This window comes from Novosphingobium sp. KA1 (genome assembly GCF_017309955.1).
Lineage (GTDB): Bacteria > Pseudomonadota > Alphaproteobacteria > Sphingomonadales > Sphingomonadaceae > Novosphingobium.
Window position 1 is genome coordinate 1,641,667 of sequence record NZ_CP021248.1, and the last position, 115,343, is coordinate 1,757,009.

At 65.8% G+C, this 115,343-nt stretch carries 80 protein-coding genes, 2 pseudogenes and 1 riboswitch (2 of these 83 only partly in view); of the genes and pseudogenes, 40 read left to right on the forward strand and 42 right to left on the reverse strand.

Annotated features, from left to right (window positions below):
• The 3 genes from CA833_RS24885 to CA833_RS24895 form a co-directional block, all read right to left on the reverse strand.
• On the reverse strand, nucleotides 1-107 hold the start of the coding sequence (locus tag CA833_RS24885) for a hypothetical protein (RefSeq protein ID WP_142639192.1). The gene continues 232 nt to the left of window position 1, outside the view; 107 of the gene's 339 nt are visible here — the first part of the coding sequence; its start codon is at nucleotides 105-107; the stop codon falls past the left edge of the window.
• Between the two features lie 218 nt (nucleotides 108-325).
• A complete protein-coding gene (locus CA833_RS24890; RefSeq protein WP_207080555.1) occupies nucleotides 326-1,324 on the reverse strand; it encodes a nucleoside hydrolase in 999 nt (332 codons plus the stop codon).
• 101 nt (nucleotides 1,325-1,425) lie between these two features.
• Nucleotides 1,426-2,040, reverse strand: coding sequence for a TetR/AcrR family transcriptional regulator (locus CA833_RS24895; protein ID WP_207080556.1), 615 nt, complete (start codon nucleotides 2,038-2,040; stop codon nucleotides 1,426-1,428).
• Between the two features lie 121 nt (nucleotides 2,041-2,161).
• Between CA833_RS24895 and CA833_RS24900 the strand changes: the two genes are divergently transcribed.
• Genes CA833_RS24900 through CA833_RS24910 form a run of 3 tightly spaced genes read left to right on the forward strand, consistent with a single transcriptional unit; the run spans nucleotide 2,162 to nucleotide 6,419 of the window.
• Nucleotides 2,162-3,634, forward strand: coding sequence for an efflux transporter outer membrane subunit (locus CA833_RS24900; protein ID WP_242526499.1), 1,473 nt, complete (start codon nucleotides 2,162-2,164; stop codon nucleotides 3,632-3,634).
• Nucleotides 3,635-3,641: 7 nt separating this feature from the next.
• The gene (locus CA833_RS24905) at nucleotides 3,642-4,814 is read left to right on the forward strand and encodes an HlyD family efflux transporter periplasmic adaptor subunit (protein ID WP_207080557.1); all 1,173 of its coding nucleotides are present in this window, start codon (nucleotides 3,642-3,644) and stop codon (nucleotides 4,812-4,814) included.
• A gap of 27 nt (nucleotides 4,815-4,841) precedes the next feature.
• Entirely contained in the window at nucleotides 4,842-6,419 is a 1,578-nt protein-coding gene (locus tag CA833_RS24910; protein ID WP_207080558.1) for a DHA2 family efflux MFS transporter permease subunit, read from the forward strand.
• 62 nt (nucleotides 6,420-6,481) lie between these two features.
• Here CA833_RS24910 and CA833_RS24915 read toward each other — a convergent pair whose 3' ends face one another.
• Entirely contained in the window at nucleotides 6,482-6,814 is a 333-nt protein-coding gene (locus tag CA833_RS24915; RefSeq protein WP_207080559.1) for a DUF2322 family protein, read from the reverse strand.
• Between the two features lie 214 nt (nucleotides 6,815-7,028).
• On the opposite strand from CA833_RS24915, the gene tenA reads away from it, so the two are divergent.
• Entirely contained in the window at nucleotides 7,029-7,691 is a 663-nt protein-coding gene (gene tenA / locus CA833_RS24920; RefSeq protein ID WP_207080560.1) for a thiaminase II, read from the forward strand.
• A 73-nt stretch (nucleotides 7,692-7,764) separates the two neighbouring features.
• On the opposite strand, the gene CA833_RS24925 is transcribed toward tenA, so the two are convergent.
• The 3 genes from CA833_RS24925 to CA833_RS24935 all read right to left on the reverse strand — a co-directional run bounded on the left by CA833_RS24925 (nucleotide 7,765) and on the right by CA833_RS24935 (nucleotide 10,578).
• Nucleotides 7,765-8,523: an enoyl-CoA hydratase-related protein gene (locus tag CA833_RS24925; protein ID WP_255535885.1), complete on the reverse strand. Its 759-nt coding sequence runs from the start codon at nucleotides 8,521-8,523 to the stop codon at nucleotides 7,765-7,767.
• Between the two features lie 167 nt (nucleotides 8,524-8,690).
• Entirely contained in the window at nucleotides 8,691-9,698 is a 1,008-nt protein-coding gene (epsC, locus tag CA833_RS24930; RefSeq protein WP_207080562.1) for a serine O-acetyltransferase EpsC, read from the reverse strand.
• Between the two features lie 4 nt (nucleotides 9,699-9,702).
• Nucleotides 9,703-10,578: a TauD/TfdA family dioxygenase gene (locus tag CA833_RS24935; protein ID WP_207080563.1), complete on the reverse strand. Its 876-nt coding sequence runs from the start codon at nucleotides 10,576-10,578 to the stop codon at nucleotides 9,703-9,705.
• Between the two features lie 871 nt (nucleotides 10,579-11,449).
• On the opposite strand from CA833_RS24935, the gene CA833_RS24940 reads away from it, so the two are divergent.
• The gene (locus CA833_RS24940; RefSeq protein ID WP_207080564.1) at nucleotides 11,450-12,451 is read left to right on the forward strand and encodes a sterol desaturase family protein; all 1,002 of its coding nucleotides are present in this window, start codon (nucleotides 11,450-11,452) and stop codon (nucleotides 12,449-12,451) included.
• 208 nt (nucleotides 12,452-12,659) lie between these two features.
• Nucleotides 12,660-15,098: a TonB-dependent receptor gene (locus CA833_RS24945; RefSeq protein WP_207080565.1), complete on the forward strand. Its 2,439-nt coding sequence runs from the start codon at nucleotides 12,660-12,662 to the stop codon at nucleotides 15,096-15,098.
• A gap of 71 nt (nucleotides 15,099-15,169) precedes the next feature.
• Here CA833_RS24945 and CA833_RS24950 read toward each other — a convergent pair whose 3' ends face one another.
• Entirely contained in the window at nucleotides 15,170-16,753 is a 1,584-nt protein-coding gene (locus CA833_RS24950; RefSeq protein ID WP_207080566.1) for a sulfotransferase, read from the reverse strand.
• Between the two features lie 158 nt (nucleotides 16,754-16,911).
• Between CA833_RS24950 and ybaK the strand changes: the two genes are divergently transcribed.
• The 5 genes from ybaK to bluB all read left to right on the forward strand — a co-directional run bounded on the left by ybaK (nucleotide 16,912) and on the right by bluB (nucleotide 24,136).
• A complete protein-coding gene (gene ybaK / locus CA833_RS24955) occupies nucleotides 16,912-17,385 on the forward strand; it encodes a Cys-tRNA(Pro) deacylase (protein WP_142639226.1) in 474 nt (157 codons plus the stop codon).
• Between the two features lie 217 nt (nucleotides 17,386-17,602).
• Nucleotides 17,603-17,845: riboswitch (cobalamin riboswitch) on the forward strand.
• Nucleotides 17,846-18,034: 189 nt separating this feature from the next.
• Complete coding sequence (gene cobW / locus CA833_RS24960) at nucleotides 18,035-19,096, forward strand: cobalamin biosynthesis protein CobW (protein ID WP_207080567.1); 1,062 nt, start codon at nucleotides 18,035-18,037, stop codon at nucleotides 19,094-19,096.
• The gene (cobN, locus tag CA833_RS24965; protein ID WP_207080568.1) at nucleotides 19,096-22,890 is read left to right on the forward strand and encodes a cobaltochelatase subunit CobN; all 3,795 of its coding nucleotides are present in this window, start codon (nucleotides 19,096-19,098) and stop codon (nucleotides 22,888-22,890) included. The genes cobW and cobN overlap by 1 nt, the downstream gene beginning before the upstream one ends.
• 2 nt (nucleotides 22,891-22,892) lie before the next feature.
• Nucleotides 22,893-23,498 (forward strand): cob(I)yrinic acid a,c-diamide adenosyltransferase, encoded by a 606-nt coding sequence (gene cobO, locus CA833_RS24970; RefSeq protein WP_207080569.1) that lies wholly within the window; start codon nucleotides 22,893-22,895, stop codon nucleotides 23,496-23,498.
• Nucleotides 23,499-23,500: 2 nt separating this feature from the next.
• Nucleotides 23,501-24,136 carry a 5,6-dimethylbenzimidazole synthase gene (bluB, locus tag CA833_RS24975; protein WP_207080570.1) on the forward strand — a complete coding sequence of 212 codons (636 nt, stop codon included), beginning with the start codon at nucleotides 23,501-23,503 and terminating at the stop codon, nucleotides 24,134-24,136.
• Here the strand turns inward: bluB and CA833_RS24980 are convergent.
• On the reverse strand, nucleotides 24,123-24,998 hold the full coding sequence (locus tag CA833_RS24980) for an ABC transporter substrate-binding protein (RefSeq protein ID WP_207080571.1): 876 nt from the start codon (nucleotides 24,996-24,998) through the stop codon (nucleotides 24,123-24,125). The genes bluB and CA833_RS24980 overlap by 14 nt on opposite strands.
• A gap of 90 nt (nucleotides 24,999-25,088) precedes the next feature.
• On the opposite strand from CA833_RS24980, the gene CA833_RS24985 reads away from it, so the two are divergent.
• The 3 genes from CA833_RS24985 (at nucleotide 25,089) to CA833_RS24995 (ending at nucleotide 29,256) form a co-directional block, all read left to right on the forward strand.
• The gene (locus tag CA833_RS24985; protein ID WP_370584593.1) at nucleotides 25,089-26,102 is read left to right on the forward strand and encodes a FecCD family ABC transporter permease; all 1,014 of its coding nucleotides are present in this window, start codon (nucleotides 25,089-25,091) and stop codon (nucleotides 26,100-26,102) included.
• Between the two features lie 8 nt (nucleotides 26,103-26,110).
• Nucleotides 26,111-26,887, forward strand: coding sequence for an ABC transporter ATP-binding protein (locus tag CA833_RS24990; protein ID WP_207080572.1), 777 nt, complete (start codon nucleotides 26,111-26,113; stop codon nucleotides 26,885-26,887).
• Nucleotides 26,888-26,991: 104 nt separating this feature from the next.
• Entirely contained in the window at nucleotides 26,992-29,256 is a 2,265-nt protein-coding gene (locus CA833_RS24995) for an NADP-dependent malic enzyme (protein WP_142639235.1), read from the forward strand.
• Between the two features lie 55 nt (nucleotides 29,257-29,311).
• Here CA833_RS24995 and CA833_RS25000 read toward each other — a convergent pair whose 3' ends face one another.
• The 3 genes from CA833_RS25000 to CA833_RS25010 all read right to left on the reverse strand — a co-directional run bounded on the left by CA833_RS25000 (nucleotide 29,312) and on the right by CA833_RS25010 (nucleotide 33,014).
• Nucleotides 29,312-30,724: a CapA family protein gene (locus tag CA833_RS25000; RefSeq protein WP_207080573.1), complete on the reverse strand. Its 1,413-nt coding sequence runs from the start codon at nucleotides 30,722-30,724 to the stop codon at nucleotides 29,312-29,314.
• 99 nt (nucleotides 30,725-30,823) lie between these two features.
• Nucleotides 30,824-32,332, reverse strand: coding sequence for an ATP-binding protein (locus tag CA833_RS25005; protein ID WP_207080574.1), 1,509 nt, complete (start codon nucleotides 32,330-32,332; stop codon nucleotides 30,824-30,826).
• A 16-nt stretch (nucleotides 32,333-32,348) separates the two neighbouring features.
• Nucleotides 32,349-33,014, reverse strand: coding sequence for a response regulator transcription factor (locus CA833_RS25010; RefSeq protein ID WP_142639240.1), 666 nt, complete (start codon nucleotides 33,012-33,014; stop codon nucleotides 32,349-32,351).
• A 243-nt stretch (nucleotides 33,015-33,257) separates the two neighbouring features.
• Here CA833_RS25010 and CA833_RS25015 point away from each other — a divergent pair, with 243 nt between their 5' ends.
• Both CA833_RS25015 and CA833_RS25020 read left to right on the forward strand, forming a co-directional pair.
• Entirely contained in the window at nucleotides 33,258-34,895 is a 1,638-nt protein-coding gene (locus CA833_RS25015; RefSeq protein ID WP_207080575.1) for a serine hydrolase, read from the forward strand.
• Nucleotides 34,896-34,968: 73 nt separating this feature from the next.
• Nucleotides 34,969-37,674 carry a TonB-dependent receptor domain-containing protein gene (locus CA833_RS25020; RefSeq protein ID WP_207080576.1) on the forward strand — a complete coding sequence of 902 codons (2,706 nt, stop codon included), beginning with the start codon at nucleotides 34,969-34,971 and terminating at the stop codon, nucleotides 37,672-37,674.
• 102 nt (nucleotides 37,675-37,776) lie between these two features.
• Here CA833_RS25020 and CA833_RS25025 read toward each other — a convergent pair whose 3' ends face one another.
• Both CA833_RS25025 and CA833_RS25030 read right to left on the reverse strand, forming a co-directional pair.
• On the reverse strand, nucleotides 37,777-39,189 hold the full coding sequence (locus CA833_RS25025; RefSeq protein ID WP_207080577.1) for an ATP-binding protein: 1,413 nt from the start codon (nucleotides 39,187-39,189) through the stop codon (nucleotides 37,777-37,779).
• Between the two features lie 13 nt (nucleotides 39,190-39,202).
• Entirely contained in the window at nucleotides 39,203-39,919 is a 717-nt protein-coding gene (locus CA833_RS25030) for a response regulator (protein WP_207080578.1), read from the reverse strand.
• A gap of 166 nt (nucleotides 39,920-40,085) precedes the next feature.
• On the opposite strand from CA833_RS25030, the gene CA833_RS25035 reads away from it, so the two are divergent.
• Nucleotides 40,086-42,362 carry a TonB-dependent siderophore receptor gene (locus tag CA833_RS25035; protein WP_207080579.1) on the forward strand — a complete coding sequence of 759 codons (2,277 nt, stop codon included), beginning with the start codon at nucleotides 40,086-40,088 and terminating at the stop codon, nucleotides 42,360-42,362.
• Nucleotides 42,363-42,448: 86 nt separating this feature from the next.
• Here CA833_RS25035 and CA833_RS25040 read toward each other — a convergent pair whose 3' ends face one another.
• Together CA833_RS25040 and yaaA are read right to left on the reverse strand one after the other, a co-directional pair.
• The gene (locus CA833_RS25040) at nucleotides 42,449-45,220 is read right to left on the reverse strand and encodes a DUF5695 domain-containing protein (protein WP_207080580.1); all 2,772 of its coding nucleotides are present in this window, start codon (nucleotides 45,218-45,220) and stop codon (nucleotides 42,449-42,451) included.
• Nucleotides 45,221-45,408: 188 nt separating this feature from the next.
• The gene (gene yaaA, locus CA833_RS25045; RefSeq protein ID WP_207080581.1) at nucleotides 45,409-46,161 is read right to left on the reverse strand and encodes a peroxide stress protein YaaA; all 753 of its coding nucleotides are present in this window, start codon (nucleotides 46,159-46,161) and stop codon (nucleotides 45,409-45,411) included.
• Between the two features lie 160 nt (nucleotides 46,162-46,321).
• On the opposite strand from yaaA, the gene CA833_RS25050 reads away from it, so the two are divergent.
• Both CA833_RS25050 and CA833_RS25055 read left to right on the forward strand, forming a co-directional pair.
• On the forward strand, nucleotides 46,322-47,428 hold the full coding sequence (locus CA833_RS25050) for an aromatic ring-hydroxylating dioxygenase subunit alpha (RefSeq protein ID WP_242526500.1): 1,107 nt from the start codon (nucleotides 46,322-46,324) through the stop codon (nucleotides 47,426-47,428).
• Between the two features lie 31 nt (nucleotides 47,429-47,459).
• Nucleotides 47,460-48,188 (forward strand): GntR family transcriptional regulator, encoded by a 729-nt coding sequence (locus CA833_RS25055; protein ID WP_207080582.1) that lies wholly within the window; start codon nucleotides 47,460-47,462, stop codon nucleotides 48,186-48,188.
• A 57-nt stretch (nucleotides 48,189-48,245) separates the two neighbouring features.
• Here CA833_RS25055 and CA833_RS25060 read toward each other — a convergent pair whose 3' ends face one another.
• Both CA833_RS25060 and CA833_RS25065 read right to left on the reverse strand, forming a co-directional pair.
• Nucleotides 48,246-50,489, reverse strand: coding sequence for a fused MFS/spermidine synthase (locus CA833_RS25060; RefSeq protein WP_207080583.1), 2,244 nt, complete (start codon nucleotides 50,487-50,489; stop codon nucleotides 48,246-48,248).
• Entirely contained in the window at nucleotides 50,464-51,210 is a 747-nt protein-coding gene (locus CA833_RS25065; RefSeq protein ID WP_207080584.1) for an SDR family oxidoreductase, read from the reverse strand. Before CA833_RS25065 ends, CA833_RS25060 begins: the two co-directional genes overlap by 26 nt.
• Before the next feature lie 247 nt (nucleotides 51,211-51,457).
• Here CA833_RS25065 and CA833_RS25070 point away from each other — a divergent pair, with 247 nt between their 5' ends.
• Complete coding sequence (locus CA833_RS25070) at nucleotides 51,458-53,590, forward strand: TonB-dependent siderophore receptor (RefSeq protein ID WP_207080585.1); 2,133 nt, start codon at nucleotides 51,458-51,460, stop codon at nucleotides 53,588-53,590.
• Between the two features lie 404 nt (nucleotides 53,591-53,994).
• Nucleotides 53,995-54,651: a hypothetical protein gene (locus CA833_RS25075; RefSeq protein ID WP_207080586.1), complete on the forward strand. Its 657-nt coding sequence runs from the start codon at nucleotides 53,995-53,997 to the stop codon at nucleotides 54,649-54,651.
• 1,002 nt (nucleotides 54,652-55,653) lie between these two features.
• Here CA833_RS25075 and CA833_RS25080 read toward each other — a convergent pair.
• Nucleotides 55,654-56,127 (reverse strand): MarR family winged helix-turn-helix transcriptional regulator, encoded by a 474-nt coding sequence (locus tag CA833_RS25080; protein WP_207080587.1) that lies wholly within the window; start codon nucleotides 56,125-56,127, stop codon nucleotides 55,654-55,656.
• 110 nt (nucleotides 56,128-56,237) lie between these two features.
• Here CA833_RS25080 and CA833_RS25085 point away from each other — a divergent pair, with 110 nt between their 5' ends.
• Nucleotides 56,238-56,666 carry an organic hydroperoxide resistance protein gene (locus CA833_RS25085; protein WP_207080588.1) on the forward strand — a complete coding sequence of 143 codons (429 nt, stop codon included), beginning with the start codon at nucleotides 56,238-56,240 and terminating at the stop codon, nucleotides 56,664-56,666.
• Nucleotides 56,667-56,965: 299 nt separating this feature from the next.
• Here the strand turns inward: CA833_RS25085 and CA833_RS25090 are convergent, their stop codons facing one another.
• Nucleotides 56,966-64,510 (reverse strand): UvrD-helicase domain-containing protein, encoded by a 7,545-nt coding sequence (locus CA833_RS25090; protein ID WP_207080589.1) that lies wholly within the window; start codon nucleotides 64,508-64,510, stop codon nucleotides 56,966-56,968.
• A gap of 574 nt (nucleotides 64,511-65,084) precedes the next feature.
• On the opposite strand from CA833_RS25090, the gene CA833_RS25095 reads away from it, so the two are divergent.
• Entirely contained in the window at nucleotides 65,085-66,422 is a 1,338-nt protein-coding gene (locus tag CA833_RS25095; RefSeq protein ID WP_207080590.1) for an anti-phage deoxyguanosine triphosphatase, read from the forward strand.
• Between the two features lie 57 nt (nucleotides 66,423-66,479).
• On the opposite strand, the gene CA833_RS25100 is transcribed toward CA833_RS25095, so the two are convergent.
• Nucleotides 66,480-67,052, reverse strand: coding sequence for a hypothetical protein (locus CA833_RS25100; protein ID WP_207080591.1), 573 nt, complete (start codon nucleotides 67,050-67,052; stop codon nucleotides 66,480-66,482).
• A 661-nt stretch (nucleotides 67,053-67,713) separates the two neighbouring features.
• On the reverse strand, nucleotides 67,714-69,252 hold the full coding sequence (locus CA833_RS25105; RefSeq protein ID WP_207080592.1) for a DUF1593 domain-containing protein: 1,539 nt from the start codon (nucleotides 69,250-69,252) through the stop codon (nucleotides 67,714-67,716).
• A 739-nt stretch (nucleotides 69,253-69,991) separates the two neighbouring features.
• Here CA833_RS25105 and CA833_RS25110 point away from each other — a divergent pair.
• Nucleotides 69,992-70,273 (forward strand): type II toxin-antitoxin system RelE/ParE family toxin, encoded by a 282-nt coding sequence (locus tag CA833_RS25110; RefSeq protein ID WP_207080593.1) that lies wholly within the window; start codon nucleotides 69,992-69,994, stop codon nucleotides 70,271-70,273.
• A gap of 11 nt (nucleotides 70,274-70,284) precedes the next feature.
• Entirely contained in the window at nucleotides 70,285-70,572 is a 288-nt protein-coding gene (locus CA833_RS25115; RefSeq protein WP_242526503.1) for a HigA family addiction module antitoxin, read from the forward strand.
• Between the two features lie 450 nt (nucleotides 70,573-71,022).
• Here the strand turns inward: CA833_RS25115 and CA833_RS25120 are convergent.
• Nucleotides 71,023-71,235 (reverse strand): annotated as a pseudogene (locus tag CA833_RS25120) (transposase); the annotation flags it as partial.
• 925 nt (nucleotides 71,236-72,160) lie between these two features.
• Here CA833_RS25120 and CA833_RS25125 point away from each other — a divergent pair.
• Nucleotides 72,161-74,107 carry a flagellin gene (locus CA833_RS25125; protein WP_207080594.1) on the forward strand — a complete coding sequence of 649 codons (1,947 nt, stop codon included), beginning with the start codon at nucleotides 72,161-72,163 and terminating at the stop codon, nucleotides 74,105-74,107.
• Between the two features lie 207 nt (nucleotides 74,108-74,314).
• On the opposite strand, the gene CA833_RS25130 is transcribed toward CA833_RS25125, so the two are convergent.
• The 9 genes from CA833_RS25130 to CA833_RS25170 form a co-directional block, all read right to left on the reverse strand.
• Nucleotides 74,315-75,025, reverse strand: coding sequence for a Fic family protein (locus tag CA833_RS25130; protein ID WP_242526504.1), 711 nt, complete (start codon nucleotides 75,023-75,025; stop codon nucleotides 74,315-74,317).
• Nucleotides 75,026-75,147: 122 nt separating this feature from the next.
• Nucleotides 75,148-76,038 (reverse strand): phosphate ABC transporter substrate-binding protein, encoded by an 891-nt coding sequence (locus CA833_RS25135; RefSeq protein WP_207080595.1) that lies wholly within the window; start codon nucleotides 76,036-76,038, stop codon nucleotides 75,148-75,150.
• Between the two features lie 15 nt (nucleotides 76,039-76,053).
• Nucleotides 76,054-77,607, reverse strand: coding sequence for an acetolactate synthase large subunit (locus CA833_RS25140; RefSeq protein ID WP_207080596.1), 1,554 nt, complete (start codon nucleotides 77,605-77,607; stop codon nucleotides 76,054-76,056).
• Nucleotides 77,608-77,611: 4 nt separating this feature from the next.
• A complete protein-coding gene (locus CA833_RS25145) occupies nucleotides 77,612-78,469 on the reverse strand; it encodes an HpcH/HpaI aldolase/citrate lyase family protein (RefSeq protein WP_207080597.1) in 858 nt (285 codons plus the stop codon).
• 146 nt (nucleotides 78,470-78,615) lie between these two features.
• On the reverse strand, nucleotides 78,616-79,614 hold the full coding sequence (locus tag CA833_RS25150) for a protocatechuate 3,4-dioxygenase (protein WP_207080598.1): 999 nt from the start codon (nucleotides 79,612-79,614) through the stop codon (nucleotides 78,616-78,618).
• Nucleotides 79,615-79,749: 135 nt separating this feature from the next.
• Nucleotides 79,750-81,090, reverse strand: a complete 1,341-nt coding sequence (locus CA833_RS25155) for an MFS transporter (protein ID WP_242526505.1) — start codon at nucleotides 81,088-81,090, stop codon at nucleotides 79,750-79,752.
• Nucleotides 81,091-81,121: 31 nt separating this feature from the next.
• The gene (locus CA833_RS25160) at nucleotides 81,122-81,976 is read right to left on the reverse strand and encodes an amidohydrolase (RefSeq protein WP_207080599.1); all 855 of its coding nucleotides are present in this window, start codon (nucleotides 81,974-81,976) and stop codon (nucleotides 81,122-81,124) included.
• A 162-nt stretch (nucleotides 81,977-82,138) separates the two neighbouring features.
• A complete protein-coding gene (locus CA833_RS25165) occupies nucleotides 82,139-83,164 on the reverse strand; it encodes an amidohydrolase family protein (protein ID WP_207080600.1) in 1,026 nt (341 codons plus the stop codon).
• 350 nt (nucleotides 83,165-83,514) lie between these two features.
• Nucleotides 83,515-84,504, reverse strand: a complete 990-nt coding sequence (locus tag CA833_RS25170; RefSeq protein WP_207080601.1) for a PhnD/SsuA/transferrin family substrate-binding protein — start codon at nucleotides 84,502-84,504, stop codon at nucleotides 83,515-83,517.
• 483 nt (nucleotides 84,505-84,987) lie between these two features.
• On the opposite strand from CA833_RS25170, the gene CA833_RS25175 reads away from it, so the two are divergent.
• The 3 genes from CA833_RS25175 to CA833_RS25185 all read left to right on the forward strand — a co-directional run bounded on the left by CA833_RS25175 (nucleotide 84,988) and on the right by CA833_RS25185 (nucleotide 88,592).
• Nucleotides 84,988-86,298, forward strand: a complete 1,311-nt coding sequence (locus CA833_RS25175; RefSeq protein ID WP_207080602.1) for a LysR family transcriptional regulator — start codon at nucleotides 84,988-84,990, stop codon at nucleotides 86,296-86,298.
• A 115-nt stretch (nucleotides 86,299-86,413) separates the two neighbouring features.
• On the forward strand, nucleotides 86,414-87,166 hold the full coding sequence (locus CA833_RS25180) for a dienelactone hydrolase family protein (RefSeq protein WP_207080603.1): 753 nt from the start codon (nucleotides 86,414-86,416) through the stop codon (nucleotides 87,164-87,166).
• A 1-nt stretch (nucleotide 87,167) separates the two neighbouring features.
• A complete protein-coding gene (locus CA833_RS25185; RefSeq protein ID WP_207080604.1) occupies nucleotides 87,168-88,592 on the forward strand; it encodes an MFS transporter in 1,425 nt (474 codons plus the stop codon).
• A gap of 222 nt (nucleotides 88,593-88,814) precedes the next feature.
• Here CA833_RS25185 and CA833_RS25190 read toward each other — a convergent pair whose 3' ends face one another.
• On the reverse strand, nucleotides 88,815-89,813 hold the full coding sequence (locus tag CA833_RS25190; RefSeq protein ID WP_242526506.1) for a proline iminopeptidase-family hydrolase: 999 nt from the start codon (nucleotides 89,811-89,813) through the stop codon (nucleotides 88,815-88,817).
• Between the two features lie 182 nt (nucleotides 89,814-89,995).
• On the reverse strand, nucleotides 89,996-91,870 hold the full coding sequence (locus CA833_RS25195) for a hypothetical protein (protein ID WP_242526507.1): 1,875 nt from the start codon (nucleotides 91,868-91,870) through the stop codon (nucleotides 89,996-89,998).
• Nucleotides 91,871-92,272: 402 nt separating this feature from the next.
• Here CA833_RS25195 and CA833_RS25200 point away from each other — a divergent pair, with 402 nt between their 5' ends.
• The gene (locus CA833_RS25200; RefSeq protein ID WP_207080606.1) at nucleotides 92,273-94,612 is read left to right on the forward strand and encodes a TonB-dependent receptor; all 2,340 of its coding nucleotides are present in this window, start codon (nucleotides 92,273-92,275) and stop codon (nucleotides 94,610-94,612) included.
• A 112-nt stretch (nucleotides 94,613-94,724) separates the two neighbouring features.
• Here CA833_RS25200 and CA833_RS25205 read toward each other — a convergent pair whose 3' ends face one another.
• From CA833_RS25205 to CA833_RS25220, 4 genes are all read right to left on the reverse strand, one after another.
• Nucleotides 94,725-95,096 (reverse strand): hypothetical protein, encoded by a 372-nt coding sequence (locus tag CA833_RS25205; protein ID WP_207080607.1) that lies wholly within the window; start codon nucleotides 95,094-95,096, stop codon nucleotides 94,725-94,727.
• Complete coding sequence (locus tag CA833_RS25210; RefSeq protein ID WP_207080608.1) at nucleotides 95,093-96,286, reverse strand: lactonase family protein; 1,194 nt, start codon at nucleotides 96,284-96,286, stop codon at nucleotides 95,093-95,095. Before CA833_RS25210 ends, CA833_RS25205 begins: the two co-directional genes overlap by 4 nt.
• A 72-nt stretch (nucleotides 96,287-96,358) precedes the next feature.
• On the reverse strand, nucleotides 96,359-97,540 hold the full coding sequence (locus tag CA833_RS25215; protein ID WP_207080609.1) for a hypothetical protein: 1,182 nt from the start codon (nucleotides 97,538-97,540) through the stop codon (nucleotides 96,359-96,361).
• Nucleotides 97,541-97,648: 108 nt separating this feature from the next.
• Nucleotides 97,649-98,545 carry a LysR family transcriptional regulator gene (locus CA833_RS25220; protein WP_207080610.1) on the reverse strand — a complete coding sequence of 299 codons (897 nt, stop codon included), beginning with the start codon at nucleotides 98,543-98,545 and terminating at the stop codon, nucleotides 97,649-97,651.
• A 94-nt stretch (nucleotides 98,546-98,639) separates the two neighbouring features.
• Here CA833_RS25220 and CA833_RS25225 point away from each other — a divergent pair, with 94 nt between their 5' ends.
• From CA833_RS25225 to CA833_RS25235, 3 genes are read left to right on the forward strand one after another with little or no spacing between them, the layout of a single operon-like run.
• Entirely contained in the window at nucleotides 98,640-99,149 is a 510-nt protein-coding gene (locus CA833_RS25225) for an SRPBCC domain-containing protein (protein WP_207080611.1), read from the forward strand.
• 13 nt (nucleotides 99,150-99,162) lie between these two features.
• On the forward strand, nucleotides 99,163-99,840 hold the full coding sequence (locus tag CA833_RS25230) for a type 1 glutamine amidotransferase domain-containing protein (protein WP_207080612.1): 678 nt from the start codon (nucleotides 99,163-99,165) through the stop codon (nucleotides 99,838-99,840).
• Nucleotides 99,841-99,872: 32 nt separating this feature from the next.
• Entirely contained in the window at nucleotides 99,873-100,991 is a 1,119-nt protein-coding gene (locus CA833_RS25235) for an NADH:flavin oxidoreductase/NADH oxidase (protein WP_207080613.1), read from the forward strand.
• A 362-nt stretch (nucleotides 100,992-101,353) separates the two neighbouring features.
• Here CA833_RS25235 and CA833_RS25240 read toward each other — a convergent pair whose 3' ends face one another.
• Together CA833_RS25240 and CA833_RS25245 are read right to left on the reverse strand one after the other, a co-directional pair.
• Nucleotides 101,354-102,004 (reverse strand): NAD(P)-dependent oxidoreductase, encoded by a 651-nt coding sequence (locus CA833_RS25240; protein WP_207080614.1) that lies wholly within the window; start codon nucleotides 102,002-102,004, stop codon nucleotides 101,354-101,356.
• A gap of 83 nt (nucleotides 102,005-102,087) precedes the next feature.
• Nucleotides 102,088-103,197, reverse strand: a pseudogene (locus CA833_RS25245) (alkene reductase).
• 424 nt (nucleotides 103,198-103,621) lie between these two features.
• Between CA833_RS25245 and CA833_RS25250 the strand changes: the two are divergent.
• Together CA833_RS25250 and CA833_RS25255 are read left to right on the forward strand one after the other, a co-directional pair.
• Nucleotides 103,622-104,245, forward strand: coding sequence for a TetR/AcrR family transcriptional regulator (locus tag CA833_RS25250; RefSeq protein WP_207080615.1), 624 nt, complete (start codon nucleotides 103,622-103,624; stop codon nucleotides 104,243-104,245).
• Between the two features lie 16 nt (nucleotides 104,246-104,261).
• A complete protein-coding gene (locus tag CA833_RS25255) occupies nucleotides 104,262-104,696 on the forward strand; it encodes a PaaI family thioesterase (protein WP_207080616.1) in 435 nt (144 codons plus the stop codon).
• Nucleotides 104,697-105,224: 528 nt separating this feature from the next.
• Here the strand turns inward: CA833_RS25255 and CA833_RS25260 are convergent.
• Nucleotides 105,225-108,161: a DUF2339 domain-containing protein gene (locus CA833_RS25260; protein ID WP_207080617.1), complete on the reverse strand. Its 2,937-nt coding sequence runs from the start codon at nucleotides 108,159-108,161 to the stop codon at nucleotides 105,225-105,227.
• Nucleotides 108,162-108,260: 99 nt separating this feature from the next.
• On the opposite strand from CA833_RS25260, the gene CA833_RS25265 reads away from it, so the two are divergent.
• Nucleotides 108,261-108,872: a TetR/AcrR family transcriptional regulator gene (locus tag CA833_RS25265; protein ID WP_207080618.1), complete on the forward strand. Its 612-nt coding sequence runs from the start codon at nucleotides 108,261-108,263 to the stop codon at nucleotides 108,870-108,872.
• Nucleotides 108,873-109,515: 643 nt separating this feature from the next.
• On the opposite strand, the gene CA833_RS25270 is transcribed toward CA833_RS25265, so the two are convergent.
• Nucleotides 109,516-109,974: a MarR family winged helix-turn-helix transcriptional regulator gene (locus tag CA833_RS25270; RefSeq protein WP_242526508.1), complete on the reverse strand. Its 459-nt coding sequence runs from the start codon at nucleotides 109,972-109,974 to the stop codon at nucleotides 109,516-109,518.
• Between the two features lie 126 nt (nucleotides 109,975-110,100).
• Here CA833_RS25270 and CA833_RS25275 point away from each other — a divergent pair, with 126 nt between their 5' ends.
• The 4 genes from CA833_RS25275 to CA833_RS25290 all read left to right on the forward strand — a co-directional run.
• Nucleotides 110,101-111,258: an HlyD family secretion protein gene (locus CA833_RS25275; protein WP_207080619.1), complete on the forward strand. Its 1,158-nt coding sequence runs from the start codon at nucleotides 110,101-110,103 to the stop codon at nucleotides 111,256-111,258.
• Nucleotides 111,255-112,829 (forward strand): MDR family MFS transporter, encoded by a 1,575-nt coding sequence (locus tag CA833_RS25280; protein ID WP_370584594.1) that lies wholly within the window; start codon nucleotides 111,255-111,257, stop codon nucleotides 112,827-112,829. The genes CA833_RS25275 and CA833_RS25280 overlap by 4 nt, the downstream gene beginning before the upstream one ends.
• An 8-nt stretch (nucleotides 112,830-112,837) precedes the next feature.
• Nucleotides 112,838-114,310: an efflux transporter outer membrane subunit gene (locus CA833_RS25285; protein WP_207080620.1), complete on the forward strand. Its 1,473-nt coding sequence runs from the start codon at nucleotides 112,838-112,840 to the stop codon at nucleotides 114,308-114,310.
• Nucleotides 114,311-114,442: 132 nt separating this feature from the next.
• On the forward strand, nucleotides 114,443-115,343 hold the 5' portion of the coding sequence (locus CA833_RS25290; protein WP_207080621.1) for a DUF4139 domain-containing protein. It continues 608 nt past the right edge of the window; 901 of the gene's 1,509 nt are visible here — the first part of the coding sequence; the start codon lies at nucleotides 114,443-114,445; the stop codon falls past the right edge of the window.

Here is a 115,343-nt window from a genome sequence, read left to right on the forward strand (position 1 = left end):
ACCGCTGCGGCGACAAGCAGCACCAGCAGCAGTGCCAGAATTCCGCCCGCGGGAGCAAAATCGCGGAGAGTGGGACGGTCGTCATCGCTGCGCTGTGCTACGGCCATTTACATATTCAAGCACAGTTCGTTTCTTCATGGGTTAACAATTCGATCATTTTCCCTTCAATCGAGGGATCGTGACGATTTTACCCGGTGCAAGAAGCGGAAGGTGATTTCAGCAAGAGCCCGTTGGTTTTCGTTCAGGGGCGGACGGAAACCAGCGGGCCGGAGCCGGCGAGCCCGGCGCCGAGAAATTCGCCTTTCGCGAATTTCCAAACGGGCTCTCAGGCCGGGGCGCGCATGGCCGCGACGAAGTCGCTCAGCAACAGGCGGACATCGAGTTCCTCGATGACACGAATGGTGCGTCCGGGAATTTCGTCGCCGTAACGGGCGTCGTCGAGGATCCGGCGCGCCGTCTGGGTCCGGCTCCGGCTGGTCGCGGCCGAAATCGCGGTGAGCAGCACCAGCGCGCTGTCCCCGCAGCCGATCGTGCCGCCCAGTTTGACGAACGGCGGCAGCGCGGCATAGCGCTCGTAGAGCCACTGCGTCGTCGCCGAAATGTCGCGCACGTTGACTTCGAAGTCGGCGATCGAGATCTGGCACTGCGCGTAAATGGGCATCGGGATCTGCCACAGGGCAATGCCCGAGCGTTCGATGACGTAGCGCGCGGCGGCCAGATCGGCAGAGAGGTTGTACTCGTCGCCGCCACCCGGATAGCCATCGCCGCCCAGCCATACGAGCGTCATGCGCGCGGCGATCCGCGGTTCGATCCGCAGCGCCTGCGCGAGGTTGGTCAGCGGACCGCCGCAGGCAAAGAACAGCGGCAGCGGGTCATCGCGCATGGCTTCGGCAACGATCGCCTGCGCAGCCTGGGTGCCGCCCTTTGGCCCCGACTCTGGCCCCGACACTGGCCCCGGGCTCTCGCTGCCGGCCAGCACCGGGCACAGGTCGCTCCGGCCCATCCTGGCCAGCAGGTCCCGCGCCGCCTTTGCCCCTAGTGCGGCGGTGGTATCGGGATCGAGGCCGCCCATTGCCGCGAAGCGGCGATCAAGCGTGGAACTGGTGATGAGCACGCAGCGGCTCGAGCGCGACGCGACCTGATGGGCGAGCGCGATGAGCCCATCGGGATCGCCGGCAAAGTCGTTGTCGACAATCACCCGGGCGAGGGGTTCGCGGCGCACCGCCGCAAAAGCCGTGCCGGGGATGGCAGCGCCGGGACCAACGGCCAGCGCCAGGCCGGCCGCCTTGCCGATCAAGCTGCGGCGATCAAGTTTGCCCAACACGGCTTTGTCCAACAACGGCCTTCTCCCACGTTTTGCCGCAGGCCTCGCAGGACAATCCATCATCGTCAAATCGTTAGAATTGTCATTTCCATAGAAAATTACTATGGATTGGCAGCAGCCGGATCCAGGCCATAGGCTCTCAGGAACGCCTCGACGGCCAGCGCGACGGCGGTTTCGATGTCGTAGTCGGGGGCCGCGCCGAACAGCTGCGGCTCGTAGATTCCCGCCTCGAGCAGCGCGCGCAAGTGCGCGCCGACGATCATCGGATCCCCCTGCCTGAGCTTGCCCTGCTCCTGCATGCGCAAGACAAAACCGGCCATTTCGCGCGCGCCGCGCTTCGGCCCCAATTCGTAGAGCTGCGCGCCGAGCGTTGCATTCGCCCCTTCCGAGACCACCGTGCGGACGATGGACAAGTGCTCCGGCGCGGAGAGGAACCGCACATAGGCCGCCCCGAACCGGCACAACACGACCCTGACGTCATCCGAGCCGGAATCGAGCAGGTCCAGCATTGCAATGCCCTGCTCTTCCATCGCCCCGACCATGGCAGCGGCGAAGAGATCGTCCTTGTTCTTGAAGTAGTTGTAGAGCGTGCCCTTCGACCCGCCGACGCGCGCGGCGATGGCGGCCATGCTGGCGCGCTCATACCCCACTTCCCGAAACAGCGCGAGCGCGGTGTCGAGGATCGCCTGTCGGCGGCTGTCTGTCTTCACACGCATGGGCTGTCTTCCATTCCTGTACCGGACTGTACGCTTTTCGTTTGACGAGACAAGCGCGAATCCATAAATGACCGAACTGTACGGTTATAAGCCGATCCTCCGAATCGAGATGGAGTCGTTCGTGAAGCCACAGAATTCACGGCACTTGCGCAGTCTGAGGCACGCTCTGACGACAGGGCCGGCAACGGGGATCGCCTTGTTGCTTGGCGCCAATCTGCTGCTGTCAGGCTGCGCCGCCCTGCCCGCCAAAGCCGACCTCGAGCCGATCTCCGCGCCGCAGGCCTTCGCTGCCGACCGGAGCCTTGCCGCCCCGGCGGCCGACTGGCCTTCGGACAACTGGTGGAAGGGCTTTGGCGATCCCCAACTCGACAGGCTGATCGCCGAAGGCCTTGCCGGGGCGACCGACCTCAGGGTCGCCGATGCGCGCTTCGCCAAGGCGCGGGCCATGGTCGGCACCAGCCGCGCGGCCACCCTGCCCTCGCTCGATGCCAGCGCGCAGGGCGGGCTCGCCCAGCAGAGCGACAACTACCTGTTCCCCTCCGGCTTCGCCCCGCGCGGCTGGCCGGACTACGCTCAGGGCAGCCTGAACCTCAACTGGGACCTGGATTTCTTCGGCCGCAACCGCGCCGCGCTGGCCGCCGCGCGCGGCGATGCGGCCGCCGCAGGGGCCGAAGCGGCCTCGGCCCGCCTCGCGGTCTCGGCGGGCATCGCCGCCGCCTATGCCGATCTGGCCGATCATTACGCCCAGCGCGACGCTGCCGAAGGCGCGCTCAAGGTCCGCCGCCAGACGCTCGACCTCATGCAGGGCCGCCGCGCCGCGCAGCTTGAGAACGAAGGCGCCGTCGCCCGCGCCCGCTCGGCCATGGCCAGCGCCGAGGGCGATCTTGCCGCACTCGACGAGACCATCGCGCTCGATCGCAACCGCATCGCCGCCCTGCTGGGGCAAGGACCGGATCGCGGCCTTGCCATCACCCGCCCGGCGGACATGGACCACGCCGCCTTCGGCCTGCCCGCCAACCTCCCCGCCAGCCTGATCGGCCGCCGCCCCGACGTGATCGCCGCAAGGCAGCGCACCGAAGCCGCCGCCGCGCGCATCAGGCAGGCACGGGCCTCCTTCTATCCCGACGTCAACCTCTCCGCGGCCATCGGCCTCCAGGCCATGGGCATCTCCAGCCTGTTCAAGACCGGTTCCGACTACGGCAGCGTCGGCCCCGCACTCACCCTGCCGATCTTCGAGGGCGGCAAGCTGCGCGGCCAGCTGCACGGCGCCGAGGCAGACTATGAGGAAGCCGTCGCCCAGTACGACGGCACGCTGACACAGGCCCTGCGCGATGTCGCCGACGCCGCCGCCAGCCAGCGCGCGCTCGATACCCGCCTTGCCGCTGCGCAAAAGGCCGAACAGGCCGCCGAAACCGCGTGGATCGTTGCCGGAAACCGCTATCGCGGCGGCCTTGCCACCTATCTCGACGTGCTGACCGCCGAAGACTCGCTGATCTCCGCGCGCCGCACCGTCGCCTCCCTGCAAACCCGTGCCTTTGCCCTCGACGTCGCTCTCATCCGCGCGCTCGGCGGCGGTTTCCGTTCCGAAGGATAAGTCCGCAATGAACACTCACGCTCACCCCGAAACCGCCGAAGCCGTCCCCGCCGCCCCCGCCGATAGTGAAAGCCCCGCCGAAGAGGCCGCCCGCAAGGCGAAACGCAAGCGCGCCTTCACCGCGATGGCCGCCGTCGTCGCCGTGCTCGGCGGCGGCGTCTGGGCCTACGAGACTTTTGTCGCCGCGCGCCATGTCGAGACCGACAATGCCTATGTCGGCGCCAATGTCGCGCAAGTGACGCCGCTGGTCGGCGGCCCGGTCGCCGAAGTGCTGGTGGACGATACGGTCCACGTGAAGAAGGGCGACGTGCTGGTCCGGCTCGACGATACCGACGCCCGCATCGCGCTGGCCAAGGCCGAGGCCGACCTTGCCCGCACCGAACGCAAGGTGCGCGGGACGATGGCCAGCCTCACCGGCCTCGGCGCCCAGATCGCCTCGCGCGAAGCCGCACAGCTTCAGGCCGAGGCGAACTATGCCTCTGCGAAAAGTTCGCTGGAAAAGGCGCGGATCGACCTTCAGCGCCGTCAGGGCCTTGTCGCTTCGGGCTCGGTTTCCGGCGATGAAGTGACCACCGCCCGCAATGCCTTCGAGACCGCGCAGGCCAACTTGCGCGCCAGCGAGGCGGCCCGCGCCGCCGCCCGTGCCGACCGCGCCGCCATGATCGGTGACCGCGACGCCACCGGCGCGCTGGTCGAGAATGCGACCGTGGAGACCAATCCCGAAGTGCTCGCCGCCCGCGCGGTGCGCGATCAGGCCCGCGTCGACCTTGCCCGCACGGTGATCCGCGCGCCGGTGGACGGCGTCGTCTCCCGGCGGCAGGTCCAGCCCGGCCAGCGGGTGCAGGCGGGGCAGGCGCTGATGTCGGTAGTGCCGATCAGGGCCGCCTACGTCGATGCCAACTTCAAGGAAATCCAGCTCGCCAAGGTCCGCCCGGGCCAGAACGTGACGCTGGTGAGTGACCTCTACGGCGACGAGGTGGAGTTCCACGGCAAGGTCGTGGGTTTCTCCGGCGGCACCGGCGCGGCGTTTGCGGTGGTGCCCGCCCAGAACGCCACCGGCAACTGGATCAAGGTGGTGCAGCGCCTGCCGGTGCGTATCGCGCTGGACCCCAGGGAACTGGAACAGCACCCCTTGCGCGTCGGCCTTTCGATGGATGCCGATATCGACGTCTCCAACTGACCTGAGCCTTTCGGGAGGCCACGCATCATGAGCCAATCCGCAGCCGCCCCAAGGGGGACCGGCGCCTTCTCGGCGTTCACCGCGCGCGAACCGGCAGGCCCGCTGACCGGCGGCAAGCTGTTCCTTGCCGCGCTCGCCATCGGGCTCGGCAATTTCCTGGTCGTGCTCGATACCAGCATCGCCAATGTCTCGGTCTCGACGATTTCCGGCGCGCTCGGGGTCTCCTCGACGCAGGGTACCTGGGTCATCACCTCCTATGCCGTGGCCGAGGCGATCACCGTACCGCTGACCGGCTGGCTCGCGATGCGCTTCGGCGCGCAGCGGGTGTTCATCGCCTGCTACCTCGCCTTCGCGGTGCTTTCGGTGTTCTGCGGCCTGTCCACCTCGCTGGGCATGCTGGTGGGGGGGCGCGTGATGCTGGGCCTTGTCGGCGGCCCGATCATGCCGCTTTCGCAGCTTCTGCTGCTGCGCGTGTTCCCGCCGGAAAAAGCCACGCAGGGCACCGTCTTATGGGCGATGACCACGCTGGTCGGCCCGGTCGCCGGGCCGATCCTGGGCGGCGTCATCTGCGACAGCCTGCGCTGGAACGACATCTTCCTGCTGCCCGCCGTGGTCGCGGCCGCAGGCGGTCTGCTGACGATCTTCCTGCTGAGGGGCCAGCCCGATCCGCGCCAGAAGGCCTCGATCGACAAGGTCGGCTTCGCGCTGCTGGTGGTCTGGGTCGGCGCCTTCCAGATCATGCTGGACGAGGGCCGCAACCACGACTGGTTCGCCTCGCCCGAGATCTGCGCGCTGGCGGTGATCGCCGCGCTGGGCCTGGTCGCCTTCCTGATCTGGGAGATCACCGAAAAGAACCCGGTGGTGGACCTCAAGATCTTCCGCCACCGGGGTTTCACCGCCTCTGCCATTACTTTCGCGGCCGGGTTCGGGGCGTTCTTTGCCAATATCGTGATCCTGCCGCTGTGGCTGCAGCAGAACATGGGCTACACCTCGACCTGGGCCGGTTATGCGACCGGGATCATGGGTGTGCTCGCCATCGCCTCGGCCCCGGCGGTAGGGGCGGCCGTAAACCGCTTCGACCCGCGCCTGATCGTCTCGATCGGCCTTGTCGGCCTCGGCGGGATGACCGCGTGGCGCATGGGCTTCAACCAGGACGTGACGTTCCTGCAGATGGCGATCCCGACGCTGCTGACAGGTCCGTTCATGGTCATGCTGTTCGTGCCGGTCACCGGCATCGCCATGGCCAGCGTGAAACCGGAGGAACAGGCCAGCGCGGCGGGGCTCTCCAATTTCATGCGCACGATGGGCGGCGCCATCGCCACCTCGCTGGTCCAGACCGGCTGGTCGGATGCCGCGCGGGAGAACCAGACCGAACTGGCCGGCGCGATGACCTCCGCGAGCCAGACGGTCGACAGCTTCGTGGCGGGCGGCATGAGCCAGGACGGCGCGACCGCCACGCTGACGAGCATCGTCGAGAGCCAGAGCGTGATGCTGGCAACGCTCGACATGTTCGCGATCATCACCGTCTGCTTCGCTTTTGCAGCGACGCTGATCTGGCTGGCCCCCAAGCCCAAGGGCCCGATCGACACCTCGGGCGGTCATTGACGCCCGGCGCAGGGGAAGCATGCTTCCCCTGCGCCATGCCACCATAAATCAGGCGGCGGGAATCAGGCGGCGACGATGACCTCGATGGCCAGCGGGGCGCCGCCCGCCGCGATGGCAAGCAGGCGATCGATGTTGGGATGGGCACCGGGGCGGCTGCGCGCATCCTCGGTATGCTCGCCGAACACCGCCATGCCCAGTTCGGCGGCCCTGGCGTCGAGCGTGCCGAAGCGCTGCTGGAGATACTGGTAGACGGCCAGCGAGCCCTGCTTGCCGGGACGGTTCTCGATGCTGTCGACGACGCTGCCGGCCGCGTCCACAAGGTCGATCCGCTCGATGCCGTCAATCGCAGGCAATTGCTGGAGATTGTCCTTGAACGAGGCGCCTGGCTCAAACATGTCTGGTATTTCCTGCATTCCGAAGTGAACTGGCGGGCGCTCTTGCCGCTTGCGCGCGCCTTGCGCAATCGCCAAAGCGGCGGACCGGGCGGGAGCGATGCATTGAGCGCCGCGGCGCCGGTGCCGCGAAATTCGTTTTTTGACGAATTTCCAAACGGTCCTTAAGCGCGGCGGGTTCGCTCCGATCCCTCCTGCCGCCAAAGGACAATGCCCCATGCACTTCTGCGACACGATCTGGGAAGAAGTGGCGCCGCTGCGCCGGGCCATTCTCGATCATCCGTTTCTGAACGCCCTCGCAGGCGGCACGCTGGAGGCCGAGAGCTTCCGCCACTACATCGTGCAGGACAGCCTCTATCTGGCCGAATATGCCCGTGTCCTCGCGCTCGCCGCCGCGCGCGCGCCCAGCGCGGCCGGGCGGCTCGAATTCTCGGACGGGGCCAAAGTCGCCGTGCAGGTCGAGGAAGCGCTGCATCAGGCCTTCTTCGCGCAGTTCGGCGTCACCGCCGAGATGGCCCACGGCAGCGAGCCGACGCCCGCGTGCCTGGGCTATACCAGCTACCTCTCCGCGCTGGCCGCCACCCGCAGCTACGAGGAACTGATCGCGGGCATCCTGCCATGCTTCTGGGTCTACTGGGAAGTCGGCTGCCACGTGAAGCCGCGCGCGGTCTCGCCCAATCCCTATGCCGCCTGGATCGACACCTACGCCGCCCCCTCGTTCGGCGAGGCGACCCGGCGGGTACGCGCGCTGGTGGACGAAGCCGCGGCCGCCGCCACCCCGGCTACCCGCGCGGGCATGGCCACGGCGTTCCGCAATGCCACCCGCTTCGAATGGATGTTCTGGGATTCCGCCTGGCACCGCGCCGGCTGGCCGATCTGACCACGATCTGACCGCAGGGCGTCGCGGGCCGCCGCCAGAAAAATGCCCTTGCGGGCATTTTTCTGGCGGACCCTCAGCCCCGCCGGAACACCGGTGCGCGTTTCTGGAAAAAGGCGTCGAACGCCTCGCGGGCCTCGGCCGACTGCATCGCCTCGCGGAAAATCCGGGCTTCCTCGTCGATCCGCGCGAGCACCGGCGCCGTGTCGCCCTTCATCAGGCGGCGGGTTGCCAGCAGGGCCTGCGGCGGCTTGGCCAGCAGGGTCGCGGCAGCGCCGCGCGCATGGGCGAGCAGGCCATCGCCCGGCACCACCGCCGTCACCAGCCCGGCCTGGTCCGCCGCCCGGGCATCCATCGGCTCGCCCAGCAGCAGCATCGCCGCCGCCTTGGCATAACCCAGGGTCGCGGGTGCCAGCAGGCTAGACCCGGCCTCTGGCACGATGCCGAGGTTGACGAACGGCATGATGAAGCGCGCATCCGGCGCGGCATAGACGAGGTCGCAGTGGAACAGCATCGTGGTGCCGACCCCCACGGCCAGCCCCTGCACCGCGGCCACCACCGGCTTGTCGAACGCCGCGATCGCGCGGATGAAGGCAAAGGCCGCACCGGCGCCTTCCGGCCCCGCCATGAAGTCGGCAAGGTCGTTGCCCGCGCTGAAGGCATCGCCCCTTCCGGCGATCAGGACGGCGCCGATGTCCGCACGCGCCGAAGCCTCTTCCAGCGCCGCCGTCATGGCCCCGTACATCGAGGCGGTCAGCGCGTTCTTCTTTTCCGGGCGATCCATATGGATTTCCACAAGCCCCGCCTGCCCGGTTACCTCGACACCTTGAACCACTGCATTTTCTCCCTGCCGCCGCCGATCCTGGCGCGGTGCGGCCCTGCTTCGCCGGACCATCCGAAAAATGCCCGCGACGGGCATTCGGGGACGGCACCGGCCTGTTCCCTCCGCTCAGGATAGAACACTGCCGGATGTCGGCAAGGGATGTTTGCCGCCCCCCCCCTTCAGTTGACCGCGTCGGCGGGCCCATTGCGGTTGCCGCTCGACACCACCGCGCGGGGCTGGCGCACGACACTGAAAGGCGGCACCCCATGGGTCAGCCAGACGTTGCCGCCGATCTCCGCGCCCTTGCCGATGGTCACCCGGCCCAGGATCGTGGCGCCCGCATAGATCACCACGTCATCCTCGACCACGGGATGGCGCGCGCTGGCCTTGGCGGCGGCCACCGAGCCATCCAGCGGATAGGCCTTGGCGCCCAGCGTGACGCCCTGGTAGATCCGCACGTTGTTGCCGACGATGGCCGTTTCCCCGATCACCACGCCGGTGCCATGATCGATGAAGAAGCCATGGCCGATACGCGCCGCGGGGTGGATGTCGATGCCGGTGGTGCCATGGGCGATCTCGCTCAGGATCCGGGCGACCAGCGGCGCGCCGAGCCCGTGCAGGACATGGGCGAGGCGGTAGTGGATGATCGCCAGCAGGCCCGGATAGCAGATCAGCACTTCGTCGATGCTGCGGGCGGAAGGATCGCCCGCATAGGCCGCCTCGAGATCGCGATCGAGCTGGCGGCGGATCGCGGGAAGCTGGCGGGAGAAGGCGAGGACAATCTCGTCCGCGCGCCGCTCGCCCGGCCCCGGCCCCGGCCCACCATCCTGGCCGCCGATTTCGCCGGAATAGGCAAATTCCAGCCGGAGCTGTGCCTGCAACCGGCTGAGGGCGATCTGCAGCGACTGGGTGACGAACGTCTCCTCGTTGTGCGGCCGCACGAAGTCCGGGCCGAGCCGCAGCGGGAACAGCGCCCCGCACAGCTCGTCCGCCACCTTGGCCAGCCGCACCCGGGAGGGGAAGCCGCCCACACCGTGCTCGGCATGCGGACTGTTGGTGGCACGCCAGTGCTGGCGGATCTGCGCCAGTTCACGCACGATCTCGCCGACATGCCAGAAATCGGCATTATCCTGCCTCGCTTCCGGCCCCGTGTCCTGCGCTGCGGGAGCGCTGTTTTCCGTCGTCATTGTCCTACCCCGCGTGATCGTCGAGGGCGACGCCTTCGATGGTGATCCGGTGCATCTCGCGCCGATGGCCGTGATAGTCGTTATAGGCATAGTGCCAGGTCGCGCGGTTGTCCCAGAACGCGATCGAGCCATCGCGCCAGTGGAAGTCTTCCTGGAATTCGGGCCTGCGGCAATGGTCGTAGACTTCGGCGAGGAGATCGGCCGATTCCCCGGCGGCCAGCCCCTGGATGTGCAGGGTGAAGCCGGGATTGACGTAGATCGCCCGCTTGCCGCTGAGCGGATGGACGATCACCACCGGGTGGACCGGATCGTCGAGCAGGTCGGCGGCAGCGGAATTGCCGATGCGGCCCCCGTTGCCATCGGCGCCGCGGGTATCCTGCGCGGCTTCGTACGCCGCCGCCTTGCTGCCGAAGACATGCCGGGCGGAATGGACGGCACGGCGCCCCTCGATCCGCGCCTTCAGCTTTTCCGGCAGGCCGTCATAGGCGGCATACATCGAGGCAAAGGCCGTTGCCCCGCCCTCGGGCGGCAGTTCGCGCGCGGCGAGGATCGAACCGAGCGCGGGTTCGAAATCGTAGGAATGGTCGGTATGCCAGCCGCCGCCGATGTTGTGCTGCTGGTCGGGCTCCTTCACCACCAGCGCGATCTCGGGATAGGCGGGATGCGCGGCGAAGAAGCGGTTGATGTTGATCGCCCCCCAGCGCCGCGCAAAGGCGATGTGCTGGGCTTCATCGATCGACTGGTCGCGGAAAAAGATCACGCCATGGTCGGCAAAGGCACGCCGGACTGCCGCAAAGTCCTCGCCGGACAAGGGGCGTGCAAGATCGATGCCGAGCACTTCGGCGCCGACGCGGCCGTGCGGGCGGATTTCCAGGGTCATGCGGCAAACTCCGCGGAAACGCGAGGGGCCGCCGTGAAGCGAAAGGTCATCGTATCACCTGATCGTTGGAGAACACGATGCCTGGCGTTGTCGCCCGGGCGCCGCGCGCTTTAGGCCGTAAACTCATAAACGACACCATCGAGGCGTCCAAATGGCGAACATATCGGGCCGAAGCGGGTGCCGGACGGGCTGGTTGCCCGTCCAAGGCCGGTTCGGTTCGAGATGGAAGCCATTTGGACGCCCCTTCGGGATTTGACCAAAATGGCCCAGCGCTGCGTCAGGAAGTCTAGAAATATCGACATATTCCGGCGCCTTCCTTCCTCACGCTGAACCATTTTGCCTCAAACCTCGATGGTGCCGTTTATGAGTTTACGGCCTAGCCGTTGGTAACGCGGAGCAAGCTGCTTCTCGGTCAAATGCCGCGGACTGGAACGAACGGACGCCGGCAGGCCAGGTCCCCCCGCCGACATTCTCAAGTTATTTGATTGAGAATTTACCGTCAAGCACGGTCGCCGCGCACAGGAGGCGGATCGGCGCAACCAATTCTACGCGCCCTCGAAGGCGTCCTTGGGGCGTCCCGGGCCGGGCAACGACGAATCAGCCGCCGCCCGGCGTTGCACGATTGCTGCATGCGCACACCGGCTGTGAGCCCGCCGCCGCGCATCCGGTGTTACCGGGCCGGCATGAAAATGACGGTTTTGCGTCATTTTCATCAGCCCGGACGGTCATGCCGCAAGTGCAGCATTAATACGCTTGACGCGAAACGTAATATCCATACCGTGTACCCATATCGCCGGTTCAGAGCGATGAAAGCGGGAAGGAGCATTCTGTAACAACAGGCCGGTCAACCGGTCTGGATGGGGGTTATTCGATGGAACGACTGCCGACCAGCAATGCAGTTCTCGCAGGCTACGCGCCCACCGGCGGCGCGTCTTCGAGCACCTCCTTGAAACAGCAGCTCTTCGACCTGGCTCCCCCGGCTTTTGTCGCCCTCGTCGTGCTGTTCTGGGCCTATGGCCCGAAGGCCTGGACCGACAATCCCAATTCGATCATCGTCGCCACCTCGCTGACGACGGCAGCGGTTCTCGCCCTCGAATGGGTCAACGAGCGCCATGCCGGCTGGCGCATGACCTGGCGCGAATTCGCGACCGACCTGTTCTACGTGGTGCTCAGCGCCACCGTGATCGCCTGGACCACCGCGACGCTGGCCGACGATCCGCTGGCGAGCCTCAAGGCCTCGCTCGGCATCACCACCCAGTGGGCGATGCACCTGCCCTTTGTCGTGCAAGTGGCGCTGGTGGTCTTCCTCATCGAGTTCGGCCAGTACTGGATGCACCGGCTGATGCACAACTGGACGCCGTTCTGGCTGACCCACGCGCCGCATCACCACCTGACCCAGCTCAACGCGATGAAGGGCGCAGTGGGCAATCCGATCGAACTGTTCCTCATCAGCCTGAGCATCGTCGCGCTGTTCGACCTGCCGACCGCGGCGGTGTTCTGCGGGTTCAACGTGCTGGCCGTGGTCTCGACCTTCGCCCACGCCAATGTCCGGGCGGACCCGCCGCCGTTCTATGCCTTCTTCTTCACCACGATCCGCAACCACAGCCTGCACCACTCGACGGATTACGAAGCCACCCGGTGCAACTACGCCAACTCGCTCATCCTGCTCGACCGTGTCTTCGGCACGTTCCGCGAAGGCGAGGCCGCCATTGTCGGCCAGGACGAACGCAAGCGGCTATCGATCGCGGAACAGTTCCTGTTCCCGTTCCAACCCCTGATCGCCCGCGCCCGGCAACGGGCGGGGGACAGGCGCGGCACGCCTACCCCGGCGGCCAATGCCCCGGCCGCCAACGCCCCGGCAACCAACGGATGATCTGCGGCGCATAGCCGACTTCGGAGGAACGCCCCGGCGGAATTTGACCACGCCGGGAGCAGCAAGCGCGTCGACAGAACCATCCGGCAAGCGGTGGCGGACGCGCGACAAGTGTCATCGCAAGCAGCACCCGAGAGGTTCTGGCGCAGCCGCGCCGGGGCGCGGGCAAGGTCGTACTCAAGTACTGGCATAATAGACAGGGAAGCACATGACATATCGCGCGAAACTGAAAGTCGGGCTGCTGTCCGCAACCATCTTCACCAACGTCGCCCTTGCCATGCCCGCGATGGCCGAGGACGCCGCGCCTGCCGCCGAGGGCAGCGGCGGCGGCGGTGACGTGATCATCGTCTCGGCCACCCGCCGCGACACCACGATCATGGAAACGCCGATCAACATCAGCGCACTGGGCGGCAAGGACCTGCAGGACCTCCACGTCGACGACATGCGCAACCTCGGCGCCTTCACGCCCGGCGTGACCATCCTCGACACCGGCCCACGCGGCGCCGGCACCATCGTCATGCGCGGTCTTTCGGCGGACGACACGTCGGCGAGCGGCGGCGACAACAGCAACTCGGCGGTCGGCATGTATCTCGGCGAAGTGCCGATGTACTACGACTTCAAGCTGATCGACATCAACCGCGTCGAGACGCTGCTCGGCCCGCAAGGCACGCTCTACGGCCTCGGCACCCTGGCCGGCGCCATGCGCAACATGCCCAACCGTCCCGACGCGACGCAGTTCTCGGGCGAGGTCCACGGCCAGGTCTTCGACATGGCCCACTCCAAGGACACCGGCTACAACGGCTACGGCGTCGTCAACATCCCGCTGATGAAGGACCACATCGCCTTCCGCTCGGCCACCGGCTATTACTTCACGCCCGGCTATATCGACTACAACTACCTGCTGCAGGATCCCGGCGTCTCGCTGCCGCAGCCGGGCGACGCCAGCAACCCGCTCGGCACCGCCGAGCAGCAGGCCGCCAACTTCAAGTCGCGCCGCGACGCGAACTTCGAGCGCACCTTCACCACCCGCAACCAGCTTGCGTTCTATACCGACGACCTCAAGGCCTACGTCACTTACGCGCACCAGCGCACCCGCACCGACGGCCAGTCGTCCACCGGCGGCGGCTATTCGGGCGAGGGCAAGTACGAGGCCCCCTGGCGCTACCTCGAACCGGCCACCCGCACCGGCGACATGCTGAGCCTGGAGATCGAAGGCAACGTGCACGATGCGGTCAACGTGGTGTTCGTCTCGGCCTATACGCAGCGCAAGACCAAGTACCAGGCCGACAACACCGACCTGCTGCTCGACCTCGACTACGGTTACGAGGCCTTCCCGGCCTTCTCCAGCTACAACAAGTCGGCCCAGAAGGAATACGAGTTCACCAACGAGCTGCGCCTCGTCTCGACCTTCGACGGGCCGCTGAGCTTTGTCGCCGGTGCCTTCTGGAACCGCCAGCACTACAAGTCGAACTACGACGAATACGTGCCCGGCTTCCCCGAATGGGCCAACGATCCGGACAACTGGGACACCGCGTTCGTCACCGATCACAGCAATCCCGAATACGCCCACGAGTATTCGTCCTTCGTGCGCAGCACCAATGACGAGAAGGGGCTCTACGGCGAAGCCACCGTGCACTTCACCGACGACCTCCAGCTCACCGGCGGCCTGCGCTACTACAAGTACAATGCCTGGGTGAACGGCGGTTCCTACCTCCCGCTCTGGGACGACACTTACGCCACGCGTTCGGGCTCCACCGGCAAGGACGGCCTTGTCTACAAGATCAACGCCTCGTGGAACATCTCGCCCGAGTTCATGGTCTACGGCACCTGGTCGACCGGCTACCGCATCGGCGGCGTGAACCGCACCGCGCCCTGCAGCCAGGACGTGATCGACAAGTACAACGCCGGCTTGCCGCAGGACGGCCAGACGCTCTGCGCGCTGCCCAACGAACTCTCCTACGGCCCCGACAAGACCAAGAACGCCGAAATCGGCATGCGCGGCCAGCTCCTCGACAACAAGCTGAACTTCAGCATTTCGGCCTTCCACATCGACTGGGACGGCATCCAGCTTGCCGGCCAGACCTATTACGGCGCCATCGGCATCACCGTGAACGGCGGCAAGGCGGTGTCGAAGGGCATCGACGCCTCGTTCGAGGCCCGGCCGATCCCCGGCCTGTCGATCCGCGGCAACTACTCCTACCTCGACGCGCACCTGACCGAGGGCGTGGCCAACCTGCTGTCGACGCATGACGGGCTGGTCGACGCCGAGGTCGGCGACCGGCTGCCCGGATCGGCCAAGAACAAGGGGGCGATCGGCGTGACCTACGACCTGCCGGTGGGCGACAACAGCCTCGCCTTCGGCTGGACGGCGACCTATACCGGCAACATCCTGACCCGCGTGGGCGCCCGTGCCGGCGGCGAAAAGCTGCCCGATTACTGGATGCACCAGGCCAACATCACCTACAAGACGGCGATGTACGACATCGGCCTCTACGCCACCAACATCTTCGACAAGTATGCCGTGACCGGCGTCAGCAACGACCTGACCCGCGCCGGCATCGTCAACGACGGGGTGGTTTCGCGCTACTATGGCCGCTCGGTCGCCCAGCCGCGCACGATCGGCCTGCAGGGCACCATGCGCTTCTGATCGAAGTCCGGCACAAGCAACCAGGAAGCGGCGCGGGAAACTCCGGTTTTTCCGCGCCGTTTTCCGTCCGCTCAGTCGATCGCGATGCCCTGCGCGCGGAAATAGGCGGCGACTTCGGCCATGCCCTCGCCCTGGGTCTTCCAGCGGCCCACCGCGTCGCTGTTGAGCTTGCGCCGCACTTGCGCGGCGCTCGGCGTGGCGACGGCGGCGCGGTTCTCGTGGAAGGCAAGGCAGGCCGCGTCCCAGTCCAGCCCGCAGTGGCCGAGCAGGCGGCGGGTCTGGCCTTCCTGGTCGGCGACCAGTCCTTCATAGCTCAATTGCAGCACCCGGCCCGGATAGAGCCGCTCCCACAATGCCATCAGCCGGTCGAAGCGCAGATAATAGCGCGCCGTGTCCATGAGATCGTAGGAGTAGCCGTAATAGGCCGAGAGGCTGGCAAACAGGTTCTTGTAGTTGCTCCACACCGTGTCCATCGGGTGGCGGCGCAGGCAGACCACCGAGGCCTTCGGGAAGGCCCGCAGGATATGGCCGACATACAGGAAATTGGCCGGCAGCTTGTCGACGAACCGCGCCGCGCCTGGCGGGCGCTGGTGCGCGGCGCGGGCCATGTAGGCCTCGCCGACAAGACGGGGGTCGATCGCCGCGCTCGCCGCCACCGTCGCCGGATCGATCACCAGCCGCGAAGGCGTGCCCACCAGTTGCTTGACCGCCAGCTGCTTGACCGCCAGCGGCATCGCCTGAAGCTCTCCGGCCGAGCCGACGCCCGGATGCGAGGACAGGATGCGGTCGACCAGCGTGGTGCCGGTGCGCGGCATGCCGACCACAAAGATCGGCGCATCGTCGGCGCCCTGGTAGCCCGGCCCCGGATCCGCCAACCCCGCGCCGAACGTCGCCTCGATGGCATCGAAGATCGCCGCGTCCTGCGCAAAATCGTAGCGGATCGCCCGCTTGTGCGCGGCATTGGCGAGGGACAAGTGGCCAAACGCCGCCGCCGCCTGGCCGAGGTCTTCGAGTTCCTTGGCCAGTGCATAACGGATGCGCAAGGCATCGTCCGGCCTCGCCGCGGCGGCCAGCGCCGCTTCCAGCCGGGGCACGTGATGGGCCTCGTGCGTCTGGCGCGAGAGGATCGCCAGCGCATAATGCGCGCGCGCATTGCCGGGATCGGCGGCAAGGATCCGCTCGTAGTGCCCGCGCGCCTCCTCCACCCGCCCGGTGAACCCGCTCGCCGCCGCCAGGTTGTAGCGATAGTCGAGATTGTCCGGCTCGGCCGCAACCGCGGCTGCAAACGGCACCATCGACGCCTCGTGATCGCCCAGCCGCGCCAGCACGCAGCCGATGGTGTCGCAGGTCAGCGCATCGCCGGGCGGCAGTGCCATGGCCTGCCGCGCGGCCTCGGCCGCCTCGCCGTCACGGCGCAGCAGGATCAGCAGCCGGGCCAGATGCGCGAGGTATTCGGCGCGGGGCGCGCGCGCGGCCGCAGCCTCGATCAGCGGCACCGCCTGGCCGACCTGCCCCGCCTCGGCCGCGCTGATGCCGAGCAGGAAATAGCCCTCCGCGCGCTCGGGCGATGCCGCGATGAGACGGCGGGCCGCCGCCCCGGCCGCCGCCAGATCGCCGCGTCCCAGCGCCGCGCGTGCCTCGGCCTCCAGCGTCATGCGCCGCGCCCGGGGCAGGCGGACAGGGTCGGGACAAGGGCGGGCCGGTGCAAAGTCATGACCGCAGGTCTAGCGGCTTTGCCCCGCAGGTCCAACGCGCAAAAGCACTGGCGCAATCGCCACTTGGCGCCCCTGCCGTGCCCGTCTAGAGCAGGCCCATGGCTCAGGCGACGCGCGCGACGAAGATGCTCGAACAGGCTGGCATTGCCTTCAGCCTGCACAGCTATGACTACGATCCCTCGGCAGACAGCATCGGCCGGGCGGCGGCCGAGGCGATCGGCGCCGATCCGGGGCAGGTGTTCAAGACGCTGATGGTGCTGGCCGACGGCAAGCCCGCCTGCGTGATCGCGCCGAGCAGCGGCGAAGTCTCGATGAAGCGCGCCGCCGCCGCACTCGGCGTAAAAAGCGCCGCGATGATGAAACCCGCCGAGGCCGAGCGCCTGACCGGCTACAAGATCGGCGGCATCAGCCCGTTCGGACAGATGAAGCGCGTTCCCGTCGTGATCGACGAGACCGCGATCCTGTGGGACGCGATCTTCATCAACGGCGGCCAGCGCGGCCTTCAGGTGCGCCTCACCGCGCAGGACGCCGCCGAAGTGCTGGACGCGAGACTGGCCGATATCTCCGCCTGAGAGACCGTTTGAAGAATGCCCGTCATGGCATTTTTGAGACGGCACCAGCCCGCCCCCCACCCAACCACCCGCGAGTGTATCCTGATGGGTGGTTGGGTGGGGGAGCGGGCTGGTGCCGTAAAATTCGCGTGTCGCGAATTTTCAAACGGTCTCTGAAGGCTTGCCCTCCCACCGGTCGCCAGCTACGAGCGGGACCGTCCGAAACGCCGCAAGGCAGCTCGGACATGATCGCGCCGGTGCCCCGCAAGGGGCTTAATACGGGAACACGGCAAGGATGGTTCGCCATCCGGACCGGGCTGTCCCTGCAACTGTAAGCGGCGAGCGCGATGCACATCGCGGCGGGGCAAGGACCCTCGCCGCAGCCACTGGGCCGGACGCTAAATCCTGCGAGGCCTGGGAAGGCCGTGCATCACGCTATGACCCGCAAGCCAGGAAACCTGCCGGCGTCGATGTCGCTCTTGCCCGGGTCCAGGGGATGGCCAAGGCACGGTAACTCTTCCGTCTGAGCGACGTGATGCATGCGGCCGGGGCCGCAGCGGCATGCCGTGTCGGGCGCCCGTGCGCCGGTCCGACAAGGCGCGCCGCCTTCGCCGCGTGTGCGGCGGAAAGCCCGGCCGTTTCAGGTCGCTGGCGCGCGGGAGACGATTACATGAGCAAGGTTCCCACCACCGTCATCACCGGCTTCCTCGGCGCCGGCAAGACCACGCTGATCCGCCACCTGCTGCAGAACGCCAAGGGCCGCCGCCTGGCCCTCATCATCAACGAGTTCGGCGATGTCGGCGTCGACGGCGAACTGGTGAAAGGCTGCAACGACGAGGCCTGCCCGCAAGACGACATCGTCGAACTGGCCAACGGCTGCATCTGCTGCACCGTCGCCGACGACTTCCTGCCGACCATGCAGAAGCTGCTGGACCGCGAGAACAAGCCCGATCACATCATCATCGAGACCAGCGGCCTTGCCCTGCCCAAACCGCTGGTGAAAGCCTTCCAGTGGCCCGACATCCGCACCCGCGCCACGGTGGACGGCGTGGTCGCGCTGATCGACGCCGATGCCGTCGCGGCCGGTCGCTTCGCCACCGACGAGGCAGCGCTGGCGGCAGCGCGCGCGGCCGATCCGATGCTCGACCACGAAAGCCCGCTAGAGGAACTGTTCGAGGAACAGCTGGGCTGCGCCGACATGGTCGTGCTCAACAAGACCGACCTCGTCGACCCGCAAGCCCTTGCCCATGTCGAGACGCTGGTGCTGGCCGAAACGCGCCCCGGTGTGAAGATCGTGCGCGCCGATCACGGCGCCGTCGACATCGCCGCGCTGCTGGGCATCACCGCGGCAGCCGAAGACGACCTCGATTCCCGCCCCTCGCACATCGATGGGCTGGACGAGGATCACGACCATGACGACTTCGACAGCTTTGTCGTCTCTGGTGGCGATGTGGTCGATCTCGAGGCGCTTCTGGTGCGTCTGAACGACCTGATCGCGGAGCACGACGTGCTGCGCGTGAAGGGCATGGTCGCGGTCGTCGGCAAGCCCGGCCGCCTGGTCGTGCAGGCCGTCGGCCCCCGCATCCAGCACTTCTACGACCGCGGCTGGCTGCCGCAGGAAATGCGCCGCACGCAGCTGGTCGTGATCGGCCAGAAGGGGCTGGACCGCGCCGCCATCGAGGCGGGGCTGGCGGGGGTTCTCGGCCCCGTGGCCGCTACCGCAGACGCCTGATGCACCTGCTGTCCGCCACGCCGGGGACGATCTCCAATGGCGAGGAGGCGATCGACCTCGACCAGTCCCCCGGCGACATGGTGATCCTCACCGTGGCGGACAGCGAACTCGCCTGCTTCGCGGGCGCGGCGGCGCGGATGCCGGACGGCGCACCCAGCATCCGCCTCGCCAACCTGCTGCAACTGCGCCACCCCTATTCGATCGACCTCTATGTCGAGAAAGTGATCGCGCACGCCAGATTCGTCTGCGTGATCCTGCTCGGCGGCAAGAGCTACTGGCCCTACGGCATCGACGAGATCGCCCGCACCGCGCGCGAGAACGGCATTGCCTTTGCCGCCATTGCCGATGGCCGCGAAGCCGATCCCGCGCTCGACCGTGCCTCCACCCTGACCGCCGATCTGCGCGAACGGCTGCGCGACTATCTGCGGCAGGGCGGCATGGCCAATGCCCTCTCCTTCCTGCGCACCGCCACACGGACCATCGGCCATGACGCCGGCGCGCCCGACGATCCGGTGCCGGTCGCCGACGCCGGGCTCTACCTTGCGGGCACCGAGCGCGCAGGCCTTGCCGAAGTGCGGGCGGGCTGGACCCAGGGCCGCCCGCTCGCACTGCTGGTGTTCTACCGCGCGCTGATGATCGCGGGCACGCTGGACGCCGTGGACGCGATGATCGCAGCGCTGCACGAGCGCGGCTTCAACGTTGCCGCCGTCCACGTCCGCGCCTTGCGGGAGCCGTTCGCGGCGGACTGGCTCTCCGGCCTGCTGGGCGAGATCGCACCCGACGTGATCGTCAATGCCACCAGCTTCGCCTCCTCCTCCGTAGGAGACGAGCGCAAGCCGGGGATTCTGGAAAAAGCGGATTGCCCGATCCTGCAAGTCGCTTTCGCCGGTGTCGAGGAGGCCGATTGGCACGGTTCCGCACGCGGCCTTGGGCCGCGCGATCTCGCCATGAACGTGGCGCTCCCCGAAGTGGACGGCCGCCTGTTCACCCGCGCCGTCGCCTTCAAGGCCGCCGCCCGCTTCGACGCGGTGACCCAGTGCGGCATCGTTGTCCCGCGCATCGCGCCGGACCGGGTGGCCTTTGTCGCGGACCTCGCCGCCAACTGGGCGAGCCTGCGCCGCACGCCGTGCCCCAAGCGCCGCGTGGCGCTGGTGCTGGCCAACTACCCCAACCGCGACGGGCGCATCGGCAACGGCGTCGGCCTCGACACTCCCGCCAGCACCGCGGCGATCATCGCCGCACTGGCCGAGGCGGGCTACGACACCGGCGCAGCGCCAGGAGACGGCGCCGCGCTGATGCAGGTGATGACCGGCGGCGTGACCAACGACCTCACCTCTCGGGCCCGCCCCGGTGAAGTCTCGCTGCCGCTTTCGGCCTACGAAGCCGCCTTCGCGAACGTGCCCGAAAGTGCACGCAAGGCCATGACCGAACGCTGGGGCGAGCCCTCCGCCGATCCCTTCGTGCAAGGCGGCGCGTTCCGCCTGCCGGTCCACCGTTTCGGCAATCTCGCCGTCGCCGTGCAGCCCGCGCGCGGCTACAACATCGATGCCAAGGCGAGCTACCACGATCCCGCGCTGCCCCCGCCGCACGCCTACCTCGCCTTCCACATCTGGCTGGCGCAGGACTTCGGCGCGCAGGCGGTGGTCCATGTCGGCAAGCATGGCAATCTGGAATGGCTGCCCGGCAAGGCCATCTCGCTCTCGCGCGAATGCTTCCCGGAAATCTGCGCCGGGCCGCTGCCGCAGCTCTACCCCTTCATCGTCAACGACCCCGGCGAAGGCACGCAGGCCAAGCGCCGCATCGGCGCGGTCATCGTCGATCACCTCACCCCGCCGCTGACCCGCGCCGAGACTTATGGCCCGCTCAAGCAGCTCGAGGCGCTGGTGGACGAATATTACCTCGCCGCCGGCATGGACCCGCGCCGGCTCGACCGGCTGCGGCGCGACATTCTCGATCTGGCACGCAGCCACGGCCTCGACCGGGATGCCGGCGCCAGCGGTAACGACGACGATGCGCTTTCGGCCATCGACAACTACCTGTGCGAGCTGAAGGAATTGCAGATCCGCGACGGTCTGCACGTCTTCACCCGGTCGCCCGAAGGCCGCTTGCGCCGCGACCTGCTGGTCGCGCTGGCCCGCACGCCGCGCGGCTACGACCATGCCGGACAGGCCTCGCTGCTGCGGGCGATGGCGGACGACTTCGGACTGGACTTTGACCCGCTCGACTGCCGGATGAGCGATCGCTGGAATGGCGTCCGGCCTGAAGCCCTTGCGGTCGTCTCCGATGAACCATGGCGCACGCATGGCGATACCGTCGAGCGGCTCGAACTGCTGGCGGCGGAATGGGTCAGCGAAACAGCCCAAACCCCGCTCGTCCTGAGCGTGTCGAAGGACCACAGCCCCGCATCAGCATCCTTCGACAGGCTCAGGACGAGCGGGGCGGGGGACAGAACGCTGGCCGTCCTCGATGCCATCCGCACCGACCTCGCCCCGCGCATCGACCTGTGCGGCCCGCGCGAGGCCGAAGCGCTGCTGGCCGGTCTCGACGGCCGTTTCGTGCTGCCCGGTCCCTCTGGCGCGCCTACCCGCGGGCGGCCGGATGTGCTGCCCACGGGGCGTAACTTCTACTCGGTCGACACCCGCGCCGTGCCCACCGCCGTCGCCTGGGAACTCGGCCGCAAGTCCGCCGATCTTCTCGTCGAGGACTACCTCCAGCGCGAGGGCGAGCACCCCAGGGCCGTGGCCCTTTCCGCATGGGGCACCGCCAACATGCGCACCGGCGGCGATGACATCGCGCAGGCCCTCGCGCTGATGGGCGTGCGTCCGCGCTGGGACTGGACTTCGGGCCGCGTGACCGGCTTCGAGGTGATGACCGTGGCCGAACTCGGCCGCCCGCGCGTGGACGTGACCTTGCGCGTCTCCGGCTTCTTCCGCGACGCCTTCCCCGAACAGATCGACCTGATCGACAGCGCCGCGCGCGCGGTCATGGCGCTCGACGAGCCGCTCGGCGACAACCCCGCCGCCGAGCGGCACCGCGCCGAAACCGCAGGGCTCATCCAGAGCGGCGAGGCCGAAACGCAGGCCGCCCGCCGCGCCGGTGCCCGCGTGTTCGGATCGAAACCGGGCGCCTACGGCGCCGGGCTTCAGGCGATGATCGACGAGAAGATCTGGCACGAACGCGGCGATCTGGCCGATGTCTACCTCGACTGGGGCAGCTACGCCTATGGCGGCGGCGTTGAAGGTGATGCCGAGCGCGGCCTGTTCGCCGCGCGCCTCGCCTCGGTCGATGCGGTCGTGCAAAATCAGGACAACCGCGAGCACGACCTGCTCGACAGCGACGACTACTACCAGTTCGAAGGCGGCATCGCCGCCGCCGTCGAACACCTCAAGGGCCGCGCGCCGATCAGTTATCACAACGACCACAGCCGCCCGGAGCGCCCGGTCGTGCGCACGCTGGAAGACGAGATCGGCCGCATCGTGCGCGGGCGCGTCACCAATCCCAAGTGGATCGCGGGCGTCATGCGCCACGGCTACAAGGGCGCGTTCGAGATCGCCGCCTCGGTCGATTACCTCTTTGCCTTTGCCGCCACCACCCACGCGGTGAAGCACCACCATTTCGACGCCGTCCACGCCGCCTTCATCGAGGACGAGGCGGTGCGGGACTTTATGGCGCAGGCCAACCCCGCCGCCTTGCGCGAAACCGCCGCGCGGCTTGCCGAGGCGCTGGAGCGCGGCCTGTGGAAACCCCGATCGAACAGCGCGGGCCTGACGCTCGCGGCCCTTGCAGGAGCATGACCATGGTGCAGCGCAGTGACGAGCAGCACGCCGAGAAGATGAAGAAGAAGCAGGCCGCGCATGACAAGATCATGGCCGGAAAGACGGTCGAGAAGGGCCTGCTGATCGTCCACACCGGCAAGGGCAAGGGCAAGACCACCGCAGCGCTCGGCATGGTGGTGCGCGCCATCGGCCACGGCAAGAAAGTGGGCGTTGTCCAGTTCGTGAAAGGGGCGATGACCACCGGCGAAAAGGTCGTCTTCGATGCCTTCCCGGACAATGTCGAATTCAAGCCGATGGGCGAGGGCTTTACCTGGAACACGCAGGACCGCGCCCGCGACATCGCGCTCGCCCGCGAGGCGTGGGAGGAAGTGAAGCGCATGGTCGCCGATCCGGCCTATGACATGGTGCTGGCCGACGAACTCAACATCGTGCTGCGCTACGACTACCTGCCGCTGGACGAAGTGCTGGATGTGCTGACCGCGCGCGGCGAGATGAAACACGTGCTCGTCACCGGCCGCAATGCGCCCGAGGCGCTGATGGAGGCCGCCGATCTCGTCACCGAGATGACGCTGGTGAAGCACCCGTTCCGCTCCGGCGTGAAGGCGCAGGCGGGCATCGAGTTCTGACCATGCCGCCGCGCTTCGGCCCCGACTTCCAGCAGGAACTGGGCGACCTGCTGGCCTGGCGCCGCGACGTGCGCCATTTCCGCAGCGATCCGCTGGAGGAAGAACTCGTGGCCGAATTGCTGAGGGCCGCCCAGCTTGCGCCCTCGGTCGGCAATTCGCAGCCCTGGCGTTTCGTGCGGGTGCGCTCGGGCGAACTGCGCGACGCGCTGGCGGCCCATGCCGATGCCGAGATCGCCCGCGCCGGTGCCGCGATGCCCGAGGATCGCCGCCCGGCCTATTGCGCGCTCAAGCTCCACGGCCTGCGCGAGGCGCCCGAACTGATCGCGGTGTTCTGCGACGATGCCACGCCCGTCGGAGGCCGCCTCGGCGCCGCGACGATGCCGGAAACGCGGGGGTTTTCCGTGGTGCTGGCAGTCCACACGCTCTGGCTGGCGGCGCGGGCGAGAGGGCTGGGGCTGGGCTGGGTCTCGGTGGTCGAGCCCGGCCATGTGACGCGGCTGCTGGACGTGCCGCAGGACTGGCGGCTGATCGCGCTGCTTTGCCTGGGCCATCCGCTCGAAGAGGACCATGTGCCCGAACTCGAACGGCGCGGCTGGCAGGCCCGGCTCGACTGGCGCGCCAACGTCAGCGAGCGGTGAGAGGCCGCCCCGCCGCCTGCTCCGCCATGGCCCGCGCCGCCTTGACATAAGCCGGGCCGCCGCAGACCGTCCACGCCTGCGGGATGGTGATGCGGGCAATGTTCTTGAGGATCGGGTGATGGATCATCTCGGTGCCCTGATCCTCCACGGGCCGCGCGGCGCTGTCCATCAGGATGAAGTCCGGCCGGGCCAGCGCCATCTCTTCCAGACTCATCTGCGAAAGCGACGGTTTTCCAAGCTTTCCGGCGAGATTGACCAGCCCCACCCGCGTCATCAGATCATCGACCAGCGTGCCGGTCCCGGTCAGGTAACCGCGCCGCTGGTAATAGGCGGCGACCTTGCCCCCGGGCACTTTCGGCAGCCCGGCCAGTTCGGCATTCATCCGCGCGATCATCGCCTCCCCGCGCTCCCGATGGCCGACCGCGCGGGCCACCTCGCGGATCGAGACGAGGATATCCTCGTACCGGTTCGCGGACCGGAGATCGAGCGCGGGATAGTGCTGCCCCGTCAGCACCGCGATGGCCGGATTGCGGCGGGCGGGCATTCCCACCACGAGGTCCGGGCGGGCGGCGAGGATCTCCTCCGCCGAGCCGCCGAAGACCGGCAGGCGGCGCGCCTGTGCCGCCACCGCCGACATGTCGGGGTCCGAGGCATAGCGGGTGAGCCCGGCGATCTGGTCGCGGTCGGCGAGGGCCACCAAAAGTTGATCGGCGCAAAGATTGAGCGAGACGATCCGGTGCGGACGCGGCAAAACCGGTGCGGCAGGCCGCGTCGCCGCACCATAAACCGCGCCGCCTGCCATCGCCGCGAGCAGCAGGCAGGGGACAAGCCGAAGACGCCGATGGATTTTTCCGCAAGCCATGGCATTGGCTCTTACCCGGACCTGACCGGGACACAAGCATGACAGACAGCGACACAGACGTCACAGAAGCCGACGTCAAGCGAGGTTCCAGTGGAATTATCCGGTAGTCCGCCCCCGCTACGCCACCCGGCGCTGATTCCGCTGCTGGTCGGCGCCGTGATCGTGGTGGCGCTGGCGTCGATGAGCCTCGGGCCCATCTCGCTCGGCCTTGGTCGGATGGTGGCGGCGCTTGGCGGCACCGGCGAGCCGGTGGTGCGCGCGATCCTGCTCGAACTGCGCTTGCCGCGCACCCTGATCGGCCTGATGACCGGGGCCATGCTCGGCCTCTCGGGTGCGGTGCTGCAGGGCTACTTGCGCAATCCCTTGGCCGAACCCTCGGTGCTGGGGGCCTCGAACGCCTCGGCGCTGGGCGCGGTGATCGCGCTCTATTTCGGCATTTCGGAGTGGCACGCAGCGATGCTGCCGCTGCTTGCCATCGCCTCCGCGCTGGGCGCGATGGTGCTGCTGTTCGCGCTGGCGGGACGATCCGAAAGTCCGCTCGGCCTGATCCTGGCGGGCATCGCCGTCTCGACCCTGGCGGGCGCGGGGATCAGCCTCGCGCTCAATCTTTCGCCCAATCCCTTCGCGGCGATGGAGATCATGTCCTGGCTGCTCGGCTCGATCGAGAACCGTTCGATGGAGCACGTGTGGATCGCGCTGCCCTGCGTGGTGGTGGGGACCGCGCTGCTGCTGGCCGATCCGCTGGCGCTCGACGCGCTGTCGCTGGGCGAGGACGGGGCCCGCTCGCTCGGCGTCAACCTTGCCCGCACGCGGCTGCGGCTGATGCTGGGCGTGGCGATCGGCGTCGGCGGCGCGGTCGCGGTGTCCGGCGCGATCGGCTTTGTCGGCCTGATCGTGCCGCACCTGATCCGCCCCATGACCGACCGCAGCCCTTCGGCGCTGCTGGTGCCATCCCTGCTCGGCGGCGCGGTGCTGCTGACCGGGGCCGACATCCTCGTGCGGCTGATCCCGACCGATGCCGAACTGAAGCTGGGCGTGGTGACGGCCTTCCTCGGCGTCCCCGTCTTCCTCTTTCACCTGCTGCGCGAGCGGCGCCTGTGGTGACCCCGCGGATGATGACGATCGCCCTCGACCAGCTTGCCGTCGAACTCGGCCGCCGCGAGATCCTGCACGGCATCACTGCGCAGCTTCATGCCGGTTCGCTGATCGGCGTGATCGGCCCCAACGGCGCGGGAAAATCGACATTGGTGCGCGCGCTCGCCGGCCTCGTTCCGGCGGCGCGCGGCACCATCGCGCTGGACGGCGCGGACATCGCCGCGCTCCCCCCGCGCGCGCTGGCCCGCCGCATCGCCTATCTGCCGCAAGGCCAGACGCTGCACTGGCCGCTCACGGTCGAGCGCCTCGTCGCGCTCGGCCGCCTGCCGCACCTGGGGCCGATGTCGCGGATCGCCGAGGCCGACCGGCTTGCCGTCCTCGAGGCGATGGCACGCGCCGACGTCGGCCATCTCGCCGCGCGCATCGCCACCCAGCTGTCCGGCGGCGAGCGTGCCCGCGCGCTGCTGGCGCGGGCCCTGGCGGTCGGCGCCCCGGTGCTGGTGGTGGACGAACCGCTCGCCTCGCTCGACCCCGGCCACCAGATCGACGTCATGGAACTGCTGGCCCGCGAGGCCCGCGCGGGCGCGCTGGTGATCGCCGTGCTGCACGATCTCAACCTCGCCGCGCGCCACTGCGACCGGCTGCTGGCAATCGACCATGGCCGTCTGGTCGCCGACGGTTCGCCCGCCCAGGTCCTCACCGAGGCCATGCTGCGCCGCATCTACGGCGTCACCGGCTACCGCGCGGAGCTGGACGGCATACCGCTGGTCGTCCCGCTCGAACGCTGCCGGTGATCCGGGAGCGCACCGCGGCGGATTTCGCGGCTGACGTTTACGGCAACATATCGTTACGCCGATAAACCATAGGCAAGCACGATTTCCATGCTTATGGGGGGGCCATGGACGACAAACTCCGCCGCGCCGCCCTCGATTACCACCTCTACCCCCAGCCCGGTAAGCTCAGGATTGAGCCGACCAAGCGCATGGTGAACCAGCGCGACCTCGCGCTGGCCTATTCGCCCGGCGTCGCCGCGCCCTGCATGGAAATCGCCGCCGATCCGGCCAAGGCGCTGGACTACACTGCGCGCGGCAACCTCGTCGCCGTGATCTCCAACGGCACCGCCGTGCTCGGCCTCGGCGCGATCGGCGCGCTGGCCTCGAAGCCGGTGATGGAGGGCAAGGCGGTCCTCTTCAAGAAATTCGCCGACATCGACGTCTTCGACATCGAAGTCGACACCACCGATCCCGACAAGTTCGTCGAAGCCGTCGCCCTGCTCGAACCCACTTTCGGCGGCATCAACCTGGAAGACATCAAGGCCCCCGAATGCTTCGCCATCGAGGCGCGGCTGAAGGAACGCATGAACATCCCGGTGTTCCATGACGACCAGCACGGCACCGCCATCGTCGTCGCGGCCGCCGTGCGCAACGCGCTGGTGCTGCAGGGCAAGACGCTGGCCGAAGCGCGCCTCGTCACCTCGGGCGCGGGCGCGGCGGCGCTGGCCTGCGTCGACCTGCTGGTCTCGATGGGCCTGCGGATCGAGAACGTGACGCTGACCGACAAGGACGGCGTCATCCATTCGGGCCGCGAAGGCATGCTGCCCAACATGGCGCGTTATGCCCGCGATACCAACGCGCGTTCGCTGCCCGACGTGCTGCCCGGCGCCAACCTGTTCCTCGGCCTCTCCGCCCCCGGCGTGCTCAAGCCCGAATGGCTGGAACTGATGGCGCCCAATCCGCTGATCTTCGCGCTCGCCAATCCCGAGCCGGAAATCCGCCCCGAACTGGCCCGCGAAGCCCGCCCCGATGCGATCATCGCCACCGGCCGCTCGGACTATCCGAACCAGGTCAACAACGTCCTGTGCTTCCCCTACATCTTCCGCGGCGCGCTCGACGTGGGCGCCACCGCGATCAACGAGGAGATGAAGGCCGCCGCCGCCGAGGCCATCGCCGCGCTCGCCCGCCTGCCCGCGCATGACAGCGTGGCCCAGGCCTATGGCGGCCGCAAGCTGGTGTTCGGCCCCGAATACATCATCCCGACCCCGTTCGACCCGCGCCTGATCGGCGAGATCGCGGTCGCCGTCGCCCGCGCGGCGATGGACAGCGGCGTCGCCACCAAGACCATCGACCTCGACGACTACAAGCGCGCGCTCTCGCACCAGAACACCCGTTCGGGCCAGCTCATGCTGCCGGTGTTCGAGGCCGCCCGCGGCAGCAAGCGCCGCATCGTCTACGGCGAGGGCGAGGACGAGCGCGTGCTGCGCGCGATCCAGGACGCGCTGGACGAGGAACTGGTGCGCCCCACCATCGTCGCCCGCCGCCGGATCCTCAAGGAGAAGCTGCCCAGCCTCGGCCTCAGCTTCGAGCTCGACCGCGACGTCGAGGTGATCGATCCCGAGACCGACCACGAGGTCATGACCGATCTGGTCGAGGCCTATCGCGCCATCGCCTCGCGCAAGGGCGTGCCGACCGACGAGATCCTGCGCCACGTCTATCGCCGCCCGACCATCACCGCGACGATGATGCTGCGCACCGGCCGCGTCGATGCCGCGCTGGTCGGCGGACGCTCGGAATACTGGGGCCAGGTCGAGCACGTGCTGCGGGTGATCGAGCGCGATCCCGCCAGCAGCCGCGTCTATGCGCTGTCCGGCCTGATCCTCGATGCCGGCGCGCTGTTCATCACCGATACCCACATGGTGCCGGACCCGACTCCCGAGCAGATCGCCGAGATGACCCAGCTGGGCGCCACCCAGCTCAAGCACTTCGGCCTGCGCCCGCGCGTGGCGCTGCTCTCGCACTCCAATTTCGGCGCCTCGCACAGCCCCAGCGCGCGCAAGATGCGCGCCGCGCTGGACATCGTGCGCAAGGCCATGCCGGACCTGCAGGTGGACGGCGAAATGCATGCCGACGCCGCGCTCAGCCAGCCGCTGCGCGACCGCCTGGTGCCGGATTCGCGCTTCGAAGGCCCGGCCAACCTGCTGGTCATGCCCACGCTCGACGCCGCCAACATCACGCTGACCGCGCTGTCGGCCTCGTCCAGCTCGCCCACCGTCGGGCCGATGCTGATGGGCCTGGCCCAGCCGATCCACGTGCTGACGCCGGGCGTCACCGCGCGCGGCATCCTCAACCTGACGGCGATCGCCGCCGCCCAGCTCGAACAGGGCTGATCGCCCTGCCGCCGGCCGGAGCAGCGCCTGCGCCCTGCTCCGGCCCAGCGGACCGTCAGCGGCTGCTGCCGACCCGGATCACGCCAACGCCGTGATCGATGGCGATGGTCGTGCCGTAAGGCTGCGACAGCGCCTGCAGCCGCGCCAGGATCCGCGCACCGGTGGCCGCGTCCGCCATGTGCGGCACCCCTCGTCCCGCCCCGCTGGCGTTCACGCCGAGATCGACCGGATAGAGCCGCACTTCGTCCAGCCGGCCGTCGCGGTAGTGGGCCGTGGCGATCACCGTCTCGTAGAGGGCGGGGTCCGAGAACTCCTTGGCATTGCGCGCGGCGAGCAGTTCGGGCGTGGTCACGCTGCCGGGGGTGACGCCGAACTGGTCGTACATGTCGGCCGGCACGTCATCGAGCGAGTTGTTCATCATCGCGAAGTTGCCCAGCGAATAGAAGATCGGCTTGCCCTTGTAGATCTCGATCCCGCGCAGCTGGTGCGGGCCGTGGCCGACGTAGACGTCGGCGCCCGCATCGATGGCCTGATGGGCAAGGCCCTGCGCGAACCCGGCCGGGGTCCTGCTGGCATTGCCCGGCTCGTGGTTGTGCAGCGAGAACACCGCGAAGTTGCCGTTTTCCTTGGCCTGGCGCACCGCCAGCAGGTTGGCGGCAACGTCCTTCTGGTTGAGATCGTACTCGATCTTCATCGGCGAGACGGCATCGGCGGCAACCCGGTACTCGCGGCCCTTGAGCTTCACCGGCGCCCCGTCCCTGGTGCCCGCCAGCCGCGCCAGCACCGCAAGGTCGGCCTGCGAAACGAGGCCGACTTCGGTGCTGCGGATGGTGTTCGCGCCGCCGCGGCCCGGCACTTGCCCCAGCGGATCGGCGGCGGGCGACATCGGCGTGAACGTGGTCGTCGCCGAGACCAGGCCGATGCGGCCATGGCCGCCGTCGTAATAGGCCGGAGCGCGCGCGGCGCTCATCGAGCGGCCCGTCCCGGCATGGACGACATGGGCATCGTCGAGCAGGGCCAGCGTGTCGATCATGCCCTCCACGCCCCAGTCGGTCGCGTGGTTGTTGGCGTGGCCGACGATGTCGATGCCCATGGCGGCAACGTCGGCAGGGACCTTGGGATCGGCAAGCATCCAGGTGCCGCCGGATTCGGCCTGCGGCGATCCCTTGAAGGTCTTGAGATCGAGCGCGGTGGTCTCGAAGTTGCCGAACGTCACATCGGCGCCGCGCAGCAGGCGCAGCATGTCGGGAGACTGCTTTTCGAGCGTCGCCAGCATCGGGCGCAAGTAGATCAGATCGCCCACGGCGGCGAAAGTGAAGTCCCCGGCGATCGGCGTGCTGGGCACGGCAGCGACCGGCGGCAGGGTGCCGCCCTCTTCTTCTTCCGCAAGCGCGGGCATGGCGATGGCAGCGAAGGCGGCGGCTCCGGCAACAAGAAAGGCGCGCAAGGCGCGGCGGCGGATCGGCATGATGGATGTCCCCTTGGGCTGGCCCGATAATGGCGGTGCCTCAGGGGGTATCGACGGCGGCTGACATGAACCTGTCGCGCCCTTGTCACTCTGTGCAATTCATGCAGCTTCGGCGCGGAACTCCACCACGGCGCAGAGCCCCTGCCCGGTGCGCCCGTCCGCCAGCGTGACCCGCGCGCCGAGCCGGTCGGCCAGGGCGCGGGCGATCGGCAGGCCGAGGCCGGTGCCGAAAGCCTGGCTTTGCCCCCTGACGCGGTAGAAGCGCTCCCACACCCGCTCGCGCTCTGCCGCCGGGATGCCGGGGCCGGTGTCGTCGATCTCGACAAAGGCATGGCCGCCGCGCCGGCCGAGGTGGACCGCGACCGCGCCGCCGGGCCGGTTGTAGCGGATCGCATTGTCCAGCAGGTTGCCGATCAGCTCGGCGGCAAGGCGGGGCTCGCCCATGGCCGTTACCGTGCCGCCGCTCTCGTTTTCGTAACTGATGTCGATGTGCGCGGGCGCCTGCGCGGCGCGGTCCGCCGTGACGGAAGCGGCGACGCCCGAGAGGTCGAAAGGCTGCAGCAGCGTGCCTTCCTGATCCTCGCTGCGGGCCAGCGAAATCAGCTGGCGCAGCAGTTGCTCCAGCGAATCGATGGAATGCGGAATATCCTGCAGCGCGGCCTGCCCTTGCGGCGATTCCGGGCCGTAGCGATCCAGCACGTCGAGCTGCACGCGCGCCACCGCCAGCGGCGTGCGCATCTGGTGCGAGGCATTCGAGGTGAACTGCCTCAGCGAATCCGCCGCCTTGTCCAGCCGCGCCATCAGCCCGTTGAAGGCCGCCACGAAAGGCCGCATCTCCACCGGCGCGGTTTCCGGCGCCTGCAGGCGGAACGCGGGCGAGGCGTCATGGCGGGCCTGCTCGACCTGCCGGGTCATGTCGAGCAACGGGCGCAGGCCCCAGCGGATCGCCCACCAGAACAGCACGCCGGTCACCAGCAGGGCCGCCAATCCGATCAGCAGCACGCGTAGCGCAAAGTTCTGCTCATAAGCAGCGCGGTCGTCCACATAGTCGGCAATCTGGATGACCACGAGACCGGGCTCTCCGGCGGCGCGGCGCACTTCGGTGGCGATACGCACCGGTTTGCCGTGGAGCATGCCATCCCGCAGGTAGGCGGCCTGCGTCACCGCCGCGGCATCGGCCGGTTCCAGATAGCCGCGGATCAGGCGGTTTTCGCGATAGGCGTTGTAGAACGTCGCGGGCGCATGCCGGTCGATCACGCCGTCCCATTGCGGGGTGTAGTCCGCCGGCGGCAGCAGCGCCGGATCGCCGGAAATGACCTTGCGGCCGCTGTAGACGCTGTAATGCACGACCGGACGGGCCCGGCGCTTGAGCAGGTGGATCGCCAGCGGCACCAGCCTTTCGCGCTCGCCGGGCGGACTGTTGTAGGCAAGGCTGAGCGTCCGCACCGAGCCGATCAGCACACGGTCCACGGTATCGGATTCGGTATTGCGCGTGACCAGCACCGTCACCACGCCGAAAAACAGCACCAGCGCGGCCAGCGGCAGCATCACCGCGCCGGTCAGGCGCAGCCGCAGCGAAGGCGCCTGCTGGGAACGGACGTGCAACATGGCCCCTTGCGTCAGCTCAGGCCGCCTCGATCATGTAGCCGAGCCCGCGCACGGTGCGGATCGCCGGGCCGGACGGCAGCAGCTTGCGGCGCAGGCGGCCGACGTAGACTTCCAGGGCATTGGGGGTGACGGCATCGTCGAAGGCGAAGACTTCGGCCGAGAGACGCTCCTTGGGAATGACCTTGCCGGGGCGGCCCATCAGCGTTTCCAGCACCGCCAGTTCGCGGCGGCGCAGATCGATCACGCTGTCGTCGAGCGAGACGGTGCGGCTCGACCGGTCGAACACCAGCGTGCCGATGCGCAGCACCGGATCCGGCGTGCCCTGGCTGCGGCGGACCAGCGCGCGGATGCGCGATTCGAGTTCGCGCGGGTCGAACGGCTTGGCCATGTAGTCGTCGGCGCCGCGGTCGAGCCCGTTGATCCGGTCGTCGACCATGTCCCGCGCGGTGAGGATGAGCACCGGGGTCAGCGCGCCGCGTGCCCTGAGCCGCGAAAGCACGTCGAGTCCATCGATGTCGGGCAGCCCCAGGTCGAGGATTATCGCGGCATAAGGCTCGGCCCCGGCCAGTTGCAGCGCGTCTTCCCCGCTGTCCAGGCGGTCGACCGAAAAGCCGGCCGCCTCCAGCGAGGCGGCGACGCCGCGCGCCAGCCGTTCGTCGTCTTCAACCAGCAACAAACGCATCAGAAATTCCCCAGATTGCGACCCGTCTCCCTCCCCCGAGGATGTGATATTTCGCCATGCATGGCTCTACGCATAACAAATGCCAAGCCCTTACGTCAGGTTCTTGCAATTGATTGCACAAAAGCTTGACGCTGGGCGCACATGTCAGGTTCATGACAGCGGAGCGCTCTAGCTCTCCCCCTCGAACGCAACACCGCCTGCGCCCTGCGCGGCGGGTTGCGGGATCGAAGGGGATCTTGCGACATGAAGTTGAGCCTGACGCCGATTGCCGGCGTGATGACTGCCATTGGTCTTTCCAGCGTTGCCCATGCGGCGCCCGCCGCCGCTCCAGCTGCAACTCCGGCCTCTGCGGCCCAGATCGCCGCCGTCGACACCGTCTTCGCGCGCTGGAACCATCAGGATACGCCGGGCTGCGCGGTTGCCGTCTCGCGCGGCGGGCAGGTCATTGCGGAGCGCGTCTACGGCATGGCCAGCCTCGAACTGGGCGTGCCGGCCCGGCTCGATTCGATCTACGAAGCGGGTTCCGATTCCAAGCAGTTCACCGCCGCCGCCACCCTGATGCTGGCCCGCGAGGGCAAGCTCTCGCTCGATGACGACATCCGCAAGTATGTGCCGGAAATGCCGGACTACGGCGCGCCGATCACGATCCGCCACCTGCTGCACCACACCAGCGGCCTGCGCGACTGGGGCTCGGTCGCCGCGATCGAGGGCTGGCCGCGCAACAGCCGCACGGCCGACAATCAGGACATGCTCGGCATCCTGGTCCGGCAGAAGGAACTGAACTACGCCCCCGGCGCGCACTACCTCTACAGCAACAGCAACTTCAATCTGCTGGCGATCATCGTCCAGCGCGTAAGCGGCCAGTCGTTGGCGGACTTCACGCACGACCGCATCTTCGTGCCGCTGGGCATGACCCACACCCGCTGGCGCGACGACCACGGCGATGTCGTGGCGGGCCGCACCGGCGCCTACGACTTCGACAAAGGCCTCTATCGCAACAATCAGGTGATCGAGGACGCCTATGGCAACGGCGGGTTGCTCACCACCGTGGGCGATCTGGTGAAGTGGCAGGCGGCGCTCGACGACGACCGCTTCGGCCCCGGCTTCACCGAGGCAATGCAGCAACCCACCACGCTGAACGACGGCACCCGCATCGCCTATGCCCTGGCGCTGGTGAACCTCGACCACAACGGCGAGCAGGAAGTCAGCCACTCGGGCTCGACCGGCGGCTACCGCGCCTGGATGGCGCGCTATCCGGGGCAGAAGCTCGCCGTCTCGCTGCTGTGCAACGGCGGCAATGCCGATACGCCGACGCTGGGCCGCGCCGTCGCCGACGTGTTCCTGCCCGCCTTCAAGGCAAGGCCCTACACGCCCAAGGCGCCGCTGCCGACCGGCCTCTACGCCGATGGCATGACCGGCTTCCCGATCCGCTTCGCCACCGATGCGCAAGGCCAGCTCACCGCCGATGGCCGCGCGCTGGTGGCGGTAAGCGCAGGCCGCTGGGCGCTGCGCGAGGACATTTTCGCCTTTACGAAATCCGGCCTCGTCCGCGAAAACCGCGAGGGCGAGCGCATCCCCTACCGCAAGGTCGAGCAGGTCACCGCCTTCGATCCGAAGGACTACACCGGCCGCTTCTGCGGCGTCGACACCGGCGGCTGCCTGACCTTCCGCCAGCAGGGCGATGCGCTGGTCTATGACGGTCCGCGCTGGTCCGGCCGCCCGCTGACGGTGACGTACGCCGACGTCTTCACCGGCGACGCGCTGCCGCAGTCTTCCGCCGTCACCGTCAAGTTCAAGCGCGATGCCAGCGGCAAGGTCACCAGCCTGCGCTTCGGCGAAAGCCGTGCCTACGACGTCGAATTCCGCCGCGCGGAAGGCTGACGCCCTCCTCCCATTTTTCACCAGGACAGCCGCTCAGGGGCGGCCGGACAAACTCAACAAGGGGTCCACAAAAATGCGTGATTATAACCGCAAGTTCCGCCAGTTGCTGACCGGGGGCACTGCCGCCCTCGGTGTGACCATCGCGCTTGCCCAGCCCGCCATGGCGCAGGACAGCGTTCAAAATTCGGCGTCTGCCGATGAAGCCAGCGATGCCGGCTCCGCCATCTTCGTCACCGGCTCGCGCATCGACCGCAAGGGCTTCGACGCGCCGACGCCGACCACTGTCGTGGGCGAGACCGAACTGCGCCTCGGCGCCCGTCCCAGCATTGCGCAGGTCCTGAACGACCTTCCCCAGTTCCGCGCCACGCAGACCCCGGCCAGCACCGTCGCCAACACGAACTCCAGCGCCTCGGCCATGGACCTTCGCGGCCTTGGCGTCACCCGCACGCTGACGCTGCTCAACAACCGCCGCTTCACCGGTTCGGCCGACCTCAACACCATTCCGCAGGGCCTGGTGAAGCGCGTCGACGTCGTCACCGGCGGCGCCTCGGCGGCATGGGGTTCGGGCGCCATCGGCGGCGTCGTCAACATCATCCTCGACGACGAGCTTGAAGGCGTCACCCTCGGCGCGCAGAACGGCATCTCCTCGCGCGGGGACGGCTATCGCTACAGCTTCGACGGCACCTTCGGCACCAAGTTCGCGGGCGGCCGCGGCCACTTCATGATCGGCGCCGAATACCAGCACGACGAAGGCATTCTCGACCGCAACTCGCGCAAGAACGTCGGCAGCTCGAACCTGTTCTCGCCGGTCGGCGGCGACCATGCCTATATCCTCGTGCGCGACGTCAACGCGTCCAACACCAGCCTCGGCGGCCTGATCACGTCGGGCAGCCTTGCCGGGCAGACCTTCAACTCGGACGGCACCCTGCGCGACTTCCAGTACGGCAGCCAGATCAGCGGCACCACGATGGTCGGCGGCGAAGGCGTTGCCACCAACGACGAATACGCCCTCACCAACCCCTACCAGCGCGTGAATTCCTACGCCCGCGCCAGCTTCGAAGTGGGCGATGCCACCTTCTGGGCGGACGGCAGCTACAGCCGCATCTGGGCCAGCTATCCGTTCTATGCGGAAAGCGGCACTTACACGATCTCGGCCGCCAACCCCTACCTGTCGGACACGATCCGCAGCCAGCTTGCCGCCGCGGGCGAAACCAGCATCAAGGTCGGCCGCGTGTTCGAGGACTACGGCTACCGCAACTTCGACTACTACCGCCAGAACGTGGAAGGCGCGATCGGCGTGGACGGCAGCTTTGCCGACGGCAAGTGGCGCTACAGCGCCTATTACAGCCACGGCGAAATGCGCAACATGCAGAGCTACCACAACCAGATCACCGGCACGAACCTGACCAACGCGCTGGATGCGGTGACGGATTCCAGCGGCAACATCGTCTGCCGCGTGGCGCTGACCGACCCGGATACCGCCTGCGCCCCGCTCAACATCCTGGGCACCGGCACTGCCAGCCAGGCCGCCATCGACTATGTCTTCGGCAACACCGCCCGCGCCGTCTACACCACCAAGCTGGACTCGATGGGCGGCAGCCTGCGCGGCGATCCGTTCTCGACCTGGGCGGGCCCGGTCTCGATCGCGGTCGGCGCCGAAGCGCGCTGGGAAGAACAGGTGACCAGCGGCCTTGACGCGGTTTCCGCCGCCAAGGGCTTCAGCCGCTTCAACTTCTCGCCGCTCAACGGCGGCTTCAACGTGCAGGAGTTCTTCGGCGAAGTCGCCGTGCCGCTGCTCGACCAGCCGTTCAGCAAGCTCGATGTCAACGGTGCGGCGCGCTACAGCCACTACAGCACCAGCGGCGGCATCTGGTCGTGGAAGCTGGGCCTGACCGACCGCATCTTCAACAACCTGCTGCTGCGCGTCTCGCGTTCGCGCGACATCCGCTCGGGCAGCCTCAGCGAACTGTTCACCACCACCACCACGAGCTTCTCGACCGTGGCGGAGAACGGCAACACCTACTCGGTCACCCGCTACGGCGGCGGCAATGCCGACCTGAAGCCCGAAATCGGCAGCACGCTGACGCTGGGCGCGGTGTTCACGCCCTCGTTCCTGCCGGGCTTCAACCTCTCGGTCGACTACTACAACATCAAGCTGCGCGACGCGATCACCTCGCTGGGTGCGCAGGACATCGTCTCGGGCTGCGACAACGGCAATACCTCGCTGTGCAGCCAGATCGTGCGCGATGGCTCCGGCGCGCCGACCACGATCTACACCACCTACATCAACCTGGCCGAATACAAGACCAAGGGCATCGACATCGAGGGCACCTACCAGTTCCCGCTGAGCACGATCGCCGCGAACCTGGGCGGCAACCTGCGCCTGCGCGGCCTTGCCACCTATGTTCCCAAGGTCCTGATCAACGACGGCACCACCACCGTGGACCGCGCGGGCGACGTCGGCGACAACGTCAGCTTCGGCACCCCGCACTGGCGCGCCAGCGGCATCGTCACCTACACGAGCGACACGTTCTCGCTCGACACCCGCGTGCGTTATGTCGGCGGCGGCAAGTTCAACCATGCGCTGGACATCGCCAACAACGACATCTCGGCCCGCGTCTACGTCGACCTCGGCGCACAGGTGAACATCGACAAGTTCACCCTCTTCGCCAACGTCAACAACCTGTTCGACCGCGATCCGCCGCTGACCACTTACGGCGCGATCCACTACGACACCATCGGCCGCTATTTCACCATGGGTGCCAAGGTTCGTTTCTGAACCACCCGGATGAAGCGTGAGGGATGGCGGCCTTTCGGGGCCGCCATTTCTTCGCTCCAGACGCCGCGCGGGCTTGCCCAGCAAGCTTGACGCAAGTTGATATTACGTGCGGCAGCCCCCTCGGGGAAGCCGAAGATTGGCCTCCAGCCCACCCCCGGACCGGTTGCGCAGCCAGAGCGTGCCTTGATGGGCCGCGGCAATATCGCGGGCGATGCTCAAGCCCAGGCCAACGCCGCCGGACGCCACGTTCCGGGAATCCTCCTGCCGGTAGAACGGTTCGAACACCAGGTCGAGCGCCTCCTCCGGTATGCCCGGCCCCCTGTCCTGCACCGTGATGGCGATCTGCGCGGGACTTGCGGAAACCACGATCTGCGCACTGCCGGCATAACGCAGCGCGTTCTCCACCAGATTGCCGATACAGCGCCGCAACCCGTTCGGAAACCCGGCGATCCTGCCGTTGGCCGATCCGCTCAGCGTCACCGCCGCCCCATGGTCGCGCAAGTTCGCGACCATTTCCCCCAGCATCACGTCGAGATCGATATCTCCGGTCAATTCCTCATCGACGCCGCCTTTCATGAAGGACAGCGTTGCATCGACCATCCCCTCCATTTCGACCAGATCCTTGCGGAAACCCGCCTTCTGCGTCTCGTCAGGCAGCATTTCGGTGCGCAGCCGCAGGCGCGTGATGGGGGAGCGCAAATCGTGCGACACGGCGGCCAGAAAGCGGGTGCGCTCCTCTATATGGCCGACCACCTTCTGCTGCATGGCGTTGAATGCCTCGGCGGCGCGGCGCACCTCGCGCGGGCCCGAGGTTTCCAGCGGCGGGCTGTGAATGTCGCGCCCCAGCGCCTCGGCCGCATCGGCCATGCGTTTCAGCGGCGTCATCCCCAGCCGCACGGCGAACCAGGTCAGCAGCCCGACGATCAGGATGCGCAGGGCATAGATGCGCACCACATAGTCGGCGATGGTCCCGACCCGGTCCAAGTCGGCCCCGTTCTCATCCTCATGCCCCTCGGCCAGCAGCCAGGGATCGGCGGGATCGCAGCGGACGGCGACGCGAAATTGCGCGGCCGGTTCCTGCGCGGACAGCATCGCCCACGTGTTCGCGGGCCGCCCGCGGTCGTCCAGCAATTGCGCACTGATGACCCTCACCTCCACCGGTCGGCCCAAGTGCACGCGCATCGTGTGCTGAAGCAGCGCAGACGAGCGCTGCACGTCCTGCACCCCAGCTTGCGGCGCCGGCAGGTGCGGGGCGAAGCGCAGCGAAAGGCCCGGCGCCTGAAGCGCCGCCATCAATTCGGCGCGGTCCCGGGGCGGGCGGGCGTCCAGCAGGCGCAGGGCGTCGGCCACACGCGTGGCGAAAACGCGCGCCGGGATCTCCAGCATCTGGCGGCGGCGGCTTTCGAACCAGATGGTGCTGGTCAGCAACTGGGCGAGCAGGAGCCCGGCGACAAGGATGCAGGCAATCCGCGCCGACAGCGAGGCGGAGCGATTGCCCTTGCGGAAAATCGGCATCAGCGCGCCCCGTTCAGCCCCCGTTCGCCACATCCACCGCCAACACATATCCGCCATTGCGGACGGTGCGGATCAGCGACGGGCTGCGGGCATCGTCGCCCAGAAGCTGGCGAAGGCGGCTGATGCACATGTCGATCGCCCGGTCGCTCGGATCGCGCTCCCGCCCATAGACCTCGCGCGCCAGAAAATCCCGGCTCAGCGTCCGGTAAGGGTGGCGCAGCAGCGTGCGCAAGGCAAGGAAGTCCGATCCGCCCATCGCCACGTGCCCAGCCCCGTCATCCTGCTGAAGCAGGTTGCGGCGGGTATCGAGCTGCCATCCGGCAAACCGGATCGTCTCGGGCTCAGGCGGCGGTGCCTGGAGCGCCGAGCGCGCTGCCCGGCGCAGCACGACGTTGATCCGGGCCAGCAGCTCGCGAGGGTCGAACGGTTTGGCGAGATAATCGTCCGCGCCAAGTTCGAGCCCGACAATCCGATCGATCAGCGCGCCGCGTGCGGTGAGCATGATGATCGGAATCTCGTGCCGCGCCGTCAGCGCCCGGCAGAGCGTCAACCCGTCCTCCCCCGGCAGCATGAGGTCGAGAATGATCAGGTCGGGCCGGTAGCGTTCCAGCAACTGCCACATCTCGTCGCCATCCGCGGCGCCTTTCGCGCCCATCCCCGCCTCGCACAGATACGTGCAGAGCAGTTCGCGGATGTCGGCATCGTCGTCGACGACCAGAATATCGGTCACGACGGATTTACCGCTGCATACCGGTGGATTTCAACGCCCGTTACATGACGTGACAAAGGGCCGGAAGGCCTGACAAAATTGCACAATTCCACGGATTTACCCCAAGCCCTTCGGTGATAGTGGGCGCCTCTGTTGCGAATGAATTGCATTATAAGGGGCTTTCACCGTGAAACCAACCTATTCCGTGCGAACCGCTGCGCGCGGCTCGCTGGCAGCGCTTGCCGTCGCCCTGTGCTGGGTTCAGCCCGCCGCGGCCGAGGACGCGGACACCCCGTCGATCGTCGTCACCGGCCAGCGCACGGAAGAGACATCGTCCTACACCGGACAGGAAGCCAGCATCGCCATCGGCCTGCCGCTGACCCTGCGCGAAACGCCGCAGACCGTCACCGTCGTCACCCGCCAGCTGCTGGACGACCAGCAGATCGAGACGATCGACGATGTGCTGGCCACCACGCCGGGCGTCACTTCCTATTCCAACGACAACGCGGGGCGGACCAATTACCGCGCGCGCGGGTTCGAGATCACCAACTACCGCATCGACGGCATGCAGGTGGATGGCCGGAGCAGCCTGACCAGCGGCGGCGCCTCCACCAACATGGACCTCTATGACAGCGTGCAGATCGTGCGCGGCGCCAATGGCCTGCTGGGCGGCACCGGGGATCCTTCGGCCACGATCTACCTCCAGCGCAAGCAGCCGACGACCAAGCTGGGCGCGGCCGGCATGCTGACGCTGGGCAACTGGGACAAGCGCCGGGTGATGGCCGATCTCAATGCCCCGGTCACGGCCGACGGCGCCGTGCGCGGCCGCCTGGTCTTCTCCGACGAGAGCACCGACACGTTCCGCGAGCGCGAGCACATCGACCGGCGCGGCGTGCTGGCCAACTTCGCGGTCGACCTTGGCCCCAAGACCGTGCTGAACGGCGGCGTCCAGTACGAGCGCACCATCAACAAGGGCGCGACCTGGGGCAGCAACGTCTCGATCTGGTTTGCCGACGGCACGCTCGCCCACCTGCCGCGCAGCACCAATCCGGTCACCGACTGGAGCGTTGCGCGCCGCAAGGCGACCACGGCCTTCGCGAACCTCCAGCATGAATGGGACAACGGCTGGCGCGTCCGGCTGGGCTATGCGCGCACGGACGGCAGCGCCTACAACAACATGGGCATCGCCAAAGTGAACAACGCGGCCCGCAACGTCGGCGGCTTTGCGGGCTTCTGGAATCAGGACGGCACCGGCGCCTACCTCAATGCCTTCCATTCCGAAGCGGATAGCGGACGGGACAACATGGATGTCTCGGCCAATGGCCCGCTGCATCTGTTCGGGCGCGAACACCAGTTGATGATCGGCATCAACGGCTATTGGGACCGGATCACGCAGTACACCTTCAGCAATGCCCTCGGCAATTGCAGCATCGCCGGTGTGACGGCAACGCCCTACAGCGGCTGCCAGTACCGCGCGGCCGGCCTGCCGATCGACGACTGGCGCAGCTGGGACGGGTCCTATGCCAATTTCGAGACCTTCCGCACCGATGCCCGTTCGGTGGACAAGACCCGCAACATCGGTGGCTACGTGGCGGGCCGCTTCAGCCTGATGGACGGCCTGACCGCCATCGCCGGCGGGCGCATCAGCGACTACAAGGCCCATGGCGGCGATTACACGGCAAGCAACGTCTACACTGCCGACGCCGCCGTCACGCGGGAAAAGGGCGTGTTCACGCCCTACGCCGGGCTCGTCTACGACGTGACGCGCGAAATCTCGCTTTATGCCAGCTACACCGACATGTTCACGCCGCAGGGCAATTTGCGGGACGAGAACGACAAGCTGCTCGATCCCGTCACCGGCTCCAGCTACGAGGCGGGCATCAAGGGCGCGTTCTACGGCGGCAAACTCAACACCTCGCTCGCCTTCTACCGCAACAAGCAGAGCAACGTTGCCGAAAGCACCGGCCTGATCCACGAAACCACGGGCGAGACGATCTACCGCGCCGTCAGCGGCGTGATCTCCAAGGGGATCGACCTCGATGCCTCGGGCGAGGTGCTGCCGGGCTGGAACCTGTTCTTCGGCTACAGCTACCTGGATGTGAAGGGCCTTGGCTACCAGCGCGATCCGCACCACGTGGTACGGCTTTCGACCAGCTATACGCTACCCGGCGCACTGGACCGCCTGACCATCGGCGGCGGCATTTCCAGCCAGAGCAAGACCGAATGGTCAACCAATCCCGGCCGCCCGCTGGGGGGCGGCCAGTACGATGCCGCCAATCTCAAGGTCGCCGGCTATACCCTGGTCAACCTGATGGCGCGCTATCAGGTGACCGACAACATCCAGATTTCCGCCAATGTCACCAACCTCACCGACAAGACCTACTACCGTCAGTACGGCTTCTACGACGGGCTGATCTACGGCGAGCCGCGCAGCTACAGCGTAACCCTGCGCGCGCGGATCTAGGCGGTAAATTCGTGCAATACACCATGCCGGGGCGATCCGCCCCGGCATGGCCTTCGCGGGCTTGCGTCCCGACCGATATTCGCCGGTCAGCCCTTCACGCCAAAGATCCGCGTGGAACGGCTGCCCCGGGCAATCCGGATCTCGAAATGACCGGGTGCGACTTCACGGGCCTCGCCGGAGGCGGTATGCAGCCGTATCCCCGCGTCCTTGCCCGCAGGGGATGAAACGATCATCCGCACGCTGCGCGCCGGGCCCTGCGCGTGTTCGATGACCGCTTCCCATGCGCTCAGATCAGGTTTCAGGGCAATCGAGGCGTTGGCGGCAAAGCGGCATCCGCCCTGCACTTCAAGGTCGAGCCCGGCCGTGCCAAGGCGGGCATGGAAACGGCGGCGCACCCCATCGCGCGGGCTGACGAGCAGGCGGCCCTGCTCTTCGCGCCATTCTCCGCCCATCGCGATCCGGCCGAAAAGATCATCATCGACCAGCGTGGTGCGCGCCGCGCGCAAGGCCCCGCAAAAGCCCAGATCGATCTCGCACGCGTAATACCATGAGCCATGCCGGTGGGGCTGGTTCAGCCAGGTCTCGCCCAGGGCAGCGGGCTCGAAACCGCCGCCCGCGCCGCCATCATTGGCAGCGCCGGGATACCAGTAGCCATAGCCGCTGTCGGGCGTGCCGCTGTTGAGCAAGGCCCAGCTGCTGAGCGCGGCGGCATGGCCCAGACGCAGCAGGGGGCGCGGATCGTCGACATCGTGAAGCGCATGGTCGAGGATCGCCCAACCGCCCATCTGCGCCATATAGCTGAGCGTATAGGCATCACCCGCAGACGCCCGATAATCCGAGCCGAGGTAGTAATAGGAGGGCTGCAACCACCCGCGGCAGAACAGGTTCGCCTCCATCTGGGCGCGGTTGAAGGCGCGGACCTTGTCGGGCGCAAACCGCTCCGGCCGGTCCATGGCATAGCGGGCGATCGCCTGCGTGGATTCAAAGCCCGTGGAATCAAAGGCATACTCCGAGACGTAGAGGTCGCTCACCTCATTCACGAAATGGTGGACCTTGGCCTCCCACAAGGCGGCAAGCTCCTGGGCCTCATCCTTGCGCCCTTCGCGGCGCAGCGCATCGATCACATCGGGGATCACCAGTTCGTTGTAATAGCCGATCGAGTTGGCATCCCAGTCCGCGACCTGCCTGGGAATGACAAACATCGCCCTGGCCGTGCCAAAGGCACGCTCCAGATAGGTGGCCGCCGAAAGGCGCGTGCGCACGTCGGGGTGGTCGCGGGCGATCCGGTACAGCGAGAAATACATCACGGCGATGTGCGGGTAATCATAGACGCGCCAGATGTGCATCTGCCCGCGCGGGCCCGGATCGCTGCTGGTGCGGTTGCGGTGCCAGTCCGGAATGCCGTAAATGCCATAGGCCTGGCTTTCCGCTGTCGAGCGTTGCAGGCCGCCCCAGACGAAATGCTCGACATAGTCATCGAGCGCATCGATCTCGGCCTGCACCGGGAACTCGGCATTCTTGGCGGCGAGAAAGGCCGGTTTCGACAGGCCGGGATCATCGCAGGTGACTTCGTAGATCCGCCAGCCCGTGATGCGGTCGTAGTTGTCGGGCCCCAGGAGGGTCTGCGTCTCCATGTTCCATTCGGCCAGAAGCCCGTTGTACCATGCCGCGGGATCGCTGTGCCGGTGGGCGGCGATAAAGGCCCCGCGCTTGGCGATCATCGTCTCGACGGCCTGGGTGACGAAGAATTCGAGCGTGGTGATCCCGCCGTCCGCCTGACGCACGGTGATGTGATTTTCGCCCAGTCGCTCGAAACGCAGGACATAGACCTGGCGGTTCGCGCGCTGCCCCGCCGCCGCGATCCTCGTCTCGGCCCCATGTTCGGCGATCAGCGCCTCCACCGGCACGCGTGAGCCAAACGAGAGGCGGACCTCGCTGCCGACAGGTACCGTCATGCCGGGCACGACCTCGACATCGAGCAGGCCATGGTCGGCGATGGCGCGCCGCATGGCATCCTGTCCATCGACGAGGAGAAAGCGGACGCCCATCTCGCGACTTTCGCCCGCCGGAACGATCAGGCTGCTGGCAGGAAGGCGCCAGCGCGACCCCGCCTTGCGGACAGCGGCGACCTGGGCGGCGGCATGGAAATAGACGCGGTACAGATCGGACGAGTCCTTGGGCGCATCCCAATATTCAAGGGACGAGCCCTTCTCGGGCAGCATGGCGAGCCAGGGCTTGCTCACATCCTTGTGCCGCCAGAAAACATGGGAAGACTGGCCCGCGATAAAGCTGTGCTTGAGCAAGGCGTCCGGGTCTTTGTTGGTATCGTCGATCCTGTTGATCGGCAAAGGCAGCGCCACGTCGCCAAACTCGACGGGAGCGGCGGTGGCGTTCTCGATCCTGACCAGGACCTTCAGGCATTCGCCATCGAGCAGGAGCCGGCAGGAGAGGCTCACCCCCTTGGCGAGCGGGTACTGGATTTCAGCCCCTTGCCCGGGCAGCGCCTCTATCGCCCCTGACATCCCGGCGGTATCAAAGCGCGACCACGCCCCCCCTTGCGCGCGCCAGACGCCGCACAGGTTGCCCAGCCTCGCCCCCGCTTTCAGAACATCGCCGCTCAGGCGCCCGCTCGCATCGCGCAGGCTGGTGATGCGCCCCTTGTCCCAGCCCACGATGAAACGCCCGCCGGGAATGGCCAGCGTTTCGCTCACCTGACGCACCTGTGGCGTGGCGGCACGAAGCGGCCGCGTAGTGGCCATGGCCAGAGCGACAAGGCTGCTGCCGAGCATGGCGCGGCGATTCACCCTGGCGGCTGTGGCAAAGGGGACCACGGGGTGTGATCGACGGATTTTGAACATGTGCCGGCTCCATAGCTATGTGCTCGGCTGTTCAATTCAGGGGAACGACAGCGCAAACCTCAACAGAATGGTATTTAGTATACCATGCATGTCAAGCTCTGGCATGATCGCGGGGTAAGGGAGGTGCTAGGTCTCCTCGAACGCTCCGCCCGGGGCGCCGATCACAACGGCCCAGGTCCCGCGCGCACTCACGCGCGGGTGAACCGCCAGCGGTCGGGCTCGCTCGCCTCTTCATCGAAGCGATAGCCGTCGCTGTCGAAGCCGCGCATCGCCTCGATGTCGGTGATGTGATGCTCGCACATCCAGCGCGCCATCATCCCGCGCGCGCGCTTGGCGTTGAAGCTGATGAAGCGCGGACCGTTCGGTCCGAGCTCGCGGAAGTCGACGTCGACCACGCGCAGACCTTCCAGCTTGCCGGAGACCGCCGCGAAGTACTCCTGGCTGGCAAGGTTGAGCACCGCGCCCGAACCCTCTTCGGCCACCTGCTCACGCAAGTATGCGGCGATGCGGGAGCCCCACCAGTCGGTCAGGCTCTTGTGGCGCGGGGCCCAGCGGGTGCCCATTTCCAGTCGGTAGGGCCGGATCATGTCGAGCGGGCGCAGCAGCCCGTAGAGGCCCGAGAGCATGCGCACGTGATCCTGCGCGAAGGCGACGCCCGCCTCGTCCAGCGTATGCGCCTCAAAGCCGGTGTAGACGTCACCCGCAAAAGCGAAGAGCGCCTGGCGTTCGGGCAGTTCGGGGAAGTCGCGATAGCGGTCCGCGTTCAGCTTCGCCAGCTTGGGCGAGATATGCATCAGTTCGGACAGCCGCTTCTGCGTCAGGTTCGACGCCGAACGGGCAAGACCGAGCGCTTCCTCGGCAAAATGCGGGGTGGTCGCGGCGAGGGGCGGCAGCACACGCTCGAAGTCGAGCGTCTTGGCGGGAGACAGCAGGGCGATCATGGCGAGAGGCGGTAGCGAGGGGGCGCGGCGCCGTCAAACCGGGGCGTTATGCCCGCTTGGCAAACCCGGCCCGGCCCTACCCTTCTGTTGCCCACCCATGTTGACATTGGATCCAATTGGAGGATTATTGGATCCAATAAACAAGAATCAGGAGTGGACGGTGGAAGGTGAAACCCAGACCATGACCCGGGCGGCCGACAGGCCGGCACCGGCCAAGCTGGCCCCATGGCCCCGCAATGCGTGGTACGTCGCCGGCACGCCCGACGAGATCGCCGATGGCCCACTGGGCCGCACGATCTGCGGCGAACGCATGGTCATTTTCCGCGGCGCCGATGGCGAAGTGGCCGCGCTGGAGGATTTCTGCCCGCACCGCGGTGCGCCGCTGTCGCTGGGCTTCCTGCGCGATGGCGAACTCGTCTGCGGCTATCACGGGCTGGCGGTGAACTGCCGGGGCAAAGTCGCCGGGATGCCGGGGCAGAAAGTCGGCGGTTTCCCGTCTGCCCGCCGCTTTGCAGCCCTGGAGCGTTACGGCTTCCTCTGGGTCTGGCCCGGAGACGCAGACAGCGCCGATCCGGCCGCGCTCCACCCTCTCGAATGGGCCGAGAGCGACGAATGGGCCTATGGCGGCGGCTATTACCACATCGCCTGCGACTACCGGCTGATGATCGACAACCTCATGGACCTGACGCACGAGACCTATGTCCACGCCAGCAGCATCGGCCAGAAGGAGATCGACGAAGCGCCCGTGCGCACCCGCGCGGACGCCCGCGAGGTCGTCACCAGCCGCTTCATGGACGGCGTGAAGGCCCCGCCATTCTGGCAGATGGCGCTGCGCGGTGCCGGTCTTCCCGCGGACGCGACGGTCGACCGCTGGCAGGTCTGCCGCTTCTCCCTGCCCAGCCACGTGATGATCGAGGTCGGCGTCGCGCTGGAAGGCCTGGGCGGCTATGACGCACCGGACGCGGTCAAGGCCTCCAGCATCGTGGTCGATTTCATTACCCCGGAAACAGAGACCAGCCACCACTACTTCTGGGGCATGGCCCGGCGCTTCGCAGTCGCGGACACGGCGCTGACCGACACCATCCGCGAAGGCCAGGGCAAGATCTTCGGCGAGGATCTGGAAATGCTCGAAAGCCAGCAGGCCAACCTCTCGCGCTGGCCGGAGCGGCGCCTGCTCAAGCTCAACATCGATGCCGGCGGCGTCCGCTCGCGGATGATGATCGATCGCGCCATCGCCGCGGAATCGCCATCGTGCACCGGGGTTTGACAGGAACGCCCGTCACCGGCGAAAGCGGGTCATGGACACTGCGGACCGTACCGAAGCCAAGCCCGCCCCCAGGGCGCCTGACAGGGTGAAACCCGGCCAGCACGTGATCATCTCGCTGCGGCGGATGATCGCGCAAGGCCGCTTCGCCCCCGGCGAGCGCATCGGCGAGATCGCCACGGCCGAAGCGCTCGGCGTCTCGCGCATGCCGGTGCGTACCGCCCTGCGCGCGCTGGAGGCGGAAGGACTGGTCGAGAAGCTCGGCGCGCGGGGCTATGCGGCGCGTTCGATGACGGCCGCCGAAGTCGAAGGCGCGATCGAAGTGCGCGGCGTGCTGGAAGGGCTCGCCGCCCGCCGCCTCGCCGCACGCGGCCTGTCCGCCGCCGAGGCCGTGCGCTTTTCCGAGTGTCTGGCGCGCGGCGAGACGATCTTCGCCAAGGGCACGCTGGCACAAGACGAGGTGGACGCCTTCCACGACTACAACCGCGCGTTCCACGCCCTGCTGGTGGCGGCCAGCGGCAATCCCTCGATCGCAGAGGCCATCGCCCGCAACGATCACCTGCCGTTCGCTTCGTCCTCCGCGCTTGCGCTCGAAAGCGATCCGGCCAGCGAGTTTGCCCATCTCCTGGCCGCTCACCGCGACCATTGTGACGTGCTGGATGCCATCACCCACCGCGACGAAGAGCGCGCCGAACGAGCGATGCGTGCCCATGCCCGCGCGGCGCTTGGCAGCGAACGCCTGTTCCGGCGGCTGACGCCCTAACAGTCCGTTTGAAAATCCGCCCCAGGCGTATTTTGGCGGCACCGACGCTCTAAAATCTTAGTTGGCAAAACTCTCCCAGCGGATGAACGGCAGGATCGAGGCGTGGTCATCGCTCCATGCCTTGGCGCCGGTATCCTCCAACGGTGTCCAGGGATGGCCCGGACTGCTGCGCACCAGCGCCTCCAGTACCCCGGGCTTGCGCGACAGCGCGATCCAGCGCGAGGGCGTGTAGCGATCCCGGTCGGCAGGGTTGTCCAGCCGCGACAGCGCCGCCAGCCCGCCGTCCCGGGCATTGGCGGCAACCACCGGTTCGAGGTCGATGTAACGGTTGGAGATGTGCAGCATCAGTAACCCGTGCGGGCTCAGCGCGCGGGTATAGACCGCCAGCGCCTCGCGCGTCAGCAGGTGGACGGGGATGGCGTCCGAGGAGAAAGCGTCAATCACCAGCACGTCGAACGCGGCGGGCGGCAGCTTGCCCAGTTCCAGCCGGGCATCACCGATCACGACGTTTGCCTGCGGCGTGCAGTCGCGCAGATAGGTGAACTTCCCGGAGGTCGAAAAGCGCAGGATTGCCGGATCGATCTCGAAGAACGTCCAGCGCTGCCCCGGCCGGGCCTGGCAGGCGAGCGACCCGGTGCCGAGGCCGACCACCCCGACCCGCGCATGCGGCCCCTCGATCGCCGGTGTTGCCGCCAGCGCCAGCCAGACACCGGAACCGGGGCCGTAATACGTCAGCGCATCGCGGGCATGGGCGGGATCGAGCGACTGCTCGCCGTGCAGCGTAGTGCCGTGCGCCAGCGTGCGCATGCGCTCGCCCTGGCGGTCGTGGACGGTGTAGATGCCGAAATAGCTGCGCGTCCGCTCACCCGACAGCGTGGCGCGGATCGTCCAGATGCCACCCTGCGCCACCATCGCCAGCACCAGCACCGCCGCGAAGGCCCCCCGCCATGCCATGACCATCACCCCGGTGCCGACGAGGAAGATCGTCAATCCCATGGCGACCAGCCCGTCCTCCGCGCGCAAGGCATACTGGTCGAGCTGCCAGCCGAGGAACGCCGCGAAAGCCAGCAGCATGGCGAGGGCGATGCGCGCGGGGCCGCGGTCGATCGCATCGCCCTCGGACCAGCGCAGCAGCGGCTCCAGCGGCATCAGCAGGGCCGCTGCCAGGACCAGCAGCGGATGCTCCCAGGCCCAGTCGAACACCAGCGGCGCCACGAGCGCGGTGAACACCCCGCCCAGCGCGCCGCCCGCCGACATCGCGAGATAGAAGCGCGTCAGTTGCGCCGGGCCGGGCCTTAGGTCGTAGAGGCGGCCATGCAGCGCGCTCGCCACGCAGAACAGCAGCAGGCACGTTCCGCCCGCGGCCCATAGCGTGCCCGATCCGTTCGACAGCATCGCATAGCTGCCCGCAAACAGCACCACCACCGGCGCGATCCGGGTCACCGCCCGGACCGGGCCGCGCCGGTCCGCAAAGGCGGTCACGAAGCTCAGCAGATAGAGCCCCAGCGGGATCACCCAGAGCAGCGGCATCGCAAAGATGTCGGTGGTGAGATGCGTGGTGGTCGAGAGCATCAGCCCGGAAGGCACGGCCGAGAGCAGCAGCCAGAGGCCCACGGTGCGCCAGCCCGACGCGGGCCCTGTCGCTTCCTCCGGCACTGGCATATGCACCGAAGGCCGCCCCCAGCGGCTCGCCCCGGCCAGCGCGACAAGGAGGACAAGCAGCGCAAAACCACCGGTCCAGACAAGGCTCTGCCAGCGCAGCGACAGCAGCGGCTCGGCCAGCAGCGGATAGGCGAGTAGCCCTGCGAAACTGCCGAGATTGGAGGCCGCATAGAGCGCCCATGGCGCCCCCGCCTGCGGATCGGCGGCGAACCAGCGCTGCATCAGCGGCGCCTGCGCGGAGACCACGAAAAACACCGGGCCGATGCTGAGGCCCAGCAGCAGCGGCACCCACAGCGCCTCGGGCAGGCCCGGCAGCGGCGGCAAGGCGACCAGGCCGACCGGCAGGGTCAGCCCCGCCAGCACCAGCAGCCCAAGATGGACCAGCACCTGCCGGCGCAGCGACAGCCGCCCCAGCGCGTGGGCATAACCATAGCCCGCCAGCAGCAGCGCCTGATAGACCAGCATGGCGCTGTTCCAGACGTTGGGCGCCCCGCCGAGGCGCGGCAGCGCCATGCGCGCGACCATCGGCTGGACAAGGAACAGCAGGAAGCTGCCGATCAGGATCGTCGCGACGTAGAGCCCCCGCGCCGCACCTTTGCCTGCCTTCACGGATTCAGAAATGCGCAAGATACCCGCCATCGACGCCCAGGACCTGTCCGGTGACGTAAGACGCCTCCGGCGAGGCCAGGAACAGCACCGGGCCGACGATCTCCTCGGGCCGCCCCCAGCGCCCGAGCGAGGTGCGCCGGGCAAGGTGCTCGGCAATCGCCGGGTCGGCCACCATCGCGGCATTGGCCTCGGTCGCGAAATAGCCGGGCGCCACCGCATTCACGGTGATCCGGCGGGGACCGAGTTCGGCGGCCAGCGCCCGGGTCAGTGCGTCGAGCCCGCCCTTGGCCATCGTGTAGGCGGCATCGCCCGAACGCGCGATCTGCCCGGCGATCGAGGTCACGTTGACGATGCGCCCGCCCTCGCCCATCGCCGGAGCCAGCGCCCGGGAAAGTTCGAAGGCGGCGACGAGATTGACCTCCAGCATCTGCCGGACCGCGGTCCGATCCAGTTCGGCGAGCGGCCTGCGGTCGCGGTGTCCGGCGTTGTTGACGAGTATCCGGATCGGCCCGTGCTCGACCTGGGCGGCGGCGATCGCGCGGTCCATCGCGGCTTCCTCGGCCAGGTCGAAAAGCACCGGGAAGGCACTGCCGCCTGCGGCACGGATCGCCGCGATCACCGGCGCTGCCCGCTGCAGACTGCGGCCGTGGACCAGCACCGTCGCGCCCTCCGCCGCCAGCCCCGCGGCGATTTCCCGCCCGAATCCGGCGCTCGCCCCGGTGACCAGCGCGGTCTGTCCGTCAAACCTCACGGCACGGCTCCGGGGAGGGCCGAGGAACCGAGAGGCTGAAAACGCGGGAGGAATCTGTTCATGCCTCCCGATACCTGCGGCAGCGCCGGAGGGCCAGCACCTTGGCGCCGCCCGAGAGTGACCGAGGCGCCACACAAACAGGGCACAAGGTACCGTTCGCACCACAGGACGTTGACTTGGCGCCGCTCCCGCCTAAGAAGCAGGCCTTGTTGCGATTGACTCGCAGTTGCATAAACAGGAGGAAACGGTGATCGACACCAAGGGGCGCCACAACAGCACATTCATCCGCAACGGCGCATCGCGCTGCGCGCTGGCCGTCATGGCATGCAGCGCCCTGCTGCCAATCACGGCGCATGCCGATGACGCCGACGCTGCCGGCAAGAAGTCCGACCGCGACATCGTCGTCACCGGTTCGGTGCCGCAGGACTATGTCGTCGACTCGCAGGGCAGCACCACCCGCCTCGACCTTTCGCTGCGGGAAACCCCGCAGGCGGTATCCGTCATCACCCGCGCCCAGATCGAGGACTTCGGCCTCAACACCGTCGACACCCTGCTGCGCCGCGCCACCGGCGTGAACGTCGACAGCGCCGAGACAGACCGCACCTATTACAACGCGCGCGGCTTCGACATCGTCAACTTCCAGTTCGACGGCATCGGCCAGCCGCTCAGCTACGGCCTCCAGAACGGCCAGATCGACACCTCGATCTTCGAGCGTGTCGATGTCGTGCGCGGCGCGACCGGCCTGCTGTCGCAGACCGGCAACCCGTCCGCGGCGATCAACTTCGTGCGCAAGCGACCGACCAAGGACCTCGGCGGCTACGCCAGCCTCAGCTATGGCTCCTACAACGAGGTGCGCGGCGATGTCGACGTCAACACCCCGCTTACCGAGGACGGGGCGATCCGCACGCGCTTTGTCGCCTCCTATCAGGACGGCGATTCCTACCTCGATTCCTACCACACCTCGCGCCTGACGCTCTACGGCGTCGCCGCCGCCGACCTCGGCCCGGACACCGTCGCCACGGCCGGCTACTCGTGGCAGGAAAGCGATCCGCGCGGCGTTACCTGGGGAGCGCTGCCCTTCGTCTATGCCGACGGCTCGGCGGCGAGTTACAAGCGCTCGGCCAGCACCGGCCAACCGTGGACACGCTGGTATTCGCTCGACCGCAACCTGTTCGGCGACATCACGCACGATTTCGGCGGCGGCTGGACCGGCAAGGTTTCGGTCCTGCGCCGCGCCCGCAATCAGGATTCCAAGCTGTTCTACGTCTATGGGGCGCAGGACACCACCAGCGGCGAAGGCCTCTATTCCTGGCCGGGCGCCTATCTCGACAGGCTTCGCGAAACCACCATCGACGCCAACGTGACCGGCAAGCTCGCCATCGCCGGCCGCGAGCATGACGTCGTGCTGGGCGTCAATTACGGCGAATCGCGCCTTGTCGAACAGGAAGCCAGCGATGCCGACGCCATCGGCGTCTCGCTGCCCGGCAATGCGGCGTTCGACGGCTCGTTCCCCTACCCGGACTTCGGTGACTACAGCGTCGCGGCCGACTACACGACCAAGATCACCAGCGCCTACGGATTGCTCCGCCTGTCGCTGGCCGATCCGCTCAAGGTCATGCTGGGCGCCAACGTGACCAACGCCAGGCGCACGGGAACGAGCTACGATACGCCCTATGCCTTCGACAAGACCAGGTTCCTGCCGTTCGCGGGCCTGACCTTCGACCTGGCCGGCAACATCACCGCCTATGCGAGCTATGCCACGATCTTCAGCCCGCAAGTCTATCTGACGGCCGATCGCTCGAACATCGCTCCGCTGGAAGGCGAGACGTACGAGGCCGGCATCAAGGGCGAATGGAATGACGGCAAGCTCACCGCGGCCATCGCCGTCTTCAAGACCAGCGAAGACAATGTCGCCGAATCGATCGGTTTCGACACCGATCTCGGGCAGACCCTCTACAAGGGCGTGAACGCAAAATCGCACGGCGTCGAGGTCGATCTGGCCGGTGAAGTCCTGCCCGGCTTCCAGGTTTCGGGCGGCTATGCCTGGACCGACATCGAGGACGATGACGGCAACAACGCCCGCGCCTTCATCCCCCGCCACACCCTGCGCATGAGCGCGACCTACACGCCGCAGTTCCTCCCCGCCCTGCGCATGGGCGCCTCGGCCCGTTACCAGAGCAAGATCCACAACGACTACATCGAGCAGGACGGTTATGCGATCGTCGACCTGATGGCCCGCTATCAGGTAACGAACAACGTCTCGCTGGCGGTCAACCTCGATAACCTGACCAATGTGAAATACTGGACCAGCCTGCAGTGGGATCAGGCCTACTACGGCGCCCCGCGCACCGTGCGCGGCACGCTGGGCGTGAGCTTCTAGACCGCCAAACCGCACGCATCACATGCTCCAGTCGGGCCGAATGGCCCGACTGGAGCATGCCGCAAGGTCTGCTCGCCGATTTTGCAACGCAGGCCCGCCCTTGCGCACACGGCGGAAGCCGAAGAACCGGCAACGGCAAACGCGACCCCGCCCACCACACTCTTCCACGCGGCAGACAGCTTCGACGCGTTCAGCCTGAGCGCAAGGCGAGGACAGAACGCACGAGCATTATGCCATCGCGCATTGGCTAGCTTGGGCCGGTTGCGGAATGTCGCGTCATCGCTGGGAAACAGCGGATAGCTGCCTATCCGCTGTGCCAAGCGAATTACGCTGGAACGCTCCCAAATTTGTCGTTCAGTAAACACCGACATTGCGAACGAACTGGGCACTGATAAGAAGCATTTATGCAACAGAAAATTTGGCGGCGGACCAAGAGTGGAATGATTGCGACAGGCATAGTTCTCGCCATCCTGATTTTTGCCATCATTTCACTTGTCGTCGTGCAGCGGCACTACATCGCACAGTTCAACAGAACATATGAACGGCCCCTGCTGGTCGATCCTGACAATCCCGTCCTCGCAAGCGCCCACCGATTGCTCAGTGAGTTACCCCCATCGTCAAGCGATAACAGCCTTCGATTTGCAGTGATGCCTTCGTTCGGCAAGCGATGGTTTGCTGTTTCCCTCGTCGAGACGCGGGGAAAAGGAATTGGACAGACAGTGATAGTGCGGCCTGACGGAAGCCTCATTTCGCGTCAGTCGTTTGAAATGCCACTGTTGGATTTGAAGCAGTTTTTTGAGGTATGGGATGAGATTAGCGACAGTTATTCGGGGGAAGGTCGTAGTTTGATGGATGGCACCGCCCTGGCATTTGAACGCAAACGTAAGCGGCAGTTCACATCTGGAGTTGGGAACTCACCATGTCACTACGACGTGCTAGGAGACTGGGCAGCGCAAAGGCTGTCGCCTTGGGTGTCGGAACTTTCGGATTTACGTGACCCGATTTTGCCGCAATTGCTAAAATCAAAGAACTGCAATCGTTCGATGTTTAGTCTGAGATAACTGCCGCCCCGCGCCTTTTCGGCCCTTGAGCGGCCTACTTGGGCGCTAGCAGGCTGCTCTCACGCGCCCATTGCGGACGCGGCGCTGTTCGATCTAAGGTCTAGCTGAAGAGGCTTCTCAATATGGCAAACATCTCGAAGACCACGCGTTTGATCTTGGTCACTGCCTTTGCTGCGCTTTTGATGGCCTTGGCTATGCATCGCCTCGATGGGCCATTCACGGGCGATTGGAGCACGGTAGTTTTGAGCGCCGCTCTCTTTGGGGTGGCGTTCATGTGGGATGGTATCGCGAGCTATTGGAAGAGATAGGGCCGTCCGCTTTCCACTCCTCGGCACCGCTGACGGGCCAAGTCGGCGAAGGGAACCGGTCGGTCCGCTCCCAGGCGCGCCAGATTGGCCCTCGAACGACCAACTAGGGCGCAATGCGGTCTGACGGCACACGCCCCGTTGCAGCCGCAACATTGCCGCCGCTCCTCCATCGTCTATAAACATTGATGGGGGTGACGATGAGAGTGCTGCTGCTAAGTATAGTGCTGACCGGATGCTCCACGCCGGACATCTATCCGTCACGTGACCATGCCTACTGGGATCAGCCCACCACAGGATGGTATTGGGTCGCCGAGGGCGTTGAAGCTGCTGCCGTTATTAAGGCAGCGGCGGGTTGTGGCGCGCAGGTGGACGGCAGCACCGCCAATCATGGGCTGGTGCCGCCCGGCTTCTCTACGGGCGTTTTTCGTTTCGTTGGTGAGAACAGCGCGTCGGCTCGCGAGTGCACTCTGGAACGCCTACAGGCTGTCACTCAGCTAACTACGTACCTGCGATGAGCGCGGGCACTACCTTGTTCGCGGTGCGCCAAACGTCGGCCTACCACCCATCCCAGCTGCTGACGAACCCGCCCGGCAGGGGAAACCGGACCGACCGCTGCTCGGCGCGTCAATTTGGCCTTCGAACGACCGACTAGGGCGCAAAGTCCCGTTAAATCGACAGCCTTAGCCAAAGAGCCTCAGCGCGCGCCCGCCTGCAAGTTGCCGCGCAGTACCTTTAGCTGGTCGTTGAGCGCGATCAGTTCCTCCACCGCCATGCCGGTCGCTTCCAGCACTTCACCGGGCACGCAGCGCGCCTCGCGCAGCACTTCGCGGCCTTGCGCCGTCAGCGCAAGGCGCACCACCCGTTCGTCGGCGGTGTCGCGGCGGCGGGTCAGGAGATCGCTTGCCTCAAGCCGCTTGAGCAGCGGGGTCAGCGTGTTGGATTCGAGGAACAGCGCCTCGCCCAGTTCCTTCACCGTCTGGTCTTCCCGCCGCGAGAGCGCGATCAGCGTGATGTACTGGAGGTAGGTCAGCCCCAGCCGATCGAGCAGCGGCTTGTAGAGCCGATTGAACGCCAGCCCGGTGGAATAGACCGAAAAGCACAGGAACTGTGCCAGCGGGCCTTCGGGATTGGCGATCAGGTCGTCGAGGTTCGGAGCTGCCTGGGTCATGCTCCACATATAAATCGCGCACGATTTAATCGCAATCCTTGACACGAATCGCTGTGACGAGCATTTAGATCGCACACGATCTAATCGCTAACGACCAAAAGGAGCCTACCATGTCGATCAATCCGCTCTACAAGACCAGCGCCACCGCCACCGGGGGTCGCGACGGCCAGGCCCGCACCGATGACGGCCGCTTTGCCGTCACCCTCGGCACCCCCAGGGAACTGGGCGGCAACGACCAGGGCAACAACCCCGAACAGCTTTTCGCCTCGGGCTATGCGGCCTGCTTCCTCGGTGCGATGAAGTTCGCGGCCAGCCAGGACAAGGACCTGCCCCGCGTGCCTGCCGACGCCAGCGTCAATGCCACCGTCGGCATCGGCCCGCGTTCGGACAAGGGTTTTGGCCTTGCCGTAGCCCTGGTGGTTTCGCTGCCGGGCGTCGATCGCGCCGCCGCCGAAGCGCTGGTCGCGGAAGCCGACACCATCTGTCCCTACAGCCACGCCGTGCGCGGCAACATCGAGGTCACGCTGTCCGTCGCCTGACCTGCGGTTGCGACACCCTGCGTGTCAACCGGCGCGCAAAACTGCCCCCCCTATCGGCGCCCAATATTGACCCCACCTCTGGGTAGTGCGGCGGTTATCCCGGTAGTCGATAGGAGGGGCCCACGGACGACGACGCGCACGCTGTAGCCTCATGCTGGCACAGCGTGAGGGCTTTCCCGTCTGGACGAGCGATCTCGCTCGGAAAACCTTTGCCAACAGTGTCGAAGTCAGCTTCGTGATGATCCGTTTGCCCGAGGTATTACCTCCCCAGTCTGGCGGCTCGCCCGCTTTGCTTTGCCTCAGCGCAGACGTCCGGCGATAAGTACGGCATAGCCCCAGTTTACTGAGTCAGATGCGGTTGCTGCCTCGCCTGGTTCCTGCGGATGGAACCGGATCACGCCGCTGACTTTCAAATCCGCATCGCGGCTGCCTGTACCGAACTTCCTGGCGACGAAACCGATCTGCCGCAGTTCGCCGGACGGGCTGCGATGCATAAGACCCTTGCCCGCGCCCATACCGGAACCGCCCAGTTCGATGCGATCACCGACGCGGACTTCACGCTCGATATAAGCTTGGCATTGTGCGGGATCCGAATTGAAGGCGCTGGCACTCATCGCCCAGCCCAAGCCAACCTCTTCGGGTGATCCCTCCAGCACCAGCCCTTGCATGGACAGGCCGGCAAACGGCACCGGGCGCCGCCGCGCCCAGCACGCTTCGCGGTCGCCCATGAAGTACCATAGTCCGCGCTTGGCCCTCGTCATCGCGACATAGACCAGGCGGGCCTCTTCGGCCGAGGCGCCGACCAGATCCGGCGCTGCGCGGTTGCCCGCCATGCCAAATGGCGTGACGGAGGGCAGCACGACTACATTGTCGAACTCCAAACCCTTTACCTTGTGGATGGTCGAGACGGTCACCGATGGACTGCCGGCGGTATTGCCGGACAAGCGGATGATATCGTCGCCGTGCATGCCCTCGATGAAGCGGATCAGGGTGGAGATGTGGGGAAATTCGCGCTCCTGGCAGCATAGGTCCCAAAGCGCCTCGATCCCGTCGATGCGGTTCGGCGTGTCTTCGCTGCATTCGGGAATCTTGGTGGTCTGGCGGAAGGTGCCAACCAGCTGCCTTTTGAGGTCGTCCGTCAACGTTGCGTCGCGCTGTTCCAGTTCGCGGTTCAGGAACTCCAGCCACAGCGCATGATGGCGCAACGTAGCCGTGCGCAGGTTGGCAGTGCCTTGCACACGGATGCCGGGGATGTGCGGTTCCAGCAGGCGATGGGCCTGCGCCACTTCCGCGTTTGAGCGGCACAGGATCGCCAGCGTCTCGCCGCCCCGCGCCTCGGACTGCTGCCAGATTGCGGGGACTTGCGCGACCGCCTCTTCGAATGACTGACCGTTCCAGTCCACGCGTTCGACGGAGACGGCTTCAGGTGCAGCCTGGCTTGCAGTCAGGAGCGTCATCTTGCGCCGACGTGATCGCTCGTTTTCGGCAAAGAACGCGGCGATCATCTTCTGGCTGCGGTCGACGATCTGCCCGGCGGAGCGGAAATTCACCGCCAGCAGCAGTTGCGTCAGCGTCTCGCCGCCGAAATCCGCAACGAAGCGATCGAAATACTTTTCGGAAAAGGCGCCGTCCGGGCGGTTCCAGCGCAGGATGTCCTGATCATCATCACCGATCACCATCACCCCTGCGCGCTCCTCGCTACCCCGGTGAAGGTTGCGAAGGACGGTGTAGATGTCCTCGGTCACGTCCTGGAACTCGTCCACCAGGATGCAGCGCACGTCCCCGGCAACAGTGCGGCGGAAGGCCTCGTCGGTTTCCATGCGACGAGCGAAGGTCGGGAGCACGGTTTTCATGTCCGTTTCGCTCTGGTCCCCGCCGTCGCGCCCGAGATGGCGCAAGGCGAAGGAGTGGATCGTCGAGACGCGCACCCTCGACGCGTGCGCGGCATAACCGAGCGACTTGAACAGTTCGCGGATGCGCCGCCTGATCTCGAACACGACCGCGCGATTGAAAGCCAGGACGACGATCTGCGAGGGCTGAATCCGCTGTTCGCGGATCAGGTGGGCGATGCGCCCGACAAGTACGAATGTCTTGCCCGCGCCCGGCCCAGCGTTGACCAGCAGGTGCTGATCGAAAGGATGACTGACCGCCTGCCACTGGGCTGGTTCTTCTGATTGGCGGAACCGGTCGAACAGCTCCACCGCCTTGGTCGCACGCAGCTGTTCCTGCATCTGCGCGATGCGGCTGCCGGTCTGCCCGCCCGTCCCCTGTTCGCTTTCTTCGGGCTCGATTTCGCCCAGTTGGGTTTCGAGAAAGTCCTTCAACTGCCCGGCGTCGGGCTTCTCGAAATAGCCCCTGATGAAGCTATCCTGCGCATCGGGTCGCAGATTGGCGAAAACTTCCATCGCCAGGTTACGCGCTTCGGCAAGATCATTGATCTCGGTGAGTTCGCGCCAGACCGCCTCCTCGTCAGTTTCACCTTCATCGCGAAGCAGGACGACGTGCGAGAACTCGCGAAGCTCGGCGGACATGCTCACCAGCTTCAGGGCCGAGAGCAAACCGGCAGTCTGCTTCAGCGCGATGTGGCTGAAGCGCTTGTGTGCGTTTGCAGCGCGGACGCGATCGATTACCTCGGCAACCGCGATCTTGTCCTGCAGCGTGCGAACGACCGCAAAAAGCGACTGCGCCCCGGCGATCAGCGCCTTCCGACGGGCCATCGCGTTGACATTGTCCGAAACGGCCAGTGTTGCTTCCCATGGCACCGTCTCGTCAGGCATCACGATCTGTTGCAGCTTGACGTCGCATGCCCGCAGCACCGTGCGCAATCCGCTGATATAGGCCGCTTCGATATCCCGGTTGCGCGCTTCCAGCTTACGCATTTCCGCCCCGGTAGGTTGCTTTCCATCCGGCATGGGCGCCTGCATGGCCAGCGGGCCGAGGTCGGCGAGGTCCAGCGGCTCGAAGCTGACGCGCCCAGTGCCGTTCAACTGACGCAGTACCGTGATCGCAGCCGTATCGACCAGCGCGAACAGAGCAGCAATTTCCTCTGCCGTCAGTGTTTTGGCAAGGTTGCGCAACTGGAACTCGATATCTCGGCGCAGCGATACCGCGCCGCGCTTCTCCAGATCGACAAGGCACGCGAGTACGTCGTCGTTGGTCTTCATGGTTTCGCTCTGGAAGCGTATCTGCGTCAGGTTGATCACCGCTTCGATCTCGGCGACCGACGTCACCCCATTTCCCGCCGCGAAACGACCACCGCCCGGCGATCGCGACAGACCAAGACCGATCCTGTCTGCCAACCCTTCCAGCAGCCGGGTCAGACTTCCACGTCCCTGATCTGCTCCTTCCTGCCCCGGCGTGACCAGCCCGAGGAGGAGACCGGCCAGTTCCCCGATCGGCCCCTTTTCTCTGCGCAAGGTTTCCAGCAGTGAGGGACGCAGGGTGATTGTCATCACGTCTGGCAGCGACGTGCACAGCCTCAGCTTGCCCGCCCGCTCAAGCCAGTAGAGCGCCATGCGCATCCGGGTGGTGGCAGCGCGGCGTTCGGTTTCGGATCCGGTGGACTTGAAGCCATGCGCGGGCACGATCGACAGTAGCCCTTCCTGCTCGGCCTGCGCGTGTTCCCGGACCTCCCGATAAATATCTTCGACTGCATGCCGCTCAAGGGTGTTGCGGGCACGCAAGTCACGTATCCGATCGAAGTCGGCGCTCGAATGCGGCAGCACTGCCGACAGCAGGTTCAGCTTCGCCTTCTCGCGCTCCGCCACGCCGCGACCGATGCGGCCGACTTCCTGCAGGTAATCCTCCAGATAGCCCGAGGGCGAGAAGTGCAGCACCCAATGGATGTGCGGGATATCCATGCCCATCCCGAAGGCCTTGGTGGCCACGAGCACGTCCAGCCTGCCCAGGCTGAAATCGGCGTGCACCTCCTCGCGCAGCCCGGCGTCCAGCCCCGCATGGTAGAAGCCGACGTTGGCCCCCGTTTGCTTGGCAAGTTCATCGGCCAGTGTTTTGGCCAGTTTGCGTGTCTGCACGAAGACGATCACGGCGCTGCGCTGCTTCGTCTCCTCGCTGTTCCTGCGCGCCTGCGCCATGGCATCGAGGATGACCGGCAGCCGGGCGGCAAGCGCGGCTGCCAGACCGGCACTGCCTGCTCCCGGCACCCGCTGCGGGCGGATTGCGATGTGCGAACGGATCGGATTGGCAAAAGTATCCGGCCTCGCCAGTAGCGGCAGTCTGGGTGCATCGCCGGTCACGCCGCTGAGGAACGCTTCCAGCCTTTCGCGATCGGATGCGGTGATCGTGGCGGACAGCAGCAGGAACGGCGTAGGTTCCGCCTCCGGCGACGCCTGGCATTTCCGGCATCGTTCCAGCAACAGATGGGTGGCATGGAAGTAATCGGGCCGGAACTCGTAGCCCCATTGGTTGACGCAGTGCGCCTCGTCGACGACGACATGCTCAAGCCCCCCGTCTGCTTTCATCCGCTTTTCCAGCGCTTTCAGAAAGATCGGGCTACGCAGCCGTTCCGGCGCCACGTAAAGCAGGACGATGCGGTGATCGAGCACCCCCTGCATGACCTCATCCACCTCGTACTGCCTCAGATCGCTGTTGAGATAGTCGGCGCTGACCGCAAAGCCGCGCTGGCGCAAACCCTCAGCCTGATCGCGCATCAGTGCCTTCAGCGGTGAGATCACCAAGGTCAGTCGCCGGTTGCGTAGGCCCCGGCACAACGCAGGCACCTGGAACAGGACGGACTTGCCCTCCCCGGTCGGCAGCGACACCAGCACATGACTGGTGCGTGCGCTGATCGCTTCCATCGGCCCGCGCTGCGTGTCCTTGAAGCCGGGCGCCGCATCGCTGCCGCCCTGCCAGTGCTTGACGAGGAACTGCTCCATCGCGGCATAGCCCGAAGGCGCTTCCTCGCGCTCAAGCCTCAAGGCCGACATGACGCTATCGAGCCGCGCGGTATCGGCATCGCTGAACGGCGCTTCGTGCAAAGCCAGAACGTCGACTTTTTCAGCAAGGCCACGCACGACGGACGACAGGCGCGGGTCGATCAGAACTGGTGCGACAGAACGCTGCGCAAACCCAGTCGCATGCAACCATTTGGAAAGATGGCCCGGGATCAGCTTGGGCAGAGCTTCGAGTATCTCGGAAGTACGCACATTATGCGGAAGGGCCTGGGTTTCCGCCACGCGACGTTGCGCGCAGGCGTACCACTGCTCCAGCGGCAGCGCTTCGACCACCGGTTGCAGCGACAGGTCCGCGCTGCCAGCGATCGATTGCCATTGCGGCCAGTTGGCCAGCACATCGACGACCACGAAGCCTTTACGCGCGGCGCGGCTCAGGTGCTCGCGCCTGCTGCGGTACGATGGGCGCACTTCACCAAGGCCGACCTCGGCCAGCCCGGCCTCCAGCATTCGGACAAGCTCAGGGCTCTGCGAACTACCGATCAGCAGGATGGGCGTAGCACCGGCGCGGTGCTGCGATACTTCCCAACATGTACGCAGCACGTCCTGCCAGTACCCTGCCTGATCGCGCGCGTGAGGATGCAGGACGTGATGCCGCCGCGTGATCAGCACCGGGCGGACGGGCAGCGCCGCGAAATCCATCGCAGCGCCCTGCGGCTCTATAAGCTCCAGCGTCAGGGTGACGAAAGCATCGATGCCGCCTGCCACCTCCAGAATGTCGGCGGGTCGATCCGGCACGATCCAATGTGTGACCGGTCCGTCATTCGCCATCCTGACCAGCGATGTCGTCGACCAGTCACGCAGCAGCCCCTCGGGATCGCCAAGGTGCGCGCTGGCGGGATCGGGCAGGACGATCACATTGTCAGGTTCGGCCAGGATGTAGGTGTTCGGATCCGTATCGCGCCACCAGGCAAGATCGCGCGGCATTTCTGCAATCCGGAACCGCCCGCCGCGCGGCGTGATGCAGGCGCGGTCGAGCGCCTGCGCCAGCGCCTGATCGACATCCGTCACCCAGCGCGGAATCATGTTGCGGCGTAGCGATATACGCTGCGCGGCGGTCATACGGGCAACGCCTAGTACAACGGCGGCCGCCGGGCTGAGTGGAGCGCTCTCCCGTAGCGTCCGCTCCAGCAACGCCGCATCGATCTCGCACAAATCGCAAGGGAGCCTGACCGAAGAACCTGCGGGGGCGACCACCACATCGGGCACCCAGTCGAACGCTGCAATACGATCGCGGGGAAGGACAAGCAGGCGGCCCATCTCCGCCTTGTTCAGCAGGGCTTCCGGCGCGGTACGGGGATGATAGGCACTGCCCTCCAGCACCCGCGCCATCGCATCCAGCAGTTGCGCGGCATCGGCGAACTCGCCCAGCAACACCCGGCGCGCGAAATCGGCGGGCAGAAGGGAGAGTTGTCGCCTGAACAGCGCTAGGGCCGCCTGCGCATCACCGTCCGCGCGATGTTCCCCGCCGAGCGCGTGTGAGGCCGCCTGCGGTTCGATTAGGAACTGCACCAGCAGCGTGTCCCAGATCAGCGGAATGGTCTCTGTGCCGGTGGCTTTGCAGATAATCGGCCAGTCCCACGCCAGCAGATTATGACCTACAACGACGGCCGCCGCCCCTGCCTTCTCCACCAATTGAGCCAGCGCCATCGTGGGCGTGGTGCCAGCACTCTCGCGATAAAGCAGGTTCGCTGCGTCGGCCTGCGCGCAACCGACCTCCCAGATACGCTCGCCATCGGTTTCCAGATCGATCGACAGCGCCTGCCAGGAAAGCAGCGTTGGCACGCGCGACAGTTCCGCGCTCAGCGTTTCCGGGTTGGTGCGCCAGCCCGCCACGAGTTCTGCCCTGCGATCGATAGACAGTTTCTCGAACAGAGCAAGCGCAAGCGCCGGCTTGTCCGCGACCCAGGCATCCAGCCCCGGCCCCTCCAACAGGCCCTTGTCTGCAAGGGCGCCGATCCACGCTTCAAGAAACGGATCGAGGGCCAACCCGGATGCAAGAACATGCCCGGCAAGTGCGGCCTCGAATTCCTGCGTACCGGCGAACCATTCGCTCCAATCTTCCGGGGAGTCCTGCGCGCTCCTGCTATGGAGGTGCCATTCCATCAGTTTTGCGCGCAGCGACGGTGCCGCGCGGCGCATCCAGTCACGCTGCGGGACGCCAAGCGCCAACAACTGCGGCAGCGTGAACAGCGTGAGATCGAAGGCGAGATCGAGCCTGGCTGCGGACCATCCCGCAACGAAGCCATAGCGCGCCTGCGCTAACTTGCCCCACAGTGCCGTGCCTTCCAATTCGGGCGGCGAAAGTGTGGCAATGCGCGCCTTCAACACCTCCTCCAGCACCGGATCTGCAAGATCGGTCGGCGCATCGTTGTTCCAGCGGCTGCGATACCAATCGGCCCGCAGCAGCGTCCAGAACCTCGGCCAGGCCAACCCAGCCAGCTCAGCGCGGCGAATGCTATCCAACTGCGCCTGCGTCAGCGACGGAGAAGCCGAAAGCTGCGAGATTTCGGAAAGCGGCAGCCATTGCGCCGCAATCCTGCTCTTGCCCTGCCGCTGATCGCTGCCCAGCATGAACAGTACGCGGGCTCCCACGTCAGGCAGCTGTGCTTGATGATCGCGAGGCCCGGCCCGCCCCTTGATGTGGAAGAAGATTTCTTCCCGTCCCCCATCCGCGATCAGAAATCCGAAGCCACGCCCCGCTTCGATCCGGGATACCGCACCGATAACTGGCAGTGCCAGCATCGGACTGTTACCCTTATGCTTGCCCAATCGCGGCGTGGTGCGTGAGGATTGTTGAATCCGAGCTTCTTGCGCCTTGAGGTCGCCTGCATCCAGATTCAGCTTCGCCAACTGCTCACCGAGCGACGTCATTTGGGCTCAAGTCCTGCGACGGCAACACTCGGCCTGAACATGCGATCCCTCAAACAATGGGAGGCATCAAACGTTTGCAAACACATAGCGTAGTCTGAGGGGTAACAACACCGCATAATACGTTGTGTTATCATACTAATTGTTAACTGAAAGCAAGGGGCAGGCTCGACTGCGCGTGCGCTTTCTTATCTTCTTCATTCCCGACCGGTTCCCCAGGCCGAAACAAGCTTAAACCCCTGTCTGGATTTCCAGCAACAGATTAAACAGCGCCGTTTGCTTCATCAGAGAACATCATACTCCAGACGAAGATCGCCCTCCGCTAGTCCATATTCCAATCTGAGCCATATGTTCTGACGTCGGACAGCCTTCGTGATCGAGTGCTGCCACGTGACAAGCCGGGCCTGCTCCGCCATCAAGTCTCCGCTACGCTTTCTCGTCAGATACTCCGGTTCACTCCGCGCCTCCTGCAACAAGGTCATACCCGTGCTAGTCACAGTCACCTCGAAAAAACGGGCAGGCGAACCTGCAGCATATTCCCGGAAGCGCCCCTTCCTCTCCGAGGATCGGTGACGCCATGAGCTGGCTTGCTCGCCGCGAAGGCTGGACCCCGCAGCAGGAAGACGCCCGTGATGATGGCGACATCGACTATGCCCGCGTCATCCATTCCGCCTCGTTTCGGCGACTCCAGGGAAAGACGCAGATCCTGAATCTGGGCGACAGCGACTTCTATCGCACCCGCCTCACCCACTCGCTCGAAGTCGCCCAGATCGCCGGCGGTATCGCCCACCAGTTGGAGAAGAGCTTCCCGGGGCATGAGGCAACCGCGCTGCTGCCCGACCGGGGAACGATCCACTCGATCGGCTGCACGCATGACTTTGGCCACCCGCCTTTTGGTCATGGCGGCGAAATCGCGCTCAACTACTGCATGCGCGAGGCCGGCGGGTTCGAGGGTAACGGTCAGACGCTGCGCATCCTTGCCCGGCTTGAAAGCTTCTCTGCCGGCGCAGGCGCGAACCTGTCACGGCGCACGATGCTCGGCGTCCTCAAGTACCCTGTCGCCTTCAGCACTCTGGCGAACCCTTCGATCGTTCCTACGCTTTGCGAGGGACCATCGATGATCAAGGTACTCGACGGGCGCTCGTGCAAGCCTCCCAAGTGTTATCACGACAGCGAGCAGGACGTGGTCGACTGGATTCTGGACCCGCTTTCGGCGGCCGATCGCGAGGCCTTCCAGAGCTTTGCCCTGCAGGAAGGCAAGCATGCCAAGCCGCTGTACAAAGCACTCGACTGCTCGATCATGGATGCCGCGGACGACATCGCCTATGGCGTCCATGACCTCGAGGACGCGATCGCCCTCGACCTCGTAAGTCGTGATGCTTTCGCGGCCGCACTGCAGGACAAGTGCCCCTCGTTCCTCAACGCGCTCAAGGCGAAGTATCCCGGAGAGAGCGAAAACGACGTCTTTGCGCAGATGGTCGATGGACTCTTCAACAACGCGGCTTCGCGCAAGCGCTTCATCGGCCGTCTGGTCCATCACTTCCTGACCGCCGTCCAGTTCGTGGAGCGCCCGCAGTTTGCCGAACCCTTCCTGCGTTGGAGTGCGCGCGTGGCCTCCCCCCAGCGCGAGATGCTCGATGCCCTGCAGGATTTCGTCGTACGCGAAGTGATCGCCTCGCCTGCCGTCCAGCACCTGGAATTCAAGGGTCAGGGCATGGTCATCGCCGTATTCGAAGCCATGCAGGCGGATCCGAAGCGTCTGCTGCCTCGCGAGGAACTGGCAAAGTTCGAGGGTTCCGGCGGCAATCTCCGGGTCATCTGCGACTATGTCGCAGGCATGACCGACATGCACCTGCTCAAGACGTACGAGCGGCTGTTCTCACCGCGAATGGGCTCGGTGTTCGACAGGCTCTAGGCGCCCTTCGGACGGTTTGGCGCTTGCCCCGCATGCCTTTGCCAAGACTGATGAGGCTCAGTGGAGTGCGAGCTCGCCTTGCCTCGGCTCTGATCGGGCCGCCGGCTGACGTGATGAAATCAGGCAACGCGCCCGGCCGATCAGGGTGCAAACCGCGTAGCGCTGCCCTCCTCGGTTGGCGTGGTCCACACGAAAGCCCCGATAGTGCCGGCGCAGAAGCCCTGCCTTGACGAGTTCGCTCACGGCGTGGCTGAGATTGGTCTTGCCGGAACTGAGCGCCCGCTCGCGCACTTCCTGCTCGATGCGGACTTCCGCCTGCGCCGGGTCAAGAGTCCAATCGTCGCGCGCTGCCAGCTCCGAGCGTACTTTCTCGGCCAGTACTGCCCGCCGAGGATCTTTGGCGGCAACGGGCGTCAGCGCCTCGCACAACCAGTCGCGCAGCAAACGCCTTTGCTCCGCTCGCCCAACAAAGGGCCCTGCACTGCCATCGGCGCGAGCGATCTCGGCGATGAGGCTGAGCTCCATGAAGGCGTAGCGCGGCCGCGAACTGGCCTGCGCCACCTGGTCCAGCAGGATCGCCAGATCGCTGGACGGCGCACGCATGGCAAGAGGGGCAGCTGCATGAAACATAACCTGAATCAATAGAGCACAAATCAGGAATCACGAGAATCCCCCAATTTGCGGCGCATGACGATTGTCAGTTCCGACACTTTGCCGAGGGTGAAGTGTCGGAACTGACAAGGGCAATCAGGACGCTGACGGATCCGTGCCTGGAGCCAAGGCGTGACCGTGCAAGGCGCTAACTTTGCCACGGGGCAGAGCAACCAATGGAGCAAAGCTCCCGGAGAAGGAAGGGAAGGAGATAGGTAGCCGACGGGGACCATGACTGAATTTTGGAAGAAGAAATTTGGTTAGGTGCGCCGCTCTCCGGCGCCGACCTGCGAAAAGAGGTCCCTTTAGGTGTAAGTCGATGTCGGCCACTCGGTGCTGGCCCCTCGGGACAGCCGACGGTCGGCTCTCAGGAAGCGGAAATTGGCGGCTGAGCTACCGGCATGGACAGGCCTGACGTTGGAGCCCCCCACCGCGCGCTCAACACTGCCCGGCCCAATAGCGGCCGTCAAAGGCGAGGGAGTGATTGCATGAAAGCCGCACTCCGCTACGGCTCAGCGGTAAATATGACTGTATCTGGCCATGAACATCCGCCTGTCTCTCGCCTTATCGGGGATAAAGGCGGGACGATCCGACATTTGAGGAATGCCGACGCCCGCCATTACCGGACCATCCCTCAGGATCAGGGCGCGACCGTAACCAGCACCTTCGCATAGTGGCTCAAGCGAGGTGAACCGGAATCGGTGGCTTCGGCCAGAATCTGGAAAACCTGACCCGCCTTCGCGTCACGTGGCACCGTAAGGCGGGCGTCGGGCATATCGGCGCGGGAGATGTTCACGCTTCCGGGATAATCGTCGGCTGCTTTCCAGCGCCACCACCGGATCGTCACTGCATCGCCATCGGGGTCGGAGGCGCGCGCGGAAAGCCGGATCGTCTGGCCGGGCCGTGCGCTCACGAAGGCCGGCGTCTGCACCTTGATCGCGGGGTTGTGGTTCGCCGCACCGAACGAGGAGGCGGTCGACCAGGCAAGGCGTCCTGCGAAATCGCGCTGCGCCGCTCCGACGAAGGGATCTTCAGGTCGGCGCGGCAATTTCGTGAGGGCGCCCGGGTCCTTCATGAAGAGTTCGTACATCGCGGCCATGCGCTCCTGATCGTCGCGGGTCATGCGGTGCCCTGCCCAGCCCCCTGGCGTGGCCGAGCGATATCCCTCCAGGCCGTTGCCGAGGAAATCGAAGAAGGTGGGTGTATCCCCTTCACTGATGAACGAGCCCGTCTCCTGCGGCGGCGTCCAAACGACGAAGCCCGCGTCGGCCAGTTCCTGTGCCGTTTGGCCCTTTTCCCCGAAGAAATCGTAAGTGTCGCCCGGCACCATCTGCTGGCCATCGCCCCAGCCCCGGTAGAGGGCACCCATCGGCCCGCGCTCGAGGACGTGGGTCCTGATCCAGGCCGTTGAATAGTACGCCGCGTCACCCACGCTGACCTGTGACTGCGCACCATAACCGACCGGGACACCATCGGCGCGTTCCAGATAGCGCACCTGCGGCCAAACCGGCCTGATGTAGTCCACGTACGTGTCGTCCTGGTGGCCCGAAGGAACGATCACTGCCTTGGCGCTCACCCGCGCTTTGATCGCAGGCCAGTCCGACGAGTTGCCGAACTCCTCCTCGATCGATTTCAGGGCGCGAGCGATCGTGCTTTCACCGCCCCAAGCCAGCAGGTAGACCGGCGTCGCTTCGCCGTCGAGCAGGAGCGCGCGGATCAAGTCGGAACCGGCGGTATCGTGGGAGATATCGCCCTCGAACTCGGTATTGCCCCAGCGCATGATCGACCGCAGGTAATCGGGCGTGGGATAGTTTGCGTCATGCATCTTCAGGTTGTCATAGACCTTGGCATAAGCATCGATGGCCCGATCGATATGGAGCTGCCCGGTCGGCCAACGATACGAAGTGCACGGACAGGTCACGGCGCCGGGCTTCGAATATTCGCGGTCGGCATGCGCGAAGCGAGTGCCTTTCATGTCGCCGCTCCAGTGCACGGCACTGCTGGCGTAGACGAGGCCCACGGTCCGATAGTCGCTGGCATAGAGCAAGTAGCGGATCATCGAGTTCGCGTCGTCGAGTTCGGGGTCGGTGGTAACGACGATGCGCGGCCTGGCAGCTGCTGGTGTCTCGAAGGGAACAGGCGTGGGCGCGGTCAGCGCACCCGTCGGATCGGACGCCAAGACGGCAGGCCCGAGGACAAGCCAAGCTAGCCTTCCGAACTCCCTGCGCATTACTCTCTCCCTCAATGATATTTCGATGTCAGCTTAGCACACCTCGAAAAAATGAGAATATATATTCCAATATGGTGATTGAGCGCGACACCAGTGTGCTGGGACCGGAGATCCGACTTTCGACACGGCGCCTGCGAGCGGCAAGCAATCGCGAACAGATTTGATGGAGTCCCTGGCCAAGGACGGGCATGTGGGTGCCAATGATCCCCGATCGTTCGATCAACGGCGACAGGTCCGAAGCCTGCATGGCACTGGCCTTTTGCCGTCGCTCCAACGCACGTTGGCGAAATGATCGCAACGTCACTTTGCCCGATCACGCCGCGAAGAGTGCGGGGCAATGGCTCACAGAATCGTCGAAGGTATAGGCGCCGTATCCTTCGAACTAGCTGCGCGCCACACGCCGGATTCAGGTCGCGCCGTCCGGGCCATCGTGGTGGATCTCGCAAAGGCGTTGTAGCCTGCAAATCCGATAGGACCTTGGCCCCGGACAACATCAGGGGCAGCACCCTACCCCGACTGCATCAATAGGCCTGACGACGACCGCCCCCGAACGAGCGCCAGATCATAACACCGATGCCATCCACAGAAGACCGACCGGAACTGGGAAAGAAAAATTAGAGGCTGAACGACGGCAAAGGGTCGTTCAAACCCCTTGCGGCATGTATCATGATATGATACGTATCAAGTCATGATACAGAGCGCCAAGGGCAAGTTGGTTGAACAAGTCTTGGCGGGCAAGCCGGAAAAGGGCTTCCCGAATGACATCTTCCGGGCCGCTTTGCGGAAAATAGCCATGCTTGAGGCAGCGGTAAATCTGGACGATCTGCGGTCGCCTCCAGGCAACAGGCTAGAAGCCCTGTCCGATGACCGTGAGGGCCAGCATTCGATCCGTATCAACGACCAATGGCGTATCTGTTTCGTCTGGACCGACAGCGGCCCGCAAGACGTAGAGATCATGGACTATCATTGAAGGGAGACGCCATGACGATGTTGAAAACCCCGGTCCATCCCGGCGAAATCCTCAAGCATGAGTTCCTTGAGGAGATGGGCATTTCTGCTGGCAAGCTGGCGAAGCATATCCATGTTCCTCGCACCCGCATCGAACGACTGTGCGAGGAGAGGACTTCGGTCACGCCGGACACTGCCAAGCGTCTATCCAAGGCACTTGGTACGACGCCGGAGTTCTGGCTTAACCTCCAGACGCATTATGATTTGCTGGTGGATCAGGCAGCGGACATTGAGGAAATCAAGCCGTTGCTGGTGGCTTGATTCTCCACGTGTGTTCGCAGCGGGAGCCTGGTCCTAGGCGGCGTGGACACATTCCGCATTGCCAGGGTTGCCCTGCAAGCTGCGCCAGCAAGGCGCGAAGCCGCAGGAAGAGCGGGCCTCTTTCAAGGCGGAGCAACGCTGCTGGCGCAGCTTGCAGGGCAACCCCTACGGGGCTGGAGGCAAAAGCCGTCCCTTCGGCGTCGGCTCGGCTGGAAGTATCGACATACTCCTGCGCCTCACCTTCTTGAATTGACGGCTTTTGTCTCCAGCCGTGGCAACGCGGAATGTGTCCACGCCGCCTAGTTTCGGCTACCTGAAAACTGCCAGCTCGAAGCCGACCAGGTCTGAGCGCGCAGATGGGGTAGGTGCCCTTCCGCACCTGACAAATGGCAATCGATAGCTGAGCGTCATTCGCGGACATAGGGGGGGCTGTTTTTCAGCTTGCTCACAAACCGTCTGCCATGCCCCGAAATGGATCGGCATCATCCGCCAGCCACAGCCCGACAGAACAAGGTAGCGCACAGCGTTGATTACCTCGCGAAAATCTACCTCGTGTGGACGCCCCCGGCGCCCCGGCTTGGGCATCAGGGGCGCAAGGCGATCCCATTCCTCATCGGTCAGATCACTGGGATAGCGTTTCGTCTTCTTGGCAATCTGGGCCATGTGCCCTCAACTCTGATAGGGCCACATCTAGAACCTGAATCAGATGCAGAGCCTTGCGACAACCCTCGCCAACGATTTTCCAAACAGCCCCTTACAATTCAGATCAACCGCCTCTCTCCGTATATATTACTGATAACAGTATTTTTTAATTGTCTGGCAGATTGATTTTAAAGACAATACCCCGTCTCTTAACGAGATGTGTACTTCTGTGCACGAGGGTCCGCTGCCCCCCCAGTATGTTTCGCGGGCCCTCACCCGAGCCCTAGTCTATTCTTAGACATTTTACGCTGCGCGTCTGGCAAGCCGCTAGGCTGTATCGACAGCGGATTGCGGAATCCGCTGAGTTCAAGGTGTCGTTTAATGTGCGGTGCGATCTAAAATTCGGGAAAATCCAGGACTTTCCACCGTCCAGCACAAGTTCTTGGCGATATCACCAACCAGAGGAAATTATGCATTTTCTTGATCTTCGCCGGATCGTTTCTCGCGGTGGCGGCTTGGACATGAGTATTCAAGGCTACCCAGCCATGCACCTCCAATCGTTAGCGAGCTGCGCGGCTAATTCGGGGGCAAAGCTCACTTTTCGCGACGTTTCCGGACTGTCCGTGTCGGAAATGCAGGATATTGCATCCCTTGCTCGGGGTAACGTGGTGTTTGTCCTTTGAATTCAGTGTCACCAGAATGAAGGCACTGGGTTCGAAGCCGCAAGGCGATTGCCAGCAAAAGCGTTCGAGCGAGCATGTCTCCGGGAAAATCCCGGATAACGCGCTTGCGCACAATCGTGATTTGATCGGACAATTTTTCCCAGCGCATTGTTTCAAAAAGCCTGCAAATTAACAGGATATTTCATCATAAATATAAGGCGTTAGCCAAATTTATGCACCAACCGCTCTAAAAATAGACAATAAAGAGCGAAAGAGCGTGCGACATGTCTTCAATCAAAACGAACGCAAGTGCTTTGGCGGCACTTCGCGTTCTGGAATCCATTCGATCCGGCCTTGAAGTCAGGCAATCACGGGTAGCGACGGGGCTACGTGTGACGAGCACCAAGGACGACAGCGCCTCGTTCGTCCGTGCCCAGACCGTTCGTGGCGATCTGCTCCTGCAAAAGTCCCTTGGCGATACGCTGGACCGCTGGAATTCAATTACGGATGTCGCCATTTCCGGTGGCGAGGCGGTGAGCGACCTAATGACGACCCTTCACGAAAAATCGCTTCTGCTGATTGGGGCAGCGAACGACCCGGGCAGCACAAAAGCTATTCGTGCCGATATGGAAGGCCTGATCGCGCAGATCGGATCTACGGTCGATTCATCCCAGTTTGCCGGCGTCAACTTGCTGAAGGGAAAGCCCGCAACCCGCACCACCACGCAGACCCATTACAGTCTCCCCAGTTCCACGGTGAGCCCGGGCAAGCTACTCGCCTGGTTGGATTACAACCACAACGGCGCCGCCATGCCGGAGGATAGCCTGGAAGCCGTCCTATCCGGCACCCGGCGGCTGTCTCTCCCGGATTCGGCACTGACGCCGCAGAGTTTCAATGATCTCATCAATCCGGTCGGCAGCATTTACGGTCCCGATGTCCGCTACGTCAGTGATAATGCCGCTCATACCTACACCGTAGATGGTGGCTCGACAGCCGGGCGCGTGAACCTGTTGATAGACACCGGCATCACCAATTTCTCGGATTCTTACGGATCCGCGCGAGTGGAGATCTGGCAAGGCGGGGTGCGCGTGGCAGCCTCTGGACAGCCCTACGCTGCCGATGGCGCGGAAGTCGGTCCGTCAAGCGCCGAGGAAGGCCCGTTCATTCTCAGCTTTGACTATGACCCCGCGCCTGCCCCCGCCCCTGATCCCGACCCTGATGCCATCCCCGTCCCTATCACAGGCAACGGACAGGACATCGAGATACGCATCCTTGGCGGCAGCGGCGGGGCTGGCATCGAAGGCCTGCAATTGCAGGATCCGGCCGAGCCCATCCCCTCGCCCAGTGAGCGCTGGGACAGCGAGATCATCTACGAAACCCATGCCGTGACCGAGAATGCGGCGGGCCCTCTAAATCCCGAAGAAGTCTCTGCCCTGCGTGATGATCCCCTGGGCGAGCGGGCCTTGCCGATCGGCGTTCAGGCCAATTACGAAGTCGACGCCGGCCCCAACGCCGCCCATGTCGACCTGACCTTCGACGCCTACGACCTGCCCGATACTATGGAGATCTGGCAAAACGGCGTGCGCATCGCCGCAACCGGACAAACTGCTGCCAGCGGCGGCGCCCCGGTGGATGCAGGCGTGCCCGTATCGGGCCTGAGTGTCCTGAGTTTCGATTACGATCCGGCGCTCGGGCCGCTCACGGTATCGGTCAACGGATCGACCTACGACCCCGCCAGCGCCTGGGCCATCGGCGCTGTATCGATGCGCGACATCGGCGCCACGCCCTACACCACCGCCGATGTCTCCACCCGAGTGCAGGCGCTTTACACTTCCGCCTACGCCACGACGCCTTTTGATTTTGCGGACGACCTGAAGGGGGGCACCACTCGCATCTATTCTCGGGACCTCAGCCCTGGAGGGCTGGGGCTGGACACGCTGGACTGGACGGACCCGCAAGCCGTTGCCGACTTGATTGCCGGCGCGAGCGCTAAGGTATTGTCGGCCCTCAGCTACTTTGGTGCCCACTCCCGCAATATCGCGGGCCTCAAGGCGGCAAGCGTTGCCCGCACAGACGTGATGACCGAAGCGCTCGGCAATCTGGTCGATGCCGACATGGCCAGCGAAGCGGCAAAGCTTCAGGCTCTTCAGGCGCGCGAGCAGCTTGCCGTAAAAGCGCTGGCCATCGCCAATCAGGAGCCGTCGTTATTGCTCACACTGTTTCAAACCTGACGCCCGATATGAATAGTCGCAATTATCACGAGCAGGTGAGATAGGCGAAATTCTTGCCGCAAATGGTCGTATGGGAGGGGCGCGTTAACGGTCGCCATCCTTGCGAGCACACTTTGCTCGCGGGAGGGTCCGCTTTCAAAATAGCGGACCTTCCGCACCAGGCAAACGAGAACTGGTGCCTGAGCGTCCGGAATGGGTCGTGGCCCGCTACCGGCCCAAGTCGAGATAGTAGCGGGTGGATTTCAGCGTGCCGGTCTGCCTCAGTGCGCCCATATCAACCAACTCGTGCAAATCGCGGGTTGCAGTCGCACGAGAGGTGCCGGTGATGGTGATGTAGTTGGCCGCGCTCAGCCCCCCGGTGAAACCGTCCAACCCTTCGCGGAACATCCGGGCAATGGTGCGCGCTTGCCGCTCGTTGAACCGGTCCCGGAAGCGGTCGTAGAATTGGGTCTTGGTGATAAGAAAGTCGACCAGGGCAAGGCTGTGCGTCTGGGCGTCCAGCACGGTTTCGGCGAAATAGGTTAGCCAAGTGGTGATTTCGTTGTGCTTGTTGGCTGCTTCCAGCGCGTCGTAATAGGCACCCCGCTTGCGCTCGATGCCATGTGAAAGGGCAATCAGGCTGGGACGGCCGATGGCCTGTGACAGCACTTTCTCGGCTAGCGCACGAGCCACGCGTCCGTTGTCATCCTCAAAGGGATGGATCGACACGAAGTAAAGGTGAGCGATCCCGGCCCGGGTCAAGCCCGGCAGCGGTCTTCTCCCCTCGGGAGATGTGGCGGCGGACCACGCCAGGAAACTCTGCATTTCCCGTGACACGTCTTGCGAGGGCGGGGCCTCGAAATACACCTTCGGCTCGTGGCTGAAACCTGAGACGACCTGCATGGCCGAGCACACCGCCGCGATGATCCTCGGGGACATCGACTCTTCCACATGTTCCGAAAGAGTCCGATGTTCTTCGTCAACGAGACCCGGAATTTGGCCCTAGCATACCAATTCGAGGCGGCTGCCGCGTAAAACTTTGCAACAGCCCCCCGGACTGCTCATCCCAACGAAGCAGTCACGTCGTCGAAGAGCTCGTCGACGGCGATCCTGTGCGGGATGATCTTCTGCTCGAAGGCCCAGTCGATGGCGAGTTCGATACCCTTGCGGTTGGCCTCCAGGCCCATCGGTGGGAACGGATCGGGAAGCCCGCCCTCAGTGAGGTTCCGGCTCTCCTCGATCATGCGATAGAGTTCGCGCACGACATCGGGGCGGTTCTTCGTGAGATCCTGGTGCACCACGAACATGTGGTTGATAGGCACCACGCCCTGTCTCGCGAACCATTCCTTCGCGGCGTTGAAGGGATCGGGAACGAGCCTCTCGACGCGCGGGTCCTTGGGGAGGTCGACGCCCTGGAGCGTCGCGGCGAGGTCACCGTCGAGCATCATCTGGCCGATGTCAGAGCCCTTGGGCAGGCGCACGCAGTTTTCGGGATCGGTGTATTCAAGCAAGTGGCCGTCGCCCACCGTCATCCACGTCACCTTGTCGAGATCGACCCCGTATTCGTGTTGCAGCACGCCGCGCACCCACAGCCCGGTGGTCTGCGCATACGTGCGCACGCCGACTTTCTTGCCCTCGATATCCCTGGGATCGAGGTGGCCAAGTTCACGGTTGAAGCCGGCGCAGTGGTGCTGGAAGCGGCCCGAGATCGGCGCCGGCAGCAGAACCCAAGGCTTGCCGTAGACCCGGGCCTGGAGGCAGGTCACGATTGCCAGTTCGCCGCAGTCGAAGGCGTTCTCGCGCAACATGGCCTTGAATCCGTTGTGCGCCTTTTCGGGCCCGCACAAATCGAGCGCGACAATCTCGGAGGACACGCGTCCGTCCTTGAGCGCCTGGGTCTGCGGGTAGTCCTGTACGTTGGCCCGAAGGGTCAGGACGTCATTCTGGGTCATCACTCTCTTCCCGGCTCAGTAAAGCTTCACTTCGATCAGGCACGGCCCGTCCATCTCGGCCGAGCGCGCCATCTGCGCGTAAAAATCTTCGGCATTATCGACCTGCACGCCGGGCACGCCCATGGACTTCGCCATGGCCACCCAGTCGATGGTCGGACGGTCGATGTCGATCATCGCCATGGCCTGCGGGCCGGGCTGCTGGCCCGCGCCCATGTTCGTGTATTCGGCCTTGAGGATCGCGTACTGGTTGTTCGCGAAGATGATCGTGGTGATCGGCAGCCCCTCGCGCGCCTGGGTCCAGAGCGACTGGATCGTGTACATCGCCGAACCGTCGCCCACCATACAGAAGGTCCGCCGATCCGGACAGGCCATGGCCGCGCCGGTGGCGACGGGGGTGCCGTAGCCGATCGAGCCGCCCATGTTGTTGATGAGATCGTGCGGGCGCGCGCCCATGGTGAGGCCCATGGTCTGGCGTCCCGTCGTCAGCGATTCGTCGACGAGAATCGCGTTCTCGGGAAGTGCCGCCGAGAGGGCCTGCGCGATGGTCTCGGGATTGAGCGCGCCGCTGGGCGCCGATGTCTCGATCCGCTCCTGCACCAGCGATGCCGCTCCCTTGAGGCCGAGCGCGTCGATCAGCATGGCGAGCCCAGCTTCGCTGTCCTCGTCCTCGGCCACCAGCGAATGGACCGTGGTGCCCGGCGCCTTCAGGAGGCTGGGCTTGTCGGGATAGGCGAAGAAGGCGACGGGCTCCTTGGTCTCCAGCGTGACGATGTGCCTGAAGTCCTTGAGGAAGGCCTGCCCCAGCGGCACCGCGTAGGGGATGCGCTCGAGCGGGGTGCGGCCGGCGCCGCGTTCGATCCGCGCGGTGAAGAACTGCGAGCCGAGCCGGCATCCGGTGCCGGCCGCGACCACGCCCGCAAGATCGAGCGCACGACTGCGCGTCGCCTTGTTGCCGAGGATCAGCAGCGTCGGCTCGCCCGAGCGCAGGACCTTGGCGACTTCATCGACGCGCGCCTGGTCGGGCGCGGGCCGTGCGCGGACCAGACCCTTGGGCAGGGCCGACGCGCCCGCATCCTTCCAGGCGGTATCGCCCGGCAGGATAAGCGTGGCGATCTGGCCGGGGTGTTCGCTGGCCTTGGCACAGGCAGTCGCGGTGTCCCAGGCGATGCTCGTCGCGCTTTCGGCGCGGCGCACCCAGTGGCTGAGCGGGCGGGCGAGGCCCTCGATGTCCGAAGTCAGCGGCGGGTCGTACTTGAGGTGCGAGGCCGAGTGCTCGCCCACCACGTTGACCATGCCCGAGGAGGCGCGCCTGGCATTGTGGATGTTCGAAAGGCCGTTGGCGAGCCCGGGGCCGAGGTGCAGCAGGGTCGAGGCCGGTACGTCCTTCATGCGGTACCAGCCATCGGCGGCGCCCGTGCAGACGCCTTCGTAGAGGCACAGCACCGACTTCATGCGCGGATTGTCGAGCGCGGCCAGGAAGTGCATCTCCGAGGTGCCGGGGTTTGCGAAGCAGACCTCGACGCCATTGTCGACGAGCGTGTTGACGAGCGTTTCTGCACCGTTTGCCATCGGATCAGTACCCCGCCAGTTCGCGACCCTGCCCGACGACGCCGTAGCTGCGCGTCGGCGCCGACATCAGGAAGCGGTAGCCCTCGCCGAGCAGGCGCTCGACGTTCTTCGCATTGGCGTGCGGGTTGCCGACGACGACATCGTGCTTCTTGCAGGTTTCGACGATCCGGTTCATCGCGCTCACCACTTCGGGATGCTCGTACTGGCGCGGGTAGCCGAGGGCCTGACTGAGATCGCCCTCGCCGATCAGCACGAAGCCGATGCCGGGAACATTGGCGAGGATGTCGTCGAGGTTCTCGATCGCCTCGGGGCTCTCGCACATCATGCCCACCAGCAGTTCGCCGTGCGGCGCCAGCGGCCAGACATCGGCCTTGGCGTAGTAATCGGCCTGGGTGAGCCCCCAGTAGCGCGCCGCAGTCGCCGGGCCGTCGCCGCGAATGCCCTTGGGTTCGTAAAGCGCGGCGCCCGTGGGCTTGGCATAGCGGCACGAGGCGACCATGTTGTAAGCCTGCTCGACCGTCGAGACGTGCGGGGTGATGACGCCGTAGACGCCGCGGTCGAGCACTTGCTTCGCCTGGAACTGGTTCATCTCGCCACCGTTCGCAGGGATGCGCGCGATCGGCGTGACCGAAGGCGCCACCGAACCGGTCTCGGCGATCCGCTTGCGATTGAGCATGTACTGGAGCGCATCGCCGAGCGCGGAGACGTCGTAGGGATTGTGCTCCATCTCGAAGACCACGCCGTCATAGGGCGCGTCGGTCATTTCCTGCGCGGTCAGCTTGTCGACCTTGGCGAAGCAGGTGAAGGCGGGCTTGCCGCTTTCGAGCGCGCGGATGATGCCGTTGAGGCGGGTATCGGTCATTGTCGTGATCTCTCGTTTTAGGGCCTTGCCCCGGTCTCAGGCCTATGCCCTACCCTCTGCCGGGCGACATCGCGCGATTGAACCGGCGACCGCCGCCATCGAATAAGGGCCGGAATTCGCGAGGAAGCCCGACCCTTTTTCCGTCTCTATTCCTCAGGCTGCCAGTACATGAAGCCCATGCCCTCGCCCGTGCCCGCCTCGGTGCGCCAGCAGGGAACGTAGTCGACCAGCGTCATCTTCGCGCCGGTGTGCTGGAGCGCCATCATCACGATCGAGTAGATCTTCACCTCGCTGGTGCCCGACTGGTAATAAGTGTCGGGGATCGCGGCGAGGCCTTCGTAGTCGTAGTTCGCCAGCTTCTCCATGACGTCGCGGTCGAAGACCTCGTCGTTGACGAAGTGCGAGAGCCCGCCGCTCGCGATCACGGCCACGCGCACGTCTTCCGGCCAGGCCTCGATCGCATCGCGCAAGCAGCGGCCGAATTCGATGCAGCGCGCCATCGAGGGCTGCGTCGGCGGATAGAACAGGTTGAACAGCACCGGCACGTGGCGCGGCACTTCGTCGCGCATGATCTGGTGGTAGACGAAGCTGTAGGCATGCGGGACCACCGGGTAGTCCGGCGCATAGCCCTGGCGGCTTTCCATCCAGGTGTTCTGCGGCCACTTCTGGAGATCGTTGAGGTCGAAGCCCTCCTTCTGGAAGGCCTGGATCAGGTAGGTCGCGAGCTCGGGATAGGCCTCATGCACGACGTGGTGGTCGGGCGCGTAGACGGGGCGCTGCGGCGGGCCGTTGTGTACCTGCTCGCCGGTGTAGATGGTGATCGAGGGCGACTGGTCGGGCCAGATTTCCTTCTGGTCCTTGCCGAGCACGATGCAGACATCGACCTTGGCCCGCGCGTATGCCTCGGCCATTTCGTCGAGCGCGGCGCGGCAGCGCCCGGCCCGTTCGGTGCGTTCCTCGAGGGTGAGGAAGGGGGCGAAGGCGGCGCCGCGCTCGGCCTCGAGTTCGGGGTAGGTCCAGGTGCGACCCTGATACCAGAGCTCGGGGTTCCTGCGGTCGCGCTCGCCATTGTTCAGCCAGTCCTCGGGCGCCTGCCCGAGCATGCCGCTGTGCGGAACCGCCATGCCGAATACGATCTCAGCCATCTCGCGTCCTCTCGTGAAATCCGTTTCATGCGCAGGCCGTGCCGCGCGGTCATCCGGGCCCTAGGGAGCGCTGGCCGCTCCCGCCCATTCAATGTGCGCCGTGGGCGATTGCAAGCTGCCCGCCCAGGCTGCCCCTCACCCGGCCGCTTCGTCCGAGATCTTCGGCGCCCACTCGGGACGCAGCACCAGCCAGGTAGTCAGCGCGCCGATCACGAGGAACACGAAGATCACCATCATCGGCAGGTCGTATCCGCCCGAGACGTGGAGCAGCCAGCCCGAAAGGCTTGCCGCGACCCCGCCGGCAAGGCTCGTCGCCACCTGCTGCACGCCCGTTACCAGGCCAACCGCGGGCGCCGGGATCAGCGTCAGCCGGCAGAGCGCGAGGTTGTTCGCGGTGGCAAGACCCAGGCACGAGAGCGAGAACACGTTCCAGAACAGCGCCGCATCGAGCGAGGTCGCATAGGCCCCCAGCAAGACCGTGCAGGCGCCCATGAAACCGGCGATGACGAAAGCCTTGCGCACGAAGACCGGATCGCCGCCACGCGCAATCACCCGGTCCGCGAGCCAGCCAGCGATAACGGCGACGATGGCGATGCCAGCAAAGCTGAAGAAGGTGAACAGACCCGAGGTCTCGAGGCTGAGCCCGCGCCGCTCGACGAGGTAGCTGGGCATCCAGGTCATGCAGAAGAAGGTGAAGTAGCCGTAGCAGAAGTTCACCACCAGCGTGCCCCAGACGAGCGGGCTCGAAAGGATGCTGGCGAAGGTCACCGAGGAGGCCTTGCGCCGGATCGCGGCCATGTCGGCCTTGCGCGGCAGGTCGTTCCTGACGAGGCCCATCCACGGCAGCAGCCAGACGAGGCCGACCGCGCCCGTCGCGATGAACATCACCCGCCAGTCGTAGGCGGTGATCAGCCAGGCCGCGATCGGCGCGCCGATCGCGGGTCCGAACTTGTTGCCCATCGCGAAGATCCCCACCGCGGTGCCGCTCTGGCCCTCGGGAAAATTGTTGCGGATCCAGCGGTAGCTGGCGGGCATGACCACCGCCTCGGCAGCGCCGACGATGAAGCGCATGAGCACCAGCGCCATGAGCGAGGAGATCATCCCCGTCACCGCGGTCGCCACGCACCACAGCACGAAGCACACCGTGTAGGGCGTCTTGACGCCGTAGCGGTCGACGACCCACCCTGCGGGGATCTGGATCATGCCATAGGACCAGAAGAATGCCGCGTTCACCCAGCCCCGATCGACGTCGGTCAGCCCGAAGTGCTCAATGAACGGCGCGTCGGCGAGCGCGGAGGAGACGCTCGTGCGGTCGACGAAGGCGATCATCACGCCCAGCGCCAGCAACCCCAGCACCGCCCAGCTGGCCGGGCTGGCAGCGAGACTGGCAGCGGAACGGGCGGGCCCCGCGACGCTTGCCGTCGCCGCCCGCTGCCCCGGCGCTTCCAGTGCCTTGTCCATCTCGTCTCTCTCCACGTTCCCGTTTTCCGTTGTCGCGGACGGCAAATCAGTCGTCCAGTGCCGGGTAGAGCTTCTGCGCCGTCTTCGCGAAGATCCACTCGCGGTCTTCGTCCGAAAGGCAGGCAAGGCGCTGTTCGGCGGTGGCCTTGATCTCGGCCAGCGTGCCGGGCGAAGTCGGGTAGTTCGACCCCCAGGCCATGCGGCTCGCGCCGAAGACCTCGACGAGCCTGGGGAACAGCGTCTCGGGGCGCGCCTCGCCCTTCACGCTGTCACCCATGATGCGCGGCGTGAGCTTGAGAAAGATGTTCGTGATCGGCGCGAGGTCGAAGAGGCCCTGCGCCTGCGCATAAGGCGCCCCGTCGGTCACGTCGGGGCGACCGAGGTGGTCGAGGATGATCGGCACCTGCGGGAAGCGCCTCGCCAGCGCGGTCACAGCGGGAAGACCGACGGGGCCGGTCTGGATGCACATGGTGAGGCCCAGTTCGCCCAGCAGTTCCCAGGCCGGGTAGGCGCGCGCATCGTCGAGCTCGCTGGGATCGAATTCCTTCGTCGAACCGCCGGTGAAGACGCGCAGCCCCTTGAGCCCCCTGTCCACCCACATGCGGATCGTCTCGCAGGCGTCGGGCGCCAGCACATCGACCGAGCCCACCGCGATCAAGCGGCCGGCATGGCGGTTGCAGGCGTCGACCACGTAGCTGTTGTCGAAGCCATACGTGGTCGAGGAATGGACCACCGCCGCCTTGGCGACGCTCGCCTCGTCCATCGAGGCGATCAGCGTCTCCACGGTGCTCGGCCGCTCCTGCGACCAGTCCGACCGCTTCCCGAACAGCGGCGCGGGCGGATAGGCCCGTTCATCGTCGGAAATGACGTGGGGGTGGATATCGACGAAGCTGGATTTCATGCACCTGTCTCCGTTGCCGGAAGCGTTGCCATGCGCTCCGGCTGTCGTTCTGTGGGTTTCAGTCTGGGGTTGGGGCGACGGCGGCGGGAGTTCAATGTCAGCCGCGAGGCATAACTTGTGCCGCCGTCGCCTGTTCAGTGGTTCGGGCTCAAAGGCTCCGGTTCACAGCCCGCGGGCCTTGAGCCTCGCGTCGAGACGCGGATAGACGCGGCGGGCATTGCCCTCGAAGATCGCGAAACGGTCGTCATCCGACAGCGCCTCGCAGGCATCGACGTAGCGCCTGGTGTCGTCGAAATAGTGCCCGGTATCAGGGTCGCAGCCGCGCACCGCACCGATCATTTCCGAACCGAACAGCACGTTCGAGGTCGGCACGACCTTGGTCAGCAGCTCGACGCCCGGATGGTGGTAGACGCAGGTATCGAAGTAGATGTTGTCGAGCAGCCCCTCGAGCGGGCGGTCCATCATCTCGAGGCTCATCCCGCGATACCGACCCCAGTGATAGGGCACCGCGCCGCCGCCGTGCGGGATCACGAGGCGAAGCGTCGGGAAGTCCTTGAACAGGTCGCTCTGCAGGATCTGCATGAAAACCGAGGTATCGGCGTTGAGATAGTGCGCCCCGGTGCCGTGGAAGTTCGGATTGCACGAGGCCGCGACGTGGACCATGCCCGGAACGTCCAGTTCGCACATCGCCTCGAACAGAGGGTACCATTCGCGGTCGGTGAAGGGCTTGCCGGTCCAGTAGCCGCCGGTGGGATCGGGGTTCACGTTGACCCCCACGAAGCCCAGTTCCTCGACCACGCGGCGAAGCTCGGGGATCGAATTCTTCGGCGACGCATAGGGGCTCTGCGGCAGCATGGCGACCGGCGCGAAGTTGTCGGGATACATCTCGGTGACGCGGTACACGAGATCGTTCGAGACGCTCGCCCACTCGAGGCTGGTGCGCTCGTTGCCGAGGTGGTGGCTCATCAGGCCCGCGATCGGCGAGAACAGCGTGAGGTCGCTGCCGCGCTCCTGCTGGAGCTTGAGCTGGCCACCCTCGATGCCCTCGCGAATCTCGTCGTCGCTGACGCGCGCGTCGGCCACGAGGGGCGCATTGGCCAGGTCATCGGCCGCCGCGACTTGGCTGGCACGCCAATCGCGGAAGTGCCTGGGAACCGTCGTGAAGTGGCCGTGACAGTCGATGATCATGGGATTCTCCAGTGAAATGCCTTTGTCGCGGTCCTAGGCGCGACGGGCAAGCAGGCGGGGATTGATTTGCCCGCCGGGCCGAAAGGTTCGCTGCCGGTTGAGGTTGGGCCGAAGTTCACGAAGGTGAGACAAAAAGTTGAATCAAGGGGTTTACCACCCCTTGACCCCGTGAACGGTAGGCGTTGCGCGGCATTCAAGCGTCAGACTCGGATTGCGCCGCAGGCTATTTGGTCTCCCGGCGCAACGGCAGCACGACGACGAGGCGGCACGCAATGCAGACAATTCAGGGAGCTCGAAGGCGATGGCCCTCGAAACTTCCCTTTTGTCTTCCTTCCTTGCGTCCGCCCCGATCAGACCCGCACCGGCGCCTTCGACGGATCGACGAAGAGCTCTTCCATCGACATGCGGCGCGGGGTCAGGCCCTGCTTGAACGCGGTCTGTTCGAGCGCCTCGATGGTCGCGCGGTTTTCCTCGATGCCGTAAGGCAGCGGATCGGGGCCGACAATCTTCTGGAGCGCGCGGTACTTGTCCGCCTGCTTGCCGGTGGCCTCGCCCGAGTTCAGCTTTGCCAGCCATTCGTCCTTGGCGCGGGTGAAGGCGTCGTTGAGCGAGCGGGCGATCCAGGGGTGTGCCTCGAGGATCTCGTCCTTGACGACGATGGTGCCGTGCATCGGATAGACGCCGGTGCGCGCGTAGTATTCGGCCTCGGCCTCGGCGGCGTTGGGGATGAGATCGACATACATGCTGGTGTCGACTTCCTGCCAGCCTCCGGTCGGCGCGCCGGTGCGGCCGATGCCGGCAGCGGCCTCGACGCCGGCCTGGATCTCGTCGGCGGCCATCATCTCGGCGAGCGAGCGGCCCTCGGGCGCATGCTGGACATTGGCGGGCAGCTTGAGCTGGGTCACGTGCTCCTCGTCGTCGACGATCCAGGTGACCTTGTCGTTGTCCATGCCGTATTCGTCGATGAATACCTGCCGGATCCACACGCCGGTCGTCACCGAATAGGCGCGCACGCCCACGTTCCGGCCCTCGAGATCCTTGGGCGTATTGATGCCGGAATCGGGCTTCACCAGCATGCCGCCGTGGTGGAAGCGGCGCACCACGAAGATCGGCAGCGCGGTGAACGGGCGATCGTAGGCGCGTGCGATGATGTAAGTGGTGGGCGCGAGTTCACAGACGTCGAATTCGAGATCGCGGACCATCCGGCGGAACGCGCCGATCTGCGGCTTGACGGTGACGAACTCGGCCTCGACGCCCTCGATCGCGATGCTGCCGTCGCGGATGGCGGCAGTGTGCGGATGGTCGGCGATCGCCAGCTTCAGGCGGACTTTCTGGCTCAAGGTGCTCTCCCTCGGGACTATGCAGGAAAACGGCTCGACGCGCCCGTGGCAAGGGTGCGCTGCCGGTTGCCCGCGAAAAGCGCGCAGGCCCTGGCCAAGTCAACGCACCCCACATGCGAACCGGTCGGCGGGAGCGCACAATTTATCGAAGCCCTTTCGGTAGACACGCAGGTTTATCGCGCCCCCGCGCCAACCCTGCAACCGATCGTGATAGGAAACGCGCCCCTGGCGATATAAATCCAGCGCCGTACCCAATAGGTTCCGCGTGCTGCCAGTCGCAAGTCCGCGACAATCGCCGCGCCGATGCGGGAGTGGAATTTTGAGGCTAACATGCAGCAAATACGCCATTTAGCATGATGCATTTCACAACCATAGCACGGACCCCGGCGTCCTCCGCGCTGCAGCTGCGAAGTTCTCCGTGATAGCTCCGGACATTGCCCAACCGATAAATTTCGCGCTACCCGTCCTTCCAGAGAGGACCGAATGATGACCGAAACGAGTCACCCCGAAACCGCGCCAGCCCCGTCGCCAGCGCCCCCGGGCAAAGTCGATGCCGGGAAGGAGCCGAAAGCCTGCGCAAGTGATCGCGCGCAGAGCCTGAGCTTTCGCCAATTGCGCCTGTTCGAGGCCATCGGCGATCTCAAGTCGGTCCGCCGTGCCTCGGAAGCCTGCAGCCTGTCGCAACCCGCCGTCACGCAGGCGCTCGCAAAGATGGAAGCGCAGCTCGGAGCCACGCTCGTCGACCGGCGCGCCAGCGGCAGCTACCTCAACGAGCTCGGCCTCGTCTTTCACGCCCGCGTGAAGCGCTTCTTCGAGCAGGTCGAGCGCGCCGCAGTCGAGATCGGCGCCGCCGTCAACGCCGAGAGCGCACGGGCCCTGGTCAACCGCCTCACCCGATCGCAGTTGCGAACGCTGGTGGGCGTCATGGAGCACGGCTCGTTCGAAGCCGCGAGCGAAAGCTTCGCGATCTCCGCCGCCTCGCTCCAGCGCGCGGCGCGCGACCTCCAGGGGAACCTGCGCGTCTCGCTGTTCTACCGCACCGCGGCTGGCATGCTCGTCAGCCCCCTCGGCATCCGCCTCGGGCAGATGGTCAAGCTGGCACTTCAGGAGATCGAATGGGGCGTCGCCGAAGTCGATGCCGCGCTTGACGGCAGCAGCACCCCGGTGGTGATCGGGGCCATGCCCTTCGGCGGCAGCGTGCTGCTTGCCTCGGTGCTCGATCAATTCCTCGAGAACTGCCCGAGCGCAGACATCCGCATCATGAACGAAAGCGCGGTCGAGATGACCAAGTGCCTGCGCGCGGGCGAGGTTGACTTCGTGGTCGGCCTGCTGCCCGAGGACGTGGCGCCCGGTCTCGTATGCGAGCCGCTGGTGGCGACGCCCTATGCGGTCGTCGCGCGTGCCGGGCACCCCTTGATGCGTGCGGGCAAGGTCACTCTCGAGGAACTCATGGCCTACGACTGGATTACCGGCACCCCCGGCTCCAGCCGCCGCGCCTGCTTCGATCGCCTGTTCGAGGGCACGCGGGGCCCCCAGACGCATGTCGCAACGTGCGCCGTACCGATCATCCGTCACCTGCTCAAGCGTTCCAACCGGCTGACCTTGATGACCACCTTCGAGCTAACCCACGAGGAAGGCTTGCGCACGCTGCACTTCGGCGCCATCGAACCGGTGCCCGCGATCGGCATCACCACGCGCGAGGACTGGATGCCAACGCCCGTGCAATCGGCCTTCGTCGAGGCGATCCGCGCCCACGTCAACGCCCCGCCGCCCCGGCTGCGCCAGGCGGGCTGAGGGAAGCGAGGCAGGCGCGCGTTCCTATCGGTCCGGGCCGAAGACCGATCACCGCGCATGCGTGCCAGACGCCCAAGGCGTCTCCCGTCAGCCAGCGACACAGGAGACGCCCTGCATGACCCGAACCCGTGAACTGAACCTTCACTCTATGGACGGCACACTGCCCGTCACGCTTCACCTGCCCGAAGGCGACGCACCGGGCCCCTTCCCCCCCGTCATTCTCTACATGGATGGTCCCGGCATCCGCCCTGCCGTGCAGGAGATCGCCGCGCGGCTTTCGTCCCATAGCTTCGCGGTGTTCCTGCCCGACCTCTTCCACCGCGCCGGCCACTATGCTCCGGTGGACCCGATGGTCGTCTTTACCGACCCCGAACTGCGTACGCGCCACCGCGAGACGCTCATGGCGAGTGCCACGCCCGCGAACGCGATGGCCGATACGCAAGCGCTCCTCGCTGCCATCGAAACCGTACCCGAGGCCGCTCCCGGCCCCCTCGGCGTCGTCGGCTACTGCATGGGCGGTAGGCTCGCGCTGATCGCGGCGGCCACTTTCCCCGAGTGCATCGGCGCTATCGCCAGCTTCCATGGCGGGGGCCTTGCGACCGAGAAGCCGGGTAGCCCCCACCTCCTCGCCGATCGCATCAAAGCCCGCGTCTACATCGCGGGCGCCATTGAGGACGCGAACTTCACCGAGGAACAGAAAGGGCTGCTCGTCGCCGCCTTCGAGGCGGCCAGGCTCGACCACCGCATCGAGACCTTTCCCGCGCGGCACGGCTGGGTGCCACGCGATACCGCCGTCCACGATCCCGCCGAGGCCGAACACCACTGGCGCGAACTGGTGCCCTTCCTCGAGAACGCGCTTAGGGGCTGACGTGTCCTCCCCGCAATCCACCGGCAGCTATCGCCGCACCGCGCTGATCGTCGCGGCCGCGCTCTTCATGCAGAACCTCGATGCGACGGTGCTCGCGACCGCGCTGCCGACCATGGCGCGCGAGTTCGCAGTGCCGCCCGCCGAGATGAGCCTCGCGCTCACCGGGTACCTGCTCGCGCTTGCGGTGTTCATCCCCGCCTCGGGTCCGGTGGCCGACCGCTTCGGCGGGCGCCGCACCTTTCAGGCCGCGATCGGCCTCTTCGTCGGCGGCTCGGTACTCTGCGGCTTCGCGCCGACGCTTTCCGCGCTCGTCGCCGCGCGCTTCGTGCAGGGGATCGGAGGCGCCATGATGGTGCCGGTGGGCCGCCTGGTGCTGCTGCGCTCGGTCGAGAAGCACGAGTTGGTCGCCGCGATGGCCTGGCTGACGATGCCCGCCATGATCGGTCCCATCATCGGCCCGCCCGTGGGCGGCGCCATCGTGACGCTACTCGACTGGCACTGGATCTTCTGGATCAACGTGCCGACGGGGCTGGTCGGCATGCTCATGGTCGGACGGCACATCTCCGACGAGGGCATCGCCACACCGCGTCCCTTCGACCGCCTGGGCTTCCTCCTCTGCGCGCTGACGCTGGCACCGCTGATCTTCGGGCTCCAGCTTGCTGGGCGCTCGACGCATATTGGTCTCGCCCTCGCGCTCCTGTGCGGCGGGCTTGTCGCGCTTGCCGCCTACCTTGTGCATGCAAGGCGCACGGCCCATCCCCTGCTGGACATCACCCTGCTGCGCATCGCCACCTTCCGCCTCTCGATACTCGGCGGCGGACTGATCCGCGTGACGCAGGGCGCGATGCCCTTCCTGATGCCGATGCTGCTGCAGTTCGCCTTCGGCCTCAGCGCGGCGGCAAGCGGTGGGGTGACGCTCGCGACCGCACTCGGCTCGTTCACGATGAAGGGTGTCGCCCGGCGCGTGCTCAGGCGCTTCGGCTTTCGCGCCACGCTCGCCATGGCGGGCGTGCTCTTGCCGCTGACCTATGCCCTCGCCGGCTTCATCGGCCCCGACTGGCCGCTGCCCGCGATCTTCGGACTGCTCGCGGCCTGTGGCTTCCTGGCTTCGCTTCTCTTCACCGCCTACAATACGATCGCCTATGCCGACGTCAGCCCCGAATGCATGAGCCGCGCGACGAGCTTCTACGCGACCTTCCAGCAACTCTCGCTCTCACTCGGTATCTGCGCGGGCGCCTCGATGCTGGGCCTCGCCATGCGCACCTACGGCCATACCCTCCCCGAATTCTCGGACTTCCGCAGCGCGATCTGGGCGGTCTGCGCGGTCTCGCTCCTGGCGCTGATCCCAAACCTCGCGCTGCCGCGCGATGCGGGGGCGGAGTTGAGCGGGCATCGGAAGGCGCGCGGCGGGGTATCGGAGGAATGATCAAGAAAGTCTCTTAAAGGGTTTGACCCAAGGGGTCCAACACCCCTTGCCCCCGTACACGTCAAGTTTGCGGCACCGTCAGCCGAGCGCGAGGACTGCGCCGCAGGCAATAAACACTTCCTCGCACCGAGCGCGCAACGAATAGGCGAAGCGTGACGCAGACGGTCTTGGGAGCTCGAGGGGCTATACCCCTCGAAATCATTCCCTTGTCCTTTCAATCAACTAGCTCTCATTCCGCGCCAGCCAGGGCCGGATGATCCCCAGCGCCTCATCGGGGCGATCCGAGATGAAGGCATGTCCGCCGCCCGGCACGACCGCGAATTCGGCGCCCTTGACGCGCTGGGCGAAGGATCCGAGCGTCGCCGGGCGCGCCTCGTCGTACTGGCCGGTGGCGAAGAGCGTGCGCGGCCCGTCGAGCCGGGCCAGCAGCGGTTCGCCGTCGTAGGTCCGCAAGGTCCCGGTCGAGACGAATTCGCTCGATCCCCACATGGCATTGTAGAGCTCCGCGTTCATCCTGAGCGCGGGGTGCGCGGCGAGATAGGCCCGATACCCCTCGGATCGCGGCTCGCGGCTGAGGAAGTTCGCATAGAACACCTCGGTCGCCTGTTCGCAGGCGGGGGTGATCGGCGCGGGCGGATCGCAGGCATCGAGTGTCTTCTGCACGCCGGGCGCCAGCTGGCGGCGCAACACCGCCGCATCGGCGATCCAGCTGCGCGTCGAGACCAGCGGGCTGGCGAGGATCAGGCTGGCGAGGCCCTGCGGACGGCGTGCGCCATGTTCGAGCGCCACGGTGCCGCCCCAGCTCTGCCCGAGCACGTGCCAGCGCGCGATGCCGAGCGCGCGGCGCACGGCCTCGACCTCGTCGACGAAACGCCCGACCCGCCAGTTCGCGGGTGAACCGGGGCGATCCGACAGCCCGCAGTCGAGCTGGTCGTAGAGGATCACCGCACGCTCGCCGGCCAGCGCGAGGAGGTCGAGGAATGCCGCGTGGTTGCCGCCGGGGCCACCGTGGATGGCGACCAGCGGTGCGAGCGGCCCGTCGAGGCGGCCATTGACGCGCACGTAGATGCGCCCGCCCTCGACCGGCACCATGAGTTCGCGATCGGGCGCGGGATAGCTGTCGGGCGCGCGGGCAAGCAGCGGCGATGCCGTGGCCGCCAATCCCGCCGCAAGCCCCGCCCAAAGCCCCTGGCCGAGCACTTCCCTGCGGTTCATCGGCATCGGTACCTCTCCCCCTCTGGCCGGGATCGTGTCCCGGCACCTTCAGCGGGGTAGCAGAAGCCGCGGACATGGCAACGCGACAGCCCCTCCCCCTCCCCCAACACAAAGGAAGGGGAGGACGCCGCCATGGCACCCTCCCCTCGAGGTTGTCCCGTCCCGTCAAGGGTGGGGGAGAGAGCGGTTCAGGTCAGCAGCGACTTGTCGATGTAGAGCGGCATCGAATCCTCCCACTTGCTGTCGGTCAGCAGGCGCTTGTTCGAGCCGTCGAAGTTCATCACGTAGATCTGGCCATATTGCTGGAAGGTGTTGTCATAGAGCGCAGCCTCGTCGCGGAAGCCATGCGCCGAGCCCGACCACATGATGCGCCCGTCGGGTGCCCAGACCGCGTGGCCATCGCTTTCCTTGCCATGGGTGAGCATCTGGAAATCGCTGCCGTCGGGGCGGATGGTGCAGATCTGGAAGGTGGTGCCGCCCACCTTGCGGGTGAAGACGATGCGTTCGCCGTCGGGCGACCAGCCGGGCAGGTTGTCGAGTTCCTCGGTGAGCACGCGGACCTGCCGGGTCTCGAGGTTCATGATCCTGAGGCCCCGTTCCTCGCTCTGGCCCCAGACGCGGAACACCAGTTCCCTGCCGTCCTTCGAGAAGCTCGGGAAGCCCGAGTGCACGGTGCCGTCGGTCAGGATCTCGAGATCGCTGCCGTCCTTGCGCACGCGCGCCACCACCGCCTTGGCGTAGGAGCGCTCGGCGAACCAGGTGCCGATGCCGAAGGCCAGCCACTCGCCATCGGGTGACCAGCAGGGCTGGAAGGCGCCCGCGAGGCCCTTCTGGACCATGGCCGGATTGAGCCCGGACTTCGCGTTGTCATAGACCACGCGCCGCTGCGAGCCGTCGGGACGGCAGGTAACGATCGAGGAATTGCCCGTCTGCTTCTCGGTGAAGCACATCATGCCCTGCCGCGAGAGCAGCGGGAACACGTCCATGAAGCGGTATTCGTAATCCGCGTCCCACGAGTAGAGCGGCTTGTCGAGCGGGCGGACCGGGCGGAAATCCTGCACCTCGTAGATCACGGACTTGCCGTCCGCGGTCCAGTGCGGCGAGCGCAGCCCCTTGCGCCTGAAGCCCGCGCGCCCCGAGGTATAGGCCAGCCCCTCCTCGGGCCCGCCCTTGACGACGTAGCCGATCTCGTCGTCGCTCAGGTATTGCGGCGAGACCTTGAGCCAGGCACCGCTGGTGTGCTCGATCCTTGCGCCGGTCTCGACGTCGACCGAGACGATCTGCGATTCCACGCGGCCGATCCATTCGGGACGGCGCGCGCCCCAGGTGGCCTCGGTGGTGAGTTCGTAGAACACGATGCGCTTGCCGTCGGGAGACCACGAGGGCGAGCCCTGCGACCAGTTCCGGCGCGAGGCGACCTTGGCAAAGCCGGTGCCGTCGGGGCGGATCCGGTAGATCGCCAGTTCCTGCGTGTGCTCCCAGCCATGGCCCTCGTCGTGGCCGCGCCACGAGGTGTTGCGGTCGCTCGAGAAGGCGATCCACTGGCCGTCGGGCGACCATGCGGGGCGGAAATAGCAGTCGGGGCTATCGGGATCGCCCTTGACCTCGCCGAAGCCGGTGAGCTGGCGCGTCTTGCCCGTGGCGATCTCCATGACCCAGATATTGGCCTTGTAGCCATTGCGGGTGGAGACCCAGGCCAGCCACTTGCCATCGGGCGAAAGCGCGGCGGCATCGTCCATGCTGGACCCGTCGGCCACGGCCTTGATGCCAGTGCCGTCGCCCTTGGCGACGAAGAGGCTGGAATTGCCGTCGCCAAGGCGCTCGGAGGTGAACACCAGCCGCGCGCCATCGCGCGAGAGGCGGGCGTTGTAATCGTAAGTGCTCTGGCTGAGGACCTTGCGCTCGCCGCTGCCGTCGAGGCCCGCGACGAAGACCTCCGAGACCGAAGGCGCGATGCGATTCATCATCATCACGCCCTTCTTGCTCGGTACGGGCCGGGCGATGCCGACCTGGCTGAGCAGCACCGAGGCCGGAACGGCGGCCAGGAAATCTCTGCGCTTCACTTCATGCTCTCCCTGCAATTCCTCTCGGGGCCCTCGAGCCCCCCGACGCGCCGGGACCGGGGACCGGGCGGGGGCCGGGCACCATGCCTCACGGAGCGACAAGCGTTCCTGCGAACCTCGCGCATTCTTCGCGCCAAGGTCCGTGTTCCCGTGCCTGAAACCGCATTAGGCGAGCCTCCGGGGCTTTGCACGGGCACCGTCGTCAAAGTTATCGGCCTTGGGCAAGTGCCTATATCCGCCCCGGCGATCTTGCCGCTTACACGAAAGGAACGAGGCAGCTGCAAGACAGCCATGGATGCTCGGCGCAGGCTTGCGCCGCCGCCGTTCATGCCGGGCACGAAGGCCGGTGCGGGAACAAGCAAGTCGTCCGCGATCAGCACCGCGGACGACGGGGAGGAAATCATGAAACCGACATCCATTCGCGCAGACCGAACCGCGCCGCCGACCGGCATCCACCCTGGCAGCCACCGCAGCGCCCGCCACGCGGTGCGCCCGCTCCTGCTCGCCGGGGCCGCGCTGGCACTGGGCCAGCCGCTCGCCGCTTTCGCACAGGATGGCACCGGCCCGGCCCAGGCAAGCACCACCGGGGGCGGCGTCGAGGAGATCATCGTCACCGCGCAGAAGCGCGACCAGTCCTCGCAGGACGTGCCTATCGCGATCACGGCGCTGAGCGGCGACCAGCTCCAGGGCGCCGGCATCCAGAGCACCGTCGACCTCAAGGCAACCGTGCCCTCGCTCAACATCACCACCGGCACCGGCGGCATCGGGCTGCCGCGCATCCGCGGCATTGGCGCCACCGGACAAGGGCCCGGCATCGAGAACCCGGTCGCGGTCTATGTCGACGGGGTCTACTACGGCGCCTCCTTCGGCATCCTCCAGTCGATGTTCGACACCGAACAGGTGGCCGTGCTCAAGGGGCCGCAGGGCACGCTGTTCGGCCGCAACGCCACCGGCGGCCTGATCCAGATGACCACGCTTGCCCCCAGTTTCGAATGGAAGGGCAAGGCCGAACTCGGCTACGGCAACTACGACACGCTCCATTCGGCGGCCTTCGTCACCGGCGGCGTTACCGACACCGTCGCGGTGAGCCTCTCGGGCCAGTACGACAACCAGCAGAACGGCTTCGGCACCAACCTCTACACCGGCAACGACATCCAGACCTCGAAGTCGTGGGGCGGCCGCGCCAAGCTGCTCTGGGAGCCCTCGGACGCCACGAAGGTGCTGCTCTCCGCCGACATCAACGGCCGCAGCGGCGCCGCGCCCGCGTTCCGCAACATCGCCGGAAACGCACTGGGCATCGACGTTCCCGCCGCGATCCGGGCCATGGGCGGCGATCCGCATCGCGACATCCTTGCCGACATCGACCCCAGCATGTCGACCCGCGCCTGGGGCACCAGCCTCACCGGCGAACAGGACCTCGGCTTCGCCTCGCTCAAGAGCATCACCGCCTACCGCAACTCGAAGTTCAGCTACAACTTCGACCCCGACGGCACCACCGCGCCGCGCATCATCGTCGACAACCACCAGTTCGACCGTCAGTTCACGCAGGAGCTGAACCTCGTCTCGAAGGACGGCGGCCCGTTCAAGTGGGTGCTCGGCGGGTTCTACATGCACGGCAAGGCGGGCAACGACGCCTCGCGCACCACCGGCATCTTCACTTACGGCAACAACGGCTATTCGCAGGCCGACAACACCGTGACGCTGGACTCGCTGGCCGCCTTCGCGGAAGGCACTTATGCGCTGGGCGCCTCGACCAACCTCACCGCAGGCCTGCGCTACACCACCGACAAGCGCTCGCTCGATGCCACGGTCACCAACTTCAACGGCAATGTCCCACCCGCCGGGCTGACCACCGTGGTCACCATCCCTTCGCAGAGCCACCGCTTCAACCGCCTCACCTGGCGCCTCTCGCTCGACCACCGCTTCTCGAGCGAGCTGCTCGCCTATGCGAGCTACAACCGGGGCTTCCGCGGCGGCACCTACATCACCCAGTCGGACCCGATCGTGCTGCTCAAGCCCGAGCAGGTCGATGCCTATGAAGTCGGCATCAAGTCCGACCTGTTCGACCGCAAGGTGCGGCTGAACCTCTCGGCCTACTACTACGACGAGAAGAACATCCAGGTCATGCAGGTGATCTCGGGCGCGCAGACGGTCTACAATGCCAATGCCGCCGAGATCTACGGCCTCGACGCCGACCTCACCTGGCGCGTGACAAGCGACCTCAGGCTCTTCGGCGGCGCCAACTGGACCCATGCGCGCTACACCGACTTCGACAGCGCGGTGATCTCGACGCCGTTCCCGCTGCCTTCGGGATTCACGATCCCGACCGGCCAGTCGTGCCTCGGCACTTTCGGCAATCCCTTCGCGCAGCTGGGCGGAAACTGCCTGCTGATCGGCAGCGCCACGGGCAACCGGCTGCAGAACACCCCCAGCTTCACCGCCAGCCTCGGCGCCTCCTGGGACATCCACACCGCGATCGGAAAGTTCACCGCGACGGGCAACTACTACTACAACGACGGCTACGTCGGCTCGCCCGACGAGCGCGTGAAGCAGAAGGCCTACAACACGCTCGACGCCTCGCTCACCTGGCACGCGTCGAACGACAACCTGTACGTCCGCCTCTGGGGCAAGAACCTGACCAACGCCTTCTACTGGAGCCAGATCGGCGCCACCAACAGCGGCGACAACGGCACTTACGCCGCGCCGCGCACATATGGCGTGACCGCCGGCTTCGACTTCTGAACGAGAGCGGCACGACCATGAACAAGGCCGGAAAGTCCCAGCAGACTTTCCGGCCATTTTTTGTTGTCTGCGGTGGCGGCTTGGGATGTGCCCCAAGGGACGAAGGCGGCGCTCAGCCTTCGGCCTTGATGCGGGCGAGCTCGCGCCGTGCCTCGAGATAACGCGGCAGCACCGAATCCGCGTAGGCCGCATAGATCGGCAATGCCGCCGCATCGATGCCCCACTCGCGCGCATAGAGCGCGATGATGTCGCCGGATTCGCGCATGAACGCGCCCGGCGCGACTTCCGCTGCGGGGAACGTCACCTTCTCGAAGTGCGGCGCCAGTTCCGCGCGGATCGGGGCCTCGTTGTCGTCGCCTTCACAGAACAGGCGCTGGTCGAAACGGTCGAGCACGCCTGCCTCGAGCAGAAATATCTGCAGCTTGAGACAATGCGGGCAGCTCTGCTTGAGGTAGAGCACCGGGCGGAAGGCGGGATCGGTCATGGAACAGCCTCTTCGATGAACGCGACCGAACTGGGCTTGTACACTGGCATGCGTGTACCGCTGTCGGTAAGACGGCCAGAGGCTGGGTCAACCACGAAGAGCGCGACATTGCCCTGTGCGCCCTCCCCGTTGCCACCCTGATTCGCGACCATGAGCCAGCGTCCGTCGGGCGCGAGCGAAAAACCCCAGGGCGTCCTGCCGCCGCAGTCGATCACCTGAACCGGCGTCAATGCGCCATTACGGTCCACCGCATAGACCTGGAGGGTGTTGGCACCGCGATTGCCCGCATAGAGGAAGCGCCCGTCGCGCGAGACAGCGAGCTCGGATCCACTGCGGCGGCCGGCGAAGTCAGGCGCGTCGAGCGCCACGCGAGAGACTTCGCGCAGCCGTCCCTTGCGCGCATCCCAGGCAAAGCTGTGGATCGCTCCCTCCATTTCAGTTAGCACGAAGACGTGGCGCCCGTCGGGAGCGAATACGGCATGGCGCGGTCCCGAACCCGGTGGCAGCATGACGAAGGGCTCGGCGGCCGGCTCCAGCGTGTGGCGCGCGTCATCGAAGTGGTAGAGATAGACCTTGTCGGTGCCGAGATCGGCCGCGAGCAGGAAACGCCCGCTCGGATCGAGCGTGACGCCGTGCGCGTGCGGCCCCTTCTGGCGCGGGCTCGGACCGCTGCCGATGTGTTGCAGCACGATCACCGGCGTGGCGCCCGGCGCGCCACCTGCACCGATCGCGCTCGAGGCGACGATCCCGCTCGAATAGTTGGCGACAAAGAGCGTGCCGCCATCAGGCGAAAGCGCAAGGTGCGTCGGCCCTGCCCCGCCCGAACCGCCGCGCCCCAGCAGGCTCAGCGCACCGCTTGCCGGGTCATATCCATAGCTCGCCAGCGTGCCGTCCACTTCGCCCGGCTTGCCGACCTCGCTCACCGTGAAGAGGCGGTGGCGGGCGGCATCGACAAGCACCCAGGTCGGGTGGTCGGCCTCCGCCGCCAGCACCGGCGCGCCGAGCGTGCCCGTGCGAGGATCGAGTTCGAGCGCGACGATGCCTTGCCCGGGTCCGTCGGCTTGCGTTCCCACGTAGGCGATCATCTCGCCGCGCGCGGGCACCGCGCCTTGCGGATGCGCGCAGCCCCCGAGCGCGAGCAACACGCCACCGAGCGTCAGGCCGGTCATCGCGCGAGCCTTCGTCTTCATTGCCATATCCCGTCCCTTCTCCTGGTCCCGTACTTGCACGCGCGGTTCGGCGCCGTGCAATTGCGCACCCGTTCAGAAATTGACGCTCACGAGCAGATTCATGGTCTGCTGGCGATAGCGCCCGGCAAGGCCTTCGCGCCGCGCATAGTAGAAATCAAACCGTCCGTGGCCGGCCAGGTTCGTCGAGCCTCCGAGCTTGGCATAGAAGATCGAGGAATCATCGCCTTTGCGCGCGATGTCCTGCACGAATTGCTGGATCAAGCCTGTCTCGACGTAAGGCGCAAGCCGCCAGTTTCGCCGCTCAAGCCGCTCAAGACGCACCGTACCTTGGATGAAGCCGTAGTTCTCGTCCTTCGCCGGGCTTTCACCGCGTCCGCGTGTCGCCTGATAGGCCAGCCCCAATGCCGGGCGAACGAACCAGCCCGGGGGAACCCAGGACAGCGCAGAATGATCGTACGTCTCCAGGAGCCGCGCCTCGGTGTAATAGCGGCGCCATTGCTCTCGAGAGCGGATCGTTATGCCATTGCCGAGCGGAATCTGGGCCGTGCTTTCGCCCTCGAGCGCCTGCGCGCGCACCGCAAGTCCTGTATGTGCATCGAGGCGATTCACGTAGTCTACCCGCAATCCCACGCCGTTGCTGTCCAGCGTTCCATGCGACTCCCGGAAAGTGACCGCTGCCGTCTCCGCCACTATGCCCAGCCCGACGAGCTGGTGATCGCCGATGCGGCGCAAGTATTCCGCGAGGCCGTTGTAACCGTCACTGTCGATGTTGGCGGGCCGGCTTTCGTCGCTGCGCGAATAGATGGCCGCACCGCCGAGCTTGACGAACGAGCGCCCGTCGCCCGGCAACGCAAAAGTCACGTGCGCAGGCACCACGAGGGCCTGCGCACGGTCGCGCAAGTCCGAAAGATCCGCCCCGTTGGCTTCGGCATTGGCATGGGCGCGGTACTGCCCCATGCGTGCCTGGACCGCACCGTAGGTCTCGCTGCTGTTCATCTCGCCGACGAGGCCGGTGCCGGCAAATTCGCCAATGAGCATCTCCACGGGTCGTGGCGGCACTGGTTCGGGAGCCGCAACTTGCGCCCGTGCGCCGCACGGCAGAAGGACTAACGCAATGGCCAGCCAGGTCGCATGTTCTCCTGCTCGACCGCGGCACTGCTCCATCGACACTTTGCTGCTTCTCCCGTATCCAAGTCTTCCAATCGTGACGACTGCATGGACAGGCAAAAGCATGGCAATGGGCGAGACGGCCAAGTGATCGGCACGAACACGATACGAATGCAGGCGTGAAGGGGCGCTGGGCAGGACCCGATGGTCGCCGCTCGATACACACCGAGCAAGGGCCAGGGCACCAATCCTTGGTCAGATGCAGGATGTCGCTAGTCGCTCGCGAAGCCAGGCCATAGCTGGCGCGTGATGCGAACGCTCGTGCCAGACAAGTATCTTCGAGAAGCCGGGAACCTCGAGCGGCGGATCGCGCAAGCACAGACTCTCCAGTCCGCGGACAAGGCGCTCGGGGAGAAGCGAACAGGTGTCCGAATTGCGGATCAGGTCTAGCACGAAGCTGAAGTTGGGTGCCGAGAGCACGACCCGGCGGCGCCGAGCCAGCGCGTCGAGTGCGCGATCGGTAGCGCCGTGGAACTGCGTTCCGTCATGCGACATGAGCGCGTGGTCGAGCGCACAAAAGGCATCGAGATCGAGCGGCGCGCGGGCCGCCGGGTGGCCCTGACGCATGACGCAGACATAGCGTTCCTCGAACAATCGCCGCGCACGCAGGTGCTCGGGCGCCATCTCGGGCGTGATCAGCGCGAAGTCGAGGTGTCCCTGTTCCATGTCGGTTGCCATCGCGGCCATGTCGACCGGGCGGATCGACACACGGACACCCGGCGCGATGCGTCGCAGCGCGGTCAGGAACGGCAGGATGACAACACGCTGGGCATAGTCGGTGGCAGCGATGCTGATCGTCATTTCCGCGCTCGCCGGATCGAAAACGTCCGGCTGGAGCAGGACCTCGATCTCGCGCAATGCGGCCTTGAGCCGTCCGGCGAGCGCCTCGGCGCGCGGTGTGGGCAGCATGCCGCGCTGGGCACGGATGAAGAGCGGGTCCTGAAAAGCTTCGCGCAGGCGCGTGAGCATTCCGCTGACAGCGGGCTGGGTCAGCCCGAGCCGCTCGGCCGCCCGCGTGACCGAGCGCGTCTCGATGAGCGCATCGAGCGCTTTCAGGAGGTTGAGGTCAAGCGACCTAATATCACTGAGCATGATGCCGATAATCCCGATTCCTGATTTTTCTTATATCACGTGCCCTCCTATATCTCGCTGCGTCAAGTTCCCCCCAACCGACACAGGAGTTCCCATGGGCGACATTCTCTGGCCGGAAGGCTACGTGCCCGGCTTCACCGACAATTTCTGCTCCAACGAGGTCATCGTCACCGGCCTTTCGGTGGCCGATGTCTGGCCGTTTCTGGCTGAAGCCGGACGCTGGCCCTCGTACTACGCCAATAGCTCGGACATCGCACTCACCGCGGGCAAGGGCCCGGAACTCGCCCAGGGCGACACGTTCTTCTTCAAGACCTTCGGCTTTCCGGTCGACGCACAAGTCGTTGAATGCGTCCCTCCTGTCGAAGGCCAGCCGGCGCGGATCGCATGGCATGGCTGGTCGGGCGAAGGCGCAGACCGGCTCGACGTGCACCATGCCTGGCTAATCGAGGAACTGTCCGCAGGGCGCCTGCGCATCCTCACGCAGGAAACCCAGAATGGAGAGCCTGCAAAGACGCTGGCCAATGCCAAGCCTAACCCGATGATCAATGGACACCAGGACTGGCTCGACGGTCTTGTCGGCGCGGCTCGTGCAGCAAGGTCCTGAAGGAGAAGAGCTCATGAAGATTCTGATCGTTCTCACTTCGCACGCCCGGATCGGCGAGACCGGTCACACCACCGGGGTCTGGCTGGAAGAACTGACGACGCCCTACTACGCCTTCATCGATGCCGGAGCAGAAGTTGATCTAGCGTCGATCGGCGGCGGCGCGGTGCCGATTGATCCCAACTCCATGGCCGAGCAGGACCGTCCCGAGAGCGTGGTGCGCTTCTTCGATGACCAAGTTTCGCAGCACAAGCTGGGCCATTCGCTGAAGCTCGAGGACCTGTCCGCAGCGCCCTACGATGCCGTCTTCCTGCCGGGAGGCCACGGCACCATGTGGGACCTGCCCGAGAGCACCGCTCTGGCCGAACTGCTGACCAGTGCCTTCGCGGCGGGCAAGGTCGTCGCCGCGGTCTGCCACGGACCGGCGGGCTTCGTGAATGCGCGTAGCCCCGACGGCACCCCGCTCGTTGCAGGACGCAAGGTCAGCGCCTTCACGAACAGCGAGGAAGAGGCCGCAGGCCTGACCCAGGCGGTGCCCTTCCTGCTCGAGACGCGACTTCGCGACCTTGGCGCGCTCTACGAAAGCGGCCCCGATTTCGAACCCCACGCGGTCCGCGACGGCAAGCTCGTGACCGGCCAGAATCCGGCTTCGTCGAGCCGCGTCGCACAACTGGTGCTCGAGGCCATCGGCTGAACCTGCTCCCCATTCCCAAAATCGGAAGTCATATGTCCGCACTTTTCTCCCCCTACACGCTCAAGGACGTCACCTTGCGCAACCGCATCGCGGTGCCGCCGATGTGCCAGTATTCCGCCGTCGAAGGCGTGACCACCGACTGGCACCTCGCGCACTACACCGGCATTGCCCGGGGCGGCGCGGGGCTCGTCATCGTCGAGGCCACCGGCGTCTCGCCCGAAGGCCGGATCACACCGGGCTGCACCGGCCTGTGGAACGATGCGCAGGTTCCCGGCATGGCCGCGATCGCCGCAGCCATCCGCAAGGCCGGTGCCGTCCCCGGGATCCAGATCGGTCACGCCGGACGCAAGGCTAGCGCCAACCGCCCCTGGGAAGGCGACGACCACATCGACGACGAGGCGTCCGGCGGCTGGCCGACCATCTCGCCCTCCCCCCTCGCCTTCGGCGGCGGACTTCCCAAGGTGCCCCGCGAAATGACGCTGGCCGACATCGCCCGCGTCACGGCGGACTTCGTCTCGGCCGCGCGGCGCGCGCTCGATGCCGGCTTCGAGTGGCTCGAACTGCACTTCGCGCACGGCTACCTCGCGCAGAGCTTCTTCTCGATCCACGCCAACACCCGCACCGATCAGTATGGTGGCAGCGCCGAGAACCGCGGACGCTTTCTCCTCGAGACGCTTCAGGCAGTGCGCGAGGTCTGGCCGGAGAACCTGCCTCTCACCGCGCGTTTTGGCGTTCTCGAATTCGACGGGCGCGACGAAGAGACGCTGGTCGAATCGATCGCGCTGGTGAACCGCATGCGCGAGGCAGGGCTCGATTTCCTGAACGTCTCGATGGGCTTCTCGACCATCGAGGCCAAAGTTCCCTGGGCTCCCGCCTTCATGGCGCCGATCGCCGAGCGCGTACGCCGCGAGACCGGACTTCCCGTGGCGACGGCCTGGGGCATGGACGTGCCTGCCGATGCCGAGCGCGCCATTGCCGAGGGGCAGATGGATCTCGCCATGATCGGCCGCGCGCACTTGGCCGATCCGCACTATCCCTTCCGCGCGGCACGCGAGCTCGGCATTCCCAAGGCCTCTTCACTGCTGCCGGAACAGTATGCCTACTGGCTCTCGCGCTACCCAGGCCCGCAGAACGGCGAAGTGATCGATTGACCCTCTCCCCCTCCCGATGGCCGAAGCGACCGGGAGGGGGCAGCCGTTCAGTTTCGGTTGGGCTCGCTCGTCCACGCTCGCGCCGAACAGTGAGTCACGCCACGGTGGCGGGCTGCCATAAGACGTGTGGCGCGACGGCAAGATATTTTCGTTTCCCGCCCCTTCCCGTCATTCATGCCTTCCAATGCTGACTGAAGCTTTGGTTCGTGCATGCCGAGGCAACCGGGGCGGACACGTCTTTCCGCGCCGCCCCTGTCACCTGAGCGACCTCCCGCCGCCCTGAAATCCCGCAGCTATCCAACCAAGGTGATCGGACCAGTTGGTGCGGCCTTCTCATGCTGATCGGGAAGAGGCGACTGTATTCAATAGCCGATTGTGAAGCGCGCTCGCTCATGGGCCGGGCTTTCAAGCTCATCCACGAGAGCCACGGCGTAGTCCTCGAACGAAACCCAGCTCTTGCCGCTCTCGTCGAAGATAGCCGCATCACCGCCGAGACGGAATTTGCCGGTGCGCACGCCAGGCTCGATCAGCATCGGCGGGCTGAAATAGGTCCAATTGATGCCTGAGGCCCGCAGCGCCGCAAATGCCTTCATGTGCGACTTTGCGATCGGGAACAGGATCTCGGGCCAATGGCCGGAATCGAGCACTGTCACTCCGGGTGAAAATTCGAGAGATCCGGCGCCGCCGACGAAAATCAACCGGGGGACACCCGCAGTGCGAACCGCCTCGACGAACCGCTCTGCCATGACGGCGAGGATGTCCGTGTAGGATTCATCTGAAAAGAAGCGCTTGTCGTCCTTGGGAGGACCATAGGCGCTCACGACGGCGTCGGCCCCCGCGATGATCTGCGCGATACGAGCGGCGCTGCCGAGGTCATCACGAACGGACTGGATGCTGCTCGGAAGCCTGTCAGGGTTACGTGCGACTGCAATGACCTCATGCCCGCGACTGATGAGTTCGCTTAGGACCGTACGTCCAGCCTGGCCCGTTGCGGCCAAAACGACGACTTTCATGTTAAAGACTCCACGTTGTGCAGGAACGGTGAGAATGGCGTGCCGATCCGCGCAGGTGCTCGGCATCGCCAGCGTGCCTGGGGTCAATCCGTCTGAACGACAGCTTCCAGAAAGGGGTAATCGACGTAGCCGGCCGCACCGCCGCCGTAGAAAGTCGATCGATCATAATCGTTGAGTGGTGCGTTCGACTTGAGCCGAGCGGGCAAGTCGGGATTGGCGATGAACTGCCGACCGAACGCCACGGCGTCGGCACGACCTGACCTGATGGCCTCTTCGGCAGACGCCCCGGTAAAGCCACCGGCGAGAATGAGCGGCTTGCGCCAGAAGGGACGAAGCTGGTCGACGGCCTGCGGTGTCTCAATCGTCATCCCGGCATCGCCGCGGGCTTCGATGAGGCTGACATAGGCGATGTCGAGCTCGGAGAGATGCGAAAGCACGTGGCTGTAAAGCCCGATCGGATTGCTGTCGCCCATGTCATTGTAGGTCCCGAACGGTGACAGTCGAACCCCGACGCGATCCTTGCCCCACACTTCGACCAGGGCCCCGGTCACTTCGAGCAGCAGGCGCGCACGGTTCTCGATGATGCCTCCGTAGAGGTCGGTGCGCCTGTTCGACTTGTCGTCCAGGAACTGCTGGATCAGGTAGCCGTTGGCACCATGCAATTCCACGCCGTCGAATCCTGCAGCCAGAGCGTTGCGGGCGCCTTCTCGGTAGCCTTCGATGATGCCCGGAATTTCCTGTAGCTCCAGGGCACGCGGGGTTTCATAGGCGACCTGCGTCCAGTCGGGCGTCAGCGATATTTGATCCGTGATCGCGATGGGAGACGGCCCGACCGGCAATTCACCGTTCGGCTGGAAGCTGGAATGCGACGAGCGCCCGACGTGCCAGAGTTGCAGGAAGATGAGCCCGCCCTTGGCATGGACCGCATCGGTGATCTTCCTCCAGCCCGCGACCTGCTCCGGCGAATGGATGCCTGGCGTCTGCGGGTATCCCTGGCCCTGCGGGACGACCTACGTTGCCTCGGAGATGATCAATCCACCAGCGGACGCCCGCTGCCCGTAATATTCGGCGGCAAACTCGTTGGGCACCATGCCAGGGGCAGCGCGCATACGAGTCAGAGGCGCCATGACGACGCGATGGTCTAGTTCATACCGACCCAGGCGGAGCGGGGTAAAAAGCGAGGGTGATGACATCCGTCAATTCCTTTGGAGTGGGAGGTCGCACGCGAAATACGGACCCGCAGGAAGCCACCGGAAGTCGACTCGGCGGCGCCCTGCGATTTATAATATGACCGGTCGTCTTGAATAATGCAAGCAGGAAGGAGTCTTCGGCTGGGAGGGACGGCAATGTGGCTTTGCGCTGCGTGGACCGTCGATCCGGATGATGAGAACTTCCTGCGCCTTCTCCGACCAAAGGCCAGAACCAGTGTTGGGTGGCCTGCCTCAGCCATGCCTGGCTTCGCCGCCTTCCGCCAAACGCCCCTCCCAACCATTGGAGTTCGGAAGCGCTTGCCCTGCGTGGCCGGACCCGAGACCTCGCGAAACTCCGTGCTTGACAGTGAGCGGACCGGTAGTAATTTAAGATGACCGGTCATTTTAATGCAGCAAGGATACCCCTATGCAAGCGCAGCCCAAAGCGGTCAGGCGCGGTCCCAAGCCAAATCCCAACACGCGCGATAACCTCATCCGTGTCGGTGTGCGGATGCTGCATGAAGGCGGATATACCGCGACGGGGATTAAGGACATCGTCGATGCCGCCGAAGTTCCCAAGGGCTCGTTCTACAACCACTTCGAGAGCAAGGAGGCGTTCGGCAGGCAGGTTGTAGACCACTACTTCGACAGTGGCCTCGTCGAACTGCGCGCACGTCTGGAAAATGGCGATGTCCCGCCGCTGGAGCGGCTGCGCGACTATTTCGACGAGAGGACACACACGTTTCGGGAAAGCGGATATGTGCGCGGGTGCCTTATGGGCAACCTCAGTCTCGAGATCGCGGACCACAGCGACGCCATTCGCGACAGCCTTGCAGCACACTTCCGGACGTGGAGCGAATTGTTCGAGACCTGCATTGCCGAGGCTCAGGAGACGGGCACGATCGCCTGCCGGCTGCCTGCTTCCCTGCTCGCCCAGTTTCTTCTCAACAGTTGGGAAGGAGCCTTGCTGCGGATGCGCACGGAGAAGAGCGACGCGCCGCTTCGTGAGTTCACCCAGGTCGTGTTCGAAGCGCTTCTGGTCCGGCCCTGACACCAAGGAAACGAAGATGAATCTGCGCGAGATGACCGGCCTGGAACTGATGCGCGCCGTGGTGAGTGGAAAACTGTCGCCCTCGGCCATGGCCAGCACCGTCCCGATGACCTTCACCGACGCCGACCTCGGGCGCGTCGCAATAACGGCTCGAGCCGACGACCGGCATCTCAATCCGATGGGCGGCGTGCATGGTGGGTTCGCGGCAACGGTACTGGACTCCGTAACCGGCTGTGCTGTGCATTCGTCGCTTGAGCCCGACGCCAGTTACGGAACCATCGACCTGCAGGTGAAGATGCTGCGTCCCGTGCCGCGTAACGAAGACCTGCTGGCCGAAGGAACGACCGTCCATATCTCGCGCAATCTGGCTACCGCCCAGGGCACCTTGAAATCGGCCGATCGCAAGCTGCTCGCAACCGCCACGGCAATCTGTTTCCTGAAGCGGCCATGACATCCGACGCGTAGGAGATCCCGGCAGTGCGGCGACGTTACGCTTCACAGCTCAAACTTGGTTAAGCACGGGCACCGCCAGCCAATACGATCCGGGAATAGCGAAGGCCGGGCAGAATATAGGTCGCTGTCCGGCATCGGCTCCATTACGCAGTTGACGATGCCATACGGTCAGGCATGGGCCTAGAAACGAGCGCGGAATCTACTAAAAATTTCTAGGAACCTTGGGCTCAGACCAGTGGCTAGAGCCACACTCCAATGCCGAACCGCAAATTCCGCCACTGGCCCGGCTTCCTCATACGGCGAGGTAAGCAGGCAGTCCGCTCTTGGTGCGCGAAAATTGCAGGCTGAACGGCAAAGATTGGTCGGTAGCCGACCCCGGGAATGTCAGCTACCTCTCCAGTCCGGCTCCGAACCCGACATTCCGCAACCGGCCAGGCTTACGCGCTCCGACAGGAAAGGCGGCACGTCCGCACCTGGGAACGCGAAATCGGCGCCTGAACGGCCGAGAAGGGTCGTCTCACGCGGCTCACATCCCAGGCTTGAGGAAGCGGCTGTAAAGCCATCCGATCGCGATGAGGCTGAAGCCCAGGGCAAGGAACGATCCGATGCGAAGAAGCCCTTCGAGGCCTGCGGCATCGAGCAGGAAAACCTTGGCGGCGGCCCCCAGCATCAGGATCAGCGAAGCCAATCGCCAGTCTCGGGCGGATTTGCGAAGGCCCCAAACGAGGAAACTGATCGCAAGACCCACTGCGAGAAGCGACCAGACGATATTTTCGACCGGACCGAGTGGCACCCTTGCAAAGATACTGCCGATGAAGATCTGACGCACGCTGGCATAGGCCAGAAGGACAAGGAGCGGTATACGCAGGCAATCAAGACCACGACAAAGTTGCGTCTTGAGGCGTTCCGAAAGATTCTGGAGGCCCGGCAGAAGACGTTCCAGCAGCAGGATGGCGCACAAGGGAAGAGCAAAGGCGCAGGTCACGAGATTCGCGATCGGCCAGGGGCCAACGGATTGGTCGGCCCAGAGCGGGTTGTGAAGCCCTATCGAGTAGATCAAGGCGTGCACGCCACCTGCCGCCATCGGTATGGTCGCGAGAAGCGGGCGCCGGGTAACCTTCCAAGCCAGCAGGCCAGTTGCCAGTAACAGAGCTTCCCACAGGCTGCGCTCGGCAAGACCACGTGCAATGAACTGGCCGCTGTCCGAAATGGCAAACAGGTGTTTGTAGAGCACATGTACGCCCGCAAGTACGCAGCCTGCGGCTCCAAGAAGAGCCAGTCGGTGGGCTGGAGCCTGCGGTATCCTGCCCGAAGGAGCGGTGGCAAACAGGCTCAGTACAGCGGGAGCAACCAGCAATCGCAGCGCGGATGAGAGGTCGGGAAGTGTGGGAAGGAGAACGGTTTTGCCAGTCAGTGAGACCATGGTCGCGGCAATCCAGTGCGCAATGGGATCGACGCCCCAGAATGCACTCAGCGACAGCCAAGTCCAGAACGCGGGCCTGAGGATCAGTTCCGCACGCCTGTTCATGGCCATGCTCGCGATCAGAGCGGCACTGGCCGTGCAGATTGACAGCCAAGGCGCCGGAACGATCTGCGCGGCAAATCCATAGGCTAACAGGGCGGTGCCGACCTGGGCGGCGATGCCGATCCGCTGCGAGACCAACGACCAGCTCAACGCCGTTCCCGAGATCGTAACCGCACACCAGCGCACGAGGGCCTGGAGGATGTCTGATTGCTGCTCGATGGCGATCAGGCGCGTGAATTCGGTGGAGGCGTGCCCGGTCAAGGCCAAAGCCGCCACACCGGCCAACTGGAACAGAGCGGCCTGACAGGACAGCCAGCGATTGCCCGAAAGCCACCCAAGAGCAACAAGTGCACAGGCGATTGTGGTATGAACCATGACGCTGGCCCATCCGGGGGTAAGCCAGAGCATGGCCATGTCGACAAGCAAGGCGCAAGTCATAATGAGGAGCGCGTTTTCCTTGGTGAGCGGGTCGCGGGCTTGCAGCCAGACGATGGCGGCACCTGCGCCGGGCAGCACGGCCAGGGCAAAAGCCAGGAGCGCGGCGTACCCGTTGCCTGGCTGGAAGTGCCACTCGATGGCTCCATAGCCGACAAGTGCCAAGGCCGTGACGGCAAGAGCGTCGCTTAGAGTGCCCGACTTTTGCAAGCGCCAGAGGGCATGGCTCGCATAGATGGCGATCAATCCCATGAGCACCCCGGCGAAATCCGCAGGCTTTGGCTCGGGCCAGAAGAACAGCAGGGCAAGTGCCGTGCATAAGGGGAGCAAGGTTAGCGCGCGCAAGCTCGGCATAGTCTGGCACATCCAGAGAAAGCCGAGCGAGAGCAGGCCGTACAGGCCCCAGGTCAAGAGGCTGAAGCCTCCCGTTGCAACCAGCAGCGCAAGCTGCAGTGCGGCGAGCGATGCGGATATGAGCCGTATCAGTGCGCGATCGACCCGAGCGGCGAGCGGCGTGAAGATCGGCATGGCGATCCCCAGCACGAGGACGAGGCTACCGACAGCCAGAGTCGATGCCGCGTCGAGCGCGCCGACTAGGATCATGGCAAAACTCCAGCCCCCACCGCCGACAAGTGCGGCGATGCCCAGTCCCATCCAGCGCTGGCTGCGCGATAGCATCATGATACCGCCGCACAGCAGCGCAATGTAGACGGCCAGTAGCGGAATGTTGGGCTGCTGAGACTGGATGAGCGCAGGGGCCGCCAGCCCCCCCAGCAAGGCGAGCACCCCGCTCGGCGCGCCGAAACGCAAGGCCAGCGCGCCAGCCCCCGCTGTAATGGCGGCCAGCGCGCCAAAGGCGCCGCCCGACCCAATCATTCCGTATAGATTGGCCGCAGCCAGCGTGACGGCGTAAAGCGTTGCAATACCCGCTCCGGAAAGCGCTTGCGCCACGCGTTCGTCACGCACGAAGTCTTCGCGCCGGCGCGCCAGTTCGGCTCCGCCAATGAGCGCGAAGCCCAGTAACGAACCAAGGACTATGCGTACGACCGGCGAGAGAAGGCCGGAATCGATCGAGTAGCGCACGAGGAAGACGGCGGCGACCACGAGCGTGATCCCGCCGGCCCAGATCGGCAGCTTTCGGCCGAACAGCTCTTCGAAATTGAAACCGCCCGCTGCCTCTTCCTGCATGTCCGGTTCTTCGGGAGCAGGGCACAGGGATGGGGCGTCCTGCCGTTCGAAGGAGGCTGGCGTTTGAACGTCGCGAACGACGAGGGTCGTATCGTCGATGGGGGAGCGAGCTTGTTCCGAGACCTTCCTCGCCAAGAGGTCCGCCTCGCGGCTTGCGCCAGCTGCCTCCGCTTGAACGACACCCTGCTCTTGGCTTTCGTAGGGAATCTGGGTGGGCACGGCCCCCAATGTGCTTTCAAGCGCTCTCATCCGCTTGCGGGTATCCCCGAGCAGGACGGCAAGAACGATGATGGCAAGAAATAGCAATGAGGTCATCTCGACACTCCCCTGTGGCGAGGAGGTGGGATAAGCTTAAATTAGACGCTGTACAATTATAATTTTAGACGCCGTCTAATTTTTAGACTAGCGGGGGGTATGGCCCGTCGATCCGATCACACCCGCCAGGAACTGGAAGCTCTAATCCTCAAGGAAGGCTCGCGTTTAATGGGCGAGGTCGGCCTGGCCCATTTCTCCGCGCGCGAAGTCGCCAAGCGGGTCGGCTATGCTGTGGGGACTGTCATGAACGTCTATGGCAGCATCGACGGCCTCGTCATGGCGGTGAACACCTACACCTTTACATTGTGGACGCAGTGGCTCGAAGCTCGGCTTGAAGGCGTATCGGGCACTGGCCGCATCGATGTGCTGATCGATGGCTATTTCGGTTTTGCCGCAGCCCATCCCAACCTATGGTCGGCCATCTATGGGCACCGTTTACCTGATGGCATGGAACTGCCCGAGCCGCTTGCCGAAGAACGAGGCCAACTGATGCAGGTCGTGTCACGCGAAGTTCACGCGATCCTCCCTCCGGAAAGGCAAGAAGGCGCTGATCGTCTGGCGCGTTCGTTGGTGGCGACTGTCCATGGTCATTGCAGCTTCGCACTAGGGGGGAGCTTTGCCCTAATGGGGGAGACCAACCCGCTGGAACTGGCGCGGGACAGGGTAGGCGAAATTCTTGCCGCAAATGGTCGTATGGGGCGGGCGCGCTAGCGGTTGCCATCCTTGCGAGCACGTTTTGCTCGCGGGAAGGTCCGCTTTCGAAACAGCGGACTTTCCGCACTAGGCAAGCGCGAATTACTGCCTGAGCGTCCGGCATGGGTCGGTGTCAGGAACTGAATGAACCGTTCGAGTACGTAAACCGTCTTATTTCGAACGCGCAGTGACATAGGCCGTGGGGGAGAGTTTCAAGGTGCGCCGGAACATCGCGGCATAGGCACTGGGACTCTCGTAACCGTGTTCCAGCGCCACTTCGAGCACAGATGACGCGCCCGCAGCACCCCCTCCTCGGGCGGCTGCGGGCACATCGCTGTGCCGATGACAAGCGCCTTCGCGCCTGACACTGCAGCAGCGGCCCAATTCATTCGATTGCAGGGCAAGTCGGACCACCGGGTTTTTCTATGTGGCCACCCGAAGCCATGGTATTCTGCCGGCACCCACCAATAGAGTGGACCGATAGGAGAGGCCCATGGAAGGCTTGGAAACCGTCTTTTGCGGATGCGAATTCCGTACTTTGTGCGCTGCGGTAGCCTGCACCGGCTCCTTCGCGCTGATGACGATCCTCTTGCTGACGTAATCCGTCAGGCCGGCAGACGCGCCGTCACTGCGGTGCGTGCAGTCACGTCTTTTCCGCCCCCTAACCTGCGGGCTCTCCCAATGCGCGCGGCGCGCCCATCTCGACCAGCCGATCGTTGAGCACTTCCAATGTCCGTAGCAGGTGCGCCTGCTCCTCGTCGTCCAGCAGCTCGAAGAACTGCTCGATGAAGGCGTTCTTGTGCGGCTCCACCTCGCGGATCACTGCGCGGCCCGCCTCGGTCAGCGAAATTCGCTTGGCCCGACGGTCCTTGGGATCGGGCGTGCGCAGCGCCAGCCCTTCACGCTCAAGCCCGTCCACCGCCTCGGTCACCGTACGCGGGGCCTGACCCAGCGCATCGCAGATGTCGGTCGAACGCACCGAGCCGAAGCGCTCGATATAATGGAGCACCTTGAGCTGGGCGAGCGAGGCACCCTGCGCCCGCATCCGGTCGTTGAAGAGCCGATGCATGCGCATGTGCAGATCGCGCAGCTGCTCCATCGTCCGGACGCGAATACTCACGGCAAGAAATATTGTGGGACCATATGAAATGCCATTGCCATATGCTCCGCCTGGGTGCAAGTGCGCAACCATCCCTGCTGCGATGCAATATACGCATTGCAGCACTAGAGGCGTGAGAAGCGATTGATGGCTAACGACGTGACCGATTCGGATCAGCAGGCCCCCACTTCCGAACCGAATCCCCCCTCCGCCGCGAAATCCGGCATGAAGCGCATCCTCATGGCGGGCGCCGCCGTCGTCGTGATCGCGGGCGGTATCTGGCTGTTCCATTACCAGACTCGCGGCAAGTATTTCGAGGGCACCAACGACGCCTATATCCAGGCCGATGCGGTCACCGTCTCGCCCAAGATTTCAGGCTATGTCGATGCGGTGCTGGTGGGCGACAACCAGGACGTGAAGGCCGGCCAGCCGCTCGTGCGCATCGACCCGCGCGACTACGATGCACAGGCCCGCCAGTACCAGGCGCAGATCGATGTCGCCAAGGCCAATGCCGAAAACGTGCGCGCCACCATCGGCGAGCAGCAGGCCGCGATCGCCCAGGCGCGGGCGCAGCTGGTCTCCGCCGAGGAAGACGCCCGCTATGCCGAGCGCGAGGCCGCCCGCTACGCCCCGCTCGCCGCCAGCGGCGCCGAGACCAAGGAACACCTCGCCACGCTGCGCAACCAGGCCGCCAAGGCCCGCGCCGCCGCCGATGCCCAGCGCGCCGCCGTCACGTCCGCGCAGCGCCGCATCGGCGCGCTGGAAGCACAAGTGCAGCAAGCTGCCGCGCAGGGCGAAGCGGCCAAGGCACAGCTCGCCGCCGCGCACGTCAACGTCGGCTCCACCGTGCTCAGGGCCAGCGTCGATGGCCGCATCGGCGATCGCACCGTGCGCACCGGCCAGTTCGTGCAGGCCGGCACCCGCCTGATGTCGGTGGTGCCGCTCGCGAAGCTCTACGTCACCGCCAACTTCAAGGAAACGCAGATCGGCCTCATGCGCCCCGGCCAGCCCGCGACCATCGAGGTCGACGCGCTCGACGGCACCGAGATCCGCGGCCATGTCGAGAGCATCTCGCCGGGCACGGGCGCGCAGTTCTCGCTGCTGCCACCGCAGAACGCGACCGGCAACTTCACCAAGATCGTCCAGCGCGTGCCGGTGCGCATCGCCATCGATGCCGGGCCGGAGGCACGCCGCGTGCTGGTTCCCGGCCTCTCGGTGACGGTGACGGTCGACACCATCGACGCCAAGGGATCGCAGCACGCCATCTCCAACCAGGAAAAGGCGCGGGGGAACCAGGGCCAGTGAGCGGTTCTGCCGTGACGGCCGAGGGAGCGCCCGCCCCCCTCCAGCTGCCCCCGCAACCCACTGCCGAAAAGCCGGCGGACGCGGCGGCCTGGCTGGCCGTGGCAGCGGGCACGCTCGGCGCGCTGATGGCGACGCTGGACGTCTCCATCGTCAACAGTTCGCTGCCCACCATCCAGGGCGAGATCGGCGCCAGCGGTACCGAGGGCACCTGGATCGCGACCGCCTATCTCGTGGCCGAGATCATCATCATCCCGCTGTCCGGCTGGCTGGAACGCCTGCTCGGCCTGCGCACGCTGCTGCTGGTCGCCTCGGCGCTGTTCACGCTGTTCTCGATGATGTGCGGCTTTTCGACGACGCTGACGATGATGATCATCGGGCGTGTCGGCCAGGGCTTCACCGGCGGCGCACTGATCCCCACCGCCATGACTATCGTGGCCACGCGATTGCCCCGCGCCCAGCAGCCCATCGGCAATGCCCTGTTCGGCGCCACCGCGCTGCTCGGCCCGGTGGTCGGCCCGGTGCTGGGCGGCTGGCTGACCGAGAACGTCAGCTGGCACTATGCCTTTTTCCTCAACCTGCCGGTCGGCATCGCGCTGGCGACGCTGCTGCTGGTGGCGATCCCGCACCAGAAGGCCGATCTCGGCCTGATCCGCGAGGCGGACTGGCTCGGCATTCTCGGCCTCGCCCTCGGCCTCGGCGGCCTAACCGTCGTGCTGGAGGAAGGCGAGCGCGAGCAGTGGTTTTCCTCGGACCTCATCGTGACGCTGACGGGCGTCTCGATCTTCGGGCTCCTGCTGCTGGCGGCGGGGCAAGTCTTCGCACGCAAGCCGGTGATCAAGCTCAAGCTGCTGCTCGACCGGCAGTTCGGCAGCGTTGTCGCCATGGTCACCGTGGTCGGCATGGTGATCTACGGCACCTCCTACGTGATCCCGCAGTTCCTCTCCTCGATCGCCGGCTACAACTCGCTGCAATCGGGACAGGTGGTGATGCTTTCCGGCATCCCGGTCATGCTGATGATGCCGGTGACCCCCTGGCTGATCCGCAATGTCGACATTCGCGCCTCGGTCTGCTTCGGGCTGTCCGTGCTGGCGCTGAGTGCCTGGCTGGAGACCGACATCACCCCGCTGTCGGACGGCAAGGACTTTGTCGATTCCCAGCTCCTGCGCGGCATGGGCACGGTGTTCTGCATGATGTTCCTCAACCAGGCGGCGATCCGCTCGGTGCCGAAGGAGGAAGCGGGCGACGCCTCGGGCCTCTACAACGCCGCCCGCAACCTCGGCGGCTCCTTCGCCCTCGCCGGAATCGCGGTGATCCAGGACCAGCGCCTGTGGCTCCATGCCCGCCGCATGGAGGAAAGCCTCAATGCCAATTCCCTCGCCGTGCAGGACTATGTCCGTGCGCAAGGCGCGGGCGTGCTGCGCTCGATCGAAGCCAACATCCAGATCCAGGCGCTGGCGATGACGTATGCGGACATGTTCTGGATGATGTCGGTGGGCATCATGTTTGTCATTCCACTCGTCCTGTTCCTGCGCCCGCTTCCGAAAAACGCCCCGCTGGCGACCGGACATTGAGGATACCCATGCGCTCCTACCATACCCTGCCGCTGCTTGCCGCAACGCTGGCGGCCACCTTGTCGGGCTGCACCGTCGGACCGAACTATGCCGGACCGCCCAAGGCCGCCCCGGTCGAAAACACCGCCTTCGTGCGCGCCGATGCCGCTGCGGTCAGCACCGCCCCGCCGGTTGCGGAATGGTGGAAGACCCTCGGCGATCCCGCGCTCGACGATCTCGAAGCGAAGGCCCTTGCCGGCAATGCCGACGTCGCCGCCGCCGAGGCGAGGCTGCGGCAGGCCGCCGCCTCGCTGGGCGAGGAACGCGCGAACCGCGCGCCCAAGGCCAGCGCGTCCGCCATGTATGCCCATGCCCATGTGCCCGGTCTCGACCTCGGATCGAGCAGTGGCAATTCGGGAGACGGGGGCGGTTCGGGAGACGCCAGCGGAAGCGGCGGCGGGGGCGGCAGTTCCGACCTCAATCTCTACAACCTGGGCGTCAACGCCAGCTGGGAGGTCGACCTGTTCGGCGGCCAGCGCCGCGCCATCGAAGCCGCCCGCGCGAGCTACGAGGCCAGCGATGCCAGCCTTGCCGACGTGCAGGTCAGCCTCTCGGCCCAGGTCGCCAGCACCTACCTGAACTTGCGCGATCGCCAGCAGCGCATCGCCCTTGGCGAACAGTCGATCGCGCTGCAGGAAGAGGCGCTCGACCTCACCCGCCAGCGCCGCGGCGCGGGCACCGCGACGGCGGGCGAGGTCACCCAGGCCGAAGGCCAGCTGGCCACCACCCGCGCCCGGCTCGCCCCGCTCAAGGCGGACCGCGACGCCTATCGCAACGCGCTTGCGGTGCTGACCGGCCAGGAACCCGGGGCCCTCGACGCCGCGCTGGGCACGTCTGGCGACATTCCCCTGCCTCCCGCCACGGTTGCCGTCGGCGATCCCGCCGGCCTGATCGCCCACCGCCCCGATGTCCGCCAGGCCGAGCGCACGCTGGCGGCGGACACCGCCAGGATCGGGCAGGCCGAAGCCGCGCGTTTCCCGCGCCTCTCGTTCATGGGCCTGATCGGCATCGGCGGCACCAAGTTCGGCGACCTCACCAATCTCGATGACTTTGTCGGGCTGGCCGCACCGCAGCTGAGCTGGAGCTTCCTCGATTTCGGCCGCAACAAGGCCAAGGTCACCAAGGCCGAGGCCGTGCGCGACGAGGCCGAGGCGCGTTATCGCGGCGCGGTGCTGACGGCGCTGCAGGACGCCGAGGACTCGCTTGCCCGCTACCGCGAGGGCCGCATCCAGGTCGCCGAACTGGCCCGCGCGCGGGACAAGGCGGCCGAGGCCGAAACGCTCGCCGCCCAGCGCTTTGCCGCCGGAACCGCCACCCGCATCGCCCTGCTCAATGCCCGCAGCGACCGCAACAGCGCCGAACAGAACCTCGTCTCTGCCCGCGCCCAGCTGACGGCGGGTTATGTCTCGATCCAGAAGTCACTCGGGCTGGCCTGGAAGTAACAGTGAGGGCGCCCGTTCACCGGCGCCCTCAAGTTGCTGAATTGGTGCTGCGAATTTCCATCATTGTCACTTGACAGATGCCCTCGTGACCGGAACTCATCGGCCTGAATTGGCGAGAGGGAGCGGTCACGGATGCGCAGCTTCGGATGGAACGGCGCGGCGGCGCTGGCAGTCATGGCAAGCCTTGCGGTTTCCGGGGCGGCCGGGGCGCAGGCGGATGGGGCCAATGCGCAAGGTGACGTCTCGATCACCATCTACAACAACAACCTTGCGCTGATCCAGGATACCCGCCAGCTCTCGCTGCCTTCGGGCCGCAGCAAGCAGGACTTCCCCGACGTTTCCGCCGCGATCCGGCCCGAAACCGTGTCGATCCAGGCCGAAGGCGCGGGCGTGGTCGAACAGAATTTCGACTACGATCTGCTCTCCCCGGACAAGCTGATGGACAAGGCGGTCGGGCAGACCGTCACGCTGGTGCGCACCAATCCCGCCACCGGCGCCGAGACCAGCGAACCCGCCGAGGTCCTTGCCAACAACAACGGCACGATCGTGCGCGTGGGCAACCGGATCGAGATCCTCGGCGGCCAGCGGGTGGTCTTCCCCAGCCTGCCGCCAGGCTTGCGCGCGCGCCCCACGCTCTCCGTCACGCTCGACAGCAGCCGCGCGGGCCGCCGCCCGGTGACGCTCAGCTACCTGTCACGCGCGTTCGGCTGGAAGGCGGACTATGTCGCCCTGTTCGACGAAAGGGCCGGAAAGCTCGACATGCAGGGCTGGATAACCCTGACCAATTCCAGCGGCACCGGCTTCGGCAATGCCCGCGTGCTGCTGGTCGCCGGTAAACCGGCGGGCAGCGACGACGACGACGAAGACGACGATGATGGCAACGGCTACCGGCCCGCGCGTCCCTCGGGCAATCGCGCCGGGACCCAAAGCGCCGCGCGCGAACAGCTGGGCGACTATTACGTCTATCCCATCGCGGCACGCACCACCGTCGCCAATGCCCAGCAGAAGCAGGTCGGCTTCCTCGACACCGCGG

Coding starts and splice junctions, on each gene's coding strand:
- CA833_RS24950 (WP_207080566.1), bottom strand. CDS start 16,753: ATGACGCTGGAGGCCGAGGCACGCGCGGCGCTGGGACGCGGCGATCTG.
- CA833_RS25175 (WP_207080602.1), top strand. CDS start 84,988: ATGATGACCGAAACGAGTCACCCCGAAACCGCGCCAGCCCCGTCGCCA.
- CA833_RS25220 (WP_207080610.1), bottom strand. CDS start 98,545: ATGCTCAGTGATATTAGGTCGCTTGACCTCAACCTCCTGAAAGCGCTC.
- CA833_RS25090 (WP_207080589.1), bottom strand. CDS start 64,510: ATGACGTCGCTCGGTGAGCAGTTGGCGAAGCTGAATCTGGATGCAGGC.
- CA833_RS25010 (WP_142639240.1), bottom strand. CDS start 33,014: ATGCGTTTGTTGCTGGTTGAAGACGACGAACGGCTGGCGCGCGGCGTC.
- CA833_RS25240 (WP_207080614.1), bottom strand. CDS start 102,004: ATGAAAGTCGTCGTTTTGGCCGCAACGGGCCAGGCTGGACGTACGGTC.
- CA833_RS25260 (WP_207080617.1), bottom strand. CDS start 108,161: ATGACCTCATTGCTATTTCTTGCCATCATCGTTCTTGCCGTCCTGCTC.
- CA833_RS25285 (WP_207080620.1), top strand. CDS start 112,838: ATGCGCTCCTACCATACCCTGCCGCTGCTTGCCGCAACGCTGGCGGCC.
- CA833_RS25250 (WP_207080615.1), top strand. CDS start 103,622: ATGCAAGCGCAGCCCAAAGCGGTCAGGCGCGGTCCCAAGCCAAATCCC.
- CA833_RS25000 (WP_207080573.1), bottom strand. CDS start 30,724: ATGCCGATCCGCCGCCGCGCCTTGCGCGCCTTTCTTGTTGCCGGAGCC.
- epsC (WP_207080562.1), bottom strand. CDS start 9,698: ATGACGACGGAAAACAGCGCTCCCGCAGCGCAGGACACGGGGCCGGAA.
- CA833_RS25075 (WP_207080586.1), top strand. CDS start 53,995: ATGCAACAGAAAATTTGGCGGCGGACCAAGAGTGGAATGATTGCGACA.
- CA833_RS25140 (WP_207080596.1), bottom strand. CDS start 77,607: ATGGCAAACGGTGCAGAAACGCTCGTCAACACGCTCGTCGACAATGGC.
- CA833_RS25265 (WP_207080618.1), top strand. CDS start 108,261: ATGGCCCGTCGATCCGATCACACCCGCCAGGAACTGGAAGCTCTAATC.
- CA833_RS25205 (WP_207080607.1), bottom strand. CDS start 95,096: ATGACCGATCCCGCCTTCCGCCCGGTGCTCTACCTCAAGCAGAGCTGC.
- CA833_RS25110 (WP_207080593.1), top strand. CDS start 69,992: ATGATACAGAGCGCCAAGGGCAAGTTGGTTGAACAAGTCTTGGCGGGC.
- CA833_RS24990 (WP_207080572.1), top strand. CDS start 26,111: ATGATGACGATCGCCCTCGACCAGCTTGCCGTCGAACTCGGCCGCCGC.
- CA833_RS25165 (WP_207080600.1), bottom strand. CDS start 83,164: ATGATCATCGACTGTCACGGCCACTTCACGACGGTTCCCAGGCACTTC.
- CA833_RS24905 (WP_207080557.1), top strand. CDS start 3,642: ATGAACACTCACGCTCACCCCGAAACCGCCGAAGCCGTCCCCGCCGCC.
- CA833_RS25085 (WP_207080588.1), top strand. CDS start 56,238: ATGTCGATCAATCCGCTCTACAAGACCAGCGCCACCGCCACCGGGGGT.
- ybaK (WP_142639226.1), top strand. CDS start 16,912: ATGGCTCAGGCGACGCGCGCGACGAAGATGCTCGAACAGGCTGGCATT.
- CA833_RS25190 (WP_242526506.1), bottom strand. CDS start 89,813: ATGCCGATGAACCGCAGGGAAGTGCTCGGCCAGGGGCTTTGGGCGGGG.
- cobW (WP_207080567.1), top strand. CDS start 18,035: ATGAGCAAGGTTCCCACCACCGTCATCACCGGCTTCCTCGGCGCCGGC.
- CA833_RS25015 (WP_207080575.1), top strand. CDS start 33,258: ATGAAGTTGAGCCTGACGCCGATTGCCGGCGTGATGACTGCCATTGGT.
- CA833_RS25180 (WP_207080603.1), top strand. CDS start 86,414: ATGACCCGAACCCGTGAACTGAACCTTCACTCTATGGACGGCACACTG.
- CA833_RS25130 (WP_242526504.1), bottom strand. CDS start 75,025: ATGTCCCCGAGGATCATCGCGGCGGTGTGCTCGGCCATGCAGGTCGTC.
- CA833_RS25160 (WP_207080599.1), bottom strand. CDS start 81,976: ATGAAATCCAGCTTCGTCGATATCCACCCCCACGTCATTTCCGACGAT.
- yaaA (WP_207080581.1), bottom strand. CDS start 46,161: ATGATCGCCCTGCTGTCTCCCGCCAAGACGCTCGACTTCGAGCGTGTG.
- cobO (WP_207080569.1), top strand. CDS start 22,893: ATGGTGCAGCGCAGTGACGAGCAGCACGCCGAGAAGATGAAGAAGAAG.
- CA833_RS24915 (WP_207080559.1), bottom strand. CDS start 6,814: ATGTTTGAGCCAGGCGCCTCGTTCAAGGACAATCTCCAGCAATTGCCT.
- CA833_RS25005 (WP_207080574.1), bottom strand. CDS start 32,332: ATGTTGCACGTCCGTTCCCAGCAGGCGCCTTCGCTGCGGCTGCGCCTG.
- CA833_RS25055 (WP_207080582.1), top strand. CDS start 47,460: ATGGACACTGCGGACCGTACCGAAGCCAAGCCCGCCCCCAGGGCGCCT.
- CA833_RS25135 (WP_207080595.1), bottom strand. CDS start 76,038: ATGACCCAGAATGACGTCCTGACCCTTCGGGCCAACGTACAGGACTAC.
- tenA (WP_207080560.1), top strand. CDS start 7,029: ATGCACTTCTGCGACACGATCTGGGAAGAAGTGGCGCCGCTGCGCCGG.
- CA833_RS25100 (WP_207080591.1), bottom strand. CDS start 67,052: ATGTTTCATGCAGCTGCCCCTCTTGCCATGCGTGCGCCGTCCAGCGAT.
- CA833_RS25145 (WP_207080597.1), bottom strand. CDS start 78,469: ATGACCGATACCCGCCTCAACGGCATCATCCGCGCGCTCGAAAGCGGC.
- CA833_RS24980 (WP_207080571.1), bottom strand. CDS start 24,998: ATGGCTTGCGGAAAAATCCATCGGCGTCTTCGGCTTGTCCCCTGCCTG.
- cobN (WP_207080568.1), top strand. CDS start 19,096: ATGCACCTGCTGTCCGCCACGCCGGGGACGATCTCCAATGGCGAGGAG.
- CA833_RS25080 (WP_207080587.1), bottom strand. CDS start 56,127: ATGACCCAGGCAGCTCCGAACCTCGACGACCTGATCGCCAATCCCGAA.
- CA833_RS25095 (WP_207080590.1), top strand. CDS start 65,085: ATGAGCTGGCTTGCTCGCCGCGAAGGCTGGACCCCGCAGCAGGAAGAC.
- CA833_RS25235 (WP_207080613.1), top strand. CDS start 99,873: ATGTCCGCACTTTTCTCCCCCTACACGCTCAAGGACGTCACCTTGCGC.
- CA833_RS25150 (WP_207080598.1), bottom strand. CDS start 79,614: ATGGCTGAGATCGTATTCGGCATGGCGGTTCCGCACAGCGGCATGCTC.
- CA833_RS25225 (WP_207080611.1), top strand. CDS start 98,640: ATGGGCGACATTCTCTGGCCGGAAGGCTACGTGCCCGGCTTCACCGAC.
- CA833_RS25115 (WP_242526503.1), top strand. CDS start 70,285: ATGACGATGTTGAAAACCCCGGTCCATCCCGGCGAAATCCTCAAGCAT.
- CA833_RS24895 (WP_207080556.1), bottom strand. CDS start 2,040: ATGCGTGTGAAGACAGACAGCCGCCGACAGGCGATCCTCGACACCGCG.
- CA833_RS25210 (WP_207080608.1), bottom strand. CDS start 96,286: ATGAAGACGAAGGCTCGCGCGATGACCGGCCTGACGCTCGGTGGCGTG.
- CA833_RS25025 (WP_207080577.1), bottom strand. CDS start 39,189: ATGCCGATTTTCCGCAAGGGCAATCGCTCCGCCTCGCTGTCGGCGCGG.
- CA833_RS25020 (WP_207080576.1), top strand. CDS start 34,969: ATGCGTGATTATAACCGCAAGTTCCGCCAGTTGCTGACCGGGGGCACT.
- CA833_RS25275 (WP_207080619.1), top strand. CDS start 110,101: ATGGCTAACGACGTGACCGATTCGGATCAGCAGGCCCCCACTTCCGAA.
- CA833_RS25060 (WP_207080583.1), bottom strand. CDS start 50,489: ATGGCGGGTATCTTGCGCATTTCTGAATCCGTGAAGGCAGGCAAAGGT.
- CA833_RS25200 (WP_207080606.1), top strand. CDS start 92,273: ATGAAACCGACATCCATTCGCGCAGACCGAACCGCGCCGCCGACCGGC.
- CA833_RS25230 (WP_207080612.1), top strand. CDS start 99,163: ATGAAGATTCTGATCGTTCTCACTTCGCACGCCCGGATCGGCGAGACC.
- CA833_RS25040 (WP_207080580.1), bottom strand. CDS start 45,220: ATGTTCAAAATCCGTCGATCACACCCCGTGGTCCCCTTTGCCACAGCC.
- bluB (WP_207080570.1), top strand. CDS start 23,501: ATGCCGCCGCGCTTCGGCCCCGACTTCCAGCAGGAACTGGGCGACCTG.
- CA833_RS24910 (WP_207080558.1), top strand. CDS start 4,842: ATGAGCCAATCCGCAGCCGCCCCAAGGGGGACCGGCGCCTTCTCGGCG.
- CA833_RS24945 (WP_207080565.1), top strand. CDS start 12,660: ATGACATATCGCGCGAAACTGAAAGTCGGGCTGCTGTCCGCAACCATC.
- CA833_RS25255 (WP_207080616.1), top strand. CDS start 104,262: ATGAATCTGCGCGAGATGACCGGCCTGGAACTGATGCGCGCCGTGGTG.
- CA833_RS24935 (WP_207080563.1), bottom strand. CDS start 10,578: ATGACCCTGGAAATCCGCCCGCACGGCCGCGTCGGCGCCGAAGTGCTC.
- CA833_RS24995 (WP_142639235.1), top strand. CDS start 26,992: ATGGACGACAAACTCCGCCGCGCCGCCCTCGATTACCACCTCTACCCC.
- CA833_RS24940 (WP_207080564.1), top strand. CDS start 11,450: ATGGAACGACTGCCGACCAGCAATGCAGTTCTCGCAGGCTACGCGCCC.
- CA833_RS25125 (WP_207080594.1), top strand. CDS start 72,161: ATGTCTTCAATCAAAACGAACGCAAGTGCTTTGGCGGCACTTCGCGTT.